General features: G+C 35.3%; 96 protein-coding genes and 1 tRNA gene (2 of these 97 only partly in view). 35 read left to right on the top strand and 62 right to left on the bottom strand.

Features of this window, described 5'->3' with window-relative positions; all coding sequences use genetic code 11:
• The 3 genes in view from ABN763_RS01830 to ABN763_RS01820 are tightly spaced (at most 58 nt apart) and all read left to right on the top strand, a layout consistent with a single transcriptional unit that may run on beyond the window.
• Positions 1–405 carry the final stretch of an HlyD family secretion protein gene (locus ABN763_RS01830; RefSeq protein ID WP_410483701.1) on the top strand. The gene continues 951 nt to the left of window position 1, outside the view, so 405 of the gene's 1,356 nt are visible here — the last part of the coding sequence; the start codon falls outside the window, past its left edge; it ends in the stop codon at positions 403–405.
• Positions 402–1,811, top strand: a complete 1,410-nt coding sequence (locus ABN763_RS01825; protein ID WP_410483700.1) for a TolC family protein — start codon at positions 402–404, stop codon at positions 1,809–1,811. The genes ABN763_RS01830 and ABN763_RS01825 overlap by 4 nt, the downstream gene beginning before the upstream one ends.
• A 58-nt stretch (positions 1,812–1,869) precedes the next feature.
• Complete coding sequence (locus ABN763_RS01820; protein WP_410483699.1) at positions 1,870–2,613, top strand: tyrosine-protein phosphatase; 744 nt, start codon at positions 1,870–1,872, stop codon at positions 2,611–2,613.
• Here the strand turns inward: ABN763_RS01820 and ABN763_RS01815 are convergent.
• The 4 genes from ABN763_RS01815 to ABN763_RS01800 are packed head-to-tail and all read right to left on the bottom strand — an operon-like array spanning position 2,606 to position 8,928.
• Positions 2,606–5,017 (bottom strand): GumC family protein, encoded by a 2,412-nt coding sequence (locus tag ABN763_RS01815; protein WP_410483698.1) that lies wholly within the window; start codon positions 5,015–5,017, stop codon positions 2,606–2,608. The two genes, ABN763_RS01820 and ABN763_RS01815, sit on opposite strands and share 8 nt — an antisense overlap.
• A 10-nt stretch (positions 5,018–5,027) precedes the next feature.
• On the bottom strand, positions 5,028–5,807 hold the full coding sequence (locus tag ABN763_RS01810) for a polysaccharide biosynthesis/export family protein (RefSeq protein WP_410483697.1): 780 nt from the start codon (positions 5,805–5,807) through the stop codon (positions 5,028–5,030).
• A 54-nt stretch (positions 5,808–5,861) separates the two neighbouring features.
• Positions 5,862–7,790, bottom strand: a complete 1,929-nt coding sequence (locus tag ABN763_RS01805) for an SDR family NAD(P)-dependent oxidoreductase (RefSeq protein WP_410483696.1) — start codon at positions 7,788–7,790, stop codon at positions 5,862–5,864.
• A complete protein-coding gene (locus ABN763_RS01800; protein WP_410483695.1) occupies positions 7,783–8,928 on the bottom strand; it encodes a DegT/DnrJ/EryC1/StrS family aminotransferase in 1,146 nt (381 codons plus the stop codon). Before ABN763_RS01800 ends, ABN763_RS01805 begins: the two co-directional genes overlap by 8 nt.
• A 418-nt stretch (positions 8,929–9,346) precedes the next feature.
• Here ABN763_RS01800 and ABN763_RS01795 point away from each other — a divergent pair, with 418 nt between their 5' ends.
• Positions 9,347–10,696, top strand: a complete 1,350-nt coding sequence (locus tag ABN763_RS01795; protein WP_410483694.1) for an MBOAT family O-acyltransferase — start codon at positions 9,347–9,349, stop codon at positions 10,694–10,696.
• 3 nt (positions 10,697–10,699) lie between these two features.
• Positions 10,700–11,647, top strand: coding sequence for a hypothetical protein (locus ABN763_RS01790; protein ID WP_410483693.1), 948 nt, complete (start codon positions 10,700–10,702; stop codon positions 11,645–11,647).
• On the opposite strand, the gene ABN763_RS01785 is transcribed toward ABN763_RS01790, so the two are convergent.
• Genes ABN763_RS01785 through ABN763_RS01755 form a run of 7 tightly spaced genes read right to left on the bottom strand, consistent with a single transcriptional unit; the run spans position 11,641 to position 17,946 of the window.
• Positions 11,641–12,312, bottom strand: a complete 672-nt coding sequence (locus ABN763_RS01785; protein WP_410483692.1) for an acetyltransferase — start codon at positions 12,310–12,312, stop codon at positions 11,641–11,643. The genes ABN763_RS01790 and ABN763_RS01785 overlap by 7 nt on opposite strands.
• A gap of 34 nt (positions 12,313–12,346) precedes the next feature.
• Entirely contained in the window at positions 12,347–13,003 is a 657-nt protein-coding gene (locus tag ABN763_RS01780) for an HAD family hydrolase (protein ID WP_410483691.1), read from the bottom strand.
• Positions 12,984–13,955: an ATP-grasp domain-containing protein gene (locus ABN763_RS01775; RefSeq protein ID WP_410483690.1), complete on the bottom strand. Its 972-nt coding sequence runs from the start codon at positions 13,953–13,955 to the stop codon at positions 12,984–12,986. The genes ABN763_RS01780 and ABN763_RS01775 overlap by 20 nt, the downstream gene beginning before the upstream one ends.
• A 21-nt stretch (positions 13,956–13,976) precedes the next feature.
• Positions 13,977–15,074 (bottom strand): GNAT family N-acetyltransferase, encoded by a 1,098-nt coding sequence (locus tag ABN763_RS01770; protein ID WP_410483689.1) that lies wholly within the window; start codon positions 15,072–15,074, stop codon positions 13,977–13,979.
• Positions 15,075–15,094: 20 nt separating this feature from the next.
• Entirely contained in the window at positions 15,095–15,343 is a 249-nt protein-coding gene (locus ABN763_RS01765; RefSeq protein ID WP_410483688.1) for an acyl carrier protein, read from the bottom strand.
• Entirely contained in the window at positions 15,340–16,851 is a 1,512-nt protein-coding gene (locus ABN763_RS01760; protein ID WP_410483687.1) for an AMP-binding protein, read from the bottom strand. Before ABN763_RS01760 ends, ABN763_RS01765 begins: the two co-directional genes overlap by 4 nt.
• 9 nt (positions 16,852–16,860) lie before the next feature.
• Positions 16,861–17,946, bottom strand: coding sequence for a hypothetical protein (locus ABN763_RS01755; RefSeq protein ID WP_410483686.1), 1,086 nt, complete (start codon positions 17,944–17,946; stop codon positions 16,861–16,863).
• A 301-nt stretch (positions 17,947–18,247) separates the two neighbouring features.
• On the opposite strand from ABN763_RS01755, the gene ABN763_RS01750 reads away from it, so the two are divergent.
• The 4 genes from ABN763_RS01750 to ABN763_RS01735 all read left to right on the top strand — a co-directional run bounded on the left by ABN763_RS01750 (position 18,248) and on the right by ABN763_RS01735 (position 30,777).
• Positions 18,248–19,102, top strand: coding sequence for a class I SAM-dependent methyltransferase (locus ABN763_RS01750; protein ID WP_410483685.1), 855 nt, complete (start codon positions 18,248–18,250; stop codon positions 19,100–19,102).
• 199 nt (positions 19,103–19,301) lie between these two features.
• Positions 19,302–25,964 (top strand): amino acid adenylation domain-containing protein, encoded by a 6,663-nt coding sequence (locus tag ABN763_RS01745; protein WP_410483684.1) that lies wholly within the window; start codon positions 19,302–19,304, stop codon positions 25,962–25,964.
• A 51-nt stretch (positions 25,965–26,015) separates the two neighbouring features.
• A complete protein-coding gene (locus ABN763_RS01740; protein WP_410483683.1) occupies positions 26,016–30,023 on the top strand; it encodes a non-ribosomal peptide synthetase in 4,008 nt (1,335 codons plus the stop codon).
• Positions 30,010–30,777: a 4'-phosphopantetheinyl transferase family protein gene (locus tag ABN763_RS01735; RefSeq protein WP_410483682.1), complete on the top strand. Its 768-nt coding sequence runs from the start codon at positions 30,010–30,012 to the stop codon at positions 30,775–30,777. The genes ABN763_RS01740 and ABN763_RS01735 overlap by 14 nt, the downstream gene beginning before the upstream one ends.
• Position 30,778: 1 nt before the next feature.
• On the opposite strand, the gene ABN763_RS01730 is transcribed toward ABN763_RS01735, so the two are convergent.
• The 4 genes from ABN763_RS01730 to ABN763_RS01715 all read right to left on the bottom strand — a co-directional run bounded on the left by ABN763_RS01730 (position 30,779) and on the right by ABN763_RS01715 (position 34,887).
• Positions 30,779–31,705 carry a hypothetical protein gene (locus ABN763_RS01730; RefSeq protein WP_410483681.1) on the bottom strand — a complete coding sequence of 309 codons (927 nt, stop codon included), beginning with the start codon at positions 31,703–31,705 and terminating at the stop codon, positions 30,779–30,781.
• Positions 31,706–31,709: 4 nt separating this feature from the next.
• A complete protein-coding gene (locus ABN763_RS01725) occupies positions 31,710–33,056 on the bottom strand; it encodes an MBOAT family O-acyltransferase (RefSeq protein ID WP_410483680.1) in 1,347 nt (448 codons plus the stop codon).
• Between the two features lie 108 nt (positions 33,057–33,164).
• Complete coding sequence (locus ABN763_RS01720; RefSeq protein ID WP_410483679.1) at positions 33,165–33,404, bottom strand: acyl carrier protein; 240 nt, start codon at positions 33,402–33,404, stop codon at positions 33,165–33,167.
• Between the two features lies 1 nt (position 33,405).
• Positions 33,406–34,887 (bottom strand): AMP-binding protein, encoded by a 1,482-nt coding sequence (locus ABN763_RS01715; RefSeq protein WP_410483678.1) that lies wholly within the window; start codon positions 34,885–34,887, stop codon positions 33,406–33,408.
• A 409-nt stretch (positions 34,888–35,296) separates the two neighbouring features.
• Between ABN763_RS01715 and ABN763_RS01710 the strand changes: the two genes are divergently transcribed.
• Positions 35,297–37,186, top strand: a complete 1,890-nt coding sequence (locus ABN763_RS01710) for a right-handed parallel beta-helix repeat-containing protein (RefSeq protein WP_410483677.1) — start codon at positions 35,297–35,299, stop codon at positions 37,184–37,186.
• Positions 37,187–37,246: 60 nt separating this feature from the next.
• Here the strand turns inward: ABN763_RS01710 and ABN763_RS01705 are convergent, their stop codons facing one another.
• The 13 genes from ABN763_RS01705 to ABN763_RS01645 all read right to left on the bottom strand — a co-directional run bounded on the left by ABN763_RS01705 (position 37,247) and on the right by ABN763_RS01645 (position 52,010).
• Positions 37,247–38,365, bottom strand: coding sequence for a glycosyltransferase family 4 protein (locus ABN763_RS01705; RefSeq protein WP_410483676.1), 1,119 nt, complete (start codon positions 38,363–38,365; stop codon positions 37,247–37,249).
• Between the two features lie 28 nt (positions 38,366–38,393).
• Positions 38,394–39,659: a GNAT family N-acetyltransferase gene (locus tag ABN763_RS01700; RefSeq protein ID WP_410483675.1), complete on the bottom strand. Its 1,266-nt coding sequence runs from the start codon at positions 39,657–39,659 to the stop codon at positions 38,394–38,396.
• A 6-nt stretch (positions 39,660–39,665) separates the two neighbouring features.
• Positions 39,666–40,727, bottom strand: a complete 1,062-nt coding sequence (locus ABN763_RS01695) for a hypothetical protein (protein WP_410483674.1) — start codon at positions 40,725–40,727, stop codon at positions 39,666–39,668.
• A 3-nt stretch (positions 40,728–40,730) separates the two neighbouring features.
• Positions 40,731–41,342, bottom strand: coding sequence for a sugar transferase (locus ABN763_RS01690; RefSeq protein ID WP_410483673.1), 612 nt, complete (start codon positions 41,340–41,342; stop codon positions 40,731–40,733).
• A 4-nt stretch (positions 41,343–41,346) separates the two neighbouring features.
• Positions 41,347–42,474 carry a glycosyltransferase family 4 protein gene (locus ABN763_RS01685; RefSeq protein WP_410483672.1) on the bottom strand — a complete coding sequence of 376 codons (1,128 nt, stop codon included), beginning with the start codon at positions 42,472–42,474 and terminating at the stop codon, positions 41,347–41,349.
• A 21-nt stretch (positions 42,475–42,495) separates the two neighbouring features.
• Entirely contained in the window at positions 42,496–43,491 is a 996-nt protein-coding gene (locus tag ABN763_RS01680) for a glycosyltransferase family 2 protein (protein WP_410483671.1), read from the bottom strand.
• Positions 43,492–43,679: 188 nt separating this feature from the next.
• A complete protein-coding gene (locus tag ABN763_RS01675) occupies positions 43,680–44,795 on the bottom strand; it encodes an EpsG family protein (RefSeq protein ID WP_410483670.1) in 1,116 nt (371 codons plus the stop codon).
• A gap of 60 nt (positions 44,796–44,855) precedes the next feature.
• Positions 44,856–45,968, bottom strand: coding sequence for a glycosyltransferase family 4 protein (locus ABN763_RS01670; protein WP_410483669.1), 1,113 nt, complete (start codon positions 45,966–45,968; stop codon positions 44,856–44,858).
• Complete coding sequence (locus tag ABN763_RS01665; RefSeq protein ID WP_410483668.1) at positions 45,965–47,062, bottom strand: glycosyltransferase family 4 protein; 1,098 nt, start codon at positions 47,060–47,062, stop codon at positions 45,965–45,967. Before ABN763_RS01665 ends, ABN763_RS01670 begins: the two co-directional genes overlap by 4 nt.
• Before the next feature lie 8 nt (positions 47,063–47,070).
• Positions 47,071–48,072: a polysaccharide pyruvyl transferase family protein gene (locus ABN763_RS01660; protein ID WP_410483667.1), complete on the bottom strand. Its 1,002-nt coding sequence runs from the start codon at positions 48,070–48,072 to the stop codon at positions 47,071–47,073.
• A complete protein-coding gene (locus tag ABN763_RS01655) occupies positions 48,044–49,321 on the bottom strand; it encodes a hypothetical protein (protein WP_410483666.1) in 1,278 nt (425 codons plus the stop codon). The genes ABN763_RS01660 and ABN763_RS01655 overlap by 29 nt, the downstream gene beginning before the upstream one ends.
• Entirely contained in the window at positions 49,314–50,846 is a 1,533-nt protein-coding gene (locus ABN763_RS01650; protein WP_410483665.1) for a lipopolysaccharide biosynthesis protein, read from the bottom strand. Before ABN763_RS01650 ends, ABN763_RS01655 begins: the two co-directional genes overlap by 8 nt.
• A gap of 129 nt (positions 50,847–50,975) precedes the next feature.
• The gene (locus ABN763_RS01645; RefSeq protein WP_410483664.1) at positions 50,976–52,010 is read right to left on the bottom strand and encodes a GDP-mannose 4,6-dehydratase; all 1,035 of its coding nucleotides are present in this window, start codon (positions 52,008–52,010) and stop codon (positions 50,976–50,978) included.
• A 194-nt stretch (positions 52,011–52,204) separates the two neighbouring features.
• Here ABN763_RS01645 and ABN763_RS01640 point away from each other — a divergent pair, with 194 nt between their 5' ends.
• On the top strand, positions 52,205–53,785 hold the full coding sequence (locus tag ABN763_RS01640) for a M28 family metallopeptidase (RefSeq protein WP_410483663.1): 1,581 nt from the start codon (positions 52,205–52,207) through the stop codon (positions 53,783–53,785).
• 37 nt (positions 53,786–53,822) lie between these two features.
• On the opposite strand, the gene ABN763_RS01635 is transcribed toward ABN763_RS01640, so the two are convergent.
• From ABN763_RS01635 to guaB, 5 genes are all read right to left on the bottom strand, one after another.
• Entirely contained in the window at positions 53,823–54,134 is a 312-nt protein-coding gene (locus tag ABN763_RS01635; protein ID WP_410483662.1) for a GIY-YIG nuclease family protein, read from the bottom strand.
• Between the two features lie 93 nt (positions 54,135–54,227).
• Positions 54,228–54,303: transfer RNA gene (locus ABN763_RS01630), tRNA-His, on the bottom strand.
• Between the two features lie 73 nt (positions 54,304–54,376).
• The gene (bshB1, locus tag ABN763_RS01625; RefSeq protein WP_410483661.1) at positions 54,377–55,099 is read right to left on the bottom strand and encodes a bacillithiol biosynthesis deacetylase BshB1; all 723 of its coding nucleotides are present in this window, start codon (positions 55,097–55,099) and stop codon (positions 54,377–54,379) included.
• 19 nt (positions 55,100–55,118) lie between these two features.
• On the bottom strand, positions 55,119–56,267 hold the full coding sequence (locus ABN763_RS01620) for a trans-sulfuration enzyme family protein (RefSeq protein WP_410483660.1): 1,149 nt from the start codon (positions 56,265–56,267) through the stop codon (positions 55,119–55,121).
• Positions 56,268–56,378: 111 nt separating this feature from the next.
• Positions 56,379–57,851, bottom strand: a complete 1,473-nt coding sequence (gene guaB, locus ABN763_RS01615; RefSeq protein ID WP_410483659.1) for an IMP dehydrogenase — start codon at positions 57,849–57,851, stop codon at positions 56,379–56,381.
• A 142-nt stretch (positions 57,852–57,993) separates the two neighbouring features.
• Between guaB and ABN763_RS01610 the strand changes: the two genes are divergently transcribed.
• From ABN763_RS01610 to ABN763_RS01595, 4 genes are all read left to right on the top strand, one after another.
• Complete coding sequence (locus ABN763_RS01610; RefSeq protein ID WP_410483658.1) at positions 57,994–58,758, top strand: Rossmann-like and DUF2520 domain-containing protein; 765 nt, start codon at positions 57,994–57,996, stop codon at positions 58,756–58,758.
• On the top strand, positions 58,742–59,269 hold the full coding sequence (locus tag ABN763_RS01605) for a KdsC family phosphatase (RefSeq protein WP_410483657.1): 528 nt from the start codon (positions 58,742–58,744) through the stop codon (positions 59,267–59,269). Before ABN763_RS01610 ends, ABN763_RS01605 begins: the two co-directional genes overlap by 17 nt.
• 75 nt (positions 59,270–59,344) lie before the next feature.
• Complete coding sequence (locus tag ABN763_RS01600; RefSeq protein WP_410483656.1) at positions 59,345–59,935, top strand: Maf family nucleotide pyrophosphatase; 591 nt, start codon at positions 59,345–59,347, stop codon at positions 59,933–59,935.
• Between the two features lie 29 nt (positions 59,936–59,964).
• A complete protein-coding gene (locus ABN763_RS01595) occupies positions 59,965–60,921 on the top strand; it encodes a septum formation inhibitor Maf (RefSeq protein WP_410483655.1) in 957 nt (318 codons plus the stop codon).
• Between the two features lie 141 nt (positions 60,922–61,062).
• Here the strand turns inward: ABN763_RS01595 and ABN763_RS01590 are convergent, their stop codons facing one another.
• From ABN763_RS01590 to ABN763_RS01535, 12 genes are all read right to left on the bottom strand, one after another.
• Positions 61,063–61,881, bottom strand: coding sequence for a prohibitin family protein (locus ABN763_RS01590; RefSeq protein ID WP_410483654.1), 819 nt, complete (start codon positions 61,879–61,881; stop codon positions 61,063–61,065).
• 16 nt (positions 61,882–61,897) lie between these two features.
• Positions 61,898–63,928, bottom strand: a complete 2,031-nt coding sequence (locus ABN763_RS01585; RefSeq protein WP_410483653.1) for a VWA domain-containing protein — start codon at positions 63,926–63,928, stop codon at positions 61,898–61,900.
• A gap of 15 nt (positions 63,929–63,943) precedes the next feature.
• Entirely contained in the window at positions 63,944–64,690 is a 747-nt protein-coding gene (gene fabG, locus ABN763_RS01580) for a 3-oxoacyl-[acyl-carrier-protein] reductase (RefSeq protein ID WP_410483652.1), read from the bottom strand.
• A 177-nt stretch (positions 64,691–64,867) separates the two neighbouring features.
• Positions 64,868–67,840 carry a M16 family metallopeptidase gene (locus ABN763_RS01575; RefSeq protein ID WP_410483651.1) on the bottom strand — a complete coding sequence of 991 codons (2,973 nt, stop codon included), beginning with the start codon at positions 67,838–67,840 and terminating at the stop codon, positions 64,868–64,870.
• Positions 67,841–67,927: 87 nt separating this feature from the next.
• On the bottom strand, positions 67,928–68,800 hold the full coding sequence (gene sucD / locus ABN763_RS01570) for a succinate--CoA ligase subunit alpha (RefSeq protein WP_410483650.1): 873 nt from the start codon (positions 68,798–68,800) through the stop codon (positions 67,928–67,930).
• A 59-nt stretch (positions 68,801–68,859) separates the two neighbouring features.
• Positions 68,860–69,273 (bottom strand): nuclear transport factor 2 family protein, encoded by a 414-nt coding sequence (locus ABN763_RS01565; protein WP_410483649.1) that lies wholly within the window; start codon positions 69,271–69,273, stop codon positions 68,860–68,862.
• A complete protein-coding gene (locus tag ABN763_RS01560; RefSeq protein WP_410483648.1) occupies positions 69,266–70,216 on the bottom strand; it encodes a UDP-3-O-(3-hydroxymyristoyl)glucosamine N-acyltransferase in 951 nt (316 codons plus the stop codon). The genes ABN763_RS01565 and ABN763_RS01560 overlap by 8 nt, the downstream gene beginning before the upstream one ends.
• Positions 70,216–70,782 carry an elongation factor P gene (gene efp, locus ABN763_RS01555; protein ID WP_410483647.1) on the bottom strand — a complete coding sequence of 189 codons (567 nt, stop codon included), beginning with the start codon at positions 70,780–70,782 and terminating at the stop codon, positions 70,216–70,218. Before efp ends, ABN763_RS01560 begins: the two co-directional genes overlap by 1 nt.
• Before the next feature lie 13 nt (positions 70,783–70,795).
• A complete protein-coding gene (gene lpxA / locus ABN763_RS01550; RefSeq protein ID WP_410483646.1) occupies positions 70,796–71,581 on the bottom strand; it encodes an acyl-ACP--UDP-N-acetylglucosamine O-acyltransferase in 786 nt (261 codons plus the stop codon).
• A 2-nt stretch (positions 71,582–71,583) separates the two neighbouring features.
• Positions 71,584–72,993: a bifunctional UDP-3-O-[3-hydroxymyristoyl] N-acetylglucosamine deacetylase/3-hydroxyacyl-ACP dehydratase gene (locus ABN763_RS01545; RefSeq protein WP_410483645.1), complete on the bottom strand. Its 1,410-nt coding sequence runs from the start codon at positions 72,991–72,993 to the stop codon at positions 71,584–71,586.
• The gene (gene lpxD, locus ABN763_RS01540) at positions 72,986–74,014 is read right to left on the bottom strand and encodes a UDP-3-O-(3-hydroxymyristoyl)glucosamine N-acyltransferase (RefSeq protein ID WP_410483644.1); all 1,029 of its coding nucleotides are present in this window, start codon (positions 74,012–74,014) and stop codon (positions 72,986–72,988) included. Before lpxD ends, ABN763_RS01545 begins: the two co-directional genes overlap by 8 nt.
• A gap of 28 nt (positions 74,015–74,042) precedes the next feature.
• Positions 74,043–75,269 (bottom strand): HD domain-containing protein, encoded by a 1,227-nt coding sequence (locus ABN763_RS01535; RefSeq protein ID WP_410483643.1) that lies wholly within the window; start codon positions 75,267–75,269, stop codon positions 74,043–74,045.
• A 41-nt stretch (positions 75,270–75,310) separates the two neighbouring features.
• On the opposite strand from ABN763_RS01535, the gene ABN763_RS01530 reads away from it, so the two are divergent.
• Together ABN763_RS01530 and ABN763_RS01525 are read left to right on the top strand one after the other, a co-directional pair.
• Complete coding sequence (locus ABN763_RS01530) at positions 75,311–76,858, top strand: PglZ domain-containing protein (protein ID WP_410483642.1); 1,548 nt, start codon at positions 75,311–75,313, stop codon at positions 76,856–76,858.
• A gap of 166 nt (positions 76,859–77,024) precedes the next feature.
• The gene (locus ABN763_RS01525; RefSeq protein WP_410483641.1) at positions 77,025–77,390 is read left to right on the top strand and encodes a hypothetical protein; all 366 of its coding nucleotides are present in this window, start codon (positions 77,025–77,027) and stop codon (positions 77,388–77,390) included.
• Between the two features lie 51 nt (positions 77,391–77,441).
• Here ABN763_RS01525 and ABN763_RS01520 read toward each other — a convergent pair whose 3' ends face one another.
• Positions 77,442–78,683: a hypothetical protein gene (locus ABN763_RS01520; protein ID WP_410483640.1), complete on the bottom strand. Its 1,242-nt coding sequence runs from the start codon at positions 78,681–78,683 to the stop codon at positions 77,442–77,444.
• A gap of 12 nt (positions 78,684–78,695) precedes the next feature.
• Positions 78,696–80,006 (bottom strand): hypothetical protein, encoded by a 1,311-nt coding sequence (locus ABN763_RS01515; RefSeq protein ID WP_410483639.1) that lies wholly within the window; start codon positions 80,004–80,006, stop codon positions 78,696–78,698.
• A gap of 19 nt (positions 80,007–80,025) precedes the next feature.
• Between ABN763_RS01515 and tsaE the strand changes: the two genes are divergently transcribed.
• The 7 genes from tsaE to ABN763_RS01480 all read left to right on the top strand — a co-directional run bounded on the left by tsaE (position 80,026) and on the right by ABN763_RS01480 (position 84,641).
• On the top strand, positions 80,026–80,448 hold the full coding sequence (tsaE, locus tag ABN763_RS01510; RefSeq protein WP_410483638.1) for a tRNA (adenosine(37)-N6)-threonylcarbamoyltransferase complex ATPase subunit type 1 TsaE: 423 nt from the start codon (positions 80,026–80,028) through the stop codon (positions 80,446–80,448).
• 134 nt (positions 80,449–80,582) lie between these two features.
• Entirely contained in the window at positions 80,583–80,744 is a 162-nt protein-coding gene (locus tag ABN763_RS01505; protein ID WP_410483637.1) for a hypothetical protein, read from the top strand.
• Between the two features lie 139 nt (positions 80,745–80,883).
• Positions 80,884–81,408 carry a hypothetical protein gene (locus ABN763_RS01500; protein WP_410483636.1) on the top strand — a complete coding sequence of 175 codons (525 nt, stop codon included), beginning with the start codon at positions 80,884–80,886 and terminating at the stop codon, positions 81,406–81,408.
• Positions 81,409–81,417: 9 nt separating this feature from the next.
• Complete coding sequence (locus ABN763_RS01495; protein WP_410483635.1) at positions 81,418–82,617, top strand: alanine dehydrogenase; 1,200 nt, start codon at positions 81,418–81,420, stop codon at positions 82,615–82,617.
• Positions 82,618–82,731: 114 nt separating this feature from the next.
• On the top strand, positions 82,732–83,457 hold the full coding sequence (locus tag ABN763_RS01490; RefSeq protein WP_410483634.1) for a type II CAAX prenyl endopeptidase Rce1 family protein: 726 nt from the start codon (positions 82,732–82,734) through the stop codon (positions 83,455–83,457).
• A 237-nt stretch (positions 83,458–83,694) separates the two neighbouring features.
• Positions 83,695–84,039, top strand: coding sequence for a hypothetical protein (locus ABN763_RS01485; protein WP_410483633.1), 345 nt, complete (start codon positions 83,695–83,697; stop codon positions 84,037–84,039).
• A gap of 92 nt (positions 84,040–84,131) precedes the next feature.
• On the top strand, positions 84,132–84,641 hold the full coding sequence (locus tag ABN763_RS01480; RefSeq protein WP_410483632.1) for a YceI family protein: 510 nt from the start codon (positions 84,132–84,134) through the stop codon (positions 84,639–84,641).
• Between the two features lie 187 nt (positions 84,642–84,828).
• On the opposite strand, the gene ABN763_RS01475 is transcribed toward ABN763_RS01480, so the two are convergent.
• The 11 genes from ABN763_RS01475 to ABN763_RS01425 form a co-directional block, all read right to left on the bottom strand.
• Positions 84,829–90,405: an endonuclease gene (locus ABN763_RS01475; RefSeq protein ID WP_410483631.1), complete on the bottom strand. Its 5,577-nt coding sequence runs from the start codon at positions 90,403–90,405 to the stop codon at positions 84,829–84,831.
• 142 nt (positions 90,406–90,547) lie between these two features.
• Positions 90,548–91,141: a 4'-phosphopantetheinyl transferase superfamily protein gene (locus ABN763_RS01470; RefSeq protein ID WP_410483630.1), complete on the bottom strand. Its 594-nt coding sequence runs from the start codon at positions 91,139–91,141 to the stop codon at positions 90,548–90,550.
• On the bottom strand, positions 91,138–91,392 hold the full coding sequence (locus ABN763_RS01465; protein WP_410483629.1) for an acyl carrier protein: 255 nt from the start codon (positions 91,390–91,392) through the stop codon (positions 91,138–91,140). The genes ABN763_RS01470 and ABN763_RS01465 overlap by 4 nt, the downstream gene beginning before the upstream one ends.
• Entirely contained in the window at positions 91,392–92,666 is a 1,275-nt protein-coding gene (locus ABN763_RS01460; protein WP_410483628.1) for a beta-ketoacyl-[acyl-carrier-protein] synthase family protein, read from the bottom strand. The genes ABN763_RS01465 and ABN763_RS01460 overlap by 1 nt, the downstream gene beginning before the upstream one ends.
• A complete protein-coding gene (locus ABN763_RS01455) occupies positions 92,663–93,100 on the bottom strand; it encodes a 3-hydroxyacyl-ACP dehydratase FabZ family protein (protein ID WP_410483627.1) in 438 nt (145 codons plus the stop codon). The genes ABN763_RS01460 and ABN763_RS01455 overlap by 4 nt, the downstream gene beginning before the upstream one ends.
• 2 nt (positions 93,101–93,102) lie before the next feature.
• The gene (locus ABN763_RS01450; RefSeq protein ID WP_410483626.1) at positions 93,103–93,900 is read right to left on the bottom strand and encodes an enoyl-ACP reductase; all 798 of its coding nucleotides are present in this window, start codon (positions 93,898–93,900) and stop codon (positions 93,103–93,105) included.
• A gap of 81 nt (positions 93,901–93,981) precedes the next feature.
• Positions 93,982–95,034 carry a type III polyketide synthase gene (locus tag ABN763_RS01445; protein WP_410483625.1) on the bottom strand — a complete coding sequence of 351 codons (1,053 nt, stop codon included), beginning with the start codon at positions 95,032–95,034 and terminating at the stop codon, positions 93,982–93,984.
• 6 nt (positions 95,035–95,040) lie between these two features.
• Positions 95,041–95,742, bottom strand: coding sequence for a methyltransferase domain-containing protein (locus ABN763_RS01440; protein ID WP_410483624.1), 702 nt, complete (start codon positions 95,740–95,742; stop codon positions 95,041–95,043).
• Complete coding sequence (locus ABN763_RS01435) at positions 95,739–96,878, bottom strand: NAD(P)/FAD-dependent oxidoreductase (RefSeq protein WP_410483623.1); 1,140 nt, start codon at positions 96,876–96,878, stop codon at positions 95,739–95,741. Before ABN763_RS01435 ends, ABN763_RS01440 begins: the two co-directional genes overlap by 4 nt.
• 129 nt (positions 96,879–97,007) lie before the next feature.
• Complete coding sequence (locus ABN763_RS01430) at positions 97,008–97,700, bottom strand: OmpA family protein (protein ID WP_410483622.1); 693 nt, start codon at positions 97,698–97,700, stop codon at positions 97,008–97,010.
• A 6-nt stretch (positions 97,701–97,706) separates the two neighbouring features.
• Entirely contained in the window at positions 97,707–98,174 is a 468-nt protein-coding gene (locus tag ABN763_RS01425; RefSeq protein WP_410483621.1) for a lipocalin, read from the bottom strand.
• Positions 98,175–98,345: 171 nt separating this feature from the next.
• Between ABN763_RS01425 and ABN763_RS01420 the strand changes: the two genes are divergently transcribed.
• Complete coding sequence (locus ABN763_RS01420) at positions 98,346–98,891, top strand: ExbD/TolR family protein (protein WP_410483620.1); 546 nt, start codon at positions 98,346–98,348, stop codon at positions 98,889–98,891.
• On the opposite strand, the gene ABN763_RS01415 is transcribed toward ABN763_RS01420, so the two are convergent.
• A complete protein-coding gene (locus ABN763_RS01415; protein ID WP_410483619.1) occupies positions 98,888–100,894 on the bottom strand; it encodes a thiamine pyrophosphate-dependent enzyme in 2,007 nt (668 codons plus the stop codon). The genes ABN763_RS01420 and ABN763_RS01415 overlap by 4 nt on opposite strands.
• 146 nt (positions 100,895–101,040) lie before the next feature.
• Here ABN763_RS01415 and ABN763_RS01410 point away from each other — a divergent pair, with 146 nt between their 5' ends.
• The 6 genes from ABN763_RS01410 (at position 101,041) to ABN763_RS01385 (ending at position 105,753) form a co-directional block, all read left to right on the top strand.
• Positions 101,041–101,991, top strand: a complete 951-nt coding sequence (locus ABN763_RS01410; RefSeq protein WP_410483618.1) for an isopenicillin N synthase family dioxygenase — start codon at positions 101,041–101,043, stop codon at positions 101,989–101,991.
• A gap of 72 nt (positions 101,992–102,063) precedes the next feature.
• Positions 102,064–102,393, top strand: coding sequence for a translation initiation factor (locus ABN763_RS01405; protein WP_410483617.1), 330 nt, complete (start codon positions 102,064–102,066; stop codon positions 102,391–102,393).
• An 88-nt stretch (positions 102,394–102,481) separates the two neighbouring features.
• Positions 102,482–102,961: a DUF1572 domain-containing protein gene (locus tag ABN763_RS01400; protein WP_410483616.1), complete on the top strand. Its 480-nt coding sequence runs from the start codon at positions 102,482–102,484 to the stop codon at positions 102,959–102,961.
• Positions 102,962–103,134: 173 nt separating this feature from the next.
• Complete coding sequence (locus ABN763_RS01395) at positions 103,135–104,028, top strand: DUF1835 domain-containing protein (protein WP_410483615.1); 894 nt, start codon at positions 103,135–103,137, stop codon at positions 104,026–104,028.
• A 1-nt stretch (position 104,029) separates the two neighbouring features.
• Entirely contained in the window at positions 104,030–104,905 is an 876-nt protein-coding gene (locus tag ABN763_RS01390; protein WP_410483614.1) for a nucleoside phosphorylase, read from the top strand.
• Positions 104,902–105,753: a substrate-binding domain-containing protein gene (locus ABN763_RS01385; RefSeq protein WP_410483613.1), complete on the top strand. Its 852-nt coding sequence runs from the start codon at positions 104,902–104,904 to the stop codon at positions 105,751–105,753. The genes ABN763_RS01390 and ABN763_RS01385 overlap by 4 nt, the downstream gene beginning before the upstream one ends.
• A 286-nt stretch (positions 105,754–106,039) precedes the next feature.
• Here ABN763_RS01385 and ABN763_RS01380 read toward each other — a convergent pair whose 3' ends face one another.
• Positions 106,040–106,705, bottom strand: coding sequence for a uracil-DNA glycosylase (locus ABN763_RS01380; RefSeq protein ID WP_410483612.1), 666 nt, complete (start codon positions 106,703–106,705; stop codon positions 106,040–106,042).
• Positions 106,706–106,765: 60 nt separating this feature from the next.
• Between ABN763_RS01380 and ABN763_RS01375 the strand changes: the two genes are divergently transcribed.
• Complete coding sequence (locus ABN763_RS01375; protein WP_410483611.1) at positions 106,766–108,940, top strand: endonuclease MutS2; 2,175 nt, start codon at positions 106,766–106,768, stop codon at positions 108,938–108,940.
• A 37-nt stretch (positions 108,941–108,977) separates the two neighbouring features.
• Here the strand turns inward: ABN763_RS01375 and ABN763_RS01370 are convergent, their stop codons facing one another.
• Positions 108,978–110,549 (bottom strand): thiol-activated cytolysin family protein, encoded by a 1,572-nt coding sequence (locus ABN763_RS01370; protein ID WP_410483610.1) that lies wholly within the window; start codon positions 110,547–110,549, stop codon positions 108,978–108,980.
• 382 nt (positions 110,550–110,931) lie between these two features.
• Here ABN763_RS01370 and ABN763_RS01365 point away from each other — a divergent pair, with 382 nt between their 5' ends.
• Together ABN763_RS01365 and ABN763_RS01360 are read left to right on the top strand one after the other, a co-directional pair.
• Positions 110,932–112,839 (top strand): helix-turn-helix transcriptional regulator, encoded by a 1,908-nt coding sequence (locus tag ABN763_RS01365; RefSeq protein ID WP_410483609.1) that lies wholly within the window; start codon positions 110,932–110,934, stop codon positions 112,837–112,839.
• Between the two features lie 120 nt (positions 112,840–112,959).
• Entirely contained in the window at positions 112,960–113,376 is a 417-nt protein-coding gene (locus ABN763_RS01360) for a thiol-disulfide oxidoreductase DCC family protein (RefSeq protein ID WP_410483608.1), read from the top strand.
• Between the two features lie 50 nt (positions 113,377–113,426).
• Here the strand turns inward: ABN763_RS01360 and ABN763_RS01355 are convergent, their stop codons facing one another.
• Positions 113,427–114,716 carry a hypothetical protein gene (locus ABN763_RS01355; protein WP_410483607.1) on the bottom strand — a complete coding sequence of 430 codons (1,290 nt, stop codon included), beginning with the start codon at positions 114,714–114,716 and terminating at the stop codon, positions 113,427–113,429.
• Positions 114,717–114,953: 237 nt separating this feature from the next.
• On the opposite strand from ABN763_RS01355, the gene ABN763_RS01350 reads away from it, so the two are divergent.
• Positions 114,954–115,343, top strand: partial view of a mucoidy inhibitor MuiA family protein gene (locus tag ABN763_RS01350; RefSeq protein WP_410483606.1) — the start only. The gene runs 1,629 nt beyond the window's last position; 390 of the gene's 2,019 nt are visible here — the first part of the coding sequence; it begins with the start codon at positions 114,954–114,956; the stop codon falls past the right edge of the window.

Here is a 115,343-nt window from a genome sequence, read left to right as displayed (position 1 = left end):
TTGGTAGGCATTATGCCATCAAACTATGATTTGGCGGTTGAAACTTATGTAAGTCCGATCGACTTACCATTGATGCACTTAGGCGAATCCGTTAGAATTCAGTTTGATGGCTGGCCTGCTATATTTTTTAGTGGGTGGCCCAATGCATCATTCGGTACATATGCAGGAAAAGTAGTTGCCATTGAAACTTTCATTAGCGAAAATGGAAAATTCCGAATTCTCATAGCTCCAGATAAGGAGGAAACAGAGTGGCCGGAAAATGTGCGAGTGGGCTCCGGTGCATATACCATTGCACTCTTGGAAGATGTTCCTATATGGTATGAATTATGGAGGCAACTTAACGGTTTTCCGCCTAACTACTATACTCCAGAAAAAGCAGATACTAAAAACGACGAAAAAAAATGAGAAAACATTTTAGTTGTTTATTAATTGTAAGCTTGATATTTTGTTGTAGTACCATTAGTGGTCAAACAGACAGTATCCCTTCAAATATTCTAAGTTTTGAAGAGTATTTGGCTTATGTGAAGAAGCACCATCCCCTTATAAAGCAGGCAAATCTGACACTGAATATAGGAGAAGCCAATCTGCTTAGAGCAAGGGGTGGCTTTGATCCTAAAATTGAAGTAGACTATGATCGAAAGAAGTTCAAGCAAATTGAATATTATGATCAGCTGAACACTACTTTTAAAATACCCACGTGGTACGGTATTGAGTTTAAAGCTAATTTTGAGGAAAATTCAGGACAATTTTTAAATCCAAATCTTTCGGTACCTGATGATGGTCTTTATAGTGCTGGTGTTTCATTTTCCTTAGCTCGAGGTTTTTTGATTAACGAACGGATGGCCGATTTAAAAAAGGCTAAATTCTTTAGAGAACAGACACAAGCGGATAGAAATTTGTTAGTGAACAATATAATTTTTGAAGCTAGTAAGGCCTATTTTAAATGGATAGAGGCTTATAATGAAGAGCAAATTTTTATCAGTTTCTTAGAGAATGCGTCAATTCGTTTAGAAGCGGTAGAAAAAAGTGTAGAGGCTGGTGATAAACCGCAGATTGATATTACAGAAGCAAGAATAGCCTTTCAGAACAGAAAGTTAAGTCTAGAAGCTGCTACTTTAAAAAGAAGAAAAGCTACCCTTGAAGCAAGTAATTTTTTATGGATCAATGACGTCCCATTAGAAATTGAAGAAAATGTCGTACCAAATCTCCCTACCGAGGTAATAGTAAGGAACGCTTTATTCCTTGAAGGAATTACTGATACCACCGCTTTACAGCAAAACCATCCTAAACTACTAAGTTTAGATGCAAAAATAAAGGGGCTTAAAGTAGAGCGCTCACTAAAAAGAAATAAACTACTGCCGAGAATTGACCTGCAGTATAACTTCTTGACGGAACAATACGATCAGCTTAATTCACTAAATACGGCAAACTATAAAAGTGCTGTAAATATTAGTTTTCCAATATTTTTGAGAAAAGAACGAGGGAATCTAAAACTTGCGAATTACAAGTTACAAGATGCACGCTTCGAACGAATGTCCGAATCCTTAAAAATCCAAAATAAAATATCGGCGGTAAATACAGAAATTAGATCATTAAATGAGCAAAATGGTTTAATTGATCTTATTGTTGAAGATTATGAAAGATTGGTAAAAGCCGAAGAGCGGAAGTTTTTCTTGGGTGAAAGCTCCTTATTTCTAATAAACTCTCGAGAACAGAAATTAATTGATTCTAAACTTAAAGCCAACAGCCTGAGTGTAAAATTGTTAAATGCAAATACCTTATTATATAATTCTTTAGGTTTGGTTAACTAATGTAGGAGACATTCTTATAAACAGATGTTTCGTAATTTTACGCTTTAAATTTCAGCCCTTGATCTTCTTTAAAAAGAAAACCACCAAGTTATCAGACCTAATTCCAAAGGGATATGTTGACATGCATTCTCATTTATTGCCAGGTATTGACGATGGATCTAAAACGATCTACCAAACTACAAAACTGGTTAAAATGCTTAACGAAATTGGAGTGGAGCATTTTATAACCACTCCGCATATTATGGATGATGTTTGGCCCAATACTACTGATAAGATCAATAACAAACTGATAGAAACAGCTAACCTTTTAAAAACATTCAAAATAAACTTTAGTTCATTCTCTGCAGCGGCAGAGTATATGATTGACGACTTATTTTTAAAGCGATTGAATAGCAAAGATTTATTAACACTTGGCGATGACTATTTGCTAGTTGAGATGTCAACGTTTAATCCCCCCATTAACATTCTAGAGATTATTTTTGAAGTAAAGGTAGCAGGATATAAGCCCATTTTGGCGCATCCAGAACGATATGGATATTATTACAATAAATACGGAGCATTTAAGGAATTAAAAAAAGCCGGATGTTTTTTTCAATTGAACCTACTATCACTTACAGACTATTATGGTAGTCAAGTTCAGGACATCGCGTATAAGTTATTGTCAGATAATTTAGTTGATTTTACGGGAACAGATGCCCATAATGAAAGGCATATTACCAAACTAAGTGACTTTATACCGAATAAAGAAATTGATCAACTAGAAAAGTGCTTAAAAGCAAATGATGTTTTTCTCACTAACTAGCTTTTTTAAACCAGCTAAGCGGATTCAAACTAAATTTTTTCTTTCCACCGTTCGCTTCAGTACCGTAATAACCGCTCCCATAACTTCCATAATACCCAGTGCGACGATCTACCGCATTTAGAAGAACTGCCATATTTGGCAATCTTTTTTCACGATACATCGTTTCGATGTTATTCAACATTTTCACATCGGTAAAATCTGCACGTACGATATATATTGTAAGATCCGATAGTGGGGCAATTAACATTGTATCAGTGACCAAACTAACCGGAGCTGAATCAACAACAATGTAATCGTAATTATCCTTTAAATACTCAAAGAGTCTATTAACTTTATCCTGCATGAGTAATTCAGCAGGGTTTGGAGGTATTGCCCCAGAAGAAATCACATCAAACCAATCATTCTCCTCATATTTCAGGATTACATCTTCAGGTTTAACTGCTGGCTTTGTAATATAATTAGATAATCCATTGACGAGATCCTTTTCTGGTATATTAATAAACTCATGAAGTTTAGGGTTACGCATATCCGTACCCACCAAAACTACTTTTTTACCGGTCATAGCCAAGGTCGAAGCCACATTCACAGAGACCAACGTTTTACCTTCCCCTGATATGCTAGAAGTAACAAAAATTGTTTTGCCTTTTTCTTTTGTGCCAGCAAGAAGAAAGTCGAGGTTCGTCCTTAGTATTCTGAACGATTCAGCAAACCCGGATCTGTCTTTTTTGGAGATCAATACTTTATCGCGCCTTCTCATTCTTGGTATATCGCCAACTAAAGGTGCACTTAATTTACCTTCAATGTCATCTTTACTATGAATCTTACTATCTAATAGGCCCTTTATATAAATAACCCCAAAAGGGATCACTAACCCCATTAGAAAAGCACCAGCAAATATCATCTTTCTATTCGGTGATACTAACGATGCAAATTGTCCTACCGCAGGATCAATAACTTTTGAGTTTGGTTTTGTAACGGCTAACGAAATAGCTGCCTCTTCTCTTTTTTGTAACAGAAACAAATAAATTTGCTCCTTAGTTTCCAATCTTCTTGTGATATCTCTTAATTCTCTTTCTTGCCCTGGAACCGAAGTTAACTTGGAATCAAGAACAGCGTTTTGATCTCTTAAGGTAGACAGTTGTATTGAAATAGACTGCGAAATGGTATTTAAACTTTGCTTAAGATTAGACTTTAAATTCTCCAGCTGTTGCGTCAAATTAATCACAGTAGGGTTTCGTAAAGTTGATGATTCTAAAAGTGATTTTCTTTGCGCTGCTAAAATATTGTAGTTGGTCACACTTTGCGCTACCGATGGAAAAGTACCTCCTAAACTTGTTGATAAGGCTTCATAATTTTGACCTTGTGTGTTAACGGACTGAATCATGAAATTGATTAGTCGTTGTTGGGTGGTCAATTCTTTTATTTGAGTCTCGTTTGCAGTATCTGCCGATAGGAAAACCCCCACTTCAGAGTCAATATCTGTTAATTGATTTGACGATTTAAAAAACACCGCATCTTTATCAGCTTGTGAGAGATCTTTATAAACCACATCAAGCCTATCATTAATAAACTTAATGGTGTTCACAGAAACCTGATTCTTATCAGCAACATATGCCTTATTATAGTAATCTATCAGGGTGTTGACAACATCTGCCCCCTTTTCACCTACTGTATCGGATAACGATATACTAATTACGTTGGCATTTGTTTTGTTTTGAACCACACTAAGGTTATTTCTATAAATTCTTGAAACATCAGAAACTGGCGATAATTTAACCATTATTACGCTACCCACGTATCTTCCCATTTGTTTCACATTGGGTGTAATTATGATATCGCTAAAACCTAACTCGACACTTTCTCCAAATGAGTATGTACCTAATACATCTTCATTCTCATTTTTTAAAGTGAACGTTGATGGCGACTTAATTTCAACAATGAACTTTGCTGAAGATCGATACACAATGGAATCGTTGGCCAAGAAATTAACCGTAAAAAGTGAAGAATTATAGTTCTCTTTATAAGCAATTCTTCCTAATGAAAAATATTGAACATTAATTTTTAAATCTTTTACCACATTTTCCATCAATGTGCGTGATTTAAATCTTACTATTTCGCTTTCAATTTTGTTTTGACTATTCGAGACAACTCCAAGTTCTCCTAAAGCGGCAAGGTCCGGCCCCCCGCTATCCTTTTCATCAACAATCATTACGGTTGCGTTCACTAAATACAAAGGAACAGCATACCTTAAATACAGAAACGCTCCTAAAAGGAACGTCACCATGGCTATAACAAACCAGTACCAATACCTTGTATAGTTTGAAATTTCCTTTTTAATGTCGAATCCGCTTTTTTGAAAATTTACAACATCATCATTTCTAGGTGATTCTTGAAAAGGATCCATTTTACCGCAATTAATTGTTTAACGTAGTGATCAGTGTAGCAGTTGCAATACCAAGACCTGCAAGCGATACAATAACAGCAAACAAGTTAGGATTTGAACCTGCAGTCCTTACTTCAGCAATATTTGGTTCAACGTATATCACGTCATTTTGCCTTAAGTAATAAGCCGGAGAATTAAATATTTCCTTTGAAGTAATATCGATTCTAAAAAATTCTTTTACCCCATTTACATCTCTAATCACCAAAATATTATTTCTTTTCCCTCGAATTGTTAGATCTCCAGCCAATCCTAACGCTTCTACAATTGTCAGTCTTTCATTTGGAATTGTAAAACTACCTGGAGCCGAAACCGCACCTGTAACCGTTATCTTAAAATTTGAAATTCTGATATCAACCGTTGGGTTTTTAAGATACACTTTAAGCTTTTCGGTTAACAATTCAGCAGCTTCTGTTCTTGAAAGTCCAGCTACCTTAACCTTTCCAACCACTGGGAATGTAATATTACCTTCACTATCTATAAGATATCCTGTGGTAACCCCGTTTTCTTGTTCTTCACCAGGGGAAATACGATTGAAAGGCCTAGATGATTCCGGATTTTCAGTTGTAACAACAATATTCAATATATCATCAACTTGATATTTAGGAACAAAATCTGTTACTGCTACTAACTTCTCGTTACTTGATGCTCCTTGAAAATAAATTACATCTTTAGGAGAGACACAGGAATTTAGTAATCCACATAAAACCACAAAATAAAGAGGTATGTTTAGCTTTGATAATAGTTTATTCATTATTAATTATTTAGATAACTACACTAGGTTTAAAGTTAATAAAACTTCCAATCCTCAACTATCTTGAGTAAGCATTTTTGGAACTTTTGAACTTACTTGCTTGTCCAATTTTTCAAAGGTAGAATTATTAGAAACAAATTCCGGTACTATTTTTTTAATCGCTAGAACCACTTTCTCATCTTCTTCCAACAAATCCATCAAACAAAGCTCCTCTATCCTATTGGTCAACTCAGCGCAATTATCATTATTAAACATTCCTATCATGATCTTAGGATGATGGGTAGGCCTGGTATTTTCGTCGTTTGCCAGTAATTCTTCATAAAGCTTTTCCCCCGGTCTTAAGCCAGTAATTTCAATATTAATATCTTCCGGATACTTCAGGCCGGAAAGATGAATCATCTTCTTGGCTAAATCAAATATCTTTACGGATTCACCCATATCAAAGATAAAAATCTCCCCTCCACTACCCATTGTACCGGCTTCAATTACCAATTGAGAAGCCTCGGGAATCGTCATGAAATACCGCGTCACTTCTTGATGCGTAACTGTTAGGGGGCCACCTTTATCAATTTGCTTCTTGAAAAGTGGAATTACCGAACCATTTGAACCCAAAACATTACCGAAACGGGTAGTAATAAACTTCGTATTAGATGTTCGTTGCAAGCATTTAATGTACATTTCTGCCACTCGTTTTGTTGCGCCCATTACGTTTGTTGGGTTTACAGCTTTATCAGTGGATACAAAAACAAATTTATTAACGCTGTACTTTGCAGAAAGGTCAGCTATATATCGTGTCCCTATAATATTTATCTTAACCGCTTCAGAAGGGTTTGCTTCCATTAAAGGCACATGTTTATACGCTGCCGCATGGAACACCATTTTTGGTTTATATTTTTTGAAAATAGTCTCCATACGCTGGTAATTTCTTACATCAGCAACTATGGGAACAAAGTTGTTTATACCTTTTCTAAGCAACTCTTGTTGTAAATCGTATAAAGGAGATTCTGCCTGATCTACCATCACCAAAGTTTCACAAGGGTACGCTGCAATCTGCCTGCTGATTTCACTACCAATAGACCCTGCTGCCCCTGTAATCATCACCACCTTTCCATCAACTTCTTTAGAAATTTCAGGGTTATCAAGTTTAATAGGTGTTCTTTCTAAAAGGTCTTCTATTTGTATTTGTTTGATTTGAGAAGCATTTAGATCTCCATTAATCCAGTCTTTGACAGGAGGTACGATCTTTACTTGCACATTAATATCAACGGCTTTATCAGTGAGTTTTTTAAGTTGAGTACTACTGATATTTTGAATGGAAATTATAATTTCATTAACCTGATGCTTCTCTATGAACTCTTTGGTAATTGCTTGTTTTGAAAAAACAGTAACCCCATTTATTCTTTTTCCTACTTTCTTATTATTATCGTCTACAAATCCAACTACAGAAACTTCTCTGGTGGTATCGTTGATCAGAGCGCCATATGTAATGAGTCCAGAGTCGCCGGCTCCATAAATCAATACCCTTGAAGAACTTTCTAATCGGAAAATAACGTACTTATATGAAACTTTGAAGACTAATCTACTTACCGTTAAAGCGATAATATTTAACAAGTAATGAATAAATATTACTGAAACTGGGATATTTAACACATTCGAAAAACCAAAGGTGCGGTTTAAAATAATAAAACCACTGCAAAACATAATTAAAATGCTGACTGCCTCGAATAAATTGTAAGCATCTCTAAGTCCCGTGTGTCTAACTACTCCTTTATAAGAACCTACTATTAAAAAACTGATCAAAGAAAAAAGCAAAACAACAGGAAGTTGCAGTAAAAAACTTTCGTAATTAAAGGAGAAAGTCAAGCCGCTTTGCACACCGTACGCCAATAGGAATGTAATAGCAACAATGATAAGATCAATTACCAGCACTAACCATTTAGACGCATAATTCTGTCCTTTTTTAGCAAGAATATCTCTAAACATTTAATACGCTTTTAATTATAGAAACAACTTTTTCCAAGTCTTGCGCATCTAAATTACTTCCACTTGGCAAGCATAAACCCCTTAAAAACAGATCCTCTGAAACACCATTAGTATAACTAGGCGCATTGTTAAATACAGGTTGCAAGTGCATCGGTTTCCATAGCGGTCTTGATTCAATATTCTCTGCTAGTAAAGCAAGTCGAATTTGTTCTCTTAATTCGTATGATGATGTAAGTATTGCTGATAACCACCGATTCGAGAAATATCCGTCCGGTTCATCAATAAATTCTATTTCATCATAACCTTTTAAATTACGAACATAAAAATCGTAATTCGCCCTTCTGGCTTCAACACGGTTATCCAAAACCTGTATTTGTCCTCGACCTATTCCGGCAATTACATTACTCATTCTATAATTATATCCGACTTCCGAATGCTGGTAGTGTATAGCATTATCTCTAGCTTGCGTAGATAAGTAAACGGCTCTTTCTTTTAACGCTTCTGATTTAGTTAATAAAGCACCTCCACCAGATGTAGTTATAATCTTATTCCCGTTAAAGGATAATATTGCAATATCACCAAAAGTACCACAGTTAATACCTTGAAATAAGCTACCTAAGGACTCTGCACTATCCTCAAGAACGGGAATATCGTATTTCTTGGCAATAGTGTGAATTTTATCAACTTGGTAAGGCATTCCATACAAATGAACCGCAATGATAGCCTTAGGTTTTATACCATTACTCATTCTATCCTTAATAGCAATTTCAAGCTGTTCAGGGTCCATATTTCCAGTCAACCGTTCGCTATCAACAAAAATGGGGGTTGCCCCCTGATAAGCAATTGGGTTTGCAGAAGCCGAAAAGGTCATACTTTGGCATACAACTTCATCACCTGACGTTACGCCTAATAAAATTAACCCCAAATGTATTGCCGATGTTCCAGAAACCAAGGCTGCTGCATGAATACCCTCACCTAAATATGCTTCAATATCCTTTTCAAAACCGTTGACGTTGGGTCCAAGAGGGGCAACCCAATTGGTGTCAAAGGCATCATTAACAAAGTTTCTTTCATTACCGCTCATATGCGGTGATGAAAGCCAAATTTTTGCATTGGTTTTTGTATTGGTAATTGCCATGTTGTTTACAAGATGAAGTTTTCTAACGACCCTCCAATAACAAATATTGTCATATTTTTTCGGTTGTCATTCTTAAAACAATTTTAATCGTTAAAACCCTACCGTAGTTCGATAAGCGGAGTATTAATTTTTAAGTAAAATCAATTATTTAAGCGAAAAAAAATAATGAATAAATACAGCCCCGTATTATTCGTCAAAAAACAAAATAAACTGGTTACTTTACCTCTTCAACAAATTATTTGGAATATTGAATTAATTTGAACGATATTTCCGCTAATTAAAACCAAAAATGACTTTCTGCTAGATTTACCTGTATATGCTATTCAATTCGATAGACTATTTCCTTTTTTTACCCTTCGTTTTTATAATTTACTGGTATTTACTTAAAACTCGAATCAAATCACAGAACCTGTTCCTATTGATTTCAAGTTATATTTTTTATGGCTGGTGGGATTGGCGTTTTCTTTTTTTAATTATTGGAAGTACCATCGTGGATTTTCTTGTCGGATTACAAATCAATAAACATGAGAATCAAACAAAAAGAAAAATATGGCTATGGGTCAGCATTGTGTTCAACGTTGGCCTTCTTGGGTTTTTTAAGTATTATGATTTCTTCGCAGATAGCTGGGTAAATGCGGTTGAAACTTTGGGTTATACGATAAAAAGTAATTGGACCCTGAATGTTATCTTACCAGTTGGAATATCTTTCTATACATTTCAGACCATGTCATATTCCTTAGATATCTATTTTAAGAGATTGCAACCAACTAAGGATTTTTTACCATTTGCGACATTTGTTGCCTTTTTTCCCCAACTTGTAGCAGGACCAATAGAACGTGCCTCCAACCTACTGTCACAAATACAGACAAAAAAAACCTTCGATACTAACCAGTTTACAAATGGAGTAAAACTTATTCTTTGGGGATTATTCAAGAAAATAGTAATTGCAGACTCTCTTGCCCCAATAGTTGACGATATATTTGCAAATTATGGAACGTATCCTTCTTCAACATTAATTCTTGGAGTTACCTTATTTAGTTTTCAGGTTTACGGTGATTTTAGCGGTTATTCTGACATTGCAATTGGCACGGCCAAACTATTTGGTATCGAACTAATGTCAAATTTTAAATTCCCAATATTTTCTAGAAACGTTGCTGAATACTGGCAACGATGGCATATTTCTTTAAGCACTTGGTTCAGACATTACCTTTACATACCCCTTGGGGGCTCGAGAGTAGGAAAGGCAAAAGCGGTAAGAAATATCATCATAATTTTTTTGGTAAGTGGTTTTTGGCATGGTGCCAATTGGACTTTTATTTTATGGGGTGCTTTCCATGCGATAGCATTTATCCCTGTCTTTTTGATGGGGAGGAACACTATTTATAAAGAAAGTGTAGTGGCACAACATAATATACTACCATCCTTAAAAGAGGTTATACAAATTTTGTTGACTTTCATAATTGTTACGTTCTCTCGAATTTTTTTCAGATCAGAATCGGTTGAGGACTCTTTCAAGTATATTAAACAGATTTTCTCTGATTTTAGTTGGGACACCTATTCACATCCTCTGGGGTATAGAATGATTGATTATTTTGTATTAATTGCCGTATTTATTATTTATGAATATTTGATAAGAAAAGACGAAAGATCACCTTTTAAGTTTAAACATAAAGTAGTTCGTTTTATCGCATATGCGTTGGTAGTGTTCGCGATGTTGTTGTTCTATGATGATAAAGTTGATAGGTCTTTTATTTATTTTCAATTCTAAGCGATGAAAAAAATACTTTTTAAAAGCCTTGTATATTTTACTTTACTCATCTTGTTATTAGAGGGTTTGGTAAGGATTTTTCATTTACACAAGTCCTACCCTTATCGCTATATTGATCAAGAAGAAGTTGAAAAGTGGAAACCCCTACAATCTGGTTATCAGGTAACAGGAAACAGAAGGCAAAATTATGTTAAATACAACATCAATAAGCAAGGTTTTAATTCATATAGGACGTTTAGTCCCACTATCGATAAAACAGAAATAGCCATAGTTGGAGACTCATTTATCGAAGGATTTCACCAAAATTATGATAACTCTATTGGGAAAAAAGTGGAAACTCAACTCAACGGAATATCAGTATACGAATATGGATATGCAGGCTATGATTTTGCAGATCAATTACATCTTATTTACAAATACAAATCTCAATTTGATCTTATTGATATGGTTATTCTCGGGATTAAATTTGATAATGACTTTACAAGAGAAAAGTATGCTATTAATACTGATAGAATAGCTATGGAATCACCCACCGTGCGTCTTATTCAAAAAAGCAAACTTATTGTTTATCTTCAAAATATCGGTGTTTTAGATCAGCTTAGAACCAAACTTGCACAAATTTTAACTGTTGGAAAAAAAGAGGAACAGACGGTTATCCAGAAATCTGAAAAAGACATCATAATTCAATCCAACCTAGAAAATTTTGAGAAACTTGCCAACGAATACAATTTTGATAAAAACAAGTTTATACTAATGCTTGAGTCCGATATTAGCCCGAAAATTTTCATTGATTACTTAAAAAAGAATGAATACAAATTTATCGACCTTTCACCAGGTTTTAACAACTCATCAAAGCCAACAACTTTGATTTATGATAGGCATTGGAATGATCACGGTCGTACAATTGTAGCGAACGAAATAGTAAAGGAAATCCAAAAAAGATTTTATTGATTTTTATCTAGATATTTCTCGCCAATTTTTCTATTACGAACAACTTTTGCAGGTGTGCCTAAAGCAAGTTTGTTTGATGCAATATGATTGACAACGGTAGACCCTGCCCCAATTACCGTATGATCTCCAATTGAAATATTTTGAATAACGTTAACGCCTATTGAAATATTTGAATATTTTCCAATACGTACTGACCCACCAATAGTAACACCTGGCGCAAGACTAGAAAAATCATCCATTATGGCATCATGTCCAAGACTAGATTTTGTATTTATAATACAAAAATTTCCAACGGTAGCGCTCACGTTAATTATTCCGGCAGTCAGGACAACTGTACCTTGACCGATAGTACTTTTTGGGCTCAAAATAGCAGATGGGTGTATGACGTTTATAAACTCAAAATTGGGCGCTATTTTTTTTATTCTTTCAACCATTTGAAATCTAACCCAATTATCCCCAATAGCCACTACTCCTTTGGTAACTCCTTTTTTAACAAGTTCAGGTAATATCGATTCGTCTCCTAGGATCTTATATGAATAAAATGGTTTTCCAGGCTCTTTAAATGAATCTATTAAACCATGAATACCATAATTGCTGTTTTGTTCAATGGCATCACAAATGGTTCGCGCATGTCCAGAAGCGCCAATAATAACTATTTCATCCATAATTTAGTTAATTTGAATACTCATTTGTAGTCAATTAATCAATTAGTAGGTCAGCATAAGATTTAATCATAAAATCTGGAATATGTTCTAGATCAAAATATAAGTGATTTGTTTTATGAATGTTTAGACCATTATCAAGTAATGCCAGGGTTTTCCAGCCCAGTTGTTTAGCCGTAACAAAGTCTTTTTTAAAATTATCCCCAATATACCAATATTGAGAAGCTTTAAAATGATTTTGAATTGCATGATAATTGGATATTGATGGCTTTTCACTCCCTATTTCCTCAGAAATCACAATTTTATCAAAATGGCTTAAAAGCCCAAGAGATTTTAGTTTGTTCATTTGGGTGACTACCCTACCGTCAGTAATAAGTCCTAGTTTGCCATTACGAGCCTTAATCTCTTCAATCACCTTTGCAACTCGGTAGAATGGTTTTATCGAAGGTTTATGATTTCTGTAAACCTCCAACAGCTGTTTTTTTGACTTATGGTAGTTTTCTACTAAATATTTAAAGACATCTTGATTGTCTCTATACATTGAAAACATTTTTGCATATAGTTGTAGGCCATCATCAGGATCAACTTGGTAGGCTATTTCTTCAAAAGCAGATTTCAGGTACTCTATTTCATTATATAAAGTATCGTCTAAATCGAAAACTATTACAGTATCCTTATTGATCTTTATAGTCATGCACTAAAATTTCATTATCATAACGTAGCATTAATAAGTTATCCTCCCAAACATCGAAATTTTCTTCAATTTCTTTACCAAAAAGGTACTCTTCAATAATCCATTTTATATAGTTCGCCCCAGATAGATAGGTAAGCGGAAAACCTCCACCAAATCTTGGATTTACTTCTATCCCAACAATTCTTCCATTTTCTTTGTGCTTAAAAAACTGTGCGGTAAGACACCCTCTTGCTCCTTCAACATGCCCCAGATGTTTTTGGAGGTATGGAATGAGCTCATTACGCTCAGTTTTTCCTTTATTCACTTCCCCATCTCTCACTTCTATTCTCTTTCTAGGAACGACACAACACAGTTTGTTGGCGCTATTATAATACAAATCACAAGTGTATTCTTCATAAAAATCATGATCCAGATATTCTAAGAACATTAATTTATCATTTGATAAATGATACGGGGTGATATCTTCTTCTTTTTTAATGATAAACGTATCAACGCTTCGGCTTCCGTCAAATGGTTTTATAAAAAAGGGAAGTTCATATGCGTCTTTGCGATATTCTTTTGCAATTTCTACTCCTTTTTCTTTCAAAAAATCATGAATCAGTCTTTTGTCACGACAACGTTTAACAAAATCCAATGAAGAAATTACCGGTTTAATCCCATAATCCAAAAATACCTTTTCATTAGTAGCTAACAGCTCCAATTCTGTATCAATAGTAGGAATAATGAGTGTAATTTTACTATCCAAACAAATGTCCAAAAGCCTTGAAAAATAGTCCGATTCATTCACTCTAGGAACTGCAAAACATGCATCGGCAACTTCACAAGCAGCAGAAAGTTTAGGATTAGTGTCAACAGCAAATACTTTACCTTTCGGGTACACTTTCGTCAGTTCTTTTTTTATCATGTTTACTAAAGAGACTCTTTTACCGACTGAAGTAACAAGTATATTCATTATTACGTGTTGTTTTACTTTTTATTCGTTAGCCCTATAAGCAGGAAAATAAGTATTTACTATCCTGTGTTCAAGCTGGGCATCATTGAGATCATTACCATCCGATATTAGCGAACGATATACTTTTTCATTAATTACTTTTCTTCCGGTATAGTACAAAACATCTTGATCTTTTGGGTAAAAAGACTTTTTATAGGCATACAAACCATCCTTATTTTCTCTTCCACCACCTAAAACATAATATTTTTTTCCAATACTATGCCCCCATTTCATTGTACTATACTTTAAAAAATCGTTTGGACGTAATCCAAAATACTCTGATTCTGTGCCACCTAAGTATGAATAAATGGAACGTTCTGACAATAACATTATTTCTGTACTAATGGGTGTATTTTCTTTGTAAACAAATGCTATTGCACAGTTTTTAGGGTTTTCCTTAGCTAGCAACTCAAACTTCTTGAAAAATGATTCACTGAAAAAATATTTTTCATCAGCAAGATTGCGTTCCATCGTTCTAATATATATAGATCTACAGGTTGATAATATCTCAGGATTTATATCACCATAAAATATTTCAAATCTCAAATCATTTTTAAGGGCTCTTCGCACGTTATTTCGTACTTTCTGCTTAAAGTTTTCCCATATATCATCAATTGGACGTAGTTTCCCCCTAACATTAACTAAAGAAGGATCTAGGTAACCTGTATAACAACGATAGTTATAATCTAAATTAAATCGTACGAACTCTGTAATTACATCATTATCTATATACCAATTATCAACTTCCTTCCAGAAAAAATCTAAGCTTTCGTTATCAATATCAGGATCATACATTGGTCCACTATATCCATAAGGAGATGTAGCATCTTTGTATACCGATTTTGTACCCTCTATGTAAACAGGCCTTAGGTATACAGGCATTAAAACAACGGGGACGTTGGACCTATTTAAAACAAAACAATGAAGTGTGTGATCGTCTTCTTTAGTTTTTCTAATAAATTGAAGACTGTTAAATGGATTTCTAAACTTAAATTCAGATACTATTTCTTGATAACGAAGTTCATCTTTACCTGTTTCAATTTTTAAAACATTAAGGGATAAGTCTGATTTTATCTTCATGATTGCAGTACAAATGAATCTTAATTCTCTGAAATTTCTTTTTCAATGGTATCTAATAAATCTCCAACATTGTCCATATCCATTAAATCCATCAAATCAAATTCTATTTTAAATGTTTTTTCAATCTCTGAAATTATCATAATGTGGGTTACAGAATCCCAACCATCAACATCAGCTGCTGTCGTCTCTCTAGAAAGGGAAAAATTAGTATGTTCTAAAACAGCTTCAAAAACTTTAGTTACACTACTTATTAGGGTTTCTTGACTCATTGTTTGTTTTGATTATAATATGATTCTCTTACTTTTTCGCGATCAATCTTACCATTTAGGTTGAGAGGAAAATCAGATATCTTAAACGCTTTTGTTGGAACCATATAGTCAGGTACTTTTGTTTTTAGGTAATCAATAACTGGATTAAAATCCAGCTTATCATTGGTAGTTACCAAAGCTAGTTCAGCGTTGTTTAATGCATTCAATATATCGATAACAAGAATGTCGGGTGAATTACTTATAGCCTTGGCATGATATTCTATTTCAGATAATTCCACTCGATAACCTCTTATTTTTACTTGAAAATCAATCCGACCAACATACATATAATTCCCGTCATCGCTTTGATAACAAATATCACCACTTTTATAATACCTTTTGACAACACCGTTGACATTTTTATCGAAAAATGAACTACTGTTTTTTTTAGGATTGTTCAGGTAGCCTTTGGTTAACTGTTCACCCGCAATACAAAGTTCTCCATGTTCATTTATTCCCAATTCCTGACCATTTTCATCAACAATCAAATAATCCAAATGAGGCCATGGTTTTCCAATGGATAAAATACCTTGGAATTTTTTCACACTGCTTTGATCGTATGCATAATAACTACTGCAAACGGTTGTCTCTGTGGGGCCATAATGATTCAGTATCTTAGCATTTGGAATACTCTTCATCCAATCTAGTACTATGTCCTCAAACAGTTTGCCACCACCAAAAATACAATATCGAACACTTGGAGCATGTATTTTCTTAAAATATGGTTTTAAATAATAAATGATAGAAGGTACCATTTTTAATACCGTAAGTTCGTATTGAGCAATAAGCTTTAGTATCTTGAAATACTTCATACTATTGGGAGGAACTGTGTAAATACAAGCTCCTACAAAAAGCCCTGGCAAAAATGCCGTTAAGGAAGCATCAAATGTAAGATCGTACATCTGAAGGCACCGATCCTTTTTATTCAATTTGAAAATAGCATCACTATTAATGGCAGAAAACAAAGCATTCAAATTTCCAAATGTTATCGGAATTCCTTTGGGCTTACCTGTACTACCACTGGTGTAAATAATATATGCAATTGCTTTTTCATCGAAGGTGATAGCTCCGAAAAGATGTTGATTTGACATCGATGAAAAACCTCTTGTTGATATCTCATTGTAACCATCCTGATAACTCAACTGTTCGTTGGACGAGTTAAAAATGTTGCGGATATCTATATCGGCTAGAATTTCTTGGTTTCTTTTTTTGGGATGGTTCGGATTTATGGGTATATAAGCCTTTCCCTCAAACCAAAGGGCGAAAATTGTTGCGTATGTTTCTAAATCATTATTCGTTATAAGACCAAAATGACATTCATCTTTTAATGATTTCTCTCTTAAAAGTGCTCTAATCACATTAATCGTTCTCATCAAATCACCATAAGTGTAGAATACATCATTAATGCAAAATGCTTCCACACTCTCGTTTTCTTTAAAGGAATTAAAAAGATGATTTAAAAAATTCATTTGATGAGTCTATGCAAATTGGCCATCATGATCACGGATCGTAAGTGCGTTAATATTAAGATCATTATGGACTAAAGAAACAATATTTTTTTCTCTACTAAATATTTTATGATATCGCTTTTTTATTTCTTGTCCTAAAAAGTCATTTTCTGTTTGTAAAACAATAGAATTTGATTTAATAAAGTTCTCCATTAAAGCATCCACACAAATACTTCTAAAATCATTATCAAAAACAAAATAGCGGACAATGAACTCGCTGCCATTAATGTAATATGATAAAAATCCAACAACAGTACCTTTTACTAAAATACTCAAACTTGTATTACCTATTTTATTTGATATACTACCAACAAGGCAAATATGCTTTTGGCTGTTACTCTCTATATTTTCATACTGAGTATTGTCAATTTGCCAATTAACGTATTCCATAGTTTTTGGCACAATATCATCTATAGTATGCTGCTTTAAAAACTCCCATGTTTCATTATCTAATTCCTCTAAATATTGATAAGTGTACACGCCTTTTTTCTTACTAGCAATTCGTTTATTTAGTATTTGAATCGTCTTGAAGGAAAGTTTTTCAAAAAACTTCAGTATTGGTTTTAAGAAGTGTAGCGTTGGCTTTTTTAATAAAATAAGATTCGCATCTAAACTAAAAACTATGAAAAAGCGCCTTCGTGATCCCACTTTTGTAAATGGTTGTTTTTCGTAGAAAGCTTCAACCTCTTCTCCCAGATAACGAACAATGATTTGGTTATTAATTGCCTTCAAAGATTTTTTTCGAGTATACGTTGGCAAAATTGTGTCTTTATGCTTGTCGATCACCCACCATCTTAAACTCCAATATATTTTTCTCAATCCGTTTTCTGTTCGGATTATATCTGGAATCATAAAAATAAACGATACTAAAATCTGGCCTTCTAAACCAAGAATGGCACATACATCGTTGTCATCTATTCGGTCATTGCGCAGAAGCCACGCCGCTTTACTTTTTGAAAAAGGGATATATTTCGACTCCTGCCAATAGGTATTTTCTGCCAATGCTTTTTTGATGTCATTTTTGGTAACCGCTACCAGTTTCAATTTTTCCTTCATATCAATAACCTAATGAAATCTTCCTAAAAAAACATCGACATAAACATTCACACTTTAACAGCGGACGAACTTACCATAACATTTTTTAATAAAAACCATCAACTCTTTAAAAACCTCATAATATTCGTTATATGCGATATTTATTTACGAATTAAAAATTAATATTTAGCCCTCACCAAAAAATATTCAGATACGTAATCTCTTCAAATAACTAATAATTGATCCAATCGTCCTATTTGTGTAAGAAATGTAAATAAGTTTTTTTATCATCACGATCGAAGTAAGAATTTCTTAAAACAATATGAAAAATAATATCAGATCGGCTCTCGTTAACTTACTTGCTAACACTCTTGGTAATGTTCTTGTTTTCTTCTTACCAAAAAAGGCAGCGCGATTAAAGCATGAAGGACTTACGGTCATCATGAAGGACCATAAACTATCATTTGGAGATCGCTTGATGAGAAGGGCGATATTAAAAAAAGTAGAAAAAAGAAACAATCCCTCTCAGCTATCAAAGCTACATGATAATTATTGGATAAACCAAGGACATGTTTTCTTCTCGGCAACCGAAAACGAACTACAAGAAAACCACTTACCCAGAACACAGTTTATATTTGATACACTTAAAAACAAAATTAGTGAGTCTCAAACCCCAGTAAAAACACTAGTAGAAATTGGTTCGGGCAATGGTATTGTCTTAGACTATTTATCTAACCATTTTAACACTATAGAGAACTTTGTAGGTATCGATTTGAGCGAAATTCAAACAGAAAAAAACAACGAGAAGTATAAAGATAATACTAGACTAAAATTTGTAGCTGACGACGGATTTGAATGGTTTAAAAAGCAGGGACATGACAATATGATTTTAGTAACCTTTCGTGGTGTTCTGGAATATTTTACCGAAGAAAAACTTCAAGATTTTTTTAATTACCTCGGTACCTTAAAAAACATTTTAATCGTTACTATCGAACCCATATGCGCAAATCATAATCTTGAAAAGCAAAAAGCTTCTCAAGTGTATGGTGCAGAACGCTCATTTTCTCATAATTATCCTCATTTACTAAAAAAATCAGGGTTTAAAATATGGCATCATTCTAAACACAAAGAAGAAGGTTTCCCTCATTTTATGAGCTTTAATGGAGCTTCAAATTAACCTTTTATTTACACAAGGTTTTGTTTTTTTTAACTTAATCTAGACTTATGCCTCATTCAACGATAATCTCAATGTATTTGTTTTTACAGTCTTACTTTAGACTTAGAAATTAAATCCTAATCATTAAGACCTCTAAGTTTAATTGGCGTCTTAACATCCCTTTACAGTCAAAAATCTAGGTTACTAAAAATGTACTGGTATGCAATTATCTAAAAAAGATCAACAACTTTTAGAGACCTATAATAATACAAAGATGGATTTTCAAAAAGGAAAATCTATTATCGATGTATTTGCACAACAAGTCGAAAAGACCCCTAATGCCATTTCGGTAATTTTTGAAGAAAAAGAATTAAGTTTTAAACAGATTGATGACTTATCTAACAAATTTGCGCATTATCTTGCCAATACTTATTCAGTATCAAACCATGATCTGATTGGTTTAATGATTGATAGGAGTGAGTTTTTAATTATCTCCATACTGGGTATTTTAAAAGTAGGTGCAGCCTACGTACCGATTTCAATTGATTATCCAGAAAAGCGGAAAGCTTTCATAATAAAAGACAGTAATTGCAAGGTAACTATCGATACTGATGTTTTAAGAGATTTTCAATCTCAAGAACAACATTTGCCTGATACCCCGTTGTCAAGTTTGATTTCTCATGAAGATCTTGCTTACATTATTTATACTTCAGGTACTACGGGAAACCCTAAAGGGGTAATGATAGAACAGCAATCGGTAATAAACTTAATTACCGCCCAAACGGAGTTATACGGAATTGACCATACTGAGAAAATATTACAATTTTCTAATTACTACTTTGATGCTTCAGTAGAACAGATTTTTTTGGCCTTATTTAACGGTGCAACCTTGGCTATTATTGGTAAAGGAGCTTTAAAAAATCATGAGCTGCCTAGTTTTATTAATAATCATCAAATAACGCATCTGAATGCAACACCAAGCTACTTAGAAACCTTGCCGTCTTTATCTCATTTAAAGTCGGTAAAAAGGGTTGTTGCCGGTGGTGAGGCAAGTTCTATTAAACTCGCTAAAAGATTTATTGAGTTTTGTGATTTTTTTAATGCTTACGGTCCTACCGAAAATACGGTTACTTCTACCCTATATAAATATGTAGATGAAGGCACAAATCAACAATCACTTTCAATAGGGAAACCTATTGGTAATGTTAAGGCCTATATCGTATCCAGCAACCTCAATCTTATTCCTTTAGGAGAAGCTGGAGAGTTATGTCTTTCTGGTGAAGGGTTGGCCAGAGGGTATCTCAACCTTCCTGAATTGACAAACGAAAAATTTATTGATAATCCCTTTTTAAAAGGTGAGAAATTATATCGTACCGGTGATTTAGCTAAATGGAGACCAGATGGCACAATAGCGTTTTTAGGACGTATCGACGATCAAGTTAAAATAAGAGGGTATCGTATTGAATTAGGTGAAATCGAAACATATTTAAATGCTTTACCTTCTGTCGAAAGAGGTGTTGTGGTTGCTAGTACACATTTTGGTCAAAATCCAGTTCTTGTAGCTTATCTACAATCTTCAATAACTGAAAAAAACATTGACACCCTAAAAGCTCAACTAGGCGAGCAGCTTCCTGACTATATGATACCATCAATCTATATGTGGGTTGATAAATTTCCTTTAACGCCAAATGGCAAGGTTGACAAAAAAAGCTTACCTACCCCAAAATATGTACGCCCAGAATCCGCTCCTTTGTTAAAACGAGCAAGGAATTCTAAAGAAGACTTAATGGTTGAGGTATGGCAAAGTGTTTTAAATATCCCAAATATTGGTATCAATGATAACTTTTTTGAAATGGGTGGTAGTTCTATTTTGACTCAAAAGCTATCTGCTTCTCTGTCCAAAGAATTTGATACTACCATTGCAGTTACAAAAATATACCAATTTCCTACCATAGCGAAGCTATCAGAACATCTCGGTTTCTTCGAAAAGCAGACAACAAAAAGTAATATCGTAAGAAATTCAAAGAAAAATAGCACCGCGGATATCGCTATCATTGGAATGGCCGGAAGATTCCCCGGAGCTGAATCGATCAAAGAACTCTGGGAAGTATTAAAAAATGGCAAAGAAACCATATCGTTCTTTACACCTGAAGAGTTGGATAAAAGTATTCCTGAAAATATACGCAATGCTCAAAACTATGTTGCAGCTAGAGGTATTGTACCTTCTGCCAAAGCATTTGACGCTAGGTTCTTCGGTATCAACCCTAAACTAGCCTCTGCGATGGATCCCCAACAACGATTATTTTTAGAAATTGCCTGGGAAGTTTTGGAACAAACGGGACACTTGCCAAAGCATTTCGATGGTAGTGTTGGTGTGTATGCAGGTACTGGCACCAATACCTATTACATCAATAATGTTTTGCCAAATAAAGAATTGGTGCAACAAGTTGGAAGCGTACAGGCTAATACCGTTAATGATAAAGATTACATTGCCACTCGAACGGCTTATCATTTGAATTTGAAAGGGCCTGCAGTTAGTGTTCATTCAGCATGTTCAACATCGTTGCTTGCAATTGCAGAAGCAGTTGAAGCTATCAGAACAGGGCAATGCGATGTAGCTTTAGCAGGAGGGTCCAGCGTAACTGCTCCTATGAATAGCGGTCATCTGTATCAAGAAGGATCTATGTTAAGTGCGAACGGTAGATGTAGAACCTTTGATGCCAAAGGAACTGGCACTATGTTTTGTGACGGTGCGGGCGTAGTATTGCTTAAAAGTTTAGATGAAGCTGAAAAAGATAATGATCAAATTTATGCGGTTATAAAAGGAATTGGTCTTAACAATGATGGTGGGGATAAAGGTAGTTTCACTGCACCGAGTATTGAAGGACAATCAAATGCAATTTCAAAAGCGTTAATTGATGCTAATGTAAACCCAAATGAAATAAGTTATGTAGAGGCTCATGGAACTGCAACTCCTTTGGGAGATCCCATTGAAATGGAAGGATTACACAAAGCATTTGGAGACACCAAAAAAAAGGGTTTTTGTGCTATAGGTTCGATTAAAAGTAATATGGGGCACCTAACTGCAGCTGCCGGTGTTGCAGGCGTTATAAAAACGGCTCTATCAATGAGACATAATAAGATTCCCGCATCGTTAGGTTTTGAGGTTCCTAATCCAAAAATAGATTTTGATAACAGCCCTTTTTATGTAAATAACACATTGACAGATTGGATTACTGATCAACCTAAAAAAGCAGGAATCAGCTCGTTCGGTGTAGGCGGCACTAACGTTCATATAGTACTGGAAGAATATAGGAAAAAGGATACGTCAAAATCAATTTCTACAAAACCTGCACAACTACTAACATGGTCTTCAAAGTCATCTGCAAGTCAAGAATTATATAAAAAATCACTTGGATACTACTTAAAAGAAACCAACGATTCACTTAGTGATGTATCGTTCACATTACAAACTACACGAGACGTTTTTAAGCATAGAAGTTTTATGGTCACTTCGGATAAAAAAAGTGCGGCTGAAAAAATTCTATCCGAAAAAAGTATTCATATCAAGTCAAAAGAACTTAAAGTACTTCCAAATGACCTAATATTTATGTTTCCGGGGCAAGGATCACAGTTTTTGCAAATGGGACTTGACCTTTACACACATGAGCCGGTTTTTAAAGATTCCATCGATGCTTGTGCCGATTTCATTCTAGAAGAGTTCGATTTTGATCTAAGAACAATCATTTATCCTAACAATCATAGTGATGACGCTGTAAACACTTTGAAAGATACCAGATATACGCAACCAGCAATTTTTGCTATTGAATTTGCGTTGGCCCAGCTTTGGATGAGCTGGGGAATTCAACCTAATATCTTGACTGGACACAGTATAGGTGAGTTTGTTGCTGCCCATCTAGCAGGTATATTTGATCTGGAAGATGCCTTACGGTTAATAACACGAAGAGGCAAATTGGTAAGTGAATTACCAGGTGGAAGCATGTTAAGTATTCGTGCTTCGGCAGCTGAGGTAAAAAAATCACTTCCGGATACTTTGTCCATGGCAGCGATAAATTCAGATAATCTATGCGTTGTATCGGGTACTGAACATGATATTAGGGAATATATAGAAATGCTAAAAGAGGAAAATATTCCTAGCATATTTTTGGCAACGAGTCACGCCTTTCATTCGTATATGATGAATCCGGTATTATCTACTTTTGAAGACGAAGTCAAAAAAATCAACCTGAAAATACCTCGAATACCAATTATTTCGACAGTCACTGGAAAATGGCTCAAGGATGAAGAGGCTACAGATCCATTGTATTGGGTAAATCACTTACGAGACACCGTTCAATTTTCGGATGCTCTAGATACTATGATAGCTCTTGGTAACCCCATATTACTCGAAGTTGGACCAGGAAAGGCGCTAACCACTTTGGCATATCAAAAAAAGGAAAGTAAAAAACTCACCGCTATACCAAGTTTACCGATTCCTAAACGGAATGAAAATGCATATCATACCGTATTACATGCAACTGGTGAATTATGGTTAAATGGTATAGAACCAAATTGGAAGGACTGTTATGAAATTGATAAAATGCGAAAGGTCAGCTTACCATCATATGCTTTTGATAAAAAGCCATGTTGGGTTGAACCCCCGATGATAGAAAACAATACCTACAATAATATTCAAACTACAGCAAGTAACACTGTGATTAATAATGTTACTGCCCCTTTACCAGAAGTAAAAAAGACTGTTATGAGAAAAACAATTATTCTAAAAGAGATTGAAGAAATAATCTCTGATACATCAGGAATTGATCTTGAAAGTAGCGAATATGATTTGAGCTTTCTTGAACTGGGATTAGATTCTTTAGTACTAACGCAGATGGCCATAGCATGCAAAAATAAGTTTGATGTGGCAGTTACTTTCAGGCAATTAAATGATCAATATGGATCTGCTAATTTATTGGCAGACCATTTAGATGAAACATTGCCCGCAGATAAATTCGCGCCTGAGGCAACGGAATCAATACCGCCTGCTGCTAATACGGTCAACAATACTCATCAACATAATAATAGTGTTATACAACAAACGGTTATGCCTTCAGCGAATTATAGCGATCAAAATTCTGCTCTAAATCTTATAGCGCAACAATTACAGTTGTTAGGGCAACAAATTAACTTATTACAAGGCGGGAATTCTTCAACTACCTCTATTCCAATAGTAGGTCAAAATGATGTTCATACGCCCGCTAAATCTCCCTTGAAAAAGACGGAAAATAGTGTTTCAAAAGATGATCGTACTGAGGCAGAAAAAAAAGAGCACAAAAAGCCTTTTGGTGCTTCACCTCGTATAGAAAAAAATGCTGCTGAAATGGATAGTAAGCAGAAACAGTTTTTAGACCAACTTATACTATCCTATAATAAAAAAACAGCTAAGAGTAAAGCATCTTCGCAAGAACATCGGTCATACATGGCTGATCCAAGAGTGGTCACTGGTTTCAAACCAATGACAAAAGAAATGGTATACCCATTAGTTATAGAAAAATCTGCGGGGAACCGACTTTGGGATATTGATGGTAATGAATATATAGATGCACTTAATGGTTTTGGGTCTTGCTTATTTGGTCATCAACCTGATTTTATAAAGGATGTTTTACATAAACAAATAGATCTTGGTTTTGAAGTAGGCCCGCAACATCCATTGGCGGGTGAGGTATGCAAATTATTATGTGAATTGACAAATCATGAGCGAGCAGCTTTATGTAATACTGGTTCAGAGGCGGTTTTAGGAGCTATTCGAATCGCACGAACTGTTACAGGTCGATCTCTTATAGTGGCATTTACAGGCTCTTATCATGGTATCAATGATGAAGCGTTGGTTCGAGGTTCCAAAAAACACAAAACGTTCCCCGCTGCTGCAGGAATTTTACCCTCTTCGGTGCAAAATGTTTTGGTTTTAGACTATGGAACCGAGGAGAGTTTAAGAATTATAAAAGAACGTGCACATGAAATAGCTGCTGTTATCGTTGAGCCTGTTCAAAGTAGGAGACCTGAGTTTCAACCTGTAGAATTTTTGAAAGAAGTACGTGCTATCACTAAAGAATCTGAAACTGTTTTTATCTGGGATGAAATAATTACTGGTTTTAGAATGCACCTTGGAGGGACGCAAGCTTTATTTGATATAAGAGCCGATATCGCCACATACGGAAAAGTTATTGGCGGTGGTATTTCTATCGGTGCTATTCTTGGGGATGCCAAATATATGGATGCACTTGATGGGGGTTATTGGCAATATGGTGATCAATCTTTTCCGGAAGTTGGCGTTACCTATTTTGCCGGAACATTTGTACGACACCCTCTGGCGTTGGCTAGTTGCAAAGCGTCATTAGAATTCATGAAAGAAAAAGGGAGCGCTTTACAAGATCGCTTGAACAATATGGTCAAAAACTTTGCTTTTGATTTAAATATTGAATTCTCAAAAAGAAAATTACCGATGGTAATTAACTATTTTGGATCGCTATGGCGGGTCAAGTTTTTAGAAGACATACCATATGCCGAGTTATTTTTTGTGTTGATGCGAGAAAAAGGTATACACATATGGGATGGATTCCCGTGCTTCCTAACCGATGCCTATAATGATGATGATTTAGCAAAAATTAAAAAAACGATTCTTGAATGCATTGATCAATTAATAACTGCCGATATTTTACCAGCAAGTGACAAGCCTACCGAAAATAAGGTTAGGACCAATTCTAAAAGCTTGAATACTCCTCCAGTTCCTGGTGCTAAATTAGGATTAGACGATGAAGGTAATCCGGCATGGTTTATTCCAGATATGAAAAATGAAGGTGATTTCTTGAAAATAGATTTATAACAAACATAGAACTTGTCATTATAATTTGTTCGATAATTCATCTGTAAGTATATGACGCAACAATTGACCACCAATAAAAAAAACAGGCACAAGCACGATCCATTTGCTGGACCACTCGTTCAAAAAGTAATACACACTACGAGAGCACAATCAGAGATTTGGATAGCTTGTGAACTTGGTGAAGATGCTGCGAATAGAGCCTACAATGAGTCAGTAACACTGGAGTTAAAAGGAAATCTTGATGCAAATGCATTAACCAATGCAATACATGGGCTTATTGGGCGCCACGAATCATTGAGGTGCGTTTTTAGCACAGATGGACGGTTTATGACTGTTTTGGATCGTGTTGAAATCGATATACAAACTCATGATTTTTCTTCAAAATCTGATACTGAAATATTAAAATCTGTCAGATCTTACTTGCTGGCAGATGCAAACCATATATTTAATTTGGTCAAGGGGCCTCTTATAAAATTTGGTCTATTAAAGTTATCAAATACAGAGCATCACCTTGTAATTACGGCACATCATATTATTTGTGATGGTTGGTCTACTGGTATTATTCTTGAAGAATTGGGAAGTCTATATTCCGCATTTGTTAAAGATGTAGATCACGATCTACCTCTGGCGATTCCTTTTTCCGACTATGCTGATGATGAATTATCGTTTCTGGAAAGTACAACATATCAAGATACGGAGCGATTTTGGCTTGATCAATATAAAAATATCATTCCGCAAATAAGCTTACCATCTAGCTCAGAAAGACCTCCAGTAAGAACCTATAAAAGTAACAGATTAGACTTTCCGATAAATAGTGATACGTTATCATCAATCAAGCAAACAGGTATTAAAGCAGGAAGTAGTTTTGTCACTACATTAATGACTGCCTTTGAAGTATTTTTGTATCAACAAACTGGTCAAAATGAGTTAACGATTGGATTGCCTTCATCAGGACAATCAGCAACGGGTAAAAATCAATTAATTGGTCATTGTGTAAATCTTCTTCCACTAAGAAGTAGTATTGATGCCAATAGTACTTTTGATACCTATTTAAAAAAGAGAAAGACAGAATTATTTGATTCTTATGACCATCAAAGGCTTAGCTTTGGAGAGCTGATTCAAAAATTACCCATACCAAGAGACCCATCTCGTATTCCCCTTGTTCCCATTGTGTTTAATATTGATATGGGAATGACAGTACAAGTCCATTTTGAGGGGTTAGATTTCAAGTTAAAAAGTAACCCCAGAACCTATGAGGCTTTTGAGCTCTTCTTAAATGCGACAGGTACTGAAGAAAATCTTATTCTTGAGTGGTCTTACAATTCTGATTTATTTAAAGAGTCGGAGATTACAAATATGATGAGTGCCTTTGAGTTAGTATTGCACAAAATCATAAATAACCCCCAGTCAACTATAAAAAATATTATTTCAAGAGAATTTGAGGCTTACGAAACATTGAACAATACTTCCAAAGAGTATCCGCAAGTTTCCCTACCCATTTTACTTGAAAGACAAGCCAATGCAACACCTGATAAACGAGCTCTAAAGTTTAAAGAAGAGATACTCACCTACAAACAGTTTAATGATAAGGTTAATCAATTAGCCAATTGTTTATATGACCAAGGAATTAGAAAAGGTGACTTTGTAGGTGTTGCACTACCCAGATCTAATGATCAGGTGATTAGTCTACTTGCGGTCATGAAATGTGGTGCGGCTTATATCCCATTAGATCCAGGTTATCCTAAAAAACGATTGGACTTCATGTTAAATGATGCCAATGCCGCTTTTTTATTAACGAATAACGAGCTGTCAAGTTCAATTAGTTGCAACGCCAAAATAGTATCATTAGAAGAAATCCTTCCAACATTAAGTTCATATCCAACAGAGAGTGCAGGACTTCCTGAGGTAGACAATAAAACTATTGCTTATATTTTATATACTTCTGGATCTACAGGAAAACCAAAAGGCGTCCCGGTACGTCATAATAGCCTGGTAAATGTTCTTTACAGCACTGCCGAAACGATCAATGCAAAAGAAGATGACATATTGCTTTCTATTACAACGATCTCGTTTGATATTGTTGGAATAGAATTGTACTTACCAATTATTGTAGGAGCAACCATGGTAATGGCCGAATCACTGGTAAGTAAAGACACCCGTTTAATGTTAGAGCTTCTTAAAAAAGAAAATATTTCGCTCTTGCAAGCAACCCCTGCTACTTGGCAAATGCTATTGGACGCAGGCTGGAATGAAAAATTACCGCTAAGAGGAATCTGTTGTGGTGAAGCTTTACCCCTTTCTCTCGCCAAACAAATATTAAATAGAACTGAGGGCTTGTGGAATTTATATGGGCCAACAGAAACAACCATCTTTTCTTTAGGAAAAGAAATTCTCAAGACTGACAAACTAATTACGATTGGACGACCTGTCGCCAATACGCAAATTTATATCCTAAATGAGCAAGACCTAATATTGCCTCCAGGTTCAGTTGGAGAAATCTGCATTGCTGGAGATGGCCTTGCTAGCGGTTATTGGAATCGGCCTCAATTGACTAATGAAAAGTTTATTGACTTTAAAATATCGGACAATAAACATATAAAGCTGTACCGAAGTGGTGATTTAGGTAAACTCTTACCAAATGGTGAGATTCAGTGTTTAGGTCGTATCGATCAACAAGTAAAAGTAAGAGGTCATCGTATAGAACTAGGAGAAATTGAAGATACAATAGACGCATTAATCGGTGTTCAACGTTCTGTTGTATTAGTTCAAAATAATCGTCTTTTTGCAACATTAACAACCAATGTAAATGGACAATCACAGGAAATGATTACATCGTGGAAAGGTGAATTAACACAATTATTACCTGCTCATATGGTTCCTAGCGAATTTGTAATAGTTGATGATTTTCCCAAAACTTTAAACGGAAAAATAGATCGGAAGAAACTACTGACTAATCTAGTGAACAGCGCTTCTTTGATTGAAAAAAGTACTAGACCAAGATCAGCCAGTGAACGAATAATTGCTGCTATTTGGGAAGAAAGTTTAGGAGTTTCGGAAATCGATGTTTTTAGTAATTTCTTTGATTTAGGTGGGCACTCTCTTGTCGCTATAAAGGTTGTTTCCAAAATTGAAAAAGAAACCGGAGTACGTTTACCGCTAGCAGCTTTGTTGGAGCATCCAACAGTTGAAAAACTGGCTTCTTTTATAGATACTGATAAAAAGGAAGATAATTGGAAATCATTGGTCGCCATAAAACCTGAAGGTTCTAAACCACCATTGTACATTATACACGGAGCTGAACATAATGTATTGATATTTTACCCTTTAGCTAAGAATTTAGATAAAGAACAGCCGGTTTATGGTTTACAATCAAAAGGGTTGGATGGGAAAAGTGAGCCTAACAGCAGTATAGAAGAAATGGCAGCTTATTACATTGAAGAGATTACGTCTGTTAATCCAAATGGTCCATATCTGTTGGCAGGATATTCACTAGGTGGTGTTATCGGTTTTGAAATGGTGCGCCAACTTGAAGAACAAGGAAAAGAAGTGAAAATGCTTGCCCTATTCGACACCTACGTTTTTCCTTTTTATAATTATAAAAGATCCTTAAAAAAGAGCATTGTCAAAACACTTTATCTATTGGGTAAAATACTATTTACTTTAAAACAAATGTTTAGCAGTATTAAAAATTTCAAACACCGTATTTGGCTCATAAAAAGGGATTTACGTCAAGTATATTTACGTTTTAAATACGGCAGAGAAAAACAACATGAAATGCGTTTTAAGCGTTCTTTAAAACTGGATCAAATGACAAATCTGGCAATCAACAATTACTATATAGAACCTCAAAACATTGAAGTTGATTTGTTAAAAGTGGAAGGCGATGATATCTTTTTTGCACATGACAGGAAATATCTAGGATGGAGACGTGTAGCTACAAAAGGGGTAAATAAACATATGATTCCAGGAGATCACGGTGATATGTTTGAGGATACACACGTAAAACAATTAGGGGGAATTCTTCAAAACATTATGGATACTAAAAATGCAAACCTTTAGAAACAATCTTGTTTGTAAGAACATTGTTCCAGATTTTCGCATTGATACAGTTTCTCATCAGCTAATTGACTCAAGAATCAAATTGCTTAAAATTTGTTTTTCTGATTACCAACATTTAGTTCCCAAATTAAAATTGGTTTTAGATGATATAGAAATTAACAAAGCTAATAGCTATTACCATGTAAAAGATAGCGAACACTACGTTATTTGTAGAGGACTGCTAAAAATTTATTTAGCAAGATTCCTTAATACACCTAGTTCTCGAATTCGTATTTCATATTTAGAAAATGGTAAACCCTATTTAAAAAATCATAATAAGATTAATTTTAATGTTTCACATTCAAAAGAAGTTGCTATTCTGGCATTTAGTGATGTCAAAATCGGTGTTGATGTGGAATTTATAGATAATGAATTCACTTTTGAGGAAATCTTAAATACTGTTTTTAGCGCAGAAGAAACAAATGTAATCCTAAAGTCTAAAAACTCGACAAAAACATTTTACAACCTATGGACTAGAAAAGAAGCGATTATCAAAGCTACTGGAAATGGTATTGATGATCGACTACCAGCCATTCCAGTAACCGATGGAACTCATAGACTAGACTTGTCCGTTTCTTTTTTAAAATCTGATTTGGAGGTAATTAGTTTTCAAGATAACCATTATATGTATAGTATAGCTTATGAAGCTGACAAACAAAAGCTATCAATCAATGATAAAATAGTATACTTACCAAAACCTGATATATATTTTTGAGCTAATTCTTAGCCGCTACTTTTAAAATAGAATCGCATAACGATTGGGTAAAAAGCTTACCTCCATATTTATCTATATGGTGACCATCATACGTTTTATAGGTTGTTTCTCCCTGTAAAGTATAATTAAAATAATGTATGCTATTTGAAGAAGATAGCGAGTCAATTATTCGATCAAAATTTGGGTAATATTTGTTTTCTAAGTCTTTAAATTCCTTGCTTATAGGCATCCTCACAAAGAAAACTTGTCCATGCTTTCTTAGTTTTTTAACAAGACTATCTAAGCTTTTAACCCTAAAGTCCGAAATACGAAAGTCTTCTCTATCCTTTAAAAACAAATCTATTTGATGCTGACGCCACTCTTCAAAAACGGCGTTGTCCTTTGGCAAATTTGACTCTTCCAGCCAACCGTCTTTATGTGTTTTCGCTCCTTTTCGAAATACTGATTTGAAATGGAAAAAATTGAAATTTTTATAAAAGTATTCAAAATTTGGATTGACATCTACAAACTTCATATTATGAGGAGGTTGTCCCGCTTCGCGAAACTCGCCCTTACCGTTGTCGTAGGAACTCGATGAGGTAATAAAATCTGGAGTAACTGAAATAACAAAAATACCGTTGCTTCTGCTGTTATCCAGTTTCTTCATAATACTCTCATTATAATAAGGTCCTGCTATTGCTTGGGCACCGGTAAAGCTGTAGTTAAAGACTGGTAAATCATATCCTTTATCTGCTAGATAGGTGTTCATTACATGAGGTTGCATTCCTTGAAAACTTCTGGAATCGCCAAAAATCATTGAAACTGCTTTAGGTGTGGTAAATTTGTTATAAAAAAAATCGACATATCCACCATACTGCATCAACATAAACGAAATAATAGCAGCACAAATAATAGAAAACAAACCTAGTTTCAGGAGTAGTTTTTTCATCTAATCAAAATTGAAAATAAATAAAAGTTTCTGAACTTTTGCCAAAAAGTAAAAGAAGAATAAAGATGAGAATATAGCTGGTCCATCGTTGATATCCTTTTAGATTCGCAATTTCAAAATCATGCTTCTTTTCCCTATTAAGCCACTCTATAGTCAGAAAAAGTACCACAAGAAATACGACCAATAGACTATTCGAATTGAAAAAATAATTCGGCAACTCAAGCACACTCAAGTTGAAAATTTCCATTAGATATTTAAACCCAAGGACAACAGTGTCAGCCCTGAAAAATACCGCAGTAAGTGTTATCAAAATGAATAGCAAAACCATTTTAAATGTTTCACCAACTGAAGGGATCAACCTACCTTTAGCCACTATAGCTGATTTATTGATGTTTCCGGCATAAACCAACGGGATAAAATAAATTCCATGCAACAACCCATATACGATAAAAGTCCAATTAGCCCCATGCCATAACCCTACCAAAACAAAAGTTGTTATGATCGCAAGTACTAACCCTAATTTATGATAACCTCTCCATATAAATGATAAGGGAGTAAAAACATAATCCATCATCCAGTTTGTTAAGGACATATGCCATTTGCGCCAAAAATCACTAATATTTGTCGAGAAAAACGGTGTTTGGAAATTACGTGTAAGTTGTATTCCAAATAGCTTACCAACCCCAATGGCCATATTCGAGTAGCCTGAAAAATCGGCATACAATTGTATGGCATAAAACACGGCACCTAAAAATAGTACACTTCCTGGGTTTGATTCATAGTTGTCAAAAATAGGGTTTACCAATGACGCACAATTTTCCGCAACAACTACCTTGGTAAAAAGCCCCCATAAAATCTGACGTAACCCGTCTGTGATCTGAGCATAAGAAAACTCTTGCCTTTTAGATATTTGCGGTAATAAATCGGCGGCCCTTTCAATAGGTCCGGACAAAATTTTAGGGAAAAAAGATACAAATACAGAAAAACTAAGCAAATTTTGAGATGGCTCTATTTCTTCGTTATAAACATCAATCAAATAGCCCAAGGTTTGAAAGGTAAAAAAACTAATACCCAACGGGACCAAAATTTTTAAGGTTGTATGTCCGCCATCAAACCCAAAAGCACTTATTAATTCAAAAAAGCCTTCATAGAAAAAATTAAAATACTTAAAGTAAAGTAATAGGCCCAAATTAAAGCAAACCCCTAAATACAAATACCCTTTCTGAACCTTTTCTGTTTTTCCTATCGCTATACTTTTACCCAAAAAGTAATTGATGAGAATGCTTAAAATCAAGAGCGCCAAAAAACGCCAATCAGCCCAACCGTAAAACACAAAGCTTGTTAAAAGCAAAAACAGATTTTGATACCATATTTTCTTGCTAAAGAATAACCAGTATAAAAAGAATACGGGTATAAGAAATATGGCAAACTTGAATGAATTAAAAACCACTTACTTTAATTATATTTTTGTTTGAATTAAAGCAATTAAGGATCCCATGTTCTTCAATTTATTGAGATCTCTAAGCTTAAACTTAATCCCGAAATGCTCTTCTATTTTGGTAATTATAACCATATGTGATAGTGAATCCCAGCCGTCGACATCTTTAGCTGTTAATTCATCTTTCATTTCGAAATTGTCATGAGACAATACATTGGTTAAAATCGTTTTCAAGTTATCTTTTATAACTTCTACGTCCATACTAAATGTTATTTGTAAAATGAGTTGTTATTTTTTTTCGATCGATTTTTCCATTAGTGTTTAATGGAAAAGTTGGCACAAATTTAATACTAGAAGGAATCATGTATGGCGGCATTTTTGACTTCATGTAATCTAGCATTGATGATGTGTCAGACTCTTCGGATTCTATAGCTAAACCTATTTGTGTATTTCCTAAGCTATCATTAAATGCCACGGCCACCGCATTTACTTTTTCTAAACCTTGCTTTGCATATAGTTCTACCTCGGATAATTCTACTCTAAATCCTTGAATTTTTGCTTGAAAGTCAATACGCCCCGAATACATGATATCGCCTTCCGAATCCTTAAAACATAAATCACCAGTTCTGTAAAATCGTGTGCCATTTTTATTGAAAAAAGCTTCTTTGTTTTTTTCAGGATTCTTCCAATAACCATTGGTCAATTGATCTCCGGAAAGGCAAAGTTCTCCCTTGACATTAACAGCTACTTCATCATTATTCTGATCAACTATAATGGTGGTAGTACCTCTCATGTCCTTACCTATTGAAAGTACCCCATTATACGCTTTGTTCTCATCATCTCTTTTATACATTAATTCGGTACAAAAAATTGTATGTTCGGTTGGGCCGTAAACATTCATTATCCTAGCGTTTGGCACACAGTTAGACCACTCTTGAGCAACGTCTAACGGAAGTGCCTCACCACAAAATAAACTATTCTTCATGTCAGGACAGTCAATCTCATCAAAATAGGGCCTCAAATAATGTAATATTGATGGTACCATCAACGCAAACGTCAATTTCTCATCTTCCATTAACTCAAAAATGTAGCTGTATTTAATCTCTTCTTTGGGTATTGTGTAAATACATGCACCTTTTAAAAGAGGAATTAAATATGACATTACAGAAAGATCAAAGGTTAATTCAAACATTTGTAAACATCGATCAGTATTGTCTATTTTACAGTCCATTGCTTCGAAAGCATCACAAAAAGTGGCTAAGTTTTTAAATGAAATTGGCACCCCTTTCGGCTTCCCAGTAGTACCACTAGTAAAAAAAATATATGCTAAGTTCTCCTTGTTAAAATTAGAAGGCGCTAAATTAATAGTTGCTGTTTCTAAAGCGGAAGAATGAATAATATGTATATCTTCAAAATCAATCTTATTACTAGAGTCAAGAACAATATTAATATCAGCTTGGTTAATTACATCTAAATTTCGTTCTGCCGGACTATCTAAACTTAAAGGAACATACGAGTGACCTTCAAACCACAATGCAATTATAGAAGCATAAGTTTCCAGATCATCATTTATAATTAACCCTATGTTTTGATTGTCTGATAATTTTAAACCTGCAAGAGCTGCTTTAATGTTGGCGATTGATTGACCTAGCTGCTCATAGGTGTACGAATTACCATTTATAAAGAATGCATTTCTATTTTTATTTTCTGAAATTGATGTACGTATCGACTGGAGCAAGTTCATTACGGAAATTGTAAAATTTAAGATTTGAAGCGAACTTACTATAACATTTTATAATAAAGCAAATCAATCTTTGTATAAGCTATAATCATCGTTCAAAATTACACTGAAAAAGATGTTAAAGTGTATTTTCAGAAATACCGAAATCCAAAAGTAAGATTAAGACGTATCTTAAGCAGGATAAAAGGTAAAATTATTCGTTAAAAAACTGATCGCTAAAAAAATAAACTTAATTGATTGATAGTTAATGATATGTATTATTTTTGAAAGTACAGAAATTACGGGCATACCTTTTATAAAAAAGTAATGTAAAAAGGAGTAATGTTAAAAATTTATGCATTTAATCGATAAAATTGTGTTTTAATCGTTAAAATGTTATTTTTGAATTCTCAAATAACCAAAAAATCTAATTATGCTCAACAGATTCCAAGTATTAATGTATGTTTTTCTTCTGGTTTTTAGCGTATTTGTAAGCTCATGTAGTACCGAAGAAGATTTGGATTTTATTATTCGGCAAGCCGAAGAAGAAATGGCTGATGAAGGCACGGAAGAGGAAACACCGGAAGAAGAAGGAAATGAAGAAGAACCGCCTTCTGATGAAGAACCACCTTCTGACGAGCCTCCGGTCGATGAAAATGGCGCACTTCCTATTAACGAAACACCATGCGACTTTAGCGCAACCTCTTTTGAGTCGGGAATGGTATATGATATAGCATGTACACTTGATCTAGGCGGTCAGAACGTTACATTACCAGACAATATTACCTTAAACTATAACGGTGGTCAAATAATTAATGGAACACTTAATTTTTCAGGGAACGGAAAAATTGATGGCAAGCTCTTAAACGCGAACTTAGAAGTTAGCGGATCAGTGAAATTGACAAGCGATGTGTTTGATTTCTATCCAGAGCGATGGAACTTAATTCAGGGGCAAGTTACAGATGAGGTAGCGGAAGAAAACAAATGGATATTGCGTAACCTTTTTCAAAGAGTACGAGATTTGACTCCATCTCCTGCCCCATCCAGAACTACTTTTAGAATAGACGCTTTAGATGCATACTTTAAAGTAAGTAAAGATCAAAACTTTCTCCCAAAATCTCGCAGAGGTGATATTTTTATCCCTTCTAACTTTAATCTAGAAATGACGGATAACACTCATTTGAGAGTTCAACCGAATGGCTTTACTAGTTTCTTTTTGCTTTCTGTTCTTGATGATTCCAACGTGCTTATCAAAGGTGGTAATTTACATGGAGATCGAGATCAACACACTTATGAAGGATTCGGAGGCCCATCTGGTCACGGAGACAGTGCTTTGATTAGTTTAAACGCAGCAGTTGCAACTACGGTTGACGGTGTTAACATGTATGATTCTACTGCTGATGGGGTTTTAGTAGCAAGTTTAGGATTTACTTTTAATCCAGACTACAAACCTTCAAATGACATCACAATAGAAAATTGTTTGATCGATAAAAGTAGAAGAAATAACATATCAATAGTGAATGGGTTTGATATTAGAGTTTTTAATAATCAAATCTTGAATGCGGGTATTGATACCGATAGATCTATAGGATCAGCACCTAGATTAGGAATCGATATTGAAGCCTACAGAGAAAGAGATGATAATGGGAATATTATTTTATACGAACAAGCGCGTGATATCTTAATAGAAGGCAACACGGAACGAGGAAGTGTAACAGGAGGATTCTTAGTTGCCATTGGTGACGAAGTCACTATAAGAAATAATGACATGGAAAACCTCATTGGATATGCTATCGCTACTAAAGTAGTCATTGACAATAATACTATAACCGGTACTTCTGAAAAACACCGTACAGGATATGCACTTGGAGGTGGCTCTCCCGGAGCAGTAACCGCTGGAGATAATACAATTACCAACAATACAGTTCGTGGCTATGGTACGGGTATTACCATGTATAACAAAGACCAAAGAGTAAGCGGTAATCGTTTAATTGACTTAAATGTTGGTATTTTTATTCCAGATGAATTGTTTAATACGGTGATTTCTGATAACATTATTCAAAGTTCAGTTGAAGGAAGTGTTGGAATATCTTCTCATATAGCCGTAATAAATGGAGTTGATATTATAAAGGAAAATAGCCCCAATGGAAATGAAATTTCTGTAAAAAGCTATCCTGTTTCTTTTATTAATGTTAATCTAGAAACTGGCCAAGAGAGCTATTTGGTTAATGTGAACGGAAATACGTTCAACAGTCCAAGAGAGCCGCTGGTGTCAAATTCGAATGGAATAAACATTGGTAATAATACTCAGAATACTAATTAGCACTAGGAATAGTTAGCAGACATGATTTAAATCTAATATCCTTTTTGTTAAAAAAGGATATTAGATTTTTACTTTTTTATATACCTCAAGCGTACCTTTAGTCATTTCTTCAATAGTAAATCTATTAAGAGCTTTCTCTTTGCCAGCTTTAGCCACATTTACTCTTAACTTATTATTATGTATTACGTTGTTAAGAATCGTCGTTAGCTCTTGACTATTTTCATTTTCAAAGATAAAGCCGTCTTTACCATCGTCTATTTGGTCGTAAGCACCTTGTACATTACTTCTAATTACACAACATTCACTCATCATTGCCTCAATTACCACTAATGGAAATCCTTCTAGTCTTGAGGGAAGTACGAAAACATCATAAATTTGATAGAAAGGCTTCGGATTTTGATATTCAAACAAAGTAACCATTTCTGCAGTTTTAGTTTGATCTATCAAATTTTCTAACCAAGGCCTGTTATCTTGATGTTTCGAAGATCCTAAAAAAATTAAATGTATTTTGCTTTTCGCATCTTCATTTAGCTTTGATACAGCTTCCAGCAATACATCATGACCTTTTCTTTTTTCTATACTTCCTACAAATCCTATAATAATTTTATCTAACGGAATGTTATTCTTTTTCTTAAAATCATCCTTTGCTTTTACATCCATAGCAGCTGAATACTCCTTGGAAACTCCGTGATTGACTATTGTTATATTCTTTGGATTGTAATCAAATAACTTAATTGCATATTCTTTTGTTTCCTTGCTAATCGCTATTAAATGAGACGCTTTTTTATATCGGAATGATTTAACAAAGTCATTTACATGAAAAGTAGAAGTGAATTTCTTACCCAATAGCCAAGGCAAGAAAGACATATATGGTGATTGAGAATGTATTACATCTGGTTTTAAAGCGATTATTAAATACAATATCTTGATAACAGAGGTAAATGATAAAAAGATACGCTTGACCTTACCTCCATGAGGAATTGTAAATTTTTTAACGACCACTCCTGCGTCTAAAAATTCTTGCAATAGGCCATCGAGTCGTAGATTGTTTTTTTCTACCTGTCCGCCTGTTATTACATAAACTTCGTGACCATCTTTTATCATCCCTTGCGCAAGGTCAAGGGTGTTTGTAGTCATTCCCGTTTGGTCAATTCTACTAAGTAAAGTCACAATTTTCATTAAAAATCAAATAATTAAATGTTAACACTCAACATAATGTTATCGAATTTGCATTTTTCTCTCCTAAAACTAAATAAGTACCTTTTTTAGTCACTGATTCGAATAGCTTTGTCTTCAAATATCTTTCTGAATATTGATATAAGAAACTATAAAAAAGCCTTTTCAACTCTGGGTTAAGATTATTATCATTTACATTTAGTTCCCGTAATTGATTATAATCCTTTATTTGCTTTATATCAAGACGCTCTACAACATAGTTATTTAGGCCTTTTTTCTGTCCACTGTTATTAAAGAAAAATGTAATACGATGAAACAAAGTATGCAGGTTTTTCTCTCTTAAATATTGTTTCGTTTTTAACAAAATTGACAAAACATTCGCTATAGAAGATGATATAACCGATTTACGGTATAGTATATGATATTCAAAATCATATATTAGGTTACCCCAGCGCTTTTTGTAATCGAAGTCGCCTTTCGAAAAATCAAAAATTCTAATTTCATTTTCTATATACCATTCAATATGTTTCATAATATCAATAAAACCAATATTGAATTTCTCATAATCCGTATCAAATACAGTTAAGGCACCGAAAGCAATCTCTTCAGAAATATAATTTAAAGAAATTGTTATCGGAGTATCTTCATTGAAAGTAACAAATAGGTTTGCTTTTTTCGAAAGAATTAATGGATAAACTACCTCTCTCAAATACTCCCATTTTTCAGTTGATAAATAGTGATTCGAAATCCGTTTTTGAGTATACCGTTTTTGTAATAATTTGTAAAAATGATGAAAAATTTCATCATATGTCTCTCTGGTAATATTGTCACCAAAAAACATTTGATACCTAATATTAAAACAAATTTCTAACTTCTCTTTATTTTTAAAAAAAAGGCGTCTACTTTTAGATTTGAAATTATCACTAATATAATCTGATAAACTATCGTACCCCTGCAAATCACATAAGTATCCCTTATATTGTCTAACTCTTTTAACCTTTAATGGACTATTTTTTCCAAACTCATCATTTAAATAGCCAGGGACATCATAAACATAAAAAACTCGATTTCTTAGCTCATTAATTTTGATATCAGTTAAACGGTATGATATTGCATTGGTCAAGTTTTTACCTACATTTATATAGAGTGGTAACCAACTACTTTTAACAAACGTTACATCTTTTATAGCCTCAAAACTTTTTGAAGGAAGGTTTTTATTGTAGTGCTTTACCCAAATGTCAGTAAACTCAAGTGAGGTAAAAGGGTTATTTCTTAAAATGATATTCTGTTTAGGCATTGTGGGTTATTTGATACCTGTAGGTTGGTCTTTCAACCAATTCTTAATAACATTAATTATATATTCCATATCTCCTAAATTATACCTAAAATCAACATGAATATTCAAAAAAAACTGCCATTCATAATCAACTTGATTATCAGGCCATAAAACTGAAGGGTAAATACCATGACTAATTAAATAGCTTCTCAACGAATTGAATACTATTTCCGATTCGAAAATCAAATCAAAACCAAAAGCTACAAAGCCATCGCGTTTTACTATTTTAAAGTATGAATTATCTTTTAACTCTTCATACAAGAATTTCAAGTTTTTGTTTTTTAGATCTTTAATATTTAGTCGTATAAGACTATTTATAAACGCCCTATCCTCCTCTCTGATCCATGAAAAAGTTTTATTTTGGTTGAGTTTGTTTTCTACTTCATAAAACAATGATAAATACTCATCAGAAACAACGGACTCTTCATTTATATAATTAGTTTTAAGTTTCATTGCCACTAACATTTCATCCCAGATATCGTGGCATTTTTGGTCATAAGAAGAATCATCAATTTCTACCGACAAATGAGCACTTGGCTTCCATGCGATGCCTCCAAGCGGAATAGGCAACGATTTTCTCAAAGAAACAAAACAGTAGTCCGCCTTACTATTACAACAAGCATCGCTAAGCCAACCATGGGAGTGATCCTCAATTATTATTGGTTTATCGTTATTTGAATAATCGGGCATGCTACTGAGTCCCCAATAGTTATTAAGTAACACAACATCCTCGGGTGCTGCAAAATCTGATATCGATATATGCTTATCGAACTCAAATGGGTGTATTTCGTAAGTTTTTATATTCGCATAAAACTGCTTAATCCAATGCAAAGTGTGTTGACAATAATAATTTGGGAACCATATTTCACCAATTTCTTTTTTTCCGGTTATTTCATTAAGAGTAAATAGCAATGCGTGCCTCCCAGTGTAAAAAATCTCATAAGTGAATGGAATGCTTATCGAATCTGTAAAACTCGATCCATCGCTTACATAATTAAAATAAGAACCTATCCCTTCTTTTCTTACCATGTTTTATTCATCGTCCCCACCAGAAAATGTGGTCATATTTAAACTCTCAGAATTATTTACGCCTTCTTTTTTCAACACTTTTTTAAATGTCAGGAAAAGTATTTTTAAGTCTAGCAAGAAGGACTGATTGTCAACGTACCAGACATCATATTCAAATTTTTTAACCCACTTAATAGTATTTCGCCCATTAACTTGAGCCCAACCGCTTATCCCTGGTTTCACCTCGTGTCTTCGTTGTTGATCTTTACTATACAAGGGAAGGTATTGCTCTAAGAGAGGACGAGGCCCCACTAAACTCATATCGCCTTTCAATACATTTAACAATTGTAAAATCTCATCTAAGGAGTACTTTCTAATAAAAGCTCCAACCTTGGTGACCCGTTGATCAAAAGGTAAAAAATCTCCGTTTTCGTCCTTTTTATCATTCATTGTTTTGAATTTAATCAAATTAAATATCCGAGCATTTTTACCCGGTCTTGGATGGACAAAAAACGGAGCTCCTTTATTCGCGAAAAATAAAAAAATGATAGTGAGCAAAATTATTGGAGATAGCAGAATCAAACCTATTAGCGCTGCAAAAAAGTCACAAATTCTTTTAAATATTAAGTAGATCATTTTACTAAACACGTTCTTTATAAAAATTAACCCATTCCTTAATCAACCTTTCGACAGAAAAGTTCTCTTCTATGTATTTGCGCCCATTTGAGCCCAAAAACTTTCTTAAAGCTTCATCCTCCGAAAGCTTGTTCATTTGAGCATATAAGCTTTCCATATCCCCTACTTTATGACGCAGACCTGTTTCATTATCTACTATGGTGTCTAAAAGTCCATATGCATCACTGCATACAACTGGGATTTCACATGCTGAAGCTTCGATAGCACTCATGCCAAAACCTTCTCTATGACTTGGCAGACAAAAAACATCACTTGCCTGATAATATTGTTCGGGTTGTGGGGTACTTCCTGCGAAATAATATTTCTCTTTATCAATTATCTCACTTATTTTCTCCATCATATTACCTTCATCAACACCTACTAAAAGTAAAAATACCTTACTATGTACTCTACTTAATTTACTAAAGGCTCTAGCAAGCTCAACTATTCCTTTGTCAGCATTCAGTCTACCTAAAAAAAGGTATACAACAATATCATCTTTTATTTTGATATCCTCTCTTATCTTTAATCTAGTATCATTGTTAGGAGAAAATTGATTTAAATCTATCCCACTAATTGATCCTGATCCTAAGACCGTAGCTTGTCCCTCAGTCAACACATTCTCTGAGATTAAAAATTCCCTCTGAGACCTTCCATCTACTAAAATATGCGAAGAAAATCTAACAATTATTTTATCAAGTGCTTTTAGTAATCTCCTGAAAAGACCCGTTTTAGTAGCCCAAACTTGACCTGTAAAAATGTGAAAACGATTGGGTATCTTGGCTAATTTTCCAGAAATGGCCGTAATAAGGCCTGCTTTTGGGGTAATCGAGTGTATAGAATCAAATCCCATAGCCTTAAAATATTTATAAAGCTGAAATACACTAACCAAATCTTTCACTGGATTGATATTCCGACTTAGCGGAATATGTTTAACAGTATCAAATTTTTGATGCTTTAAAATATGCTTATTCTCATCATTGATATTGGCAACCAAATGAACTTCATAATCCTTCGAAAATTCCTTTAATTGATGCACTAGGAACATCATGGTATAAGGAGAAGAGACAATAAAACAAATTTTTTTTTTCATTTAAGTTCAATTTTAAGCATATCAACTTGCAAACAATGACTTTAGCGGTTGCGTAAATTTGAACAACCAAAAGTTTTTGAGCATTATCTTTCTAAATAAATCTTTGGATCGTTCTTCTAGTGAGCTAGAAACACAAAATCCTCCTTCTTTTTCCAACTGTTCTTTGATCTGCTTAAATTTTTTATACGGCCTACTATTTTTAAATAATTGATAAAACAAAGTGACATTCAAAAAACTCAATCTTGTTCCAAAATAATTATCTAAATCTTTATTGGTAATATCTGTAGCATAGTCAAATTTTAGTTGTTTAGTTATCATTATTATCTTGACTAAATCGCTAAGCATTTTTTCTTTTTTCGCCAAACTGGTATTTCTTGTAATAGAATCAGGGGATTGCAAGTAATGTGCAACTATATTATTTATAGCCATTACCCGTTTAGCAGCAAGAAAAACTCTGGTGTTAAATTCAAAATCTTCTAGATATAATTGTTCAAGAAATAATAATTTGTTTTCAACCAACAATTCACGCTTGTATAACTTATTACATGCAGAGTTCATGTACTTTAATGTGTTATAGTAAGCAACCCCATCATATATTTTTCCTTCCGTAGTCTTCTCAGCCCGGTATACTACATCACCATTACTTGTTATTCCTTCAGCGCCAAACTCCAAAATATCAAGTTCATCGTTTTGAGCAATCTTTGTAATGTTATGTAAAGTATTTGGTAATAAATAATCATCAGAATCTAAGAAAAGAAGATATTTTCCCTCGGCATTCAAAATACCCGTATTTCGCGCGCCACCAAGTCCCTTATTTTTTTGTGAAATAATATTAATGTTAGCGTGATCTATCGCAATATTCTTTGCTATCTCTAAACTATTATCTGGAGACTCATCATCAACAATAATAACTTCAAATTGATCATATTCAAGATCTTGATCATAAACAGAGCTAATGCATTTCGAAATGTATTTTTCTACGTTGTAGATAGGAATTATTATTGAAATTAGTTTCATTACCTAAAAAGATTATAAAAATTCACAACGAAAGGAAAAGTTAAAAATCTAATCACCAAATAATTTAATATTATTATCTAGCCAAATGTAGTCTTGTCAGAAGCACCTTTTAAACTATACTCGATTTAAACTAAAAAAAGCGGTTAAAGAGGTGATCATAGTACAAGAACACTTTATATGAACTACTATTAAGTTTGAGGTATCTTTTTGAAAAGACTATAATAAACAAACATAAGAAAGGTAAATATAAAGTAGTATAACACTGTTTTTCCTACTTGCCAATGTGTATTATAAAAGAATCGCTTCTTTAAAAAAGGATATATAATTACCAAAGCCATCATAAACCAGGACAAATAGGCAAATCTATTCGAAAAATTAGCTCTAATTATTAAAATCCAAAAAGCATTTGCAGTTAAATAGATATTAAAAATTCGATAGTAAAGGGTGTCATTAAACTTTTTCTTAAAAATAAAATACCATCCGGTAAATACTGCGGATGCACTATATAATACAAAATCATACCTAAATCCCGTATTGGTAATTAGTTCATCTTTGTCTCCGGTTAAATATCCGCTTAATCTATCATCTGCAAAACCCATACTTGCAAATAAGTTTTCCCAAAAACCACCCATTGTAATCGATAGTGGTATCGCTAACAACCAGACGTACAAATATGTTTTAGGTTTGTTGTAAAAAATGGTGAAAACATATGCAAAAATTGGAAGAAGCATTGTTTTATGGAATAGCGCCGACAAAACAAACCAAAATATCATTAAACTACGTCTATCATGATAGGAAATAGCTAATAAGAAAAATGAAGTGGCCATTCCATTCCTAATTCCGTTGGTACCATACGTCCAAAACTGAAACGAAAAAACGAACATAACAAAAGCATAAAACCAATATTGCTTAAAAAAACGCTTTGAGACAATAAATAAGGGTACTATGTACAGTATATCACATAAAAGAAAGAAAAAGTTAGTGGATAAAAACTGAGAGCAGAATTTCATGAACTGTTGAAAAAAAACATCTGTTTCTAAAATAATTTCACCGCCTCTAGCATAGCCCTCATACAGCCTGGCATATGTATCCATATCAGTAAAATATCTACCGCTTACCGGTCTCAGACCCATGTATACCGTTAACACAACCAAAAGCACATATCCGGTTGTATTAATATACTTTAAGTTTTTCTGATCGTTAATGGACAGAATACGAGCGTGCAGTAATGTCAGTAAGATCAGAAATACACCTGAGTACAGGTATACCTCATAGTAATATTCTAATGGTATAAACTCTATCATTAAGATATGCTATAAAAATATTTACTGATCAATTTAGTACATTATCAAATATTGCTAAACCTACTCTTGAAATAATGTTAACCATTGTTTCATGACATGCTGTGGAAGTAACCTTTTTATATTTGTTCTTGCTTTCTTTCCCATCTTTTTCCTCAAGTCTTTATTATCGATTATTCCAATTATTACACCCGCCATCTCATCAACATCCCCATCCGTTACTAATATACCGTCTTCATTATTGGATATAATATTTCTAGGCCCATTAGGACAATCAAAAGAAACAACTGGTAAACCCACAGCAAGTGACTCTAAAAGTACCATTGGAAAACATTCAGTTAAGGAAGTCATTATGTACAATGATGAATTTACCATCTCCTCCTCTAAATTTGAAGTTGAACCACAAAGTGTTATTTTATTTTCTAATTGGTTTCCATTAATTAGTTGTTGGAGCTTACTAATATAACTTTGTTCCCCATGACCATATATATCTAACTTCCAATCAGGGTATTTCTTATTAACTGTGACCCAAGATTCAATTAGCCTTTCAAAACCCTTAACGGGTGCAATTCTACCAGCGCTAATAGCTCTTTCTGTTGTTAACGAAGAAAAGCGATCCGGAAAATTGCTTAGAGCATTTGGAATGACAACGGTATTATTTGATGAATAGTACGGGATTTCATCAATTGTTAACAATACAAGATGATCATATTTACGCTCAACATAATCATTTAATCGATAATATATTTTTTTAATTAATGATCTGTTATTTAGGCGGTCTAAATGATCAAAATATCTAGAAGAATGAAATTCCTTTATCTTTTTTGACCTTTTGTGCAAAAAGGGAATAAAGTAAAAATCAAATGCGAAATTACATACAACCACCACATCTGGGTCAATCTCTTTCAGCTTTCTCTTTAACCTAAAAAAGTGTTTGGGTAATTTAAAAAAGTTAACAGGGTCTAGGTATCTTCGTTTTCTATCATATTTTATATCTAAGTCATGAAACAGCACTTTATTATCAACCTCATAGCACGGTGGTTTACCATTTTGCTCGGTGGTTATAATATGTGTCTCAAAGCCATATTCATTTACCCAAAAATTTAATTTATTAGCAAGTACTCTTTCAATACCTCCATGTAAATAAATTTGATCCGTATAATAGACTATTTTCATTCTTTTTCAATGAGGCTTTTGAATAAATAATCCCACTCAGGCAAAATCACTTCAGGCAGATATCGATTAATATTATCTCTTGCTTTTTCTCCCATCTGAGTGCGTAGGTTTTCATCATTCATAAGTAGTTTAAGGTATCTAGTAAATGCCTCCAAATTTCCGTTTTCAACCAAAAAACCATCTTCGGAATGTGTAATAATATCCTTTGGTCCGCTGGGGCACTCAAATGAAACGCAAGGCACCCCGTTTGCCATCGCCTCTATTAAAACCATACCAAAGCCTTCTGACCGTGATGGTAAAACAAATACTGAAGACTTATTATACTTTTCCTGAATATCTTTTACGGGTTTATGAAAACTAACAGTTTCTTGTAGACCAAGCGCAATAGCTTGTTTCACGTACTTTTTATCAGCATCTATTTTCCCATAGATATCTAGTTTCCAATCCGGAAATTCTTTTACAACTTCAAGCCAGATGGTTAAGAGTCTATCAAAACCTTTTTGAAAATTATGAGATCCTACTGCTATGACCTTTTTAGCGGACAAAGTTGCCTTTTTAGTAGGAAAAAAAGAAAGCGGATTTGCAATGACTTTTAGGTTCTTAAGATTCCATTCTTTCAGATTTTCATTTGTTAATACCACTAAAGAATCATAGTTCTTTCCACCAAAATTCATTAACCAATTATAAAAAGCATATTGAATTTTCTTTACCCAACTACTGTTATCACTATTTATAAAAATATTCTTAGAAGCATGCCTTTCATATATCATTGGACATGGTTTCCTTAAAAAATAGGGCACAAAGAATCCTTTTAATCCATCATCACAAACAGATATAATATCTGGTTTTATACTTTTCACCTTATTTCGAAGCCCTTTCAAATAACCCCAAAAAGACCCCTTTGTATTAACGTCATGAAAAATTAGTTGATCGCTAAACTGATAAAACAACGCTTCATTCTGCTGATCTAGCGTTATAATATGAATTTCATAGTCATAATTCTCAGCTAACATACCTGCTTTGATGGAAAGCACTCGCTCTAGTCCACCAGAACCACTAACCCTATTTGTTATGTATAGAAGCTTTGTTGGCACTTATCTGTTTATTTTATAAACGCCTTACATTTTTCCTTTAAAGGGTCTGCAAGTGTGTGATGAAGACCTAAATTGGCCACCTTAGTATTAACTCCAATTTTACCGTTTAAATCAAAGTTAGCTTTAAATTCACCCGTTTTCGGATTTACATCAACCCTATTAAATAACTCTAGTATTCCATCAAAACGACAACTATCAACAAAACTATCAAAGCCATTAATGAAAATAACCGGAGTTCCTAAAGCGAGACATGGTAAAGCGCAGTGAATCCTCGAAGTAATAACTAACTTGGCTCTCGCATATTTATTCAAGACCTCTTCGGCCATTGCAAATTTTTCTTCATCAGAATAGGTGTTTGATGGTGGTTCTTGATTAACAAACTTTCCTTTTTCTAAAAGCTCCTCATCCATGAAATTTTTGAAGTGTTTAAACTTTTTATTCAATTGAAAAGCTTTTCCATTCATGATACTCCGTATAGTCGCCTTAAAATCGTAAAACACTTTTTCTTTACGAGGATAGTTATAAAGAGGATCTACAATATAAACATCATCTCCTCTTTCAGAATCATCAACCTTGTACGAGTCCAATGTTAATGTTAAACAGCCGGTAAAGTACGCATCGATTCCTTTTTCCTTTAAAATTTTCACTGTAAACTTATCTCTGCAACCAATAGGTTCATGAGCCTTTAGATATGCAATTCCTTTTTCAGAAAGCATATATGGTGCAGCCGTATTGTTCATGTGAAATGACACAAAAAGAGGGATAATGTCATCCGAAGGAGTCCAGTCTTTTAAATTATGGGTGAACCAACCGTTCATTATCAATTTTGTTTCTCCTTTATTGTAAGACCCCAGTTTTTCTCTATTAATTAAATGATCTACTTTGGGTAAAAATTGCTTTGCCGCTAAACTTTGGACGTTATCTCCTACGTTGAAGAATCTTGCATTTTCAGCATATGTTAACATACCGTATTTCATAGTATCAATATCTAATTTTTCTATATAACTCATATAAGCCCTTAAATCTATTTCGGATAATATATTTTAGCTTACCTGAGGATTCAACTTTTTTTGAGTTTTTATTGACGATTTCTTTTAATTCAAGCGCTACAAAGTCTTTGATCAAGATTTTTTCCTTTTCCTTATCAGATATTACAAAAAACGAATCAGAATTAGCTGCCTTTTCTTGTAAACATTTCCATTCGTATTCGATTCCTTTTGTCATCACAGCATTTTTACTGAAATTTCTAAAAATCATTTCGTATAAATTATCCGGAACCGTAAAGCCATATCTGGCTGGATCATCATTGGCTAATATGATTCCGAACATCGTTCTTTGACATTTAGCGCATTTATTGCAGTTTGCTCCATCTCTTAACTCGGAGTAACAGACTCTCAAAAAAATACTTTGATCATTTTTGTTGGAAAAATCAACAACATTTTGAATTTTGTCTGTTCTTCTAAGGTGATATCCATCATGAATTGTTTTCACATTAGACCAAACCATTTTCTCATCAATCTCCGGTGTTGAACCCCAACCAAAATCGACTTCATTCGTATTTGAGGAAGCAATAAGCATTTTATTCGCACCTAACATATAAGACAGTGGAGCTAAAACACTTAAGAGCGCCATGCCATGTTGCACTTTACCCCACCACCCAACATTCACTAAAAGATCAACTTTATAGGTGTAAAAATCTCGTAGATTGGATTGTATATATTGTAACCTATCATTTACTACAATAGGTTCAGCGCTATTAAAATTCATGAACTGTTCCCATCTAACGGTATCATTAATCTCTACATCGGCTCCATGAATTGAAGCTAGATAAGGAGCGTCGTCATAATTTCTAGTCAACGACTCAAAAGAATCAAGACCTCCGCTAAATAATAGAATCGACTCAGTCCCATCAATTTGATTATTTACTTTATGATTACAGTATAAGGTACTTTTTGACTCGTCGATATCATGATGCTTCATGAATTCTTTTTTCAACATTGACAATGCATTAAAAAAGGTTTCATCAATAGCGTCCACATAAACATCAAACCCAGCAAACCAAGCAATGGGCATTATGTTGGCAAGTAAAGGAATTACTATAATGCTTTCCGGTACTTGTTCGACAGATTTTTCATATTTAACATATAATCTATTCTCAAGGTCAAAATACTTTTTCAAGTTACTTGACACCTCATAATCATACGCCACTTTACAGTTGCCATCTGCCAACTTTATGGCTTTCAACTTAAAATCACCCATTTCTTCTTACAAAATTTAGTACAGGTTTAAAAGCAGTAATTACTAGTTGCTGCTCATATTTCCACATTCCTAATGAATAGATTACGGTAAAGAAGACAACAGAATAAATGACACATTTCGCAACAAAATTAATCCAACTATATCCAGGAATAAAGTTAATCAAATATGCAATTGCAAAGGAAATTAAGACTGCCAAAAGTGATTTATTGAAAAGCATTTTAAAAAAACGAGGAATATTGATTTTAATGACTTTATGATAATAAAAATTCATCACATTTTGCACAATTAACCAGCTTATTACCGTTCCCGTCATCATTCCAACTGCACCATAATCAATGGCAAAATAAGCGCCAAGTGCTGTGCCTAATATCATAAAACTCAAATAAAGTATCGCTTTAAAGCGAAGCTTACTTTGTGCTTCCAATATTGAATTTCCAAAACCCTGAACTAAGGGCAGCGTATACGCTACCATAATCATAAGTGCTATTAACCAAGATTGATAACTTCCATCCTCACCTAATTCTCCTCCAACCCACAAGGTTACAAACTGTCTTCCGAAAAATAGAAAACCTCCTAAAATATACATTAATACCAGAAAAGAGATCCGCCCTATTTTAATCATCATATCAGTCAATTCCTCTCCACTTGATTTGCTCACTGACATCTGAGTGGCTCTAGGCAGAAAAACACTGGAAACAGCAGTTGAGAATGCGCCGTAGTATGTACCTAGTGTAATCCCAATACCGTAAACCGCTAATACTCCAGCAACACTTATCTTACCCAAAACCCAATGACCTGCTTTCCATTGAAAAATACCAACCAAAGCAAAAAGGAAAACCCAAGTAGAATAAGAAAATATCTCAGTTACAAATCTTTTCGATAATTCGTGAATTTTGATTTTAACCTTTAGTTTTTTGAATACAAAAAACATGGTAATACCTATCAATAGCATATTGAAGATAGTGTCGACTATTACCAAACCTATTGCGTTACCGCCTAAAACCAATAACCCAACGACTGATAATGATCTCAAAACATACTTTATAATATTCAGTGTTTTTGGGAAGATGAAGGATTCATAACCATAACAAATACCTGTATAAGCCTGACCCGGTAATCCAATGGCAAGGTTGAATATCAGAATTATGAACATCGACTTAGCAGTCCGTAACTGATCAACACTCATTTTAGTAAAATAACCATCTATGTACTGATAAAAAATTAAACCCGAAGCAATTACAATGATCGAAATGAAAAGATAAATAAGCATAACTGTTGCCAAAAAATTCTCTTCGCCTTTTTTATCATTTTCAGCGCGATACTTAGCAACAAATCTCACGACAGTATTATTTAATCCAAAGTCAAATAACGAAATAGTACCGACTAGCGCACCAATGGTTATAAATATACCGTAATCATCCTTACCTAAATAACTTAAAATAAAAGGTGTCATCAATAAACCAATGACATTGGTTAAAAAGATTGTGGCATAATTTAATAATGCCCCTGTTTTAAGTTGATTCACCAGCTATTATTTGAAATGAAGCCCAAAAGTAAATAGTTCAATAACTATAAGTACCCATTTTATGACAAGCAGTATATAATACCGTTGAAATTCAGTTTGGATATAAAACAACAAACTTCTGAACGAGATCTAGTTGTAAGATTTATACCAATCTATGAATTCCTTAATTCCCTTGGTAATTGATGTTTTAGGAGTATATCCAAAATCTTCGGATAATGCATCCATCCTCGCCCAAGTTTGTCTTAGATCACCTGGTTGCCCCGCCATCATTGATATTTTAGCCTTCTTTTTCATGTTTTTTTCAATTTCATTTATAATCGCTAACAAATGAATACTCTTGTTATTACCAACGTTATAAAGCTGGTAAAAACGACCGGTATTTTGTCTTTTATTGGTGTCATCATGAATGACTCTTAAAACACTCTCAATAACATCATCAATATAAGTGAAATCTCTAGATGCTTTGCCAAAATCGAATACGTTAATGGGCTTATTTTGAGCAATGGCATCAGTGAATAAATATATAGCCATATCTGGTCTGCCCCAAGGGCCATATACTGTAAAAAAACGCAAACCAGTAGTATGCAGTTTATATAAATGGCTATAACTGTGAGCCATAAGTTCATTGCTTTTTTTGGTGGCGGCATACAAACTGATAGGGTGATCTGTTCGATCTTGTTCTGAGAAAGGAACTTTATCGTTTAAGCCATAAACACTTGAACTACTAGCGAAAACAAAGTGTCTAACATTAAAACTTTTACAACACTCAAGTACATTAAAAAATCCAACGAGATTAGTCTCTACAAAAGCTTTGGGTTTTTTTAAACTATGCGAAATACCAGCTTGGGCGGCAAGATTGCAAACAGTATCAAAATCAAAACGCTCAAATACTTTACGTAATTCCTCCTGATCTTGAATGTCAAGTTTAATAAATGTAAAGCTTTCATATATTTCACTATTCGTAAAAACACCATAGGCGTTAGCTTTTTCACTGAAAACACCAAGCTCTTTTAATCTATCAAACTTTAACGAAACCGAATAGTAATCATTAATATTATCAAGACCTACAACAGAATGACCAAGCTCTAAAAGTTTTTTACATAAGTGGAATCCGATAAAACCTGCCACGCCAGTAATTAGTAATCTTTTTGACCCTTTATTCATTGGGAAATTCAGTTTTTATTTTATTCATATCACAATTTAATCCAGTCCATTTGATTTATAACATACAACACAAAGGTGCCATTATTGGGGTCGAACTAGGTTTTGACTTAACTTACTATATATTCTCATAATAATTACTAAATCAATACTATCTTTTTTCAATATCTTAGTGCACTTTTAATTTTAATGAAACAATGAAAAAAATTCTATTTGTTGCATTGCTATCGTTTTTAGGATGCAAAACTAATCAACAAGCCAGCAACAAGACTGCCGAAGTTAAGAAAGCAGTAGATCCCGTCGCTTATGCAAATACCATAACCGCATCAGAACTTAGCGACCATTTATACACCTATGCCTCTGATGAGTTTGAAGGCCGTGATACCGGTGCGCCAGGACAGAAAAAGGCAATCGCATACTTAAAGGATGAATACGTTAAGTTAGGAATTCCCGCCGCGAATGCAGATGGTAATTACTTTCAACCTGTTCCTTTAGAAAAAACAGGAGTCCCTCAAGGTGTAATTGCATTAAACGACAAATCGTATAAAATTGGTGAGGCAGTTGTCACCTATGAGGCTGGTACTAATGGAACCACCAATTATTCAGGTGTTATTTATGCAGGATACGGTATTGAAGATGATAAATATTCAGATTATACAGGTCTTGATGTGAAGGATAAAGTAGTACTTATTAAAGCTGGAGAGCCAAAAAATGATGATGGTACTTATACAATTAGTGGCAATACTGAAACTTCAAAATGGTCGAACCTTCGTCAAGCCTTCGGATCAAAAATAGAAGCTGCCAAGAAAAAAGGAGCGAAAGGTATTTTGTTTTACGATGGTGCCAATATGCAGCTTCTTAAAGGGCAGTATGAGTTTATGAAAAAGCGAGCAGAGAGTGGTGGTGGATCTATGAAACTTGCAGGAAAAAAAGATGGCTTTTTCTACCTGTTTATCAACAAATCTGTAGCAAATGCTTTGTATGATGGCATTGATAGTTATGACAAAAGCAAAACAATCGAAAAGTCTTTTAGCATTAGTTTTAATAATTCTTCTCAAAAAGTAGATTCAGAAAATGTGGTATCGTATATCAAAGGCAGTGAATTTCCCGAGGAATATGTGGTGATCTCTGCGCATTTGGATCACGAAGGAGTCAAAGATGGAAAAATATATAATGGGGCGGATGATGACGGATCTGGAACCGTGTCCATTCTTGAAATTGCCCAAGCTTTCAAGCAAGCGCAATTAGATGGTAACGGACCTAAACGCAGCGTAGTATTTTTACACGTTACTGGTGAAGAAAAAGGCTTATTAGGTTCTTCATATTATACTGACAACCCTATTTTTCCTATGAGTCAAACAGTTGCCGATTTAAATATTGACATGATTGGTCGCACTGATCCTAAGCGTAAAGAAGGTCGTGCGGATTATATCTATTTAATCGGTTCAGATAAACTAAGTACTGAGTTACACGAACTTTCTGAAGCGGTAAATGCAAAGTACACCAACTTGGAACTTGATTATACGTACAATGATGAGAACGATCCTAATCGTTTTTATTATCGTTCTGACCACTATAATTTTGCAAAGCACAACGTGCCCATTATTTTCTATTTTAACGGTACGCATGAGGATTATCACCAGCCATCTGATACGCCAGACAAAATTGAATATGAATTAATGGCGAAGCGAGCTCAACTTATTTTTCACACCGCGTGGGAAGTTGCGAATCGTGATAACCGTATTGTTGCCGATAAAGCGGAGGCTTCGGTAGAGTAATAATTCATCATCAAAAACATATAAAAGGAGCTAGGTTTTAAAACCTAGCTCCTTTTATATGTTTTTGATGAAGGCTTTCAAGTAATTCTTGATTTACAACGTTAGATTTATACTTTAGCATAAATGCTATAAGCCTATCCTTAGTTAGATTCTTCAATTTTTTTTCCAACCCAGAAGACTCTTTTCTAGTTTTCTTTTGAGTAAACCATATCAAAATCCATGGAGCTCCATATTTCGTAGACAAAACTTCTTTACCATTATGTTTTTTCAAACGAGCATAAACGTTTACAGAATGTCCTTTATAAAACTTATTATGGGATTCGGAATAAAGTATATAAGTATAAAACATAAAAAGGTTATCCCACTAAAGATAACCTTTTTTAACATTTGAGTACTGACGCTAAGGTCAGCACTCTGACAAAATCTACGATTTTTCGTCAGAGGGTGGAAGATCGGTCTCGAACCGACGACCTCCTGAACCACAATCAGGCGCTCTAACCAACTGAGCTACAACCACCATGTAAAATGCTTTTTCAAGCGGGTGCAAATTTAATCTATTTCATAGATTTCGCAAACAAATAATTTAAAAATTTATTTAAGATTGTATAGTGAATCTACTGCTACAAAACGCTCTACAGTATATCCTTCGCCGTACTCTACACCTATAAGACGTCCCAGATCTCTTGCCCTATATTCAATACTGTCAGCAAAATTTTTACTACTTATAGGGGTTTTGGGCGCATCGTTTCCCGGATCATAAAACTGTGACCTATAAGCCATTACGGCATCTACTTTATTTTTAATAAAACCGCTTACATCCACTACAAAATCAGGTTTTATGTTTTTCCATTGAATATAATGATAGACAAACTTAGGCCTCCAAGCTTCCTGCCATTCGTCCTGTCCCTCAAGTTTTGTATCAATTTTTAAAAGTCCGGATAAAAAACAGGCGTCACTTACAAGCTTGCTCCCTCTTCCATGATCAATGTGGCGATCATCTACCGCATTACACAAAACAATATCCGGTCGATATTTACGAATCATTTGGATGATTAATAATTGATGCTCTTTGTCATTCTTAAAAAATCCGTCAGCCATCTCTAAGTTTTCACGCACAATAACACCCAAAACCTTCGCAGCATCTGCCGACTCCTGATCCCTTATTTCGGCTGTGCCCCTGGTACCAAGTTCTCCCCTAGTTAAATCAACGATTCCAACTTTCTTACCATTAGCAATCTCCTTTGCTATGGTGGCCCCAGCCCCTAACTCTACATCATCAGGATGCGCTCCAAAAGCCAAAATATCTAACTTCATATCAACAGTAATTTTGAGTTTAAGCTTTTTTCAAAGCCTGTTCAATGTCTGCAACAATATCTTTAGTATCCTCGATTCCGACCGAGAAACGAATTAAACCATCACTGATACCTTGTTTTCTTCGCTCTTTTTTAGAAAGTAATGCATGTGAGGTTTGTGCCGGTGATAACATAGTCGACTCTACACCGGCCAGACTCATCGATGATTTAATAAGTTTTAAATTCTTCTCAAACTTTTCAGGATTGTAATTTTCCTTTAACTCAAAAGACAACATCCCTCCATATCCTTTCATTTGCTTTTTCGCGAGCTTATGACCCTTATGGGATTTTAATCCAGGGTAATATACTTTTTCTATGGCATCGTGTTTACTCAAGTATCTAGCTAGTTTCATTGCATTCTTATTTTGAGCTTTTACACGAATGGCCATGGTTTTCATACTGCGTTCCAACATCCATACCATAAAATCAGCCAAGCTACCCCCTAAATTCTTGGCTACATTCCAAATTCGTTCTATATCCGTTGCGGAAGCAGCAACCGCACCTGCACATATATCACTATGACCCCCCATATATTTAGTACCACTATGTATAATGACATTAATACCAAAATCAGCTGGGTTTTGATTTATGGGAGACGCAAAGGTATTATCAATCATCGATACAATCCCCCTCTTTTTACAGAGCGTAGCAACCGCTTTTAAATCGGTAATCGTTAATAAAGGATTTGATGGTGTTTCAATATAGACCACCTTAGTATTCTTTTTAATAGCTTTTTTCAAACTCGCAATATCCCATCCGTCGGCAATAGTAAATTCGATGCCATGTTTGTCAAATTCTTCTTGGGTAAGATTAAATGTCCCGCCATAAAGAGTTTTCTGAAGTACAATATGATCTCCTTTTGATAAAAAAGCGAACATCGTCGTGCTAACTGCAGCCATACCTGAGCCAAATATCAAAGCACTTTCGGTATGCTCTAACACAGCTATTTTTTTACTTAAAAATTCTTGATTAGGCGTGTTAAAATACCTTGGATATCGTTTTACATCAACATCAGTATATGCATACGATGATGACATATATATAGGTGATACCGCACCTTTAAATTGGGTATCGGGTACCTCGCCTACATGGGTACAAATGGTATTTAAACCTTTTTTATTTGAAGCCATACTTTTAGTTTAAAGTTTAAAAGTACGGTAAGTTTTGTGTAGTTTAAAAGTTTATGGTTTAAAGTTTCTCCTTATCTGTTAGAAGAAAAAACAAAAGAGATAGCCACACTATTATCTGGAATAATTAGGCGCTTCTTTAGTGATCGTTACATCGTGCGGATGACTTTCGTGAATACCACTGGACGTGATTTTAACAAACTTACCTGTCTCCTTTAAGGTTTCAATATCTTTTGCTCCACAATATCCCATTCCAGCACGTAAACCACCAATAAACTGATGTATACTTTCAAACAACTCACCCTTATACGGAACTCTTCCTACGATACCTTCAGGAACTAATTTTTTAATATCATCTTCAACATCTTGGAAGTAGCGATCCTTACTACCCTGTTTCATCGCTTCAACAGATCCCATTCCACGATATGATTTAAACTTTCTACCTTCGTAAATAATAGTTTCACCCGGTGATTCCTTGGTACCCGCTAGCAAAGAGCCTAGCATTACACAATCAGCCCCAGCAGCAATAGCCTTTGGAATATCCCCTGTATAACGTATTCCTCCATCAGCAATAACAGGGACACCGCTACCTTTTATAGCCGCTGCAACCTCTAACACCGCTGAAAATTGCGGAAAACCTACTCCTGCGACAACACGGGTTGTACAAATAGATCCTGGACCTATACCAACTTTTACAGCGTCTGCTCCGTTTTCTACAAGATATTTTGCTGCTTCACCGGTAGCAATATTTCCTACAACAACCTGTAGTTCAGGAAATTTATTTTTCACTTCTTTTAGAACGGTGACCACTCCTTTGGTATGTCCGTGTGCCGTATCAATTACCACCGCATCAACTCCTGCATTTACCAATGCCTCAACTCTATTAACCGCATCTCCAGTTACTCCAACCGCTGCAGCAACCAACAAACGACCATACTTATCTTTATTGGCGATTGGCTTTTGCGTAAGTTTGGTGATGTCCCTGAAAGTAATGAGTCCGATTAGTTTGTTATTATTATCGACTACCGGTAGCTTCTCAATCTTATTTTCTTGTAATATAATTTCTGCATCTGCTAACGAGGTCCCTTCACTGGTAGTAACGAGATTTCCTGAGGTCATTACCTCTATGATAGGTCGTTCGTCATTCTTCTCGAAACGGAGGTCCCGATTGGTGACAATCCCTTTTAAAAACCCATCTTCATCAACAATTGGAATACCACCAATACTATGCTCTCGCATATTATTCTTGGCATCTTTCACTTTCGCATCTAATGGTAATGTAACCGGATCGATAATCATACCACTTTCTGCCCGTTTTACACGCCTTACCTTCATGGCTTGTTCTTCAATAGTCATGTTCTTATGTAAGACCCCAATACCGCCTTCTCGAGCGATTGCGATTGCCATTCTACTTTCTGTCACTGTATCCATCGCAGCAGATACTATAGGAACATTAATCGATAAGTTTTTGGTGAATTTTGATTTAATACTTACTTCTCTAGGAAGCACTTCGGAAAAAGCCGGTACAAGTAAAACATCGTCGTAGGTCAAACCTTCTCCTACAAACTTGGAATCATGAGCAGTCATAGCAATCAATCTAAAAATTAATTGCAAGCAAATATACACCTTTTTTTAAGGACACTTACCATTTACTTTACTAACCTAGTCTATTCATAACTTCTGAGAACAAATCGCAAAAATCTTAAGCGATATTGGCTATTTTAGCATCATGATTCGAGTCGTACTTATTGGGTTTGGCAATGTAGGTTTTCATTTACATAAAGCTATTAAAGCATCTACAAATACCGAAGTGGTTCAAGTATACACCAGAAAAAGTAAATTCCCCAAAAAACTTCCAAAAGACACCCCCATAACGAATACCATAGATGATCTTTTCGATGCTGACATCTATATACTGACCGTAAGCGATGACGCAATTATTTCAGTGTCTCAAAAATTGGCTTTAGATAATAAACTTGTCGTACATACCTCAGGAAATACCTCAATGCATGCTATTGACAAAAGGCACCGACGAGGCGTTTTCTATCCACTACAAACTTTTAGTAAAGAAAGAAAGATTGATTTTAGCGAAACCCCTTTATGCCTTGAAGCCGAACATAAAGAGGACATGAAACTTCTTGAAGAACTTTCAGCCAATTTAAATTGTACCGCTCATAAACTAAGTACTGATCAACGTCGCAGCTTACACTTGTCAGCGGTTTTTGTGAATAACTTTACGAATCATCTTTACAGAATAGGACATGAATTATGTGAAACGAATAGGGTACCTTTTGAGGTTTTAAAACCATTGATTAAGGAAACTGCAAATAAAATTGATGATTTAACACCGTTTATGGCCCAAACAGGTCCTGCTAAACGTGGAGACAACAAAACCATATCCAAACATTTGGATTTGTTAGAAAACGAAAATCACAAAAAAATATACAACACTTTTACCCAATTAATAGCTAAGCTATATGGAAAAGAATTATAAAGAATATCTAGAGCATATTACCACATTTATTTTTGATGTAGACGGTGTATTAACTGACGGCACTGTAATGATAACTACTGATGGCGAATTACTCCGAAGCATGAACATTAAAGATGGTTATGCGTTAAAAACAGCAACAACCAAAGGTTTTAATGTGTGTATTATTTCTGGTGGAACCAACGAGGGTGTTCGGGAACGACTAAATAATTTGGGGATTAAAGACATTTACCTTGGTGCTCATCATAAAACAGAGCAGCTAAAAGAATATTTTGAGATGAAAAACATCATGGCAGAAAATGTTTTGTATATGGGTGATGACATTCCCGATGAACCTGTTATGCGGTTAGTTGGTTTACCTACTTGCCCGCAAGATGCGGTACCTGAAATAAAGAACATTGCGAAGTATGTATCCCACAAGGATGGTGGTAAAGGCTGTGTCCGAGATGTTATAGAACAAGTTCTGAGAGTACAGGGAAAATGGACGGGTAATTTTGATGCGGATAATGCCTAGTTAATTCAGCGTTATAAATTGTCATTTTGAATATAAAAGCTTCAAGGCTCCCATTTCGATTTCAAATAAGGTAACATGCTAAGAGAAAAACTACAGAATTTCAATATTATTCTCGCTTCAGGCTCTCCAAGAAGACAACAGTTTTTTAAAGAGTTGGATATCGAATATGAAATACGCTTAAAGCCTGTAGATGAAGTATTTTCTGAGCGATTAAAAGGAAGTAATATATCAGATTATTTAGCCCAAATAAAGGCACTTCCTTTTAGGAATGAACTTAAGGAAAATGACATTTTAATTACTGCCGACACCATCGTTTGGCACGAAAATAAAGCCCTAGGAAAACCCACTAATAGAGATGATGCTTTTAACATGATCAAATCGATGTCAGGTAAAACACATGATGTAATATCATCGGTTTGTTTTACAATGATTGACTTCGCAAAAACGGTGAATAGTGTTACTAAAGTTACTTTTAAACAGTTTTCTGATGAAGAAATTACTTACTACATTAATAACTTTAAACCCTTTGATAAAGCTGGTTCGTATGGAATTCAAGAATGGATTGGCCACATAGGAGTTACTAAGTTAGAAGGCTCTTACGTAAACGTGATGGGAATGCCGATGGCAAAAGTTTATAAAGTGTTAACAGATATTGCCGAGCGATAGTCATTTTGTAACTTTATAAAAAACCGATCATGAAAACACACTTTCATCGCCTTTTTTTGGCATTTTCAATCGTATTTTCTCTTGTTTTAATCAACATGTCTTGCTCAGAAGTCACCGCGAATACTAAAGGAAATAAAATCAATATTCCAGAAACAGCTGATGCTGAATTGCCTGCTAAACCCATTGCTGAGGACTTTAAAAAATACTGGTATGCTGGCGACGCAGAAATCACTTCGTATGAACTAGAACAAGCACGTTACGGTCAAATACGAAAAGGTAAAGCTGCGTTAATTTTTGTAACTGAAGACTTTTTACCAAACAGACAGGTAAAAGCTGATAATTGGAGTAAGTCGAATGTTCCCGTGCTAAAACTAAACGCTACTAAAAACTTTAATACTGGTATTTACCCATACTCTATTATGAGCAGTACTTTTTACCCCGTTGCTAATAACCAACATGCGATTAAAGTGACAACTAGTATGCAAGAGTGGTGCGGGCAGATATACACTCAATTAAATAACAGAGAACAATTTGAAATTAAAGCACACTCTTATTTTGAAGGTGAAGAAGACAAAGATTTTACCTTAGAAAAAACAGCTTTAGAAAATCAGATATGGCAGCAAATACGTATTGATCCTAAATCATTAATTGTAGGAGAAACTAAAATGATCCCCTCTTTTGAGTATACTCGATTAAAGCACGTTGAGATTAAAGGGTACAATGCAAAAGCTACACTATCTAATTCTGGTGATCAAACCATCTATACCATTGAATACCCTAAGCTAAATCGTACGTTGACCATTAATTTCAATACAGTTTTTCCACATGAAATCAATTCTTGGGAAGAAACATTTAAAAGTGGATATGGTCCCAATGCCAAAATGCTAACAACAAAAGCGACAAAAATTAAACATATTAAGACACCTTATTGGAGACAAAATGCAACCAAATTTGAGTCCATGAGAAAAGATCTTGGCTTAGAATAAAGCTGGAAAACTTAAAAAATTACAAATCCCAAACTCCAATAAACGTAATTGGAATTTGGGATTTATTTTGTTCAGATCATATGTCATTTAAGCAACAAACAAACTGCACATTGCTACTGCTAAATGATGATTAATTATTATTTACTGATTGCCTAGTATAATTGGTAATCCTCCACCTTCTCCACCACCAACAACAATCACTTTACTATTGGGGGATTTAGAAAGTTCAAGTGTTGCCTGAATTCCTTTTTCCGTAAGTATCTTATCTGTTAAGGAAGCGCTCAAAATGCGATTAGCATTTGCTTTACCCTCTGCTTCTATTTTTTGACGCTCCGCTTCTTGTTTGGCTTTTGTCAAACGGAATTCATACTCTAACGACTCCTGTTCTTGCTTTAACTTCTTTTCAATCGCTTCTTTAATAGTGGGTGGCAAGGTTACGTCTTTCACCAAAATTCTATTGATATTAATGTATTGACCTTCGACACCTTTACTTGTTTCATCAAGAATCTCTTGCTGAATTACATCACGTTTACTAGAATATAATTGCTCAGGTGTGTAACGTCCTACCACCTCTCTTGCAGCCGCACTCACCGCTGGCGTAAGAATACGTTCTTCATAATCCTGACCTTTTTCTTGAAGTAACTTTCCAAGATTGGATTTTTCGGGTTCGAACCATACTGTTGCATCCACTTTAATTTCAAGCCCGTTAACAGACAACACGTCCATTCGATATGATTGCGATTGCTGACGGACTTCAAATTCTATGACCTTGTTCCAGGGAGCTACTAAATTAAAACCTTCGCCAAGTGCTGGTTCGTCAGTAACTACACCTTCACCAAGTGTTCTATAAAGTACTCCTGCATGACCAGAATCGATCACAACTGCAGATTTTGCTATAACAATGATTGCCACGATGGCTAAAAAAATAATCGGTAATCCAATTTTTGGTAAACGTTCCATGTTTGTGATTTATGTATTAAATAAGTCCGTGATATTTTCTTAAAAACCACTCCGCCGCTAGGGTCAAAATGATTAAGAATAACAGGTATTTCCAATTGATTAAAGGTATGACTTTTTCCTTAGATTTTTGAATAGTCTTAAAGCGTTCATCCTGTAATAATTGATTGATCAGATTACCGGTTTCTTCTTCAGAAAACAGCATACCATCAGAACTATCAGCTAGTTTTTGCAACTTTTTCGAATTAGCAGTGTAAAACTGTTTTTCCACATCAAATTCTAATATTTTAAAGGTTCCTGACCTGGAAATGTTTTTCCCTTCTGCTTTAACCGTAAAACTATAAGTAGCGGCAGGCAAAGTGCTTAAATCTACTTCAAATGTTCTGTTTTTTAATACAAAAGGTATTGTTCGTTGCTGCTTACTAATAGTATCTCTTACCAGAAGTGATAAATTAATTCGAGGATCGAATTCATAGCTTTCATTAAAGTATTGCGCTTCTATTCTGACATCATCATTTCCATAATAAAAAGATTCATAGTTAACAGTTAACCTATTTTTCTTTTTAGAAGAAGCCAGATATTGAATCACTTTTGCTATAAATCCGTCAAACTGCTTAAAGCTTTGTGTGTTTTGGTAATCTTGTGATCTCCATTTCCAAAGGCCTTCACCTGATAAAATTCCTTCTTTCTGCCCATCAATTTCAAAAGTTGACAACAAACTGTTTTCTGTAGTTACCGCTCCAATCTGTTGCGATAATAATACTTGATGCGGAACTTTGATCGTAAACTCTCCAAAATTAGTTTCCAATGGTGGATAGTCAGAAAAATCAGCATCCACTATAAATGCGTTGTAATTTACATTTAACACTGCTTGAACTTCTTCTTTCTGATTAGTCGGTTGCTGCTGATAGTACTCTTGAACACTATTTAAAAAACGCCAGTCCGTCTTAGGCCCTGTAACTACCAACTTGTTCTTTTTTAGTTGATTTAGTTGATCAAAAACTAACTTAAATCTGTTATTGGGTTGATACAATATAACGAGGTCAAAGTCATTAAAATCAACATTTCTTGAACTTACGTCAGTAAAGAAAACTTCACGTTGTTCGGAGCTTTCAATAGCTTTTTTTAAGGTGCCGACATCTGGATGTTTGATATCTGATACTATCAGTATCTTCGTTTTCTGATCAATTACTTCTACAGCGAAAGATTTTCTATTGTTCCTAGTATTTCGTTCATTTTCCAATGTAGAAACTTGTACGCTGTAAGTAGCAACACCAACCGCATCAGCAGGCAATTCAAAAGACAAAATTGCAGCGGAGTTTTGATTACTTAAGCCCACCTGTTTTCTTGCTATTGTAGTATTTCCTCTTCTTACAACAACTTCTTTTGAAACCGGTTCAATCCCCTGATAACTTACAAATATCTCAACAGGAAATTGATTTTTATGGTAAGCGTATTTGTTAACATTAACGCGATCTATTCGTATATCAGTTCTGCTTAAAGTATCGCCAACGACCACTGGAAAAATATGCTGATTTGCACCCATCCTGGCATACTGGTAATCACTACCATAGGTTTGAATGCCGTCCGTTAACAGTACCAAAGCGGTGGGTTGATTTCTATATATCTTCTGAACAGATCGCAAGGCTAACTCCATATCAGATCGATTGTCATCAAATTCAAGTGAATCTGTTTGCAAAAGTTTGCTGCCAAAAGCGTAACTAGTAACGTCGTATTTATTTTGTAGCGCTTGATTGTTATTCAGGCTAGAAAACAGCTCTTTGGTTTGATCACTGCGTTCAATGAATGGGATTGATGATGAATTATCACCTAACACCACTAAATTTGGTTTTTCGAGTTGTATTTCGCGACTTTTGAATTTAGGGTTTACCAATAATAAACCAATGAAAAATAAACTAAGAAAACGCAAAAAAGCGAAAAGCAACTTACTTTGAGTATTGCTTTTCGCCTTGATTTTGTAATAAAAAATACTGCTTACTAATGCCAATACACCAACAAGGATAATTAATAAGATAGTGGATATTGGCATTAAATAATAGCTGTATTAAGTTAACATTCCACCATCAACATTCAACACCTGTCCTGTAACATAAGCCGATAAATCGCTTGCTAAATACACACAAGCATTAGCTATATCTTCCGGAGTGCCCCCTCTTTTCAAAGGTATATTGCTTCTCCATCCTTCTACAACATCTTCAGGAAGTTTTGCAGTCATTTCAGTCTCAATAAAACCAGGAGCGATCACATTACTTCTAATATTTCTAGAACCAAGTTCTAGAGCTACCGATTTAGAAAAACCTATAATCCCAGCTTTCGATGCTGCATAATTTGCTTGACCAGCATTACCTTTTACACCGACGACTGAGCTCATATTAATGATTGATCCCTTTCGAGCTTTTAACATAGTTCGCTGCACTGCCTTTACCATGTTAAAAACAGATTTCAAGTTTACTTCGATCACCTTGTCAAAATCTTCTTCGTTCATTCGCATCAATAGGTTATCTTTTGTTATACCAGCATTGTTAATTAACACATCAATGGTATCAAATTCTTGTAAAACATCAGCAACTAGCTGCTGGGCTTCTTCAAAACTTGCAGCATTACTTTTATAAGCCTTTGCCTTTACGCCAAGAGCATTTAATTCAGCCTCTAACTTATTCGCTGCTTCAGCCGATGAACTGTAGGTAAAAGCCACATTCGCTCCATGGACTGCAAAAACTTCTGCTATACCTTTACCGATACCTCTACTGGCACCAGTTATAATGGCAGTTTTTCCTTCTAATAACTTCACACTAGAATATTTAAATGGTTGTTGTTTGTTTAATACTTATTAATATCAAAGATACATAAGTAAGCAGTTGATTTATATCAATTCTTTTATAAAAAATTAAGAGCAGTCCGATCATACTTAAATCTTATATATCAAGTAGATTTCAACTGCTCTTAACTAGACAAAGTCCTATATTATTTACTGAATCTCAATATCCTTTTTAGCTAATTCATAGTTAAATAAGTAGTCGATATTCATTTCTTGCACTTTACCCATTTTTTCCAAGGCTTTCATATCAACATCATTTCTATTACCTATTACTACCATATTATACTCTTCTCCCTTAATGTTATTATCAAAAAAAGTTTTTAGGTCGGCCATTGTCATTTTGCTAACAGCGTTATAAATATCCTCTCGAATATCGTGATCAATGCCTCGGTTTTGCAATCGTTCATAACTCCAGAAGATATTTGATTTGGTAATACGCTCTGCAGCCAATTTCTTTAGAGTAGACTCTTTAGCGGCTTGAAATTGTTCTTCAGACTCTGGCATGTCATTCATAAGATCTAGCATCGCATCAACTGCCTGCGGCATTTTATTCGCTTGCGTTCCTATATAAGCCATTACATAATTAGACTCATCCTTTTTAGATGCATTAGCGTAAAATGAGTATGCTGAATATGCTAAGGATTTAGACTCGCGAATTTCCTGGAAAACAATAGATGATAATCCACTACCAAAATAAGTATTAAATAATCTTGATGCTGCTAAGTTTTCGGTTGAAAAAGGATCGCTTTTAGCCACAAACATCATTTCGGCTTGAACCATATCATAATTCACAAAGTACACATTCCCACCGGTTTCTTTTTCTTCATATTTCTTTGCAGGAGCATAATCTTTTAAGCTAGCAGGAACCGTATGCTTTTCATCTAAAGAAGCAACAGCATTTTCAACATCTTTTCCGTAATAGAAAACACGTTGCTTATAGTTGCGCAAGTCTTTTACGATATTTACCAATTCTTCAGGGTCAATATCTCTTAAATCGCTTACTTGAATGATATCACGTTGGCGAGAGTCTTCTCCATACTTAGCGTAATTAACAAGACCTCTTTGTAATATACTCCACTTTTGAGTTTTGTTGTCTTCACGGCCTTTCGCCACCTTTTCAATATACTTGTTGTAAGTTTCCTGATCAGCAACTGCATTAGACCATAAGTGCTCTAACAACTCTAGACCCTTTGGTAGGTTTTCCTTTAAGCCTCTCATACCCACATATGACTTGTCATTACCCGCACTTACATAATAACTTATGCCTAGTTTATAAAATTCCTTTTTAAGTTCTTCCGGTGAATATTTATCAGTACCCAAATATTCTAAATATCCTATCGCGGTGGCTAATTTTTTGTCATTATCTCTACCCATATCAAAAATGATATTAAGGTTAAAGAGATCATTTGTTTTGTTCTCGATATAAGAAACCTCTAAACCAGATTTGGTGGTAGTTTTCTTAATCTCACTGGAATAATCAACATATTTAGGGGTTAGTTTAGACGAAGGAATCGCATTAAAAGTCTTAATAAAATCAGATTGCTTATCCCGATTCAGCTCTACCGGAGTAATACCAGGGTTTTCAACTTTCGCGATATTCTCATCAACTCCTTTTCGTTTAAAAACAACTACATAATTATCCTTGTAGTGTTCGTTTGCAAAATCAACCAACTCTTGTTTTGTGATTTTACGCAAGTCATCAGCAAAACTCACTTTTTCTTTCCAATCCTGGAACTTAGTAAAGGCATCAACATAAGAGAACGCAGTAGATGACGCATCCTCATATTGCTGCATCTCATTCAGTTTTAGATCGTTCACTACCGCATCGATCATCCATTCTTCAAAATTACCTTTTTTAATTTCCTCTATTTGTGATAATAGTAAATCCCTTACTTCCTCAAGCGTTTGATTTGCTTTCGGAGTACCATCTAAAAAATGTACCCCATTGTCAATATTGAAACTGGCAAAAGAACTAGCTCGTTGTACTTTTTGAGATTGATTCAGATTTAAATCAATCAATCCCGCTTGGCTGTTTGCTAATATCCAGTCTATTAAATAAATATACTTTTCATTTTTGCTACCAAGCCCTCCTTCTGTTCTATAAGCAACATAAACAGATTCTGCAGTAGGACCATATACCTCTCTCACTTTAGGTGCAGTAATTGGTGCTTCATTTTCAAAAGTAGGGTGCACCACTTCTTTTGATTTAAAATTACCGAATGCATTATCTACTTTTTTTATGGTTTCGTCATAATCAAGATCACCCACCATTACAACAGCCATATTATTAGGAACATAATACGTATCAAAATAATTTTGAATCGCTACCAATGAAGGATTTTTCAAATGATCAGAGGTACCAATAGTGGTTTGTGTGCCATAAGGATGTGTAGGATACAACTCTTCCCAAACGGCAAAGTACTTTTTGGTTCCGTCACTATCTTGTCCCCTATTAAATTCTTCATAAACCGCCTCCATTTCAGTGTGGAACAAACGCAACACCAACTGACTAAAACGCTCACTTTCTACTTTTAACCACTTGTCAACCTCATTCGCAGGTATTTTATTCATATATACCGTTTCTTCAAATGATGTCCAAGCATTGGTACCTTCTGCACCTAAAGAAGCAACCATTTTATCATATTCATTCGCAATAGATATTTTAGAAGCTTCTTGAGATACCTCATCTATCTTTTTATAAATAGCTTTCTTCTTTTCTGGATCGGTTTCGGCCTTATGATCTTCATATAATTGCTTTATCTGATCGAGATATACTTTTTCTGCTTCGTAGTCTGTTGTACCAATCTCATCAGTACCCTTGAATACCATGTGCTCCAAGTAATGAGCAAGCCCTGTATTGTCAGCAGGATCGTATTTAGAACCTGCACGAACTGGAATAAATGTTTGAATTTTGGGTTCTTCCTCGTTTTTGCTTAGATAAACTTTTAGACCATTCTCTAAGGTGTAAAGTCGTAAACCTGTCGGGTCGTTTTCAACCGTCTCGTAGGTATAGCCATTAGCATCTGTTTGGGACGTTACTTTATACGATTTGGTTTCCTTAGTGTTACAGCTAACTGCAGCTATAGACAGCCCAACCAACGCAAGTATTTTATTGATTTTCATTCGGTTAAATATTGATTAATAAAAAATCCACCCCCAAGGTATGAGGATGGATTCAAACAGCGTTTTTTTTATAAAATTTTTAACAGGCTAGCGCAATACTTCGGCCACCTTCGCGCCAATTTTGGCAGGAGAGTCAACTACGTGAATTCCACATTCTCTCATGATACGTTTTTTGGCTTGCGCAGTATCGTCAGAACCACCGACGATGGCTCCTGCATGTCCCATGGTACGCCCTGCTGGCGCCGTTTCACCTGCAATAAACCCAACCACCGGTTTCTTAGAACCACTTTGTTTGTACCAATTTGCCGCATCAGCTTCTAACTGTCCACCAATTTCCCCGATCATCACTACACATTCAGTTTCAGGATCGTTAATTAAAAGTTCTACGGCCTCTTTTGTAGTAGTCCCGATAATAGGGTCTCCACCAATACCGATAGCGGTTGTAATACCCAAACCTTGTTTTACCACCTGGTCTGCCGCTTCATATGTTAATGTTCCTGATTTAGATACAATACCTACTTTTCCTTTTTTGAAAACAAAACCTGGCATAATTCCTACTTTCGCTTCTTCTGGAGTTATCACCCCAGGACAGTTAGGACCTACCAAACGGCAATCGTGCTTTTGCACATAATCATATGCTTTAATCATATCAGCAACCGGAATACCTTCTGTAATAGTGATAATTACTTTAATTCCAGCGTCAGCTGCTTCCATAATAGCATCAGAAGCAAAGGCTGGTGGCACAAAAATAATAGAGGTGTCAGCCCCCACTTTCTCAACGGCCTCTTCAACCGTATTAAAAACAGGCTTATCTAGATGTACTTGTCCACCTTTTCCGGGAGTAACGCCACCTACTACATTGGTTCCATACTCGATCATTTGACCAGCGTGGAAAGTTCCTTCACTACCTGTGAAACCTTGAACAATTATTTTAGAATCTTTATTTACAAGTACACTCATTTATGATGATTTTATGCCCGACAAAAATAATTGTTGAAGGCTATTTTAAAAAGCTTTTTTTAGACTTTTATCTGTGAATATGATTGAATATTTTTTGGATCTTCATCGGCTAGTTGACTCATCTCGTAACCGCGATACATTTTATTGTCTTTCATTTCCCAAATAGTAATAAAATGAGCGATTGCTCTTTCCTTTTCTGGTTGCTCTATAGTTCGCGCGATATAGGTATATCGTACAGTAACAAAATTATCGTCTTGTAATAAATGACTTATTTCCCCTCTTATAGATTCATATGATTTACCTGTTTCTTCAATAAGCGCTACAAGTTGGTCATACCCAAGAATAGTAAAGCCTTTACTACTATTCCAATGTAACTGGCAATCCTCATGCAAGTGGTTTTTAAGCACGTTAATATTGTGCATAAAATCAGACTCATAAAAGTCTCTAACAATTTCCTTTTCGCTTTTACTCATTCTTCTTCAGTGCTTTAATTTCTTTTTTAATGTTTGGAATGTCTTTTGTCATTGCAACTCGTTTTAATCGATCTCTGGCAATTTCAATTGGCGTCCCTGCATATACTTTTCCTCCCTCAATCGACTTTGTAACTCCGGTTTGACCTAAAACAACCGCCTTTTTACCAATGGTAATACCACTTGTAGTACCGACCTGTCCCCAACACGTAACCTCATCCTCTATCACACAACATCCTGCAATACCAGTTTGAGCCGCTATCAAACAATGATTGCCAATAATGGTATCATGCCCCACATGCACTTGGCTATCTAATTTAGTACCCTCTCCTATTGTTGTATCACCAGTAACACCTCTATCTATTGTGCAAAGCGGACCTATCTCAGCATTTTTCTTGATTACCACCCTACCAGATGATAGCAGCTTATCATATCCTTCTGGTCTTCGCTTATAATAAAAAGCATCGCCACCAAGTACGGTACCTGCATGTATGATTACATTATCTTCGACTATGCAGTGGTCACCAATACTCACATTGGAATGGATAATACAATTATCACCTATTTTCACATTATTCCCCACAAATACGTTGGGTTGAATCTGTGTTTGACTGCCTATTGAAGCCGTAGCAGAAATTGCAGCATTAGATGCAACAAAAGGTGCAAAATGCTTGGTTAACCGATTAAAATCTCTAAAAGGATCATCTGAAATCAACAGTGCCTTATCCTCCGGACATTCTACTTCTTTATTAATTAGAACGATAGTTGCGGCAGATTGCAGGGCCTTATCATAATATTTAGGATGATCTACGAAAACAATGTCACCGGGAGTCACCACATGAATTTCGTTCATTCCTAAAACCGGAAAATCATCAGCACCAACATAAGTAGTGGTATTGATGATTGAAGCGATATAATCCAGACGTTGTGGCTGCGGAAATTTCATTATTCCTTGATACGCTCTTTGTAATTTCCTTTTTCGGTCTCTACCTTAATTTTGTCACCCTCATTAATAAATAGAGGTACCATTACAGTCGCACCTGTTTCCACTGTAGCCGGTTTGGTCGCATTAGTAGCAGTATTTCCCTTAACCCCTGGTTCAGTTGCTGTTACTTCAAGAATTACACTTTGTGGCATTTCGACCGAAAGAGGCATACTATCTTCAGTATTAATCAAGACTGTTACTACCGCTCCTTCCTTTAACAATCCGGGAGCATCTAAGGTACTTTTTTGAAGGGTTATTTGGTTATAGTCTTCAGTATTCATAAAATGATAGGTATCTCCTTCATTATATAAATACTGAAACTTATGTGTCTCTACTCGTACCTCATCAATTTTGTGTCCAGCCGAAAAGGTATTGTCAATTACTTTTCCGGTAGTGACGCTCTTTAGTTTTGTTCTTACAAAAGCGGGGCCTTTTCCCGGTTTTACATGAAGAAATTCGATGATTTTAAAAATATCGTGGTTGTATTTAATACAAAGTCCGTTTCGTATATCTGACGTTGTTGCCATTTTATTGTTTTGTTTAGTTACCTGTTAGATATCCTTTCATGATACCTCTTTGTGAATCTTTTATAAATTGAAGAATCTCATCTCTTTCCGGCGTTGCTTCCATTTCTGCCTCTATAATTGCCGCAGCCTGTGTATTGTTATAATTTTTTTGATAGAGAATTCTATATATGTTTTGTATTTCGCGAATCTTATCAGTAGTAAAACCTCGTCTTCTAAGTCCGACGGAGTTGATCCCAACATACGATAAGGGCTCACGGCCAGCTTTGACGTACGGGGGAACATCCTTTCTTACCAAGGATCCGCCCGTTACAAAAGCATGACTCCCAATAGAGCAAAACTGTTGTACTGCAGTCATCCCTGCAAAAACAACAAAATCACCTACGGTTATATGCCCCGCTAATGTACTGTTATTAGAAAAAATACAATTGTCACCTACGTAACAGTCATGCGCAACGTGGCTATATGCCATTAATAGGCAGTTTTTACCAATTTTGGTTTTCATCCTATCAACAGTGCCGCGATTAATGGTCACACACTCGCGAATGGTAGTGTTGTCGCCAATTTCAACGATTGTTTCTTCGTCGTTATACTTAAGGTCTTGCGGTATGGCCGATATTACAGCACCTGGGAATATATTACAGTTTTTACCAATACGAGCACCATCCATTATTGTTACATTGCTACCAATCCATGTGCCTTGACCTATGGTTACATTGGCACTTATTGTAGTAAATGGTTCGATTACCACATTTTTGGCAATCTTCGCACTAGGATGAACGTACGCTAAGGGTTGGTTCATAATTAGTTGTTTTTTACTTTAGAAATTTGCGCCATTATTTCGGCTTCACTGACCAATTTACCATTTGCATATGCTCTAGCTTGCATTTGACAAATCCCTCTTCTTATCGGGGATATCAAATCTAGTTTAAAAATGAGCGTATCTCCGGGAACTACTTGATGCTTATACCGCACGTTATCAATTTTTAACAAATATGTCAAGTAATTTTCAGGATCGGGTACCGTACTTAAAACCAAAATCCCTCCCGTCTGAGCCATAGCCTCTATTTGTAATACTCCTGGCATCACAGGAGCACCTGGAAAATGTCCAACGAAAAACGGTTCGTTCATCGTGACATTCTTCATACCAATCACATGACTCTCGGATAATTCTAAAATTTTGTCAACCAATAAAAATGGAGGTCTATGTGGCAACATTTCCATTATTTGATTTACATCCATTAAAGGCTTAGTATGCAAATTAACAGAAGGAACATTGTTGCGGCGTTCATTTTTTATGATTTTGGACATTTTTTTTGCAAACTGAGTATTCACAAAGTGTCCAGGCTTATTCGCTATTACCTTTCCTCTGATACGAGTACCAATTAACGCCAGATCGCCAACAACGTCCAGCAATTTATGTCTTGCAGCTTCATTAGGATGATGTAATGTCAAATTATCTAAAATCCCATTTGGTTTTACCTTTATGGAATCTTTACCAAATGCCACTTTCAACTTTTCCATCGTGTCATCGGACAATTCTTTATCTACATACACAATGGCATTATTCAAATCCCCCCCTTTTATCAACCCATGCTCCAAAAGCGCTTCTAATTCGTGAAGAAAACTAAATGTTCTTGAATCGGCAATATCTTTTTTAAAGTCTGAGATATGGTTCATAGTCGCATTTTGAGTTCCCAATACCTTAGTCCCAAAATCGACCATAGTAGTTACCTGATACTCATCGGCAGGTATTACTGTGATTTCGCTACCTGACTCTTCATCACTGTAAGAAAGTACTTCTTTAACCACATATTCTTCTCTATGTGCATCTTGCTCTACTTTACCGGCCTTTTCGAGAGCTTCTACAAAATATCGGCTAGAACCGTCCATAATAGGGGGTTCAGACGCATTTAGCTCAATTAATACGTTATCAATATCCAAACCTACAAGCGCAGCAAGCACGTGTTCAGAAGTTTGAATTTTCACGCCCTTCTTTTCCAGATTGGTACCACGCTGGGTATTGATGACATAATTGGCATCAGCCTCAATAATCGGATTTCCTTCTAGATCAATTCTAGCAAAAGCATATCCGTGATTTATCGGAGCTGGTTTAAACGTAAGTGTCACCTCCTTACCCGTATGAAGCCCTACGCCCGTAAGGGTAACTTCATTTTCAATTGTAGTTTGTTTGCTAGTAATAGTTTCAATCATCGTTTTTCAGTTGTTTTTCGATGTTATGAATTTTATCAACCCATTTTGGTAGGTTCTTAAAGTGAACATATGATTTATTAAAATCGCCATAGCCCAAAGCCGGACTACCTTGAATGACTTCATTGTCTTTTACATTGCGGGTAATCCCCGATTGTGCTTGTATTTTTACGTTATTACCAATAACTATATGACCCACAATGCCTACCTGCCCACCAATCATGCAGTTTTTACCAATTTTCGTCGAACCGGCAATACCTGTTTGAGCAGCGATTACTGTATTTTCATCAATTTCGACATTGTGAGCAATTTGAATTTGATTATCAAGCTTTACACCTTTCCTAATCACTGTTGAACCCAGAGTCGCTCTATCAATCGTTGTTCCAGCTCCAATATCCACATGATCCTCTAGAATTACATTTCCAGTTTGCGGTACTTTACTGTATTCGCCTTTTTTATTTGGGGCAAAACCAAAACCATCGGCACCAATAATAGCACCACTATTAATCACACAATCATTACCAACTACACAATCAGAATAAATTTTAGCTCCCGAAAAAATAATCACGTTATTCCCAATAGTCACGTTGTCTCCGATATAGGTGTTTGGATAAATCTTTACATTATCTCCAATTTGCACATTCTCACTTATATAAGAAAATGCACCAATATAAACCCCTTCACCATATTTAGCACTTTCAGCGATAAATACCGGTTGTTCAATCCCGGTTTTATTCATTTTTACCTGGTTATAGTATTCTAATAGTTTTGAAAACGATTTATAGGCATCATCAACCCGAATAAGTGTGGTTGAAAAATCAGCTTCTGCTTCAAAATTTTTATCAACTATGGTGACCGAAGCCTTCGTCGTGTAAAGATGTGGAGTATATTTTGGATTCGCTAAAAATGTAAGGGACCCTTCGGCTCCTTCTTCAATTTTAGACAGTTTAAAAACCTCGGTTTCAGGGTTACCTTCAATGGTTCCTTCAAGTATGCCTGCGATTTGGTTGGCTGTGAATTTCATTATCGCAAAAATAAAAATTTTTAGAAGATCATTTCCGCTTTGGGTAACATAGATAGTACTTCGTTATTTTATTTGATAACGATCGTAAATTAAACTGATCAGAAGCCTCCGTAACATCTTTTACCTCTCCATTTTTGTAGTAAATATTAATGTTTTGATCAATAGCCGTATATGCCTGATTCGAAATTTCACCACTAAATACAAAATAGCCAGCTTCATAAGCCGAAATGTTATATGTATCTATCAAATAATCAATATGCGGTTTTTTAGCCTGATCTTGTTGTACTTGATCCGAAATTTCGATTTTTAAAAGATCTCGTTCAATAATCATTTGACTTAAATTGCTCAACACAAAATCGTCATGATACATCCATTCTTTCATTGCAGAAAGGATATCAACATCATCCAGTCTTGAAAAAATATCCAGTACATCCTCATTAAAATCGCTACTCGTAATCTTATTGTTTAAAAAGAAAGAAAAAGCTTTGCTGGCCTCAACAGTTATTCCTGAAGCACATAATTCTTTAGCTCTCTTCAAAACACGAATCAGTAATTGCTCGGCAACCAGACTGGTTTTATGCAAATATACCTGCCAATACATAAGACGTCTCGCAACAAGAAATTTTTCGACGGAGTAAATTCCCTTTTCTTCTACCACAAATTCATCGTTTACCACATTTAACATGGTGATAATACGCTCGCTATTAATGTTACCTTCAGCGACGCCTGTATAAAAACTGTCTCGTTTTAAATAGTCAGTTCTATCCATATCAAGCTGACTTGATATTAACTGATTTAAAAATTTCCGGTGATATTCACCTTTAAATATCTTGATAGCTAGCGTTAAACTTTGGTTAAATTCAGCATTAAGGTTCTCCATAAAGAGGAGTGAAATCTCCTCGTGTGAAACTTCTTCAACTAAACTATGCTCCATTGCATGACTAAACGGTCCATGCCCTATGTCATGTAATAAAATGGCTTGTAATAACGCATTTTCTTCATCTTCAGAAATCGCCACCTCCTTAAACCGCAGTACATTAACCGCCTTTTTCATAAGATGCATGCAACCTAAAGCGTGATGAAAACGAGTATGATGTGCACCAGGATATACCAAATACGATAATCCCATTTGTGAAATACGCCGTAAACGCTGAAAATATTTATGAGCAATCAGGTCAAATATGCCTTCATTCGGAATCGTAATAAATCCGTAAATCGGGTCGTTTAAAATCTTAAGTTTATTACTTTTACTCAAACAGCTCAAGGATTAGTGGTACGCAAATATAGCTACATATAATGAACAAGATAAATATACTTTGGGTCGATGATGAAATCGATCTTTTAAAGCCCCATATACTCTTTTTAGAACAAAAAAATTATGACATTACTACCTGTCAAAGTGGTACTGAAGCCATCGAAGTCATAGACCAAGATAGTTTTGATATTGTCTTTTTAGATGAAAATATGCCGGGCCTTACCGGCCTAGAGACCTTATCTGGAATAAAAGAAAAACAGGCCAATATTCCTGTAGTGATGATCACCAAAAGTGAGGAAGAGTATATTATGGAGGAAGCTATTGGAAGTAAAATAGCTGATTACCTTATTAAACCGGTTAACCCAAGTCAGATATTACTTAGCCTAAAAAAGAATCTTGATCACTCACGGCTAATCTCAGAAAAAACAACCTCCAACTACCAACAGGAATTCAGAAAGATTGCAATGGACCTGTCGATGGTTAATACTTTTGAAGAGTGGGCAGAATTATACCAACGGCTTATTTATTGGGAAATTGAATTGGAAGATATTGAAGACGTAGGTATGATCGAGATTTTAGAATCTCAAAAGGTAGAGGCCAATACCCAGTTTGCCAAGTTTGTAGATAACAATTACAAAGATTGGTTTAACGATGATGATGCGCCGGTCATGTCGCATACGCTGTTTAAAAATATGATCGAGCCTGAATTAAGCAAAGACCAACCAACACTTTTGGTGGTTATTGATAATTTGCGCTTTGACCAATGGAAAGCCTTTGAACCTATTGTCAACAACTATTATAAAAAGAATATTGAAACACCTTATTATAGTATTCTCCCGACTGCCACGCAGTATGCCAGAAATGCCATTTTTTCTGGTCTGATGCCTGCAGACATGGAACGTTTGCACCCGAAGCTATGGAAAAATGATACGGATGAAGGTGGTAAAAATTTATATGAGGAAGAGTTTTTGAAAGCACAGTTAAAGCGCCTAGGACTAGATATTAAGTGCGAATACCACAAAATTACCAGCTTAAAAGGAGGAAGACGTTTTGCAGACAATTTTAAATCCCAAAAGGATAATGACTTGACTGTAGTCGTATATAATTTTGTTGACATGTTAAGTCATAGTAAAACAGAAATGGAAGTAGTCAAAGAACTTGCTTCTAATGATAAAGCATATCGATCGCTTACCCAAAGTTGGTTTAAAAATTCGCCTCTGTTAGAAATCATCCAACAGGCGCAACAATTAGGGTTTAAGCTAATTATCACAACAGATCATGGAACGATCAATGTAAAAAACCCCTCAAAAGTAGTGGGAGACCGTGATACCAGTTTAAACTTACGCTATAAAACGGGTAAAAGTCTAACCTATGAAGATAGAGATGTACTTGCTGCACAAAAGCCAAAGGACATTCACCTGCCTGCAATAAATGTAAGTAGTAGCTTTATTTTTGCAAAAGGAGATTTATTTTTTGCATACCCAAATAACTACAACCATTACGTTAGTTATTACAGAAATACCTACCAACATGGTGGAGTAAGTCTACAAGAAATGATCATTCCTTTTGTGGTTTTACAACCGCGATAACGAAGTAAATAACATTGCGGATTCTTAATCAAAATCCTTTAAGGCAATGTTCTTATAAATATAGGGGTTCTCATATTTTGTCATTATCTGTTACAATTAGAACAAATTCACTTTTAATTGCAATTAATTTGATACTTTTATAGACCCTAACAATACTTTAATCAAAATGAAAACCATCGATCGCATCATGCTTTTTATAAAGCATATGAAACTAAGCGCACGTAAATTTGACATATCTATTGGCGCTTCAAACGGTTACACACTCCGCATGCATAAAAACAATGCATCTGTTGGGAGTGATGTTATTGAAAAAATCCTAAAAGTGTATCCTCGTATTAACCTAGTATGGTTAATGACTGGTAAAGGTGAAATGTTTTTACCTGCTGAAGAGTTTGCTACTTCTGAAGTTGCACCTTCTATTATTGAACAAATCGTAAACGAGCGTATTGACGCACGTATGATAGAAGAGCGCAAACAACTGAAGAAGGAAATTATTGCTGAGATTGATCAAGAAATCAAAGCCAATAGCTAACCATTATTTAATACCGACTGTTTATTATTGAAGCTCCCTTACGCTTCAATATTAATCAATTTCATTTCGCAGTTTTACCATTTGCAAAAGATATTCATCTTTTGTGAGGGTAGATTTTTTTTCCTTTAATGCTGCCAATCGGTCTTGAAAACTTTGCTTTTGGGCAGCAATTTCTTGATTGGTAATTTGATCTAAAGTATGGTTGATTTCTTTTTCAAGCTCAACTATAAGATCTTTTGTAAGACTAAAATATTTAAGTTTACGCGAAATGATAACAATTAAAATAATTATTGGCACCGCTATTGGTAGGGGTTTCCAATATTCATATTCATCAACCAAATCAACATTTTCACTTAAAATAGATACAAGTTGGAAAATGTACATCGCGAGAGGTATTAAGATAACATTCTTCCACCATTTGTTAGATGTGAAGAACCATGTCGCTAGAACTAATATCGGTGCGACCTTATTTACTGCATACCAAAGAAACCCATAAACATCCGGATATGATTTAGCAACCGAAACTAAGAAAGAAGGGCCCCAATTCCGATCTCCAATTGGTGCAAGCTTGTAAAACCATAACACGAATGGTATCGATACTAAAATTAAAACAACAATTAAATTTCTCCTCCAATCAATCTTTGCGTTCATAATAACCGTTTCATCATATATTTTATGTTTATCAAGGTTAGCTCTTATTCTTAACAAATCGAATAAATATCTTTTCAAACTTTCGTTATTTTTTTCCTTTTTTATCTGATTTAGCCAACTTTCGTTAATTCTAAACACATCTTTAGAATTTCCTAATGACAATAGAAAAGCTTTGATCTGAATATTAAGAAATCTTTCATTTGGATTTGTAAACATTTTTTTAAGAACAATCAACATGGCTGTAATAGTTAACCAAAAAGGGATTGAAATCAAAAAATCACCAAATAAAGTATCTGATTGGTAATCTGAAATTATTATGAATATCTGCCAAAAAAATTGAAACAACATAAATATGAATGGAACAAGAATCATGATATTCCATCTATTCGTCTCATTCAAATACCAAATACCAAGATATATTGCTAATGGCACTTTTAAAGATATGTACCAAAGAAAAGAGGAAACATCGTTATAACCTCGAAGTATGAATGAGGTAAAACCTAAGTCAACAATATTTGAGTCACCTGGAGCCAGCAAGTAAAGATAGGTAGCAAAAGGTATGGTGCAGATTAAGATGATAAAAACTAAATCTGAATAATAACTATATTCATTATTGGACAATAGCTTAAACTGATTGTTCATTTTGATGTTTTTTTATTCAATTTCATTTCGCAGTTTTACCATTTGCAAAAGGTACTCGTCTTTTGTGAGGGTAGATTTCTTTGCTTTTAATGCTGCGAGTCGATCTTGAAAACTTTGCTTCCGAACAGCTATTTCTTGATTAGTAATTTGATCTAAAGTGTGGTTGATTTCTTTTTCTATTTCAAGAATTAAATTTTTAGTGAGTCTATAATACCTTAGTTTTTTGGATGTGATAACTAACAAAATCCCTATTAGTACAACCAGTGGAAACACCTGTATTATTTCGTACTCATCTACAAAGTCTACATCTGGGTTAATCAATGAAACGAGTTGTAACATGTAAAAAGATATTGGAACAATCAAAACATTTTTCCACCAACTTGTGGAAACAACTAACCATAAAATAAGAAAAAATAGAGGCGCTAACTTATTAGTAATTAGCCAAATAAAGTAAACAATATCGGAATAATGTTGAGAACTAATCCGGAGCGATAGAACTTGCCATTCGGATCCCTTCGGAACTATTTTATAAAGATAAATTAAACTCGTAAAAAGGAATATAAAAAATACGATTATCACATTTTTATAATAAAAGCTTTTGCCAAGTTTTAGATGTTTGGAAGAATTTGCTTCTACTTGCTTTGACAATCTAGTTTTAAGAAATATCAAGTTGTAAATTTGTTTTTTATCATATGATAAAGCGACTTGTTCGATTATACCACGAAACTCGTTTAGACCGAGTAAGTAAGTCGATTGAATATTATCCGAAAAACCAATAAAGTGTTCAGTGTTTACGTCTAAATTACTAACTCTCTTCTTATTAATCTTCGTCCCAAAATAAATTAGAAACAACAGAAACAATAGCGTCAAACAATGAATTACATAAATCGATTCATTAGTCAAGTATTCGGTATCTATCAAAACAATTGATAAGAGTTTAAATAATAAAATAGCAATAGGAATTAATAAAAGAAACCTCCATTTCCTAAAAGTATCTACATACCATATCGTAAGATACATCAGAGGAATAAATTTCATAAGAAATATCCACAAGAAATATTGAGTGTTCTCATAGTAACCCACATCAAAATGGAAAAATAAAAAATCAATTTTAGCCTTGGATTCAGAAAAAAACAAATATGAATACTGAAGGAATGGAAGAGTAAAAATGAGTCCAATTATTATAGTATTGTAATGTAACCATTTTCCAAAGGAAAGATTAGAGATATTCATAAAGGGGGGAATTTTAAGGCTTTCAATATAATCAACTTTTATGCTGTATGAATTAAATGAATTAATTTCTACTGCTTTTTTGATGAACATGTTCTAATTTTGCCTTTATATGGAGAAGAAAAAGCACTGTTTTGAGTACAGCCTAGAAGAAATTGATTTCATAGCTCAAAAAGTTTTAGAATTAACCAATTCAAAAACCATTTTATTTAGGGGAGAAATGGGTGTCGGAAAAACAACATTGATTAAAGCCATTGCAAAACAGTTAGGATTTAACAAAAATTTAACATCCCCTACCTTCTCAATTGTCAATGAATATGAAATTTCTGACGGTTTTTTGTACCATTTTGACCTATATCGTATCAAAAAAACCGAAGAACTGTACGATTTTGGGGTTGAAGAGTATATTCATTCCGGTGAATGGAATTTGATCGAATGGCCTGAACGTTTAGTCGATGAACTACCTGATAATTACGCTGAAATACAAATAGTTAGCCTTAACAATAATTTAAGAAAGATTTGTATATATTCGTAATCTATTCTACCATTTTTCTACAAAAAATAGTTGTTTACAACAACATAAGTTTGCAAAAGTACGACTAACTTTCTGAATATCCGTAACTTATTTAGTCATATGTTTGTACCTGTAAAACCCTTAAACAAATAATAATGACAACTAAAAGACTTATTTCAGCCCTATTATTAGTAATTTTTTCTGTAGCACTTTTCGCATCTTGTACTCCTGATAGCATTGCAGATGATACTACCTATGATAATTTTGAAGGTATTAAAAAGACAGACGCTGCTAAATTAGCGCCGAAGAAAGATTAATTAAAAATACTTGAATATATGTAAGCACTTCCTTTGGAAGTGCTTTTTTTATTGATTATTCTTGCCAATTTTATCTTTTATCTTAAAATTAAAAATTGCATATTTGATTAAAATTTCCCCAAATTAAAAATAAAGCACGTTGGAAAAAGCTAGGACGAAAAGAAAATTATTCAGAAGGAGTATTGTAATTAGCTCCTTAATTGCTTTACTAATTGCCATATCTCCCTATATATTTTATTTATACGAGTCAGCTCCTGATGATTCCCAAATTTGGGAAACATTTGCTTTTACAATATCCACAGAAGCCTACCCTAATGTATACAGCATGCTGTGGTTAATCATGGGTAAGGTATTGCCTTTGTATTTATTGATATTGTGGTTTTTCACATGTAAGCATTGGTGGTATCATGTTATTTTAATTCCGATTGCAATGTATTCATTTCAGACTTTTACTTTGTTAAATGACGATGCTGAATTTGTAGATGAAGCTGAAATCTATTATATAATACCAATAATGATGGTTATCATTCCTTTTGTATATTTAATTCGATTGAAGATTTTTGATAAAGTTGTTCATGGTATCGATCTCAAAAAATTAGATGAGGAATTGGAGCAACTTAAAGATCTAGATGACTACCATGACGAGTCTATCGAAATAAAATAAACTCACTACATGAGTACACCCATCACTCCCTTTACCAAAGCGCAACTGCTCCCACAAGAGGAAATGCTAGAAGTGCTTAAAAGTAAAAGTGAGTTGTTTATTGGTATCCCAAAAGAAACATCCTATCAAGAAAAACGTGTATGTCTCACTCCAGATGCGGTAGCTGCCATTACTGCTCACGGGCATCGCGTATTGGTAGAAAGTGAAGCAGGTGAAGGAGCCAATTTTAGTGATACAGACTATAGCGAAGCTGGTGCCGAAATTACTAAGGATACCGCAAAGGTATTTCGCTGCCCGATGCTTTTAAAGGTAGAACCACCATCGCTGGAAGAGTTGGAGCTAATCAATCCACAAACCATTATCATCTCTGCCCTTCAGCTAAAAACACAGGAAAAAAAATACTTCGAAACCCTAGCCGCAAAACGTATTACGGCTATTGCATTTGAGTTTATTCGTGATGAAGACGGTACATTTCCCGCCGTACGTACTTTAAGTGAAATTGCAGGAACTGCTTCCGTACTGATCGCTGCAGAATTATTGACCAACAGCAAATCGGGTAATGGCTTGATGTTCGGTAATATTAGTGGCGTCCCTCCTATTGAGGTTGTTATACTAGGTGCCGGAACGGTAGGAGAATACGCTGCCCGATCTGCAACCGGCTTAGGAGCGAACGTAAAAGTATTTGATAATTCCATCACCAAACTACGATGCTTACAAACCAACATTGGTAAACAGCTATACACTTCTACCATTCAACCAAAAAACCTGATTAAAGCATTAAAACGCTGCGATGTGGTGATCGGGGCAGTACGTGGTAAAAATCGCTCCCCAATTATGGTTACCGAACCGATGGTAGAAAACATGAAAAAAGGTTCAGTAATAATCGACGTCAGTATAGATATGGGTGGGTGTTTTGAAACTAGCGAAGTGACCAACCATGATAAGCCCACCTTTGTTAAGCATGAGGTCATACATTACTGTGTGCCAAACATTCCGGCACGATACTCAAAAACCTCCTCCGTTTCTATTTCAAATATATTCACTCCCTACTTACTTAAAATTGGGGAAGCCGGAGGACTAGAAAATTCCCTTCGCTTTGATCGAGGACTTAAAAACGGATTGTATTTTTACCATGGTGTATTAACCAACAAATCCGTCGCCGACTGGTTTGGACTGGATTATAGCGACATTAATTTGTTAATTTTTTAGATTGCAAGACAATCCTAGAATTAACTTAAGTTTACTGTAGCTAATTTAGTTTTAAATTGCATAAATACTTGACCCAAGTTTTAACCACTTCGATGAGACACCTTCTTAAATTACATGTCAGACATTCTAATAAATAGTTATCGCTTAGCACATAAGCTGTATCAGTTTCTGTTAAATCCTGTTCTCACAAAACCTAAGCTTCAAATGAAGGCACAAACGCTCTTGTGCTTTTTAATTATAAAATTTGCACTTTCGTTTGTTTTCGTCATGCTGCTATTTATAGCAAAGGTACCTCGTTCATCATCCGTAAAACCGATGAGCGAACAATACGGTTTTTGGACCATTATACTGTTAGTTACAGTCTTAATACCCATATTAGAAGAACTGATGTTTCGTTCATTTCTTCGTTTCAACAAGTATTACGTGTTGGTGTCGAGCTTCTTATTAACACATTTAGTATTATCTAAATTCTATTTTAAGGAAGGATGGTTAACCATTACTCCAGATTTACCAACTCGATTAACGATTCCCCTAATCGTTGGACTACTTGGCTTTGCTTTAGCTGTAAAACTAAAACAACGTTTGAACAAGGCATGGTCAACATACTTTCCCTATTTGTTTTATATAAGTTTTTTACTATTTGGTTTGTTACATATTACCAAGTTCGAAATCAATGCAAAAACGATCATACTAGCCCCGTTTCTAACCGCTCCTCAGGTTATTGGAGGCATTATTTATAGTTACGTACGCGTTCAATATGGTTTAATATATAGTATCAAACTCCATGCTATAAATAATGTTGTACCTGCCATGGTAATGGCAATGACTTCAATTTATTAAGCAGTATGATTAGCTGTTATTTCGAAAAGAAAAAGTACCTTATCATATTATTTATCATGACTCTGGTTACTATATTTAAACTACTCTAATCAGTATCGTCATTATATGTTTCCAGTATTTACCAACCCATTTAAAGTTTAAATTAGGGCTACCGTTAAATTTTGGAATTTGTCATTTGAAGATTGGCATTTTACTTCATTTAATCCGATTTTTGCAACTTACTTTTATCCTTAAAAAATGACCGTATTACAACGTGCCGGATATTACTTAGGAGGTTTCGCTTTAGGCTTAATCGTGTTATCTTTTTTTCTAAGCGGTAAAAAAGCTTCTTGCAGTTATGGTCCAAATGCACGAGTTATTAAAAATATTAGCGGTAAGACATTTGAATATGGTGGTACCGGACTAGATTCTACCAAAGTACTGTCAATACTTCGTAGTGGTGAGGTCGATTTTTCAAAAAGCAACACCAAATTAGATTCGTGTAAAACCTACTGGATCGATGGATACTACAATGAGCACGAACATTCACTATTTATTCAAAATTGCGACAGTATTGCTACTATTCTTAAGACGAGTCTTTAACTTCTTTAAATTTCAAATACTGGGCCCAACTTGATCACTCACAATATATAATGCTATTTCAACTAACTTTAAGCATTCAAAATCAATCAATCATGAAAAACCTATTTGTTGCCACTTTTTTTTTGTTAACGTTAACGACAACCGCAGTAAATGCACAGATAAACAGCCAAAAAGCAACGGTATCTTTTCTATTTGTTTCTGAGGATGTTCAAGGCTCGATAAGTGATCTAAAAACGGATATTAAGATAGATGACAACATGATCGCCAATTCCTATATGAAGGGATCGGTTGCAGTTACCACACTTAAAACAGGAAATTTTTTACGAGATGGGCATTTAATGTGGAAAAAGTACTTTTATAAAAAAGTCTTTCCTCGTATTGCATTTGAAAGCACCACCATTTCCAAAGAAAACGAGCAATTGAAGGTTGCAGGCATACTTACCATAAAAGACATATCAAAATCAGTTACCATTATATTCGACAAAAAAGATGATATCCTTTCAGGAAAAATGCGAATTAATACCTACGATTATGGAATTAAGATATCTAAAAAGAAGGAAGAAAATATAGTGGATGTATTTTTTGATTTTCCTTTGGAGTGAAAGAATTAGTCTCCTTGAATTCCTTCCCATAGGTTAAGTCAGCCATTTCAGGGTACATTTCTTCCTTACAATAATTTAATAAGGTTACCCAATTCCTTTTGAGAAACACCTGCTGCCCAGAATAAATAAAAAAGCCTGTGAGTATAATACTCACAGGCTTTTTATTCAAACTATTATTTAATTAGTTCTACAACTTGATCATCTTTTTCGATACTTGCTCTTTACCATCAACAATGGCTTTTAAGAAATAAACTCCCCTTGGTAGTTTACCGAGTCCAGTCATCCTAAATCTACAGAAACCAGGGTATACTTTTCCTGTTGATTGTTGTATCATATTTCCACTAAAATCGTACAACGCTAAATCAACATTCGTATTTTGTGTGCTGCGTACCCAGATACTAATTCGGTCTCTAAACGGATTAGGGAAAGCCTTTAAATTAGTAATTACCAGCTCTTGACTAGCATCACAACTTCCTAAGGTTGCGCCTCTTCGTAAGAAGGATGGTACAGCAAGGGTAGACACACAACGTGTTCTTCCTCTAAAACAAAGTTCAACTCTAGGACGACGCGGATTATTACCACAGCGTACATCAATTACTTCAACATTGACTGTCGCCGTCGCAGTACAACCGACAGCATCAGTTACTGTTAACGTATAAGCTGTTGTTTCCTCTGGGGAAACTTCAATAACAGTATCAGTCTCTCCTGTGCTCCATTCATAAGTAAAGTTACCTGCTCCTCCTTCCAAAGTATTAAATGTTAGCAAGGCAGATTCTTCTGGACCATAACCAAAATAAACGGTTTGATCTTCTATAAGCGTTAGTACTATTGCTTCCGGTTCAGTAATAGAAACCGTTGAGGACATTACATTCGTTCCTAAAGCATCAGTAACAATCACACTGTAATCACCAGCAGTTAAGTTTGTAGCGGCAGCTGTTTCCTGTCCATCACTCCATAAGTAGGTGTAAGGAGCTATGCCTCCGGTTGCCGTTATTGAAGCGGTACCATCAGCTTCACCATTACAACTTACATTAGTTGCTATTACCTCACCAATACTTAATTGGTTTAACTGAAATCTGGTAGAAACGGGTAGATGATCAGAAGTCGTACGTGTATAATCTCCATCGATAAATTCATAATGCACGGTGGTACTTCCTTCAATATCATTATTTTTTAATTCATCGGAAACCGAAATATGATCAATCATGTTTTCTCGTGCAACGAATGATCTAAATCCGCCTTCACTTAAAATTGAAGTAACAATTTCGTAATTGATACCATCGCTTACATATTCTTCGTATGAGCTAACAGTCGAAGTTATATCAGCAACCGTAACATCGACATCGTCATTATAATCGCCTAATAGTATAATATTGGCATTAGGATAAAATGCATCTAACGAGTCCTTAATTACTTCTACATCGTATTTACGCATATCGTAACGTTCTTGCGCATCTCGCGAACTATTAGCACGAGCATGAAGATCGATAATATTGAATTCTTTGCTTTCACCTTCGATAGTGACGTTGGCAGTCATCATAAACGGTAAACGCCCGCTTGCAAAGAACCGATCAGTAGTACTTGGATAACCTACGAGCGCACTATCATCACCACCATTATATAACGGATGAATTGATTCTAACAACACTTGGGTTGATACATTTTCTACTGTAGCATTTTTATAAATGAACCCTACTTTTTGCTTCACTCCGGGATCGTTTGGTCTTGATGTAGCATCAGAAAGCACATAACTATATTCAGGAAGTTCATCAATCAATTGACCAAACAATACATCGTCCGCAATTTCTTGAACAGCAATTATATCTGCATCCAAACGCTGAATTACAGCCTTTACACTGTCTTTTTGAATTTGATCTGAAAGCGGGTTTCCAGCAGCCGGAGAATTTTCTTCATCTCCAAACCACTCGATATTCCAGGTTACTACATCAAAGGTTTTATCTTTACTGATGGTAATCGTATCCGCTGGGTTTACATATTCAGTAGCACAAGCAAGATCAGCTTGCGTTCTTGGTAGTAGTTGAAAGATTTCATTAAAACGGCCGATAACGCCTACAACTTCTGCGCAGTTTTCGGGTTGTGCCAATCCTATTAAGCTTTCAACATTATTATCTAAACGAAGTTGTCCCCCGCCACTTGCATCAGTCAATTCATAGTTTGAACTGCCAAATAACACATCACCAGGACGTGGGAATGTCGTATTCTCAACACGCACTAATTGTCCTGCGAAATCAGCTAATTGAGATAATGTAATAGTAGCAGGTTGAATAGGACTAGTTGCAATTCCGTTAGATTCGACACTAGTAACAGGGCTAATTTGCACTTGCTCTCTAAAGGTACTTCTAACACCCACAATCGTAATTGAATCTCCAACAGAGAACAATCCGTCACCGTGTACTTTTTCGTCAAATACGGCGATACCACCTGTAGCGTCCTGAATGAATGCCGAACCGCCAAAATTATCAGATACTGTTAGCACACCGGTAACTTTAACTTGTGTACCATCGGTAGCTGCTCTCACCTCGGCTATTGTAGAAAGATCCGGTTCGGTAATGACACCGCCTCCATCAATCGGAAATGGATTTGGTGCTGTGGCATTCGATGTTTGTCCATCTAGGGCATCACGACCACTAAAAGTCCAATTATCTAAAACAAAAGTTGAACCGTCAGCACCTGTATCCTCTTTACGCTTTGCCCAACCATCAGTATATTCCCATGGTTGACCAGTACCATCAACAGCAATCTCTCCAAAAACGTCTATCACCTCACCATCTCTAAATAACTCAATGGCGTCATCACCATTAATTCCGGCGACACCGGTCGTAAAATCGGGTTCAAAACCAAAGAATGAGATAAAGCCATTAGTTTCAGTTGCGATATAGATAAAATCTCCAGCTGTTGCTGTACCCGTAAATGTAAATTCTTGTCCATCGGTTCCTCCACCATTATTGGCCGAACCAAATCCGTAAATACTTAAATCCGCAATATCAGCAGTAGCTAACAACTCGATTGCTTTGGGAGTACCGCCAGAAAGCGGCCCGTCAACAACTCCTGTTATTATTAATGCAGCTGGTACAACAGGAACAACTCCAGGATAGGGATTCGTGGCTGAAGCATTATCAGTAGCACCATCAAGTGCATCACGACCGCTATAAATCCAATTATCTAATACGAAAGTTGAACCATCAGGCCCAGTTTCATCTTTTCTAAAAGCCCAACCATCAGTATATTCCCATGCCTGACCGGAACCATCAACATTAATATCTCCAAAAACATCGATCACTTCGCCATCCTTAAATAACTCGATGGCATCGTCACCGTTTATTGCAGCCGCTCCTGAAATAAAATCAGGATCAAAACCGAAAAAGGTGTTAAAGCCAGTTGCTTCCGTAGCTATGAATAACTTATCACCTGCTAAAGCCGAACCAGTAAATGCAAATTCCTGTCCATCAGTTCCGCCACCATTATTTGCTGAGCCAAATCCGTATATACTTAGATCAGCAATATCGGCTAGCACCAATAACTCAATTGCTTTTGGTGTTCCACCGGTAAGAGGTCCATCGAAAACACCATTAATTTTTAATGCAGGTACTTCAACAGGTTCCATTTCAATAGGAAAAGGTGTTGGCGCTGTTGCATTTGAAGTTTGACCATCTAGAGCATTAGGACCACTAAACGTCCAATTTTCTATTACAAATGTATCTGCATCCGGTCCGGTATTATCTTTTCTTTTGGCCCAACCATCTAGATATTCCCAAGGTTGACCCGAGCCATCAGTATTAATATCACCAAAAACATCAACTACTTCTCCATCTTTAAAAAGCTCAATCGCATCATCTCCGTTAATGGCCGCAGCACCAGAAGTGAAATTAGGATCGAAACCGAAGAATGCATTAAAACCAGCAGTTTCTGTAGCGATATAAATATAATCTCCTGCGGCGGCTGAACCTGTAAATGCAAACTCCTGACCATCAGTTCCACCACCATTGTTTGCAGATCCAAATCCGTAGATACTTAAATCGGCTACATCGTTAATAACAAAAAGCTCGATTACTTTTGGAGTACCACCGGATAATGGTCCGTCGAGCACCCCTGTAATCTTTAGATCAGATGAAACTGCCGGTGGTGCATAAGTTCCAATTGGAAATGGTGTTGTGGCAGTCGCGTTATTTGCCTGACCATCGTTAGCATCTCTACCACTAAATGTCCAATTTTCAAGTACAAAAGTAGTACCATCGGCACCTGTTCCATTTACGCGGTATGCCCAACCATCTGTATATTCCCAAGGTTGACCTGAACCATCAATATTGATATCACCAAAAGTATCGATCACAGTACCATTAAAAAATAATTCAATAGCGTCATCACCGTTAATCGCAGCAGCTCCTGATGTAAAATCTGGTGTAAACCCAAAAAAGGTATTAAAACCAGTTGTTTCAGTAGCGATGTATAAAAATTGTCCTGCGGTTGCTGATCCTGTTAATGCAAATTCTTGTCCATCGGTACCTCCTCCATTGTTTGCAGAACCGAATCCGTAAGCACTTAAATCAGCGATATCACTTACAACATAAAACTCAATTGCTTTTGGAGTACCACCAGAAAGCGGACCATCAAAAACACCCGTAATGATTAAAGCTGCATCTCCTGTCGAAGGGGGTGTTGTATCTTCTAATGTTGTTACGTTTGCAGGGTTACTTTCAGCTGATGCATTAAATACTGCATCCACCGCCTTTACTGTAAAAGTGTAAGCGGTATTAGGTGTAAGATTACTTACTGTATACGATGTAGTATTAGAAGTATCTATAAGTGAAGTACCATTAAAAATTTGATAAGCCGTTACCCCAACATTATCCGTTGATGCATCCCAAGAAAGATCAACAGTGGAAGTAGTGATGCCCGAAGCAACTAAATTAGTCGGAGTTGTAGGAGCCTCCACATCATTAGATCCACCATTTCCAAAACGATCTTCAGCCTGGGGACCACCCCATATATTTGTTGCAAAAGCAGGATTATCAATAAAAGGATTTCTGTTTCCTTGAATACCTGCTACTACGTTATTTCTTTGGATTTCGAATGCAGATACTGGATCTTCCGCATTCCATTGTAATAAAATATCCGGTATTTCTGTACTGAAAGTGATCGGACCGTTTGCTACTCTTATCGCCGCGCAACGTTCTCCATATCGTACGTACATAAACATCATCATACGAGCAACATCACCTCTCCATTCATCTCCGGGATACCACCCGTTATTAATTCTGGCGGCAGCACCACTTCCAGCTGTAAAGGGTAAGTTACTTCTAGAAGAATTTTGACCAACATCAGATGGTCTTAAATGATGTGCGTCAGAGCCTGGTCCTTCTGAACCCAAATTTGGTTGTCCCAAGGAACGTGGATAGGTGTGCTCACGATTCCATTGACCTGTGCTACCACCGTTATTGGTAGCGGCACGACTTCTGTCGGTCATTAAGTTCCCATCATTATCATCAGATCCATAGATAAGCAAAACATTGTTGCTGTTTGCTGGATCAAGATCACTCTGTTGTAGGGTATTCCATACACCTGGAGTATATGAAAGCTCTACCGTTTGTGTTGTTGTAATCAAATTTGAGAGAGCAACTTTTAGTGCCTCCCCACTTTGATTAATGTTTGTTCCGTTATAATATGCTGGTACCTGCGCGAACATTAATCCGCTTACCAAAAACATAAATAACAGCAATACCTTGTTGGGTAATTTTGTTTTCATTTGTGCGCTTAAAAATTAATAGTTTGACAATTTAAGGACATTTTCGCGTTTTAATGGTAAGTAGTTATTACCAAAATATTAACAATAAAAAACATGCCTTTACGCCTATTAATAGAGTAGTACGTCGATTAAATTAGGTTGGCTATATACCTACTAAATATGCTGCCCGCCTACCATGGTGACTTAAGGAAATTAGGTACTCCTTTTTAGTGTCGTCAACAAATAAATATGGAATACCGTGTTTATCTTTCAGAATTTTTAAATAACGCTTAGATCTGTTTAAATAAGCAGAAAAAAAGTCTATAACCGCTTCTTTAATATATACGCTTTGCACTCCGTATCGTTCGTTTGGCAATAATATCAGTTGGTTATAAAATGACTTTGGCGGTGCATTTATAGATTGTGCTGTTGCAACTACATGATTAGTATTTAGATTAATACGAACAAAGTATTTTGAAGATTCAATTGTCACAACTACGGTCGGCTTGTTTTGGTAATGCTTTAAGTGAAGTTTAATTCTTTTTGGATTAAGAAATCGATTACCTGTTTCTCTGAAATAACTTTTATAAGCAGCTTCTTTAACTGCCCAAAATATACAAGCCTGCTTATGTGAATCTATACTGTCTAGAATCTGATTTTTTTCATCTAAATTAAAGGCTTTGTCTAAAAAACGAGGACGATTATAGGCACCATCAATCAGCGCTTGTTCAAAGTCGACCACATCATTACCGATCATTTTTCTGCCAACTTTTGCTCAATAACTTCTAAAGATGATTTAACGGTAAGCATTTTGTCCATATCATCATTTTCAATCATGATATCAAATTCATCTTCTACATCAAGCGCAACATCAATAAGATTTGCAGAGTTGATCTTAAGATCATTGATAAAATCAGTTTCTTCTGATATTAAAGAAAATGCCTCTTTATTCTGAACGTATGGCTCAATAATCGATTTAAGTTTTGCAAGTAAATCAGCTTTGCTCATTAGATAGTGTTATATCTTTTAAAAATAAGACATCCGTTTACATCGCCAAAACCGAAACTAGCTTTTGCGATGATGTTTAGCTCTTTTTCTATCATCTTTGTCGGAATCGCTGTTTGATCTATTTCCGTCAAGATATCAGGATGAGGATCTTCACAATTAATATTCGGGAAAATAAATTGCTCTTTTAATTGAAGTACCGATGCAACGCATTCTAAAGCGCCCGAAGCACTTAAGCCATGCCCAACCATGCTTTTTAAGGAATTAATAGGTGGAAAATTGGATGAAGTAAAGCCCAAGGCTTCTTTCCAGTTTTTTATTTCAATCGGGTCTTTTTTAGTAGCGGTTAAGTGTCCGTTAATAGTAGATATATCGGAAGCTAGAATTCCAGCTTGTTTCAACGCATTTTGTATGCACCTTTGCACAGCTTCATTGTTTGGTGCCGTTAATGAGCCTCCGTTACGCTGAGCTCCGCAGTTGACATGACCTCCTAAAATTTCAGCATATATAGTTGCCCCTCGTTCTTCTGCGCTTTCTAAGCTTTCGATAAGCAATGCTCCAGCTCCACTTCCAGGGACAAAGCCATTTGCAGATTCACTCATAGGCCTCGATGCTTTTTCAGGTTGGTCATTATACTTGTAAGCACATACTTTCATTGCATCAAAACCTCCCCATATATAAGGGCCGCTATCGGAAGTACTACCCACCAACACGCGCTTTGACCTTCCCGATTGTATAAGGTCATAACCCATCAAAATACTTTCTGTCCCTGTAGTACAAGCGGAAGAATTAGTCGTTACCTGACCACCTGCTCCTATCATTCCTGAAAGGTAAGCACTGACGCCACTATTCATCACCTGAATTGCTACACTACTTCCAAGTCTACGTACATTTTTTTCATCTACCTTGTATATCGCCTCACGAAACTTATCGATACCTGAAGTTCCTGCACCAAAAATTACGCTTAAATCCCAGTCTACTGTTTCGCTATTAATTTCTAAACCAGCATCTTTGCAGGCATCAATTCCCGCTATTACGCCATATAAAATGCCTGTGCTATTAAAACCACGAAGCTGTAATCGTGTTAAATATTCTTCTTTTGTTGTTACTGAGATAATTGGCTTTCCCGCCACTTGACATGAAAATTGAAGTTCTTCTAAGGTATGAGAATGGCGAATTCCCGAAACTCCTTTTTTTAACGCGTTTGCAAACGCTTCCACTCCCATCCCATTTGGCGATACCACACCCAATCCTGTTATAACAACCCTTTTTTTCATCTATTCTTAAAGATCATTCCTCCAATAACTCCATTACATACTTCTTCTTCTTTTTCATTTTTCATGCTGACCTTGCACTTTAGTTTTCCAAATCGGAAATATTGCTTTTCTGAGGTCACTACTACTTTTTCACCAGGGAAAACCGGTTTTAAAAAATGAATATCTGTGTTAGTCATGGCAATTTTGGGATCATCACCGAGTTCTTCTCCCATTAAAAAGATACCCAAACAAACTACACCTATCTGAGCCATACACTCCGTCAAAATAACTCCTGGCGTTATTGGGTTTCCACGAAAATGATCTTCATAAAAAGCTGCATCAGGATTAAAGAAATAACTACCTATAACTCCGTTTTCGCTTATCGCTGTCAATTCATCAACAAACAAAAAGGATGGCCCATAAGGTAGTTTTGATATAATTTCTTCTGATGTCATACTTAGTTAATATGTTCACCTCCATTAACCTTAATAATACTTCCATTTATCCAAGAAGCTTCTTTTTTACAAAGTAAATACGCTGCATTTGCAACATCTTCAGGTTGGGTAAGTCGTTTAAAAGGATTTCTGATTTTGGTATGTTCAATTAGTTTTTCTGAACCAGGAATCATTCTTAATGAAATTGTATCAGTAACACCTGCCTGAATACAATTAGCACGAATCCCCTTTGGAGCAAATTCTAAGGCAATACTTCTAGTAATCGCTTCTAAAGAAGCTTTGGCAGCAGAAACAGCCGCATAATTGGACCATGCGCGTTGGCTTCCTTCACTTGTAAAACTCAATACACTGCTTTCGTCATGGAATAGATTACTAACATATAATTGTTTAACCCAGTCATATAGACTTATTGCCATAGCATTTATCGTAAGTGCAAAGTCGTCATTGGCAAGTGTTGGATTTTCATTAGCAAGCATCGGTTTTAAATTGCCTTTGGCAATGCTGTGAACCAGTACCTTTACCTTTATTTCCTTTTCACATAGATCTTTTAGAACGTCGGATCTTTTTTCTGCATTCGTTGCATCTATATTATAACTGACAAATTGTATCCCTGTTTCTGCAATTTTTTTAAATGATAAATCAATCTCCTTCATCTGATTTCTGGCATTGCGATGTATAATTGCTATATGCATCCCATGCTTCGCTAACTTCATTGCTGTAGCTAGGCCTAAACCACTACTACCACCAAGAATAAGTGCCCAGTTATTATCAGATTCAGAATTAAACTCAGTTGATTTCAAATGGATCAATATTTACTTCTAAGATACTGCAAGTGGGAAAACTATGGTTAAAAAGAATGGTATTTAACAACATTACACAAGCTACCACTTTAGCAGCAAACGCTGGGCAGTAAATCCAGGGCCAAAACTTAACATGAGTCCGATATCATTTTGGGGAATTTCTCTCTCTAAAAAACGCTCTAAAACAAATAGGACAGTTGCACTTGACATATTACCAAATTGACGTAAAACTTCTTTGGTGTCATTGATGTCCTTACCCATTTCAGAAAAGAGACTTTCTACCGTCTGTACAATCTTCTTGCCCCCAGGATGAAAAATTAGGTGTGCTACATCTTCGATACTACAGTCATTTTCTTTTAAGAAAGGATGTATAATACTACCAAAATGCGCTGCAATATGTTCGGGCACTTCTTTATCCAGTACCATTTTAAGGCCAGAATTCACCAAGTCAAAACCCATATAATGTTGTGCGTTGTAAAAATGATACATACTTTCAGCAATGACTTCTGGTCCGGTATCATTTTCATGAGAACTCATCAATACACACGCTGCCCCATCACCAAAAATCGCAGCGCTCACTACGTTTGCCATTGAATAATCATCTAACTGAAATGTGGCAGTAGGAGCCTCTACCGCAACAACAGCAGCCCGCTTTCCTGGATTCGCTTTCAGAAAATTCTTTGCATAAATCATACCCGAAATTCCTGCAACGCACCCCATCTCGGTGACTGGCAATCGAACCACATCCTGTCGCATTTGAAGATCGTTAATTAAAAAAGCATCAAGTGAAGGAATCATAATACCCGTGCAACTCACCGTAATTAAATAGTCAATATCAGCGGGTTGCCAGCCAGCTTTGTTTAGTCCCTTGGTCAAACAAGCAGTACCTAACTTAATAACTTCCGTTTTATAGATATCGTTTTTCTCTTGAAAGGAAGTTTTGGTTACTACCGCTTCCGGTTTCATTATTGAATATCGTCTATCAACAGCTGCATTTTCAAAAATCTTTTTCACTTTGCGTTTAAAGCGATCGTCTTGACCTTCAAGCCAAGAATCCATTAACTGAATGATATCCTTTGTAGGTCTGGTATTTTTGGGAACCTCTGTGGAAACTGCCTTTATAGTTACACTCATTAAAAATTATGTTTTTATGATCCATAAATAGCGAAATGCCCATTTCCATTGAATCGTATACTGTTTTGGTTTTATCTTTTCGGAAAACGCAATCAATTCGTTCTTTTTGAATCCTCTTAAAATCGAAGTGAGTCCATCTTCCTTAGAAATATTGCCTAATTGAAACACCCAGCTATATAATTTAAAAAGTACATATGCTAGCCTACTGCGTTGCAAATCATTTATAATCAACCCGAATTTAGCATTCCTGGTCATCAACTGCACAAGTTGCAATATTTCTAAATCGGTAAAGTGGTGTAATGTTAAAGTACAAAGGGCAATATCATATTTAATATATTCAAATTCTTTTTCAAAAACATTAGTCGTTTTGTAGCTTATATTTTCATCACTTTGAGATAAATCTTCAGCAATTTTAATTGCGTTCGGATTGGCATCTATACCGACATATGCGATGTTCCTGTTATTTAATTTCGACGAAAGTGTGCGTAACATATCTCCATTACCACAACCGATATCGGCTATGGTAATTTTTGAACCTGTATCCACCGATTTTAGTAACCGCTGTACCGCCTGTATAGTAATATTGTTGCCCCCCAATGCCTTGTTTACATTCGCAATTTCATTCAGCGTTTGCGCCAGTTCATCACCATTGAGATCAAAATTATCTAATACCTCTTCAGCATCTATTCTTTTTTTTATTGATATCATGAAACGGTTTCTAAGGTTATTGGCTTACCGTGCGTTTTATTGATTATTTGGGGAATTAATCCGGGAAAAATTTGACCGCTTTTCATCACCATATTCGAAAGCTGATCGCTCAAAAACACTTTAGATAATACCCTACCTGTTTTAAGTCGTTTAGCAAAGTGAAAATCCCATTGTTTTTTATACATCTCTTCTAATTGTACTCTATTCGATATTTCTCGATTAAAAAACCGGATAAGAATTTCTGAGCATAACTTTGCTGCATGAATTGCCATTGCCATCCCATTTCCACATAAAGGATGAACAAGTCCGGCTGTATCACCTGCCATCAATATATGATTTTCAACCACTCCCTTTTTCTCAAATGAAACCTGACTTATTGTTAGCGGTTCCTCAAAAAGGAGCTTAGCACTATTAAAAAAGCTATTCAAATATGGATTTTTGGCCATTATTTTCTGCTGAAACTTCTCGATATTTCCTGCCTTTTTAAACGAAGCGTAGGTTGTCAAATAACAGGCATTTACTGCATCATTTTCCACTTTTGACAGTCCACAATATCCTCCATCAAAATTGTGTAAAGCAACGAGATCATCTTCAAAATCAAATTGATAGTGTGCTTTGACAGCCAACCAATGTGATTTTTTTTGAATAAAGCTTCGATTAAGCGCCTTATCAAGATTGGATCGCTTACCAAAAGCACCGATCACAAATGAAGCTTCAAGTTGTACTCCCCCGATTGTATCTACTAGAAAAAGGTCTTTATTAAATTTTAATGAAATAACCTGATCAAATATGATCTGACCGCCAATACGCAACAGCTGATTATATAATAAATTATCAAGTGAATAACGACTAATACCAAAGCCTCCCAGTTGTAAGTTTCCTTTTACCGTTTTTCCAGTTTTAGTGGAAATAAGGTATTTAGATATGGATTTTGCACCCACCGTAGTAGTGTCGATATCCAGGTAATTTAAATACGTTAAGACTTCGTTAGATACGTACTCGCCACAAACTTTGTGAGAAGGATACGTAGACTTTTCGATTAATAGGCAATCAATATTTTTCTTGGTAAGGTGAAGTGCTGTTGTTAGTCCGCCTAAACCTCCTCCTACAACTACTACTTGATACTTCCTTTTCATACTTCAAGTGAAGATAGTTAGGATATGTGTAAACACAAAAAAGCCCATAGTTTCTTTTTGAAAACTATGGGCTTAATCACCAATTTAATTTGATCTTTAAATCGGCTCCATGCTAAGGTAGGCAGGAAATTATCCTTTGGTTTTTTGTACTGCTTCTTGTTTTAACCGCTCGTTGGCGACTACTGCAATTGCAACTCGTCTATTTTTCGATCTACCCTCAGCAGTTGAGTTGTCATGCTGTGGTTGGTCTTCGCCGTACCATTTAGTGGTAAATCTGCTAGAATTCACTCCTTTTTCCGCTAAATAATCTGATACGGATAAAGCTCTTTTTTTAGAAAGGGTCATATTGTATTCATCCGATCCAGTGTTATCAGTATGTCCCTCTATCAAAATATTAGAATTAGGATATTCCTTAAAAATACCGGCTAATTTTTGCAATGTAGCGGCAGATTTTGAATTGATGTTCGATTTGTTGGTATCAAAGTACACCCCACTTCGCTCATCAAAAGTTATGCTAATACCTTCTCCTACTCGCTCAACTTCAGCTCCGGGTATTTCCGTTTCTATACGTTCGGCTTGTCTGTCCATTCTATTACCTATATAAGCTCCAGCTGCACCTCCTACTACTCCGCCTATAATGGCTCCTAGAACGGTGTTTCCTTTACCAACATTGTTCCCAATAACACCTCCTAGTACGGCACCTCCAGCAGTACCGATAACGGCTCCTTTTTGAGTATTGTTAGCGGTTTTACATCCCGTCGTAACACTAAAAACAAGTGCTAAACTCAATATATAGTTCATTGTCTTATATCGTGGTTTCATTTTCTTCTATTTTATAAAATTTAGGTTAATTAAAAATGGACTTCCTTCTACATTAATAGTTGTAGATAAGATCATACTTGTTTCCGTTAACGAATCTATATTTAAACGAAAACCTGCATTGTTATTAATACTCTTTTTCTTTTCATCTATTGGCTTAAATTGAAACTGATGGCTGCCATCTCCAGGTTCGTAGATAGACCATCTAATAAGGTTAGCAGCATTATTACAATTTGCATTACTAAAACTGTAAGAACCTGTACTATTATTAGAAACGAAATTCCAGGAACTGCCGTTGTAACAAAATGCATTAGCAGTAGCGAACAATTCACCATTGTAATCTCCTGGATTATTTGGGTGTGTTACACTCTGTAATGTCCACTGTCCATTGATCATCGAACGGTAAGAGCGATTTTGTTTTGAAAGTGAACATGATGCAAAAATCATCAAACAACTAAATAATAAAAGCTTCTTCATTGGTTAGAATTATGGATTTATATTCTTGTTCAATTTTAACTAATTCGTTTTACACTTCTGTAGACAATACGCTAGGTATATCGACCAATGGTGCAATAAATCAGTTAAAACTCTTTGATCTGGTATAACTATTGATCATATAATATACGTTAACACTAAACTTTATAGATTATGAAACTAAAAAAAGAACCCGGCGTAAACGCCGGATCGATGGCCGACATTGCATTCTTAATGCTAATTTTTTTCTTAGTGGTTACCAAAATTGAAGCAGATGAGGGAATTAATACCCGATTAGCATCAGAGGATAACGTTCCTACAATCCAGCTAAATGATCGTAACGTAATGGAGATTAGCATCAACGACAAAAAAGAAATTCTTGTAGAAGGAGCATTTATCAATGTTACTGAGATTACTGAACTAACCAAAAAATTTATTGATAATAATGGTGATGGTAGCTGTATATATTGCGATGGAGCAAGACTGGCAAGCTCATCCGATAATCCTAACGACGCAATTGTATCATTACAACATATGCGAACAACAGATTATAAGTTTTACGTAACTGTACAAAACGAGTTAATTAAGGCATATAACCAGTTGAGAAACATTGCTGCCAAAAAGCAGTTTGGAGCTGATTATAATGCACTTACTAAAGAACAGCAAAAACAAATTAGGGAACAGTATCCAAGAAAAATAACTGAGGTGCCCACTAATTAGTAGGCTAAAAGCTGCTCCAAATCTTCCTTGAACCTCATTTTTGGTAAATATTGATCTTCTAATGATCCCGCAAAGGGAATAGGAGACTCCAAGCTTGCCGTACGCTTTACAGGAGCATCCAGATATTCGAAGCAATTTTCCATTATTAAGGCTGAAATATCTGATGCGACTCCTCCAAATAGGGAATCTTCTTGAAGAATTATCGCCTTTCCTGTTTTCTTAACTGATTCAAAAATGGTCTCAGTATCTAACGGACAAAGGCTTCTTAAATCAATAAGATCGGCACCTATATTACTCATTTCATTCAAACTATCTAAGGCCCAATGTACTGAAGCACCAAAAGCAATGATGGTTATATCGTCACCTTCTCTTAAAACACTTGCTTTTCCAATTGGCAAGGTAAAATAGTCTTCAGAAACCTCTTCGCGAATACTTCTATACAAAGCTTTATGTTCAAAAAACAGAACTGGATTTGGATCATTTATTGCGGAGGCTAATAAACCGGCGGCATCCGAAGGAAAAGCGGGATAAATCACTTTTAAACCGGGGGTTTTCGTAAACCAGGCCTCATTTGTTTGGCTGTGAAACGGTCCCGCTCCAACCCCAGCACCGCAAGGCATTCTAACAACAACATCAGCTATTTGACCCCAGCGATAATGTGATTTTGCAAGTAAGTTGACAATAGGATTAAAACCTGAAGAAACAAAATCGGCAAACTGCATTTCCATTACCGATTTCATACCATTAATAGATAATCCCATTGCAGCAGAAACAATAGCAGATTCACAAATAGGAGTATTTCTTACCCGTTCTTTACCAAAAGCATCAACAAAGCCCTCGGTAATTTTAAAAACCCCGCCATACTCTGCAATATCTTGCCCCATGATCACAAGATCCTCATGCTTCTGCATTGATAATTTTAAGGAATGAGAAATCGCATCGATAAATCGAACTTCTCTTTTATTTGAGGACTGCGGTATTTCCTGATAATCACAAGATTTATATACATCAGAAAGTTCGGTAGATACATCTGCTTTCACAGTGTCTTCTTCAAAAGCGATCTTCAAATGGGCATCTATTTCCTTTTTTATCCCTTTTTTAATTTCTGCCAAATCAGTTTCATCAAGAAGTTCTTTTTCCAAAAGATAAGCTTCATAATTAAGAACAGGATCACGTTCTTCCCAATACTTCATCAAATCATCAGGAACGTATTTTGTACCACTTGCCTCTTCATGACCTCGTCTTCTAAACGTTTTGAACTCTATTAAAACGGGCTTTGGGTTTTCTCTTATATCTTTAGCAATGGTACTTACCTTTTCATATACTTCAACGATATTATTACCATCAATAATATGCGATTCAATGCCATATCCTTTGCCTTTATCAGCTAAATCAGTACAATTAAATTGTTCTTTAGTTGGCGTTGATAGTCCATAACCATTGTTTTCAATACAAAAAATAACAGGTAAGTTCCAGACTGAAGCCACGTTTAAGGCCTCATGAAAATCGCCCTCACTCGTACCTCCTTCTCCTGTGAAAACTGCTGTGACTTTATGATTTTTTTTTAATAAATTTCCAAGTGCTATCCCATCAGCTACGCCCATTTGCGGACCCAAATGTGAGATCATGCCCACAATATTGTATTCCTGAGTACCAAAATGAAACGATCGATCACGACCTTTTGTAAAACCACCTAATTTTCCTTGCCACTGGCTAAAAAGCCTATGTAAAGGAATGTCTCTACCTGTAAAAACACCTAAATTTCGGTGCATAGGCAGTATGTATTCTTCTTTGTCTAATACGGCAGTTACCCCAACCGCTATCGCCTCCTGACCAATACCGCTAAACCATTTTGATATTTTGCCTTGGCGAAGCAACAATAGCATTTTCTCCTCTATCATTCGAGGCTTTAGCATACGCTTATATAAGCTTAGCTGCATTTCACCGTCAATTGTTTCAGGGTAATATTGTAAAATCCTAGAACTAGTGACCTGTTTATCCATATTGCGATTTTCGGTATATCAAATGTAAAAAAATAACAATCCGTACCCTAGATGTTTTATTCTTTTAAAATATCTCATTTCGCACGACAATTAAAAAGCCCATTTATTGCTACCTTTGTTGGAAACCGCTTTAAATAAACCTACAAATGAATAATATACCAAGTGTCGATTTAGCTGATTTTACATCGGGCGACCCCACAAGAAAACAACATTTTGTCGATGCCATCGGAAAGGCATATGAGGATATCGGATTTGTATCATTAAAAAATCATTTTCTATCTGATAAGCTCGTTGACAATTTATATAAAGAAGTAAAATCATTCTTTGCACTTCCTTTAGAAACAAAAAAGAAATATGAACGCGAAGAACTAGCCGGACAACGTGGTTATGTTTCTTTTGGAAAAGAACATGCAAAAGGAAAGAAGGAAGGTGATTTAAAAGAGTTCTGGCATTTTGGTCAGGAGCCGGATGAAGATGCCAATTTAAGTGAAGAATACCCAGAAAATTTAGATGTTGATGAGCTTGACAATTTTAATGAAGTGGGCATGGAAGCATATCGAATGCTGGAAAAAACAGGCATCTACGTACTAAGAGCTTTGGCGTTGTATATTGGTCTCGATGAACATTATTTTGACCATTGGGCAAGTAATGGAAATAGCATTTTAAGACCTATACATTATCCGCCGATTACTGAAGAACCTAAAGGTGCCGTTCGAGCGGGTGCACATGGCGACATTAACTTGATAACACTTTTGATGGGTGCATCGACTGGTGGACTTCAGGTATTGAGAAAAGATGGGGAATGGATTGATGCCATACCTAACGAAGATGAATTAGTAATTAATGTTGGTGATATGTTAGAGCGTCATACTAACAACAAACTACGCTCAACAATACACCGTGTGGTGAATCCACCAAAAGAACAATGGGGAAGTCCTCGATATTCTATCCCGTTTTTTATGCATCCTAGAAGCGATATGAAATTAAATTGCCTAGAACAATGCATTGATGCTAATAATCCAAAAGCTTATGATGATATTACGGCTGGGGAGTTTCTACACCAACGCCTGGTTGAAATCGGATTGATTAAGAAATAAGAGTAGCCAAGCCAAAACAATGACTAAAGATTCAAGACTACAAATTCTGAATTCATCATTCTTCATTAAAAAATGGACCTAAAAGATCAATTAAAAAACCTTTTCCCGGATCATGTTCCAGAAGAAAGTACGCAAGATACATCTAAGGAAAATAGCATCTGGATGCAAGATGCCCCTTTGATATGCAAATATGAAAAACGAAAAGGAAAACCGATCACTATCATCGAAGGATATACAGGAGCTGATAATGATTTTAAATTACTCGCTAAAGAGTTGAAATCTACCTTAAGTGTTGGCGGTAGTTTTAAAAATGAACAAATCATTATTCAAGGAGATTATCGGGATAAAATAATGCAACTACTAAAAGAAAAAGGCTTTAAAGTTAAACGTGTTGGTGGTTAACAAATTAAGTATTCTGTAATTGAAAATCTGACGTAATGCTAGGTTATAAGTTATTTAAGAAAACAATCAAATAAAGTGGTTAGCCCAAATGAAATTAAGCAAATACTTAGCTGCCCGATTAAGGGAGGTTTTTATAGATGGAAAATGGGTTTTAGGCACAAATTTTAGAGAACAAATAATTGACCTTGATTGGAATCACGCAACGCATAAAATAGATAATTTTAATACTATTGCCGATTTAACTTTCCATGTTGATTACTATTTAGCTGGAGTTGTAAGAGTTCTTGAAGGTGGAACACTTGATATACGAGACAAATTTAGTTTCGATTCACCACCGATGAAATCAAAACGAGACTGGAAAAATTTGGTAAACAAGTTTTGCCTTGATGCTGAAAAATTTATTACGCTTGTTGAAAACATGTCAGATGAAAATATAAAGGCAGATTTTGTAGACAAAAAGTATGGAACGTACTACAGGAATATTGACGCAATGATTGAACATACGTATTATCATCTTGGACAAATAATACTAATAAAAAAACATATTAAAAACAACGGTAATGAATAGTTGTTCTGGCTGCCCAAAACGAATAACTTTTCTTATTTTTAAGTGAATCTTAATCTCATGAGGAAAAGAAAATCATAAGATTCATAACTGAAACTATTTCTAAATAAATTCTAACTAACACCAAACAACTGGAAACACAAAACAACATATTTCATATTACTAATGGCGATTCTTTGACCAATAGGTTAGTTGATTTAGGTTTTGACAAAAAAATACTCACTTGGCGAGAAATTTTATGTGATGGTCCCACTACCTATGCTATCAACTCTCAACAATTTATTGATATTCGAAGTGGGTTTTTACAGCTTAACTATGATGTTCCTGAAGGGCATTATGAGGAGAAATTCACCAATCAATTTGAATTATTAAAAGACCTATCCAACTACAACGAGATCAACCTATGGTTTGAATACGATCTTTTCTGTCATATAAATATGATTGCGGCTATTAGCTTGCTCCAACAATTAAAAATTAACTTGCCAATTTATCTTATTTGTAGTGGGCGGGTAAAAGGTGAAGACAGTCTTAAAGGGCTTTCTGAGCTTTCAAAAGGACAATTGTTAAATCACTTTAAAAATAAAATAGTACTTAAAGAAAGTGATCTTAAGTTAGCAGATTCGCTCTGGCAAATTTATTGCTCTGATATGCACTATCAACTACATAAATATGTCACTAAGCCTTCGTCGTTTAGATACTTATCAAACTGTTTGAGTGCCCATTTAAAGCGATTTCCTTCAAAACATAATGGGTTAAATTTATTAGAAGTTCATTTGCTTAACCTAATTACCCAGCATCAAATAAAATCAAAACATCATCTATTAGGCTATTTGTTACAATACCAAGGATATTATGGTTATGGTGATACACTCCTCGAAAAGATCATTAACAAAATGGATTCTTTTTTTAATGAAGATGACGATATTTTGAGGCTTAATGATCGGGGAGTCAAAGCATTGAACAAAGAAGACAACTATTACAACGACTTGAAAGATAATAGTATTTTTGGCGGTATTGCTAAATACCGGATGGTCTATGACATTAATTCAAGAAAAATAGAAAAGGTATAAGATGCGAATTGAAGAATCTGAGTTAATAATCAATGATGACGGAAGCATTTACCACCTTAATCTCAAACCTGGTGAAATTGCTGACATCGTTATTACCGTAGGAGACCCCAACCGGGTGGATCGTGTTACTCAATACTTTGATGAAATTGAATTCACAAGAGAAAAACGAGAATTCAAAACAACGACCGGAAGCTTAAATGGCAAACGAATCTCTGTGATTTCAACGGGTATTGGTACAGATAATATTGACATTGTGCTCAATGAACTTGACGCGTTGGTGAATATTGATTTTGATGGTAGAATTATAAAACCAAATAAAACTTCTCTAAACATTATTAGAATTGGCACCTGTGGCGGTATACAAGAAGATATTGATGTTGGCGATTTTGTAGTATCTAAATATGGTATTGGTTTTGATGGCCTTTTGCATTTTTATGAAGATGATAAATCCGAAACTACACTTGCCAGTGCCTTACAAACTCATTTGAATTGGCCTGATAACATGACTAAACCTTATGTTTATAAAGCGGACGAACATCTTATTAAATGTCTTTCTTCAGGTAGTACGTTCAGCGGAATGACAGCTACCAATTGCGGTTTTTATGGCCCCCAAGGCAGGAAGCTTCGTCTTAATGCGGCGGACCAAAAAATGAACGATAAACTTCTTACTTTTAGTTATGAAGGAAACAGAATAACCAATCTTGAAATGGAAACAGCGGGGATATATGGTTTATCTGCCTTGTTAGGACATAAAGCATTATCAATGAACGTTATTCTTGCAAACCGGGCAAATGGTACTTTTAGTAAAGAACCAAAAACCGATGTCAAAAAATTAATAGAATACACCCTAGAAAAAATAACCTCAAGTAACTTATGACCACTATAAAAGTTGGCGGAGTACCCGAACATTTTAACCTACCTTGGCATTTGTGTATTGAAGATGGTAGTTTCCAACGAAACAATTTAAACATCGAATGGGAAACATTTCCCGGAGGTACAGGAGCAATGTGTAAAGCTTTACGCGATGGTAGTATCGATGTTGCTATCGTTTTAACCGAAGGGATCGTAAAGGACATTGCCGAAGGGAATCCTTCTAAAATAGTGCAGGTATATGTTGGGAGTCCCCTATCCTGGGGTATTCATGTAGCAGCAAATTCTTCATTTAAAAGAGAAGAACAGCTAGAAGGCAGAACTATTGCAATAAGTCGTTTTGGGAGTGGTTCTCATTTAATGGCGTACCTACATGCTCAAGACCAAGAATGGGATACTGATCATCTAGATTTTCAAATAGTAAATAATATAAATGGAGCTGTCGAAAATCTGGTTAATGGCAGCGCTGATTATTTTTTATGGGAGCAATTTACCACTAAACCCTTGGTCGACAAAGGTACTTTTAGAAGAGTAGGAATTAAAAACACTCCATGGCCCTGTTTTGTCATTGCAGTTCGTGAAGAAGTACTTGAAAAAGAAAGTATTGCGATAAAAAATATGATCGATACTATCAATAATTGCACTCAAGATTTTAAAAATATTCCAAGTATCGATGTTACACTTGCCAATCGGTATGAACAACAACTTGAAGATATTCAACAATGGTTATCGCAAACTTGGTGGAGTGATAATCAGCTAAAAAAGAATGAATTGAAAAAAATAGTTGATAAGCTCAATGATTTGAAGCTAATTGATAACAAGAATTACGCAACCAAGACCACTTTTCTTTGGTAATCTTGCAAAAAGGACCTATTATTTTCTACAAATAGTGAATTTCAACCCATTTTTTTTCATATTAACATAAATATGTGCTTTCCTTGTGATTTTTATAACAAAATAAGCAACCATTACGTTATATTTGCATCACCCTAACACAACTTAACAAATAACAACACAAAACCTCTTATGCTTACCTTGTTTACAGTATTAGGCATTTTAACCTTTATTAATGTTGTTTTACTAATTTTTAGTAGCAATAGCGTTGATAAAAAACCAAGAAAAAATGCTAAAGTAATTAAACCTACCACGCAATCGGAGACTTCCCCATCGCTTTCAAAAGCGAGTTAGTTTTGCTAAAGTGTTTATTACCAAACCAAAATCCTCTGTTTGCACTTAATGGAGACGGGTGACCTGTGGCCAATATTTTGTGCTTGTTGACATCAATCTTTTTTCCCTTTTTCTTAGCAAAACCACCCCATAATAGGAAAACGATATTTTCGTGTCGTTCAGATATTTTACGAATAACTTCATCCGTATATTGCTCCCATCCTTTGCCTTGATGTGAACCTGCTTGATGAGCTCTAACCGTTAAGGAAGCATTTAACAACAAAACCCCTTGATCTGCCCAACGTTCTAAATTACCTGATTGCGGGTATGGTATTCCCAAATCAGTTTCAATTTCTTTAAAAATATTAACGAGTGAAGGTGGATGCGCAATTCCGTCTGCTACCGAAAAGCAAAGTCCATTGGCTTGACCTGGACCGTGATAGGGATCTTGACCTATGATCACAACTTTCACTTGGTCAAAAGGGCAACGATCAAAAGCAGCAAAAATTTGCTTTCCCGGAGGGTAACAAGTGTTTGTTCTATATTCGTTTTTTACGAACTGAATAAGCTCTTTAAAATATGGCTTTTCAAACTCGTCTTCCAATGGTTTTTTCCAGCTGGGATGTATATTTACACTCATATTCAAATTTCAAAAGTTTCGGTGAGTTAATCCTTATTTTTGCGCTGAATTTATCAACATATGATCTCAATTTCTGAAAAGACACTAAAAGACTTAGAATTTAATTCAATTCTAGAACAAATTGCAGCCAACTGTGTCACAGAACCCGGGTACGCTATGGCTATGGAGATCAAGCCGTTTCAAGATCAAGAAGCGTTGATATCAGCATTAACGCAAACTTCAGAGTACCTCTCTTCATTTGAAAATGACAACCGCATTCCTAATCATGGCTTTAATGCAATTGATGCTGAAATTAAACTGTTAAAAATCGAGAATACCTTTCTTGAAGTACAAGCATTGAAAAGGATTAGTGACATTACAGATACTACCAATACCATGGTGTTATTCTTAAAGAAGTTTAAGGAGTACTATCCGCAGTTACATCATACGTCGTCATTGGTAAATATTAACAAAGAAATAGTCGTACAGATTGATCAAGTTATTGATCGGTTTGGTGAAATAAAGGACAACGCTTCAGATACATTATTTTCCATACGAAAAAGAATTAATGTTGTCCGGGGAAAAATCAATCAAAGCTTTGCTTCTGCCCTTTCCCATTATCACAATGCTGATTACTTAGATGACATTCGTGAATCGGTTGTTGAAAATAAAAGAGTTTTGGCCGTAAAATCGATGCACCGTCGAAAAGTAAAGGGTGCCATAATGGGTAGCTCAAAAACGGGTAGTATTGTATTTATTGAGCCGGAAGCAACACTTCAATTCTCAAGGGAATTAGGAAACCTACTTTTCGAAGAATCGGAAGAAATTGAAAAAATATTAAGGCGGCTAACGGAGTTTATACGACCTTCATTACCATCGCTTGAAGGCTATCAATCTTTTTTAAGTTTTATAGACATTACTGCCGCCAAGGCAAAACACGCACGTAGTTTGAATGCAATCTTGCCAGAAATAGTAGATGAACGACAGTTATATTTTAGAGATGCATATCACCCATTATTGTACCTAACGAATCTAGCAAAAAACGAAAAGACCTATCCCCAGACAATAGAATTAGCTGAAGACAATCGTATTATCGTGATTTCGGGACCTAATGCAGGTGGAAAAAGTATAACTTTAAAAACCATAGGTTTATTACAGTTAATGTTACAAAGTGGAATATTAATTCCGGTTCACGAACGTAGTAAAACCTGTTTATTTGATAGAATTCTAACGGATATTGGTGATAACCAATCAATAGAAAATCACCTTAGCACCTATAGTTATCGACTTAAAAACATGAATTACTTTTTAAAGAAAGTAAACAAAAAAAGTTTGTTTTTGATTGATGAGTTCGGTACCGGATCAGATCCTGAATTAGGGGGTGCGCTAGCGGAAGCCTTTTTAGAAGAATTTTACAATCGAGAGGCTTTTGGTATTATTACAACTCACTATGCCAATTTGAAATTACTCGCCAACGAGCAACCACATATGAGCAATGCAAACATGCAATTCGATAACAGAACGCTAGAACCCGTTTTTAAGTTAGTTGTTGGTGAAGCCGGAAGTTCTTTCACTTTTGAAGTGGCGCAGAAAAATGGAATTCCTTATAGCTTAATTAATCGGGCAAAAAAGAAAATTGAACGTGGTAAGGTCAGGTTTGATGCTACTATTGCAAAGCTTCAAAAACAACGACGTCAAGTTGAAAAAACATCGATACAACTTAAGGATGAAGAAAGTAAGGCTCGTGAAGAACATGAACGCTTAGAAACACTCAATGATAAAATGAAGACCAAACTGCGTAACTATCAGGAATTATATGATAGCAACCAGCGCATGATCTACTTAGGGAATAAGATTAATGATATTGCCGAGAAATATTTTATTGATAAGAAAAAGCGTCCTTTAATATCTGAATTCCTACGGATTGTTGAAACTGAAAATTCTAAGCGTAAAAAGACTACTGCAAAAAAAGCAAAAGCCGAAAAACAGAAAAAAGCTGAAGTAGTAAAAGAAGTAGCAAAAGAAATAGCTGTAGTTCGTCAGGAGAAAAAGAAAGAAAAACAACAAGCCAAAAAACAAGCTGCCAAGCCAAAACCAAAACCTGTTTTTAAAATAGGTGACCGCGTACGTATGCATGATGGCAAAGCGGTTGGTACTATTGACAGTCTAGAAAAAAACAAAGCCGTAGTGAACTACGGCTTGTTTACAACCAATGTTTCTGTGGATTTGTTAGAGTTGGTTGAAGCTAAGAAATAGATCCACCACGTCTTAATTCTCTAGCAGGCGCAATTTGCTAGTATATTCTCCAGATATAAAAGTACGTTCGCATATGGCTACCACTAGTTTCTTTAAGCTCATGGATAATATAGGGCTCCTTAACGGCTTGTACATCTCTCAATTTTATATCTGTTGTTGCATCCCCAAAAAACTCAGGGGCAAAACTGCCATTACTTTCATAAAAACTAGAAAAAATCTCAATGTAATCATTTTCTAAATCAGGTTTGTACAGCTCGACTTCAATAACATTGTCTTCATTAATTTGATAAAAAACATCCTTGTCCCAATTCAAAGCTGGTTCAGCTCCCTGTCTCCATTTCACTTCGTCTTTTTTCGTGCCTGACTGGTAAATTTTGGCATGCATATTCCCATATATTTCTAAATTGCTTTCACCATCGTGTGCTTTAGGTTTCCAACCATGTAATTGCATTCCGAATTTTTGATAGGCTTGATAACAGGTTCTAATGGGATATTCAGTAGTCAATACCTGTCTTGCAATCGGAAAATCTTTTTTGATATATCGCAATTTATAGCTTAGTGGTGCTCCTGGTGAATCTTTAGAATAATTACCGCCTTCTGAAATGAATTTAAAAACATCTGCCGGCCCATTAATGGTTTGCGATGCACCGCTACCTGAGCCACCAATAATTAACGCCTGTATTTTGGAAGAATTGATTGTCTCTGCGTAAGACGCATCAATACTACCATCGTTTGAACCTACGGAAGCATCAAAAGCTGCATTAATTTCGCTCATACTCGAGTTGGTTTCGATGGTATAAATCACCATTCGACCGTAGGCTACTGATGCCACATAAACAGGACTTGTAGAACCTAAGGCATCCACATTAGGCAAATTGGTAAATAGGTCGCTTGGGTTGGTTCCCGGAGGATCCATATCAATGGTATAGTATTGCTGTAGAAATTTCAGCACGAATGTATTTTTATATTGTGATGAACTGAAATCGACATTAGCAGATACCTTTTTACCAGCGCCGCGATAATTTACCCCGATGGCTACATCAATATGTTGCTCATTATATACCTGCGTAATCTCATAGTTTACTTTTGCAGCAGTGGCTCCGGTAACTTCCTGATCTAATATTTGCTTGATTCCTTCACGTACCGTCGATAGTGTTGGATTTTCGATAGTCACCACTGGACTACCAGAAATATTTGTAAGCGAAGCAGATAGCGTAATTGGCTTTCTACTCAAGTTAATTCCGACATACTCACCTGTAGGAATCGTTTCACCCTTTAATAAAGCTCCAGGATAAATAACATCAGTCGATGGATCGAGCGTTAGCATTTCATCAAAACCTGGAGATAATTTGTAGAGCTGAGTTGAACATTCTAAGGTAAGATCTTCGGTATCTCTTTCCAGTTCAGCATCACCTACTTCTTCTTGCGGTGCTTCGGTGGGTTGATCAAATTCACCTAATTGTGCCATGGCCGCATTAAAAGCCGCTGCATCTTCTCCGGATATCGGCGGATCAACAGGTCCGTCTTTATCTTTAGAACAGGAAGTCATAATTAATAAACTAACAATTAAAATGGTCTGGAGGAATCGATTAAAAATTACAGTTTTCATAATCCAAATTGTTTTGTGGTTACAATTAATTAATACTTCGTTTTTGGGACCTACCCGACTTTAGTCTGCAGTACACGATCGGGTAAGGTTCCACAAAACGGTAATGCCATTATCTAATGACATGGCAAACCTATGTGCTAAATAGCTGGAAATGAAAAAAATGGCATGGACAAAGTATGGACATATTCAATTTTAAGATGAAAAAAAATTCAGGACAACGAATCAACGGTAAACATTTAAAAAATTGATTATCAATATTTTATAATATTTATTATAATAATATTTTATGGACAATCAATGGACAGCCAGCTTTTTAACTCTGGACTCTTTTGGTTGTAGTAGACTCATAATAATTACCTTAGCCTAAACTAAATAACCCATTATGAAACTCTTTAGCAAACTTTCAATTGTATTATTAGCGGTCTTTTTTTCGGTGCAGATTACCCTTGCACAATATGATGCAAGCCCAGAACGAATTGACAGTTTGAAAACTGAATTAAGATCGATGCCAAGAGATTCAACAAGAATGCCTGTACTAATTAATCTTTGGCGAGCTCATGCACACCGGGATTCAGATCAATCTTTTTTTTATGCGAACGAATTGATCAAACTTGGTAAAGAAATTAGTCATGTTCCGACACTTTACACAGGTTATCAAAGAATGGCTATTACTTATTCTTACCGGGATGACTATGAAAATTCTAACGAATATTATAGAAAAGGATTAAAACTGAGTATCGAAAATAAGGAGTATGCTTGTATTGCAGTAATGCACCTTAATATTGGCATTAATTATTCGATACAGAACCAATATGATAGTACTTTATACCATTCTAAAAAATCCGCCAAGAACTTTTTAATTGCAAATGATTCTTCTGGTTATGCTGGGTCTTTGGGTCTTAGTTCGAGTACATATTATAGAAAAGGGCAATATCAACTAGCACTTGAAAATGCACTAGAAGAAATGAGAATCTATGAGCGATACGATGATATTCGTTCTAAAAGAGCTGCATTATCGGTTAAAGGTAAGATAGCCAGTAATTACTTAAAAATGAAAGACACAGCAATGGCATTAAAGTATTTTAAAAATACAATTCCCATCTTAAGAGAACGAGATGACAAACTTAATCTTACCGCGAATCTTGCTGGAATTGGTTTCATTCTCGTAGAGAAAAATGAAACCTTAGAAGAAGCTAAAAATGTTTTAGAAGAAACTAGGAATCTTTCAAATCAACTAAAAAATATTACTGGATTAATTAACGCTAATTTTGGTCTTGGTAAATACCATAAAAAGCGTAAGAACTATAGTAAGGCAAAACAGTACTTCCAAGAATCACTAAGACTTTCTGATTCTCTCAAGCAAATAAGTAATTCGGTAGACAATAAAATTCAACTAGCGGAAGTAGCACTTTTGGAGAAAAATAGCCCTCTCGCCACAACACTTGCCCAAGAAGCGCTCAACATCTCCTTAGAAAATGAATTATTGGAAGATCAGTTACATGCTTACAATATTCTATACTTAACAAAACAAAGGGATCGTAATTATAAAGAGGCTTTTAATTATCATCAATTGTTCAAAAAAACAAATGACAGCATTTATAATAAGGAAAATGGAGCTCGCCTTTCTGAACTCCAAACCATCTACGAAACCGAAAAAAAAGAAGCCGAAATCGCCCTACAACAAGAAGAAATAAAAACCCTTAATGAAAAAGCCAAGGTAGACAAACTAACCAAGGGACTTTACGGTGGAGGTGCAATCGCCGGAATCGCACTTTCCGGATTACTATTCTTCGGTTTTCGTCAACGTATGAAAAAAAATAAGATTGAACGAGAAAAACAAGAAGAAATCTATAAACAGGAAATCGAGTTTAAAAAGAAAGAGCTTGCAAGTCAGACACTCCACTTAGTCCAAAAAAACTCATTCTTAGCCGAACTAAAAGAAAATCTTGAAAATTTAAAAAACTCCCCTGATAAATTTAAAATGGAGTTCAAGCGCCTTGTCATGCTTCTTAAAAAAGAAAGCTCGGGTGATAAGGATTGGGAGGTGTTTAAAAGTTACTTTGCCGAGGTACATGACAATTTTGACAACAAGCTGAAAGCAGTTTATGCCGATATTTCTGAAAAAGAAATCAGATTGGCGTCATTTCTAAAAATGAATCTATCTACCAAAGAAATAGCCGATATGCTGAATGTGTTACCGGATAGCGTTCTCAAATCAAAATATCGCCTTAAAAAGAAATTGAATTTGGATAAGGAAACGGATTTGTATCAGTATTTGAGTGGACTTTAGTTAGTTCAGAGTGTAGAGTTATGAGTGCAGAGTTTGGAGTTTAAAGCTATATGCATCCTTTTACCTAAAAAAACCTTAAACCTTAAACCAAAAACTTCAAACTGGCTTATCTTTGCATAGATGACTGTATTTCCAAAAGGTAAAAAAGTAATTTTGTTTGACGGTGTTTGTAATTTGTGCAATCAAGCGGTGCAAACAGTAATTGAACATGACAAAAATGATGTGTTTCGATATGCATCACTACAATCAGATTTTGGAATGCATTTGGCAAAAGAAATAGGTGTCGATACGTCTAAAATCGATTCGATTATTTTAGTTGATGAAACCTATGATTATTGGACCAAATCATGCGCAGCGATCAGAATTGCTAAGGATATGAAAGGCCCTTACACCCTACTATCTATTTTCTTAATATTGCCCAAATTTCTTCGTGATCCTTTTTATGATTTTATTGCTAGAAACCGCTACAAATGGTGGGGCAAACAAGAAAGTTGCTGGTTACCAACGCCTGAGTTACAGGCTAAGTTTTTGGGGTAAAACTTCCTAAATAATGGGGTTTACATCATTCTAAAAAGACTGACGCTTCCTTAATCAAAAGGAGTAAATCGCATATATTTATAACCGCCATTTTCACGAGAGTTTTCGGCTATTAAACCTAATCTAAATTGAATAAACTCATCATAGTTATTAAAATTAACGTAATCCCACATTTCTAAAGAACGAAAATTTGGTACATTTTCTTCCGTATAAAAATCACCTTCCAGCTCAGCAGCTATAACATCTGGGAGTTTTAGTCGCGGAACAACAATTGAGGGTTCTGATGCATCTATAAAGTATTTCCAAAGATATCCATTAGTATTATATTCCAACTTGTAAAAATCCCCATCATTTTCACTACTAATTTCATAAGAACCATCACTCCTGGGAGAATAGGTCAAAGTCCAATTGGGGTTGTCTATATTAAAATCATTACCAAAGGAAAGGAAATAATAATCATAAGGTCCTTCTTTGTAAATAGCTACATTCTCGTAAAACAGGAATAGGTCAATTATCGGTAAGTCAATGTAATCAAAATATGAGTTGACCTCATAAATATCATGTCTTCTGTAATTATCAAAACCAGATTTACTCTCATAACCCCATCTTCTAAAATGAAAACCATCCAATTCATTATTATGTATTTCAAGCTTAATTGACGTTTCTAAAGAATTAAAACTAATATCCGATAGTGTAATTGGAGAAACTACATTACTTACATTAAGATTATAATACTTATACCCTTCCTTCCTTCCATTATAAAAGGGAGCACGATTATAATTGTTTACTATTATTATATTTTCTACCTCATTAGTATAGCTGACTTTCAAGTTTTGAATACCATTTGTGATCGAACTTGTACTTCGACCATAGCTAAATCCACTAGCGTTATATGGAAAAGGTGAATCTAAGAACGTCTCTTCTGTAACTGTAATATTTATATCTAACTCACTTGTTCTTGGTGGAAAAGTAGGGATAAAAGTTTCCTGGTACGACCTCCTACCACCAACATTAACCAAGAATGTGTTGAAATTTATTGATGAACTATTCATTACGTAACCAATGGTAAAGTAAATTTTTGAGCCAGAAAAAGAAGTATTTGACCTAAGTTCATTCTCTCCAACTGTAGCCTTTGTAACATTTAGCAATTTTCCATTAGTGTCATGAGCCAAAAACCAAAGGGAATTCACATTGTTTGCATCAAGTTCAACAAATTCATCAGAAGATACTTCAGCAGTAAATAACGATGAACCTGCTTCAATTGTTGTCCCATCTTCGTTAGTACTACATGCTAAAAAGGATAACAATGAAATGAGTAGCAAAATTTTAGAAACCTTCATAATCAATCAAATAATTTGCAGTAAATATACTATAAACTTTGTCTCAGTATCACTTTAATCAAAAAAACTGTTCTTCTCATGAAAAAAATATTTCACTTAATGGAATGAGTACTGTAATTTTTCTAACAAACTAATGGTAAGCAACATTTCACTAACCCAAAACACTACTTCCCTAATTTCTCATTTTTAATAGTACAAGTTGATTCTACTTTCACCTAAAACTTTAAAACAACCATCATGAGAACACTGCTTTTATTCCTAGTATGTTGCACGACCATGGGTTTTGCAAATGACAAAAAGATTCCCTCTGCCATTAAAGAAGTAACCGTTTATTTGAACGGCGCACAAATTACTCGTAACACTTCCATGAACTTAGATGCAGGAATATCTAAAATCATCTTGGAAGGCTTGTCCACCAAAATTGATGAAAGTAGTATTCAGCTGTCCGGATTAGGAAGCGTTTCTATCTTATCGATTGCTTATGACATTAACTATCTGAAAACCCCAGCTAGCTCTCCCGAGATCAAAGCACTAGAAGATAAAATAGATGCTAATGCTATAGCTATTTCAAAGCTCAAAAACATAATCAATGGTCTCAAAGAAGAAGAAGAGGTAATTCAGTTAAAC

The sequence above is a fragment of the Spongiivirga sp. MCCC 1A20706 genome, assembly GCF_046524175.1.
Lineage (GTDB): Bacteria > Bacteroidota > Bacteroidia > Flavobacteriales > Flavobacteriaceae > Spongiivirga.
Note: the sequence above shows the minus strand (reverse complement) of the source record. Positions and strands in the feature narration are given on the sequence as shown.

Bases quoted from the DNA above. Each gene is read 5' to 3' on its own strand.
- ABN763_RS01430 (WP_410483622.1), bottom strand. From the start codon at position 97,700: ATGAAACCACGATATAAGACAATGAACTATATATTGAGTTTAGCACTT.
- ABN763_RS01595 (WP_410483655.1), top strand. From the start codon at position 59,965: ATGAAAACACACTTTCATCGCCTTTTTTTGGCATTTTCAATCGTATTT.
- ABN763_RS01525 (WP_410483641.1), top strand. From the start codon at position 77,025: ATGAAAACCATCGATCGCATCATGCTTTTTATAAAGCATATGAAACTA.
- ABN763_RS01590 (WP_410483654.1), bottom strand. From the start codon at position 61,881: ATGGAACGTTTACCAAAAATTGGATTACCGATTATTTTTTTAGCCATC.
- ABN763_RS01690 (WP_410483673.1), bottom strand. From the start codon at position 41,342: ATGATCTACTTAATATTTAAAAGAATTTGTGACTTTTTTGCAGCGCTA.
- ABN763_RS01765 (WP_410483688.1), bottom strand. From the start codon at position 15,343: ATGAGTCAAGAAACCCTAATAAGTAGTGTAACTAAAGTTTTTGAAGCT.
- ABN763_RS01560 (WP_410483648.1), bottom strand. From the start codon at position 70,216: ATGAAATTTCCGCAGCCACAACGTCTGGATTATATCGCTTCAATCATC.
- ABN763_RS01380 (WP_410483612.1), bottom strand. From the start codon at position 106,705: ATGAGTGTAAATATACATCCCAGCTGGAAAAAACCATTGGAAGACGAG.
- ABN763_RS01620 (WP_410483660.1), bottom strand. From the start codon at position 56,267: ATGGCTTCAAATAAAAAAGGTTTAAATACCATTTGTACCCATGTAGGC.
- lpxA (WP_410483646.1), bottom strand. From the start codon at position 71,581: ATGAACCAACCCTTAGCGTACGTTCATCCTAGTGCGAAGATTGCCAAA.
- ABN763_RS01475 (WP_410483631.1), bottom strand. From the start codon at position 90,405: ATGAAAACAAAATTACCCAACAAGGTATTGCTGTTATTTATGTTTTTG.
- ABN763_RS01670 (WP_410483669.1), bottom strand. From the start codon at position 45,968: ATGAAAATAGTCTATTATACGGATCAAATTTATTTACATGGAGGTATT.
- ABN763_RS01760 (WP_410483687.1), bottom strand. From the start codon at position 16,851: ATGAATTTTTTAAATCATCTTTTTAATTCCTTTAAAGAAAACGAGAGT.
- ABN763_RS01635 (WP_410483662.1), bottom strand. From the start codon at position 54,134: ATGTTTTATACTTATATACTTTATTCCGAATCCCATAATAAGTTTTAT.
- ABN763_RS01745 (WP_410483684.1), top strand. From the start codon at position 19,302: ATGCAATTATCTAAAAAAGATCAACAACTTTTAGAGACCTATAATAAT.
- ABN763_RS01400 (WP_410483616.1), top strand. From the start codon at position 102,482: ATGAAATTAAGCAAATACTTAGCTGCCCGATTAAGGGAGGTTTTTATA.
- ABN763_RS01700 (WP_410483675.1), bottom strand. From the start codon at position 39,659: ATGCCTAAACAGAATATCATTTTAAGAAATAACCCTTTTACCTCACTT.
- ABN763_RS01385 (WP_410483613.1), top strand. From the start codon at position 104,902: ATGACCACTATAAAAGTTGGCGGAGTACCCGAACATTTTAACCTACCT.
- ABN763_RS01825 (WP_410483700.1), top strand. From the start codon at position 402: ATGAGAAAACATTTTAGTTGTTTATTAATTGTAAGCTTGATATTTTGT.
- ABN763_RS01640 (WP_410483663.1), top strand. From the start codon at position 52,205: ATGAAAAAAATTCTATTTGTTGCATTGCTATCGTTTTTAGGATGCAAA.
- ABN763_RS01775 (WP_410483690.1), bottom strand. From the start codon at position 13,955: ATGAATATACTTGTTACTTCAGTCGGTAAAAGAGTCTCTTTAGTAAAC.
- ABN763_RS01720 (WP_410483679.1), bottom strand. From the start codon at position 33,404: ATGGACGTAGAAGTTATAAAAGATAACTTGAAAACGATTTTAACCAAT.
- ABN763_RS01770 (WP_410483689.1), bottom strand. From the start codon at position 15,074: ATGAAGATAAAATCAGACTTATCCCTTAATGTTTTAAAAATTGAAACA.
- ABN763_RS01575 (WP_410483651.1), bottom strand. From the start codon at position 67,840: ATGAAAATCAATAAAATACTTGCGTTGGTTGGGCTGTCTATAGCTGCA.
- ABN763_RS01390 (WP_410483614.1), top strand. From the start codon at position 104,030: ATGCGAATTGAAGAATCTGAGTTAATAATCAATGATGACGGAAGCATT.
- ABN763_RS01405 (WP_410483617.1), top strand. From the start codon at position 102,064: ATGGACCTAAAAGATCAATTAAAAAACCTTTTCCCGGATCATGTTCCA.
- ABN763_RS01610 (WP_410483658.1), top strand. From the start codon at position 57,994: ATGATTCGAGTCGTACTTATTGGGTTTGGCAATGTAGGTTTTCATTTA.
- ABN763_RS01585 (WP_410483653.1), bottom strand. From the start codon at position 63,928: ATGCCAATATCCACTATCTTATTAATTATCCTTGTTGGTGTATTGGCA.
- lpxD (WP_410483644.1), bottom strand. From the start codon at position 74,014: ATGAAATTCACAGCCAACCAAATCGCAGGCATACTTGAAGGAACCATT.
- ABN763_RS01680 (WP_410483671.1), bottom strand. From the start codon at position 43,491: ATGAAACTAATTTCAATAATAATTCCTATCTACAACGTAGAAAAATAC.
- ABN763_RS01600 (WP_410483656.1), top strand. From the start codon at position 59,345: ATGCTAAGAGAAAAACTACAGAATTTCAATATTATTCTCGCTTCAGGC.
- ABN763_RS01545 (WP_410483645.1), bottom strand. From the start codon at position 72,993: ATGATTGAAACTATTACTAGCAAACAAACTACAATTGAAAATGAAGTT.
- ABN763_RS01445 (WP_410483625.1), bottom strand. From the start codon at position 95,034: ATGAGTGTAACTATAAAGGCAGTTTCCACAGAGGTTCCCAAAAATACC.
- ABN763_RS01410 (WP_410483618.1), top strand. From the start codon at position 101,041: ATGAATAATATACCAAGTGTCGATTTAGCTGATTTTACATCGGGCGAC.
- ABN763_RS01685 (WP_410483672.1), bottom strand. From the start codon at position 42,474: ATGAAAAAAAAAATTTGTTTTATTGTCTCTTCTCCTTATACCATGATG.
- ABN763_RS01645 (WP_410483664.1), bottom strand. From the start codon at position 52,010: ATGAATAAAGGGTCAAAAAGATTACTAATTACTGGCGTGGCAGGTTTT.
- ABN763_RS01455 (WP_410483627.1), bottom strand. From the start codon at position 93,100: ATGACATCAGAAGAAATTATATCAAAACTACCTTATGGGCCATCCTTT.
- ABN763_RS01460 (WP_410483628.1), bottom strand. From the start codon at position 92,666: ATGAAAAAAAGGGTTGTTATAACAGGATTGGGTGTGGTATCGCCAAAT.
- ABN763_RS01805 (WP_410483696.1), bottom strand. From the start codon at position 7,790: ATGTTTAGAGATATTCTTGCTAAAAAAGGACAGAATTATGCGTCTAAA.
- ABN763_RS01705 (WP_410483676.1), bottom strand. From the start codon at position 38,365: ATGAAAATTGTGACTTTACTTAGTAGAATTGACCAAACGGGAATGACT.
- ABN763_RS01470 (WP_410483630.1), bottom strand. From the start codon at position 91,141: ATGATCGGTAATGATGTGGTCGACTTTGAACAAGCGCTGATTGATGGT.
- ABN763_RS01505 (WP_410483637.1), top strand. From the start codon at position 80,583: ATGACAACTAAAAGACTTATTTCAGCCCTATTATTAGTAATTTTTTCT.
- ABN763_RS01440 (WP_410483624.1), bottom strand. From the start codon at position 95,742: ATGATATCAATAAAAAAAAGAATAGATGCTGAAGAGGTATTAGATAAT.
- ABN763_RS01790 (WP_410483693.1), top strand. From the start codon at position 10,700: ATGAAAAAAATACTTTTTAAAAGCCTTGTATATTTTACTTTACTCATC.
- guaB (WP_410483659.1), bottom strand. From the start codon at position 57,851: ATGACTGCTCATGATTCCAAGTTTGTAGGAGAAGGTTTGACCTACGAC.
- ABN763_RS01480 (WP_410483632.1), top strand. From the start codon at position 84,132: ATGAAAAACCTATTTGTTGCCACTTTTTTTTTGTTAACGTTAACGACA.
- ABN763_RS01520 (WP_410483640.1), bottom strand. From the start codon at position 78,683: ATGAACAATCAGTTTAAGCTATTGTCCAATAATGAATATAGTTATTAT.
- ABN763_RS01740 (WP_410483683.1), top strand. From the start codon at position 26,016: ATGACGCAACAATTGACCACCAATAAAAAAAACAGGCACAAGCACGAT.
- sucD (WP_410483650.1), bottom strand. From the start codon at position 68,800: ATGAGTGTACTTGTAAATAAAGATTCTAAAATAATTGTTCAAGGTTTC.
- ABN763_RS01415 (WP_410483619.1), bottom strand. From the start codon at position 100,894: ATGGATAAACAGGTCACTAGTTCTAGGATTTTACAATATTACCCTGAA.
- efp (WP_410483647.1), bottom strand. From the start codon at position 70,782: ATGGCAACAACGTCAGATATACGAAACGGACTTTGTATTAAATACAAC.
- ABN763_RS01655 (WP_410483666.1), bottom strand. From the start codon at position 49,321: ATGGGTGATTTTAAGTTGAAAGCCATAAAGTTGGCAGATGGCAACTGT.
- ABN763_RS01565 (WP_410483649.1), bottom strand. From the start codon at position 69,273: ATGAGTAAAAGCGAAAAGGAAATTGTTAGAGACTTTTATGAGTCTGAT.
- ABN763_RS01735 (WP_410483682.1), top strand. From the start codon at position 30,010: ATGCAAACCTTTAGAAACAATCTTGTTTGTAAGAACATTGTTCCAGAT.
- ABN763_RS01515 (WP_410483639.1), bottom strand. From the start codon at position 80,006: ATGTTCATCAAAAAAGCAGTAGAAATTAATTCATTTAATTCATACAGC.
- ABN763_RS01780 (WP_410483691.1), bottom strand. From the start codon at position 13,003: ATGACTATAAAGATCAATAAGGATACTGTAATAGTTTTCGATTTAGAC.
- ABN763_RS01465 (WP_410483629.1), bottom strand. From the start codon at position 91,392: ATGAGCAAAGCTGATTTACTTGCAAAACTTAAATCGATTATTGAGCCA.
- tsaE (WP_410483638.1), top strand. From the start codon at position 80,026: ATGGAGAAGAAAAAGCACTGTTTTGAGTACAGCCTAGAAGAAATTGAT.
- ABN763_RS01365 (WP_410483609.1), top strand. From the start codon at position 110,932: ATGAAACTCTTTAGCAAACTTTCAATTGTATTATTAGCGGTCTTTTTT.
- ABN763_RS01810 (WP_410483697.1), bottom strand. From the start codon at position 5,807: ATGAATAAACTATTATCAAAGCTAAACATACCTCTTTATTTTGTGGTT.
- ABN763_RS01485 (WP_410483633.1), top strand. From the start codon at position 83,695: ATGACCGTATTACAACGTGCCGGATATTACTTAGGAGGTTTCGCTTTA.
- ABN763_RS01695 (WP_410483674.1), bottom strand. From the start codon at position 40,727: ATGGTAAGAAAAGAAGGGATAGGTTCTTATTTTAATTATGTAAGCGAT.
- ABN763_RS01490 (WP_410483634.1), top strand. From the start codon at position 82,732: ATGTCAGACATTCTAATAAATAGTTATCGCTTAGCACATAAGCTGTAT.
- ABN763_RS01750 (WP_410483685.1), top strand. From the start codon at position 18,248: ATGAAAAATAATATCAGATCGGCTCTCGTTAACTTACTTGCTAACACT.
- ABN763_RS01660 (WP_410483667.1), bottom strand. From the start codon at position 48,072: ATGAGTTATATAGAAAAATTAGATATTGATACTATGAAATACGGTATG.
- ABN763_RS01710 (WP_410483677.1), top strand. From the start codon at position 35,297: ATGCTCAACAGATTCCAAGTATTAATGTATGTTTTTCTTCTGGTTTTT.
- ABN763_RS01605 (WP_410483657.1), top strand. From the start codon at position 58,742: ATGGAAAAGAATTATAAAGAATATCTAGAGCATATTACCACATTTATT.
- bshB1 (WP_410483661.1), bottom strand. From the start codon at position 55,099: ATGAAGTTAGATATTTTGGCTTTTGGAGCGCATCCTGATGATGTAGAG.
- ABN763_RS01715 (WP_410483678.1), bottom strand. From the start codon at position 34,887: ATGAACTTGCTCCAGTCGATACGTACATCAATTTCAGAAAATAAAAAT.
- ABN763_RS01360 (WP_410483608.1), top strand. From the start codon at position 112,960: ATGACTGTATTTCCAAAAGGTAAAAAAGTAATTTTGTTTGACGGTGTT.
- ABN763_RS01355 (WP_410483607.1), bottom strand. From the start codon at position 114,716: ATGAAGGTTTCTAAAATTTTGCTACTCATTTCATTGTTATCCTTTTTA.
- ABN763_RS01435 (WP_410483623.1), bottom strand. From the start codon at position 96,878: ATGAAAAGGAAGTATCAAGTAGTAGTTGTAGGAGGAGGTTTAGGCGGA.
- ABN763_RS01425 (WP_410483621.1), bottom strand. From the start codon at position 98,174: ATGAAGAAGCTTTTATTATTTAGTTGTTTGATGATTTTTGCATCATGT.
- ABN763_RS01420 (WP_410483620.1), top strand. From the start codon at position 98,346: ATGAAACTAAAAAAAGAACCCGGCGTAAACGCCGGATCGATGGCCGAC.
- ABN763_RS01375 (WP_410483611.1), top strand. From the start codon at position 106,766: ATGATCTCAATTTCTGAAAAGACACTAAAAGACTTAGAATTTAATTCA.
- ABN763_RS01530 (WP_410483642.1), top strand. From the start codon at position 75,311: ATGAACAAGATAAATATACTTTGGGTCGATGATGAAATCGATCTTTTA.
- ABN763_RS01675 (WP_410483670.1), bottom strand. From the start codon at position 44,795: ATGATAGAGTTTATACCATTAGAATATTACTATGAGGTATACCTGTAC.
- ABN763_RS01815 (WP_410483698.1), bottom strand. From the start codon at position 5,017: ATGGATCCTTTTCAAGAATCACCTAGAAATGATGATGTTGTAAATTTT.
- ABN763_RS01730 (WP_410483681.1), bottom strand. From the start codon at position 31,705: ATGAAAAAACTACTCCTGAAACTAGGTTTGTTTTCTATTATTTGTGCT.
- ABN763_RS01800 (WP_410483695.1), bottom strand. From the start codon at position 8,928: ATGGCAATTACCAATACAAAAACCAATGCAAAAATTTGGCTTTCATCA.
- ABN763_RS01370 (WP_410483610.1), bottom strand. From the start codon at position 110,549: ATGAAAACTGTAATTTTTAATCGATTCCTCCAGACCATTTTAATTGTT.
- ABN763_RS01495 (WP_410483635.1), top strand. From the start codon at position 81,418: ATGAGTACACCCATCACTCCCTTTACCAAAGCGCAACTGCTCCCACAA.
- ABN763_RS01785 (WP_410483692.1), bottom strand. From the start codon at position 12,312: ATGGATGAAATAGTTATTATTGGCGCTTCTGGACATGCGCGAACCATT.
- ABN763_RS01755 (WP_410483686.1), bottom strand. From the start codon at position 17,946: ATGAAGGAAAAATTGAAACTGGTAGCGGTTACCAAAAATGACATCAAA.